Annotated in this window: 103 protein-coding genes, 4 pseudogenes and 3 riboswitches (2 of these 110 only partly in view); of the genes and pseudogenes, 45 read left to right on the top strand and 62 right to left on the bottom strand. The window is 42.1% G+C overall.

Features of this window, described 5'->3' with window-relative positions; genetic code table 11:
- Positions 1–340, bottom strand: the 5' portion of a protein-coding gene (locus CJ483_RS17245; protein ID WP_120036346.1) for a hypothetical protein. The gene continues 68 nt to the left of window position 1, outside the view; only the first 340 of its 408 coding nucleotides appear in the window; the start codon lies at positions 338–340; its stop codon lies off the left edge, out of view.
- A 178-nt stretch (positions 341–518) separates the two neighbouring features.
- Between CJ483_RS17245 and CJ483_RS17240 the strand changes: the two genes are divergently transcribed.
- A complete protein-coding gene (locus CJ483_RS17240) occupies positions 519–1,757 on the top strand; it encodes an aminopeptidase (RefSeq protein WP_120036345.1) in 1,239 nt (412 codons plus the stop codon).
- 85 nt (positions 1,758–1,842) lie between these two features.
- Here the strand turns inward: CJ483_RS17240 and gltC are convergent, their stop codons facing one another.
- Positions 1,843–2,748, bottom strand: coding sequence for a glutamate biosynthesis transcriptional regulator GltC (gene gltC, locus CJ483_RS17235; RefSeq protein ID WP_120036344.1), 906 nt, complete (start codon positions 2,746–2,748; stop codon positions 1,843–1,845).
- 111 nt (positions 2,749–2,859) lie between these two features.
- Positions 2,860–3,816 carry an ornithine carbamoyltransferase gene (gene argF, locus CJ483_RS17230; RefSeq protein WP_120036343.1) on the bottom strand — a complete coding sequence of 319 codons (957 nt, stop codon included), beginning with the start codon at positions 3,814–3,816 and terminating at the stop codon, positions 2,860–2,862.
- Between the two features lie 192 nt (positions 3,817–4,008).
- Between argF and CJ483_RS17225 the strand changes: the two genes are divergently transcribed.
- Together CJ483_RS17225 and mreBH are read left to right on the top strand one after the other, a co-directional pair.
- On the top strand, positions 4,009–4,518 hold the full coding sequence (locus tag CJ483_RS17225) for an acyl-CoA thioesterase (protein WP_120038124.1): 510 nt from the start codon (positions 4,009–4,011) through the stop codon (positions 4,516–4,518).
- 263 nt (positions 4,519–4,781) lie between these two features.
- Complete coding sequence (gene mreBH, locus CJ483_RS17220; RefSeq protein WP_120036342.1) at positions 4,782–5,789, top strand: rod-share determining protein MreBH; 1,008 nt, start codon at positions 4,782–4,784, stop codon at positions 5,787–5,789.
- A 56-nt stretch (positions 5,790–5,845) separates the two neighbouring features.
- Here mreBH and CJ483_RS17215 read toward each other — a convergent pair whose 3' ends face one another.
- A complete protein-coding gene (locus tag CJ483_RS17215; RefSeq protein ID WP_120036341.1) occupies positions 5,846–6,928 on the bottom strand; it encodes a nitric oxide synthase oxygenase in 1,083 nt (360 codons plus the stop codon).
- A 78-nt stretch (positions 6,929–7,006) separates the two neighbouring features.
- Positions 7,007–7,909, bottom strand: coding sequence for an EamA family transporter (locus tag CJ483_RS17210; protein WP_120036340.1), 903 nt, complete (start codon positions 7,907–7,909; stop codon positions 7,007–7,009).
- Positions 7,910–8,055: 146 nt separating this feature from the next.
- Positions 8,056–8,167, top strand: a riboswitch (SAM riboswitch).
- Positions 8,168–8,254: 87 nt separating this feature from the next.
- On the opposite strand from CJ483_RS17210, the gene CJ483_RS17205 reads away from it, so the two are divergent.
- Entirely contained in the window at positions 8,255–10,120 is a 1,866-nt protein-coding gene (locus CJ483_RS17205; protein ID WP_120036339.1) for a bifunctional homocysteine S-methyltransferase/methylenetetrahydrofolate reductase, read from the top strand.
- Positions 10,098–13,546 (top strand): annotated as a pseudogene (metH, locus tag CJ483_RS17200) (methionine synthase). Before CJ483_RS17205 ends, metH begins: the two are co-directional and overlap by 23 nt.
- Before the next feature lie 488 nt (positions 13,547–14,034).
- Here metH and CJ483_RS17190 read toward each other — a convergent pair.
- Positions 14,035–14,808, bottom strand: a complete 774-nt coding sequence (locus CJ483_RS17190) for an SGNH/GDSL hydrolase family protein (RefSeq protein ID WP_259455702.1) — start codon at positions 14,806–14,808, stop codon at positions 14,035–14,037.
- Positions 14,809–15,018: 210 nt separating this feature from the next.
- Between CJ483_RS17190 and CJ483_RS24635 the strand changes: the two genes are divergently transcribed.
- The gene (locus CJ483_RS24635) at positions 15,019–15,195 is read left to right on the top strand and encodes a hypothetical protein (protein WP_182917093.1); all 177 of its coding nucleotides are present in this window, start codon (positions 15,019–15,021) and stop codon (positions 15,193–15,195) included.
- A 297-nt stretch (positions 15,196–15,492) separates the two neighbouring features.
- On the opposite strand, the gene CJ483_RS17185 is transcribed toward CJ483_RS24635, so the two are convergent.
- The 4 genes from CJ483_RS17185 to CJ483_RS17170 all read right to left on the bottom strand — a co-directional run bounded on the left by CJ483_RS17185 (position 15,493) and on the right by CJ483_RS17170 (position 20,825).
- Positions 15,493–15,936 carry a LysM peptidoglycan-binding domain-containing protein gene (locus CJ483_RS17185; protein WP_120036337.1) on the bottom strand — a complete coding sequence of 148 codons (444 nt, stop codon included), beginning with the start codon at positions 15,934–15,936 and terminating at the stop codon, positions 15,493–15,495.
- Positions 15,933–17,423 carry a LysM peptidoglycan-binding domain-containing protein gene (locus CJ483_RS17180; RefSeq protein ID WP_182917092.1) on the bottom strand — a complete coding sequence of 497 codons (1,491 nt, stop codon included), beginning with the start codon at positions 17,421–17,423 and terminating at the stop codon, positions 15,933–15,935. The genes CJ483_RS17185 and CJ483_RS17180 overlap by 4 nt, the downstream gene beginning before the upstream one ends.
- Positions 17,424–18,425: 1,002 nt before the next feature.
- A complete protein-coding gene (locus CJ483_RS17175) occupies positions 18,426–19,784 on the bottom strand; it encodes an IS1182 family transposase (protein WP_120036335.1) in 1,359 nt (452 codons plus the stop codon).
- A 336-nt stretch (positions 19,785–20,120) separates the two neighbouring features.
- Entirely contained in the window at positions 20,121–20,825 is a 705-nt protein-coding gene (locus CJ483_RS17170; RefSeq protein WP_120036334.1) for an SH3 domain-containing protein, read from the bottom strand.
- A gap of 582 nt (positions 20,826–21,407) precedes the next feature.
- On the opposite strand from CJ483_RS17170, the gene CJ483_RS17165 reads away from it, so the two are divergent.
- Positions 21,408–21,608 carry a cold-shock protein gene (locus CJ483_RS17165; protein ID WP_120036333.1) on the top strand — a complete coding sequence of 67 codons (201 nt, stop codon included), beginning with the start codon at positions 21,408–21,410 and terminating at the stop codon, positions 21,606–21,608.
- Between the two features lie 167 nt (positions 21,609–21,775).
- Here the strand turns inward: CJ483_RS17165 and queF are convergent, their stop codons facing one another.
- Complete coding sequence (gene queF, locus CJ483_RS17160; protein WP_120036332.1) at positions 21,776–22,276, bottom strand: preQ(1) synthase; 501 nt, start codon at positions 22,274–22,276, stop codon at positions 21,776–21,778.
- A gap of 94 nt (positions 22,277–22,370) precedes the next feature.
- On the opposite strand from queF, the gene CJ483_RS24630 reads away from it, so the two are divergent.
- The gene (locus CJ483_RS24630) at positions 22,371–22,691 is read left to right on the top strand and encodes a thioredoxin family protein (protein ID WP_182917091.1); all 321 of its coding nucleotides are present in this window, start codon (positions 22,371–22,373) and stop codon (positions 22,689–22,691) included.
- Between the two features lie 60 nt (positions 22,692–22,751).
- On the opposite strand, the gene CJ483_RS17150 is transcribed toward CJ483_RS24630, so the two are convergent.
- The 5 genes and pseudogenes from CJ483_RS17150 to CJ483_RS17130 all read right to left on the bottom strand — a co-directional run bounded on the left by CJ483_RS17150 (position 22,752) and on the right by CJ483_RS17130 (position 27,480).
- Positions 22,752–23,486: an ABC transporter ATP-binding protein gene (locus CJ483_RS17150; protein ID WP_120036331.1), complete on the bottom strand. Its 735-nt coding sequence runs from the start codon at positions 23,484–23,486 to the stop codon at positions 22,752–22,754.
- Positions 23,486–24,265 carry an ABC transporter ATP-binding protein gene (locus CJ483_RS17145; RefSeq protein WP_120036330.1) on the bottom strand — a complete coding sequence of 260 codons (780 nt, stop codon included), beginning with the start codon at positions 24,263–24,265 and terminating at the stop codon, positions 23,486–23,488. Before CJ483_RS17145 ends, CJ483_RS17150 begins: the two co-directional genes overlap by 1 nt.
- The gene (locus CJ483_RS17140) at positions 24,265–25,317 is read right to left on the bottom strand and encodes a branched-chain amino acid ABC transporter permease (RefSeq protein ID WP_120036329.1); all 1,053 of its coding nucleotides are present in this window, start codon (positions 25,315–25,317) and stop codon (positions 24,265–24,267) included. Before CJ483_RS17140 ends, CJ483_RS17145 begins: the two co-directional genes overlap by 1 nt.
- A gap of 5 nt (positions 25,318–25,322) precedes the next feature.
- Positions 25,323–26,204, bottom strand: coding sequence for a branched-chain amino acid ABC transporter permease (locus tag CJ483_RS17135; RefSeq protein WP_120036328.1), 882 nt, complete (start codon positions 26,202–26,204; stop codon positions 25,323–25,325).
- Between the two features lie 86 nt (positions 26,205–26,290).
- Positions 26,291–27,480 (bottom strand): annotated as a pseudogene (locus CJ483_RS17130) (ABC transporter substrate-binding protein).
- Positions 27,481–28,100: 620 nt separating this feature from the next.
- Between CJ483_RS17130 and CJ483_RS17125 the strand changes: the two are divergent.
- From CJ483_RS17125 to CJ483_RS17115, 3 genes are all read left to right on the top strand, one after another.
- A complete protein-coding gene (locus CJ483_RS17125; protein WP_120036327.1) occupies positions 28,101–28,676 on the top strand; it encodes a beta-class carbonic anhydrase in 576 nt (191 codons plus the stop codon).
- Between the two features lie 236 nt (positions 28,677–28,912).
- Positions 28,913–29,629, top strand: coding sequence for an MBL fold metallo-hydrolase (locus CJ483_RS17120; protein ID WP_120036326.1), 717 nt, complete (start codon positions 28,913–28,915; stop codon positions 29,627–29,629).
- 14 nt (positions 29,630–29,643) lie between these two features.
- Complete coding sequence (locus CJ483_RS17115) at positions 29,644–30,225, top strand: TetR/AcrR family transcriptional regulator (protein ID WP_120036325.1); 582 nt, start codon at positions 29,644–29,646, stop codon at positions 30,223–30,225.
- 144 nt (positions 30,226–30,369) lie between these two features.
- On the opposite strand, the gene CJ483_RS17110 is transcribed toward CJ483_RS17115, so the two are convergent.
- Genes CJ483_RS17110 through CJ483_RS17050 form a run of 13 tightly spaced genes read right to left on the bottom strand, consistent with a single transcriptional unit; the run spans position 30,370 to position 40,825 of the window.
- Positions 30,370–31,068 carry an AIR synthase related protein gene (locus CJ483_RS17110; RefSeq protein WP_120036324.1) on the bottom strand — a complete coding sequence of 233 codons (699 nt, stop codon included), beginning with the start codon at positions 31,066–31,068 and terminating at the stop codon, positions 30,370–30,372.
- A complete protein-coding gene (locus tag CJ483_RS17105) occupies positions 31,065–31,559 on the bottom strand; it encodes an ECF transporter S component (protein WP_120036323.1) in 495 nt (164 codons plus the stop codon). Before CJ483_RS17105 ends, CJ483_RS17110 begins: the two co-directional genes overlap by 4 nt.
- Entirely contained in the window at positions 31,556–32,149 is a 594-nt protein-coding gene (locus tag CJ483_RS17100) for a cob(I)yrinic acid a,c-diamide adenosyltransferase (RefSeq protein ID WP_120036322.1), read from the bottom strand. The genes CJ483_RS17105 and CJ483_RS17100 overlap by 4 nt, the downstream gene beginning before the upstream one ends.
- Complete coding sequence (locus CJ483_RS17095; protein ID WP_120036321.1) at positions 32,146–32,592, bottom strand: bifunctional adenosylcobinamide kinase/adenosylcobinamide-phosphate guanylyltransferase; 447 nt, start codon at positions 32,590–32,592, stop codon at positions 32,146–32,148. Before CJ483_RS17095 ends, CJ483_RS17100 begins: the two co-directional genes overlap by 4 nt.
- Positions 32,544–33,170 (bottom strand): histidine phosphatase family protein, encoded by a 627-nt coding sequence (locus CJ483_RS17090; RefSeq protein WP_120036320.1) that lies wholly within the window; start codon positions 33,168–33,170, stop codon positions 32,544–32,546. The genes CJ483_RS17095 and CJ483_RS17090 overlap by 49 nt, the downstream gene beginning before the upstream one ends.
- The gene (gene cobS / locus CJ483_RS17085) at positions 33,128–33,925 is read right to left on the bottom strand and encodes an adenosylcobinamide-GDP ribazoletransferase (RefSeq protein WP_120036319.1); all 798 of its coding nucleotides are present in this window, start codon (positions 33,923–33,925) and stop codon (positions 33,128–33,130) included. Before cobS ends, CJ483_RS17090 begins: the two co-directional genes overlap by 43 nt.
- Positions 33,922–34,869, bottom strand: coding sequence for a cobyric acid synthase (locus CJ483_RS17080; protein WP_342754328.1), 948 nt, complete (start codon positions 34,867–34,869; stop codon positions 33,922–33,924). Before CJ483_RS17080 ends, cobS begins: the two co-directional genes overlap by 4 nt.
- The gene (locus CJ483_RS17075) at positions 34,788–35,372 is read right to left on the bottom strand and encodes a bifunctional adenosylcobinamide kinase/adenosylcobinamide-phosphate guanylyltransferase (protein WP_120036317.1); all 585 of its coding nucleotides are present in this window, start codon (positions 35,370–35,372) and stop codon (positions 34,788–34,790) included. The genes CJ483_RS17080 and CJ483_RS17075 overlap by 82 nt, the downstream gene beginning before the upstream one ends.
- A complete protein-coding gene (gene cobD / locus CJ483_RS17070) occupies positions 35,354–36,424 on the bottom strand; it encodes a threonine-phosphate decarboxylase CobD (protein WP_120036316.1) in 1,071 nt (356 codons plus the stop codon). Before cobD ends, CJ483_RS17075 begins: the two co-directional genes overlap by 19 nt.
- The gene (gene cbiB / locus CJ483_RS17065) at positions 36,399–37,361 is read right to left on the bottom strand and encodes an adenosylcobinamide-phosphate synthase CbiB (protein ID WP_120036315.1); all 963 of its coding nucleotides are present in this window, start codon (positions 37,359–37,361) and stop codon (positions 36,399–36,401) included. Before cbiB ends, cobD begins: the two co-directional genes overlap by 26 nt.
- The gene (locus CJ483_RS17060; protein WP_120036314.1) at positions 37,358–38,830 is read right to left on the bottom strand and encodes an adenosylcobinamide amidohydrolase; all 1,473 of its coding nucleotides are present in this window, start codon (positions 38,828–38,830) and stop codon (positions 37,358–37,360) included. The genes cbiB and CJ483_RS17060 overlap by 4 nt, the downstream gene beginning before the upstream one ends.
- Positions 38,827–39,888, bottom strand: a complete 1,062-nt coding sequence (locus tag CJ483_RS17055; RefSeq protein ID WP_120036313.1) for a FecCD family ABC transporter permease — start codon at positions 39,886–39,888, stop codon at positions 38,827–38,829. The genes CJ483_RS17060 and CJ483_RS17055 overlap by 4 nt, the downstream gene beginning before the upstream one ends.
- The gene (locus CJ483_RS17050) at positions 39,851–40,825 is read right to left on the bottom strand and encodes an ABC transporter substrate-binding protein (RefSeq protein ID WP_120036312.1); all 975 of its coding nucleotides are present in this window, start codon (positions 40,823–40,825) and stop codon (positions 39,851–39,853) included. The genes CJ483_RS17055 and CJ483_RS17050 overlap by 38 nt, the downstream gene beginning before the upstream one ends.
- 135 nt (positions 40,826–40,960) lie before the next feature.
- Positions 40,961–41,102, bottom strand: a riboswitch (cobalamin riboswitch).
- A gap of 186 nt (positions 41,103–41,288) precedes the next feature.
- Between CJ483_RS17050 and CJ483_RS24625 the strand changes: the two genes are divergently transcribed.
- On the top strand, positions 41,289–41,462 hold the full coding sequence (locus CJ483_RS24625) for a hypothetical protein (RefSeq protein WP_182917090.1): 174 nt from the start codon (positions 41,289–41,291) through the stop codon (positions 41,460–41,462).
- Between the two features lie 112 nt (positions 41,463–41,574).
- On the opposite strand, the gene bioA is transcribed toward CJ483_RS24625, so the two are convergent.
- Together bioA and bioD are read right to left on the bottom strand one after the other, a co-directional pair.
- Entirely contained in the window at positions 41,575–42,894 is a 1,320-nt protein-coding gene (bioA, locus tag CJ483_RS17045; RefSeq protein ID WP_182917169.1) for an adenosylmethionine--8-amino-7-oxononanoate transaminase, read from the bottom strand.
- A 16-nt stretch (positions 42,895–42,910) separates the two neighbouring features.
- Positions 42,911–43,642 (bottom strand): dethiobiotin synthase, encoded by a 732-nt coding sequence (gene bioD / locus CJ483_RS17040; RefSeq protein ID WP_120036310.1) that lies wholly within the window; start codon positions 43,640–43,642, stop codon positions 42,911–42,913.
- 100 nt (positions 43,643–43,742) lie between these two features.
- Here bioD and CJ483_RS17035 point away from each other — a divergent pair, with 100 nt between their 5' ends.
- Entirely contained in the window at positions 43,743–44,309 is a 567-nt protein-coding gene (locus CJ483_RS17035; protein WP_120036309.1) for a biotin transporter BioY, read from the top strand.
- An 83-nt stretch (positions 44,310–44,392) separates the two neighbouring features.
- The gene (locus CJ483_RS17030) at positions 44,393–45,667 is read left to right on the top strand and encodes an MDR family MFS transporter (RefSeq protein ID WP_120036308.1); all 1,275 of its coding nucleotides are present in this window, start codon (positions 44,393–44,395) and stop codon (positions 45,665–45,667) included.
- Between the two features lie 45 nt (positions 45,668–45,712).
- Here CJ483_RS17030 and rraA read toward each other — a convergent pair whose 3' ends face one another.
- A complete protein-coding gene (rraA, locus tag CJ483_RS17025) occupies positions 45,713–46,210 on the bottom strand; it encodes a ribonuclease E activity regulator RraA (RefSeq protein WP_259455701.1) in 498 nt (165 codons plus the stop codon).
- A 149-nt stretch (positions 46,211–46,359) separates the two neighbouring features.
- Between rraA and CJ483_RS17020 the strand changes: the two genes are divergently transcribed.
- Together CJ483_RS17020 and CJ483_RS17015 are read left to right on the top strand one after the other, a co-directional pair.
- Positions 46,360–46,884 carry a general stress protein gene (locus CJ483_RS17020; RefSeq protein ID WP_120036306.1) on the top strand — a complete coding sequence of 175 codons (525 nt, stop codon included), beginning with the start codon at positions 46,360–46,362 and terminating at the stop codon, positions 46,882–46,884.
- A gap of 76 nt (positions 46,885–46,960) precedes the next feature.
- Positions 46,961–47,938, top strand: a complete 978-nt coding sequence (locus CJ483_RS17015; protein WP_120036305.1) for a YsnF/AvaK domain-containing protein — start codon at positions 46,961–46,963, stop codon at positions 47,936–47,938.
- Between the two features lie 69 nt (positions 47,939–48,007).
- Here the strand turns inward: CJ483_RS17015 and pabC are convergent, their stop codons facing one another.
- The 3 genes from pabC to CJ483_RS17000 are packed head-to-tail and all read right to left on the bottom strand — an operon-like array spanning position 48,008 to position 50,878.
- A complete protein-coding gene (gene pabC / locus CJ483_RS17010) occupies positions 48,008–48,865 on the bottom strand; it encodes an aminodeoxychorismate lyase (RefSeq protein WP_120036304.1) in 858 nt (285 codons plus the stop codon).
- A 1-nt stretch (position 48,866) separates the two neighbouring features.
- On the bottom strand, positions 48,867–49,454 hold the full coding sequence (gene pabA, locus CJ483_RS17005) for an aminodeoxychorismate/anthranilate synthase component II (RefSeq protein ID WP_120036303.1): 588 nt from the start codon (positions 49,452–49,454) through the stop codon (positions 48,867–48,869).
- Positions 49,451–50,878: an anthranilate synthase component I family protein gene (locus tag CJ483_RS17000; RefSeq protein WP_120036302.1), complete on the bottom strand. Its 1,428-nt coding sequence runs from the start codon at positions 50,876–50,878 to the stop codon at positions 49,451–49,453. Before CJ483_RS17000 ends, pabA begins: the two co-directional genes overlap by 4 nt.
- Before the next feature lie 155 nt (positions 50,879–51,033).
- Here CJ483_RS17000 and CJ483_RS16995 point away from each other — a divergent pair, with 155 nt between their 5' ends.
- Positions 51,034–51,846, top strand: coding sequence for an AAC(3) family N-acetyltransferase (locus CJ483_RS16995; RefSeq protein ID WP_120036301.1), 813 nt, complete (start codon positions 51,034–51,036; stop codon positions 51,844–51,846).
- Here CJ483_RS16995 and CJ483_RS16990 read toward each other — a convergent pair.
- Both CJ483_RS16990 and CJ483_RS16985 read right to left on the bottom strand, forming a co-directional pair.
- Entirely contained in the window at positions 51,827–52,369 is a 543-nt protein-coding gene (locus CJ483_RS16990) for a class I SAM-dependent methyltransferase (protein WP_120036300.1), read from the bottom strand. The genes CJ483_RS16995 and CJ483_RS16990 overlap by 20 nt on opposite strands.
- Positions 52,370–52,449: 80 nt before the next feature.
- Positions 52,450–52,560: riboswitch (SAM riboswitch) on the bottom strand.
- Between the two features lie 105 nt (positions 52,561–52,665).
- Entirely contained in the window at positions 52,666–53,862 is a 1,197-nt protein-coding gene (locus tag CJ483_RS16985) for a pyridoxal phosphate-dependent aminotransferase (protein ID WP_120036299.1), read from the bottom strand.
- Positions 53,863–53,958: 96 nt separating this feature from the next.
- Here CJ483_RS16985 and CJ483_RS16980 point away from each other — a divergent pair, with 96 nt between their 5' ends.
- Entirely contained in the window at positions 53,959–54,744 is a 786-nt protein-coding gene (locus CJ483_RS16980) for a carbon-nitrogen family hydrolase (protein ID WP_120036298.1), read from the top strand.
- Between the two features lie 100 nt (positions 54,745–54,844).
- Here CJ483_RS16980 and metA read toward each other — a convergent pair.
- Positions 54,845–55,752 (bottom strand): annotated as a pseudogene (gene metA / locus CJ483_RS16975) (homoserine O-acetyltransferase MetA).
- A gap of 141 nt (positions 55,753–55,893) precedes the next feature.
- On the bottom strand, positions 55,894–58,056 hold the full coding sequence (locus tag CJ483_RS16970) for a DNA topoisomerase III (protein ID WP_120036297.1): 2,163 nt from the start codon (positions 58,054–58,056) through the stop codon (positions 55,894–55,896).
- Positions 58,057–58,240: 184 nt separating this feature from the next.
- On the opposite strand from CJ483_RS16970, the gene CJ483_RS16965 reads away from it, so the two are divergent.
- Entirely contained in the window at positions 58,241–60,442 is a 2,202-nt protein-coding gene (locus CJ483_RS16965) for a GDYXXLXY domain-containing protein (protein ID WP_120036296.1), read from the top strand.
- Between the two features lie 295 nt (positions 60,443–60,737).
- Entirely contained in the window at positions 60,738–61,187 is a 450-nt protein-coding gene (locus tag CJ483_RS16960) for a C40 family peptidase (protein WP_120036295.1), read from the top strand.
- 43 nt (positions 61,188–61,230) lie between these two features.
- Here the strand turns inward: CJ483_RS16960 and CJ483_RS16955 are convergent, their stop codons facing one another.
- The gene (locus CJ483_RS16955; RefSeq protein ID WP_120038118.1) at positions 61,231–62,547 is read right to left on the bottom strand and encodes a hemolysin family protein; all 1,317 of its coding nucleotides are present in this window, start codon (positions 62,545–62,547) and stop codon (positions 61,231–61,233) included.
- Positions 62,548–62,858: 311 nt separating this feature from the next.
- Between CJ483_RS16955 and CJ483_RS16950 the strand changes: the two genes are divergently transcribed.
- From CJ483_RS16950 to CJ483_RS16935, 4 genes are all read left to right on the top strand, one after another.
- Complete coding sequence (locus CJ483_RS16950; protein ID WP_120036294.1) at positions 62,859–64,415, top strand: ABC-F family ATP-binding cassette domain-containing protein; 1,557 nt, start codon at positions 62,859–62,861, stop codon at positions 64,413–64,415.
- A gap of 154 nt (positions 64,416–64,569) precedes the next feature.
- Positions 64,570–65,235 carry a Dph6-related ATP pyrophosphatase gene (locus tag CJ483_RS16945; RefSeq protein ID WP_120036293.1) on the top strand — a complete coding sequence of 222 codons (666 nt, stop codon included), beginning with the start codon at positions 64,570–64,572 and terminating at the stop codon, positions 65,233–65,235.
- 28 nt (positions 65,236–65,263) lie between these two features.
- Positions 65,264–66,307, top strand: coding sequence for a membrane-associated sensor domain-containing protein (locus CJ483_RS16940; RefSeq protein WP_120036292.1), 1,044 nt, complete (start codon positions 65,264–65,266; stop codon positions 66,305–66,307).
- Between the two features lie 176 nt (positions 66,308–66,483).
- Positions 66,484–67,200: a PP2C family protein-serine/threonine phosphatase gene (locus tag CJ483_RS16935; protein WP_182917089.1), complete on the top strand. Its 717-nt coding sequence runs from the start codon at positions 66,484–66,486 to the stop codon at positions 67,198–67,200.
- Between the two features lie 139 nt (positions 67,201–67,339).
- Here CJ483_RS16935 and CJ483_RS16930 read toward each other — a convergent pair whose 3' ends face one another.
- Complete coding sequence (locus CJ483_RS16930; protein WP_120036290.1) at positions 67,340–68,509, bottom strand: DEAD/DEAH box helicase; 1,170 nt, start codon at positions 68,507–68,509, stop codon at positions 67,340–67,342.
- A gap of 162 nt (positions 68,510–68,671) precedes the next feature.
- On the opposite strand from CJ483_RS16930, the gene CJ483_RS16925 reads away from it, so the two are divergent.
- Complete coding sequence (locus tag CJ483_RS16925) at positions 68,672–70,387, top strand: alkaline phosphatase family protein (protein WP_120036289.1); 1,716 nt, start codon at positions 68,672–68,674, stop codon at positions 70,385–70,387.
- The gene (locus CJ483_RS16920; RefSeq protein ID WP_120036288.1) at positions 70,387–70,662 is read left to right on the top strand and encodes a hypothetical protein; all 276 of its coding nucleotides are present in this window, start codon (positions 70,387–70,389) and stop codon (positions 70,660–70,662) included. The genes CJ483_RS16925 and CJ483_RS16920 overlap by 1 nt, the downstream gene beginning before the upstream one ends.
- A gap of 24 nt (positions 70,663–70,686) precedes the next feature.
- On the opposite strand, the gene CJ483_RS16915 is transcribed toward CJ483_RS16920, so the two are convergent.
- Positions 70,687–71,253: a general stress protein gene (locus CJ483_RS16915; protein WP_120036287.1), complete on the bottom strand. Its 567-nt coding sequence runs from the start codon at positions 71,251–71,253 to the stop codon at positions 70,687–70,689.
- Positions 71,254–71,391: 138 nt separating this feature from the next.
- On the opposite strand from CJ483_RS16915, the gene CJ483_RS16910 reads away from it, so the two are divergent.
- Positions 71,392–71,604, top strand: a complete 213-nt coding sequence (locus CJ483_RS16910) for a hypothetical protein (protein WP_120036286.1) — start codon at positions 71,392–71,394, stop codon at positions 71,602–71,604.
- Between the two features lie 335 nt (positions 71,605–71,939).
- Here the strand turns inward: CJ483_RS16910 and CJ483_RS16905 are convergent, their stop codons facing one another.
- Positions 71,940–72,536 (bottom strand): DNA-3-methyladenine glycosylase, encoded by a 597-nt coding sequence (locus tag CJ483_RS16905; RefSeq protein ID WP_120036285.1) that lies wholly within the window; start codon positions 72,534–72,536, stop codon positions 71,940–71,942.
- A gap of 286 nt (positions 72,537–72,822) precedes the next feature.
- On the opposite strand from CJ483_RS16905, the gene CJ483_RS16900 reads away from it, so the two are divergent.
- Complete coding sequence (locus CJ483_RS16900; RefSeq protein ID WP_120036284.1) at positions 72,823–73,185, top strand: DUF948 domain-containing protein; 363 nt, start codon at positions 72,823–72,825, stop codon at positions 73,183–73,185.
- A gap of 366 nt (positions 73,186–73,551) precedes the next feature.
- Here CJ483_RS16900 and CJ483_RS16895 read toward each other — a convergent pair whose 3' ends face one another.
- Both CJ483_RS16895 and recQ read right to left on the bottom strand, forming a co-directional pair.
- Positions 73,552–73,926: a DUF2512 family protein gene (locus tag CJ483_RS16895; RefSeq protein ID WP_120036283.1), complete on the bottom strand. Its 375-nt coding sequence runs from the start codon at positions 73,924–73,926 to the stop codon at positions 73,552–73,554.
- A gap of 197 nt (positions 73,927–74,123) precedes the next feature.
- Positions 74,124–76,267, bottom strand: a pseudogene (gene recQ / locus CJ483_RS16890) (DNA helicase RecQ).
- 137 nt (positions 76,268–76,404) lie between these two features.
- Between recQ and CJ483_RS16885 the strand changes: the two are divergent.
- Entirely contained in the window at positions 76,405–78,066 is a 1,662-nt protein-coding gene (locus CJ483_RS16885) for a glutamine--tRNA ligase/YqeY domain fusion protein (RefSeq protein WP_120036282.1), read from the top strand.
- 58 nt (positions 78,067–78,124) lie between these two features.
- Here the strand turns inward: CJ483_RS16885 and uvsE are convergent, their stop codons facing one another.
- From uvsE to CJ483_RS16865, 4 genes are all read right to left on the bottom strand, one after another.
- A complete protein-coding gene (gene uvsE, locus CJ483_RS16880; protein WP_120036281.1) occupies positions 78,125–79,012 on the bottom strand; it encodes a UV DNA damage repair endonuclease UvsE in 888 nt (295 codons plus the stop codon).
- A gap of 85 nt (positions 79,013–79,097) precedes the next feature.
- Entirely contained in the window at positions 79,098–79,841 is a 744-nt protein-coding gene (gene tatC / locus CJ483_RS16875; protein WP_120036280.1) for a twin-arginine translocase subunit TatC, read from the bottom strand.
- A gap of 93 nt (positions 79,842–79,934) precedes the next feature.
- Entirely contained in the window at positions 79,935–80,129 is a 195-nt protein-coding gene (locus CJ483_RS16870) for a twin-arginine translocase TatA/TatE family subunit (protein ID WP_120036279.1), read from the bottom strand.
- An 11-nt stretch (positions 80,130–80,140) separates the two neighbouring features.
- A complete protein-coding gene (locus CJ483_RS16865) occupies positions 80,141–81,787 on the bottom strand; it encodes a PhoX family protein (protein ID WP_120036278.1) in 1,647 nt (548 codons plus the stop codon).
- 384 nt (positions 81,788–82,171) lie between these two features.
- On the opposite strand from CJ483_RS16865, the gene CJ483_RS16860 reads away from it, so the two are divergent.
- The 7 genes from CJ483_RS16860 (at position 82,172) to CJ483_RS16835 (ending at position 89,443) form a co-directional block, all read left to right on the top strand.
- Complete coding sequence (locus CJ483_RS16860; RefSeq protein ID WP_120038116.1) at positions 82,172–83,140, top strand: proline dehydrogenase family protein; 969 nt, start codon at positions 82,172–82,174, stop codon at positions 83,138–83,140.
- A gap of 128 nt (positions 83,141–83,268) precedes the next feature.
- Positions 83,269–84,813, top strand: a complete 1,545-nt coding sequence (gene pruA / locus CJ483_RS16855) for an L-glutamate gamma-semialdehyde dehydrogenase (protein ID WP_120036277.1) — start codon at positions 83,269–83,271, stop codon at positions 84,811–84,813.
- A 168-nt stretch (positions 84,814–84,981) separates the two neighbouring features.
- Positions 84,982–86,463 carry a sodium/proline symporter PutP gene (putP, locus tag CJ483_RS16850; RefSeq protein WP_120036276.1) on the top strand — a complete coding sequence of 494 codons (1,482 nt, stop codon included), beginning with the start codon at positions 84,982–84,984 and terminating at the stop codon, positions 86,461–86,463.
- A 163-nt stretch (positions 86,464–86,626) separates the two neighbouring features.
- Positions 86,627–87,871 carry a PucR family transcriptional regulator gene (locus CJ483_RS16845; RefSeq protein WP_120036275.1) on the top strand — a complete coding sequence of 415 codons (1,245 nt, stop codon included), beginning with the start codon at positions 86,627–86,629 and terminating at the stop codon, positions 87,869–87,871.
- A gap of 149 nt (positions 87,872–88,020) precedes the next feature.
- Positions 88,021–88,185, top strand: a complete 165-nt coding sequence (locus CJ483_RS24620) for a hypothetical protein (protein ID WP_182917088.1) — start codon at positions 88,021–88,023, stop codon at positions 88,183–88,185.
- Positions 88,154–88,999: a prohibitin family protein gene (locus CJ483_RS16840; protein ID WP_120036274.1), complete on the top strand. Its 846-nt coding sequence runs from the start codon at positions 88,154–88,156 to the stop codon at positions 88,997–88,999. Before CJ483_RS24620 ends, CJ483_RS16840 begins: the two co-directional genes overlap by 32 nt.
- Positions 89,000–89,098: 99 nt before the next feature.
- Positions 89,099–89,443 (top strand): hypothetical protein, encoded by a 345-nt coding sequence (locus CJ483_RS16835; RefSeq protein ID WP_120036273.1) that lies wholly within the window; start codon positions 89,099–89,101, stop codon positions 89,441–89,443.
- A 114-nt stretch (positions 89,444–89,557) separates the two neighbouring features.
- Here CJ483_RS16835 and CJ483_RS16830 read toward each other — a convergent pair whose 3' ends face one another.
- Positions 89,558–90,448 carry a PhzF family phenazine biosynthesis isomerase gene (locus CJ483_RS16830; RefSeq protein WP_120036272.1) on the bottom strand — a complete coding sequence of 297 codons (891 nt, stop codon included), beginning with the start codon at positions 90,446–90,448 and terminating at the stop codon, positions 89,558–89,560.
- Positions 90,449–90,722: 274 nt separating this feature from the next.
- Here CJ483_RS16830 and CJ483_RS16825 point away from each other — a divergent pair, with 274 nt between their 5' ends.
- Positions 90,723–91,919 (top strand): MFS transporter, encoded by a 1,197-nt coding sequence (locus CJ483_RS16825; RefSeq protein WP_120036271.1) that lies wholly within the window; start codon positions 90,723–90,725, stop codon positions 91,917–91,919.
- 67 nt (positions 91,920–91,986) lie between these two features.
- On the opposite strand, the gene CJ483_RS16820 is transcribed toward CJ483_RS16825, so the two are convergent.
- The 5 genes from CJ483_RS16820 to CJ483_RS16800 all read right to left on the bottom strand — a co-directional run bounded on the left by CJ483_RS16820 (position 91,987) and on the right by CJ483_RS16800 (position 98,379).
- Positions 91,987–93,165, bottom strand: coding sequence for an amidohydrolase (locus CJ483_RS16820; protein ID WP_120036270.1), 1,179 nt, complete (start codon positions 93,163–93,165; stop codon positions 91,987–91,989).
- 54 nt (positions 93,166–93,219) lie between these two features.
- Complete coding sequence (locus tag CJ483_RS16815; RefSeq protein WP_481747747.1) at positions 93,220–94,563, bottom strand: YfcC family protein; 1,344 nt, start codon at positions 94,561–94,563, stop codon at positions 93,220–93,222.
- Positions 94,564–94,784: 221 nt separating this feature from the next.
- Positions 94,785–96,404 carry a M20/M25/M40 family metallo-hydrolase gene (locus CJ483_RS16810; RefSeq protein WP_120038114.1) on the bottom strand — a complete coding sequence of 540 codons (1,620 nt, stop codon included), beginning with the start codon at positions 96,402–96,404 and terminating at the stop codon, positions 94,785–94,787.
- 72 nt (positions 96,405–96,476) lie between these two features.
- The gene (locus CJ483_RS16805) at positions 96,477–97,238 is read right to left on the bottom strand and encodes a dimethylarginine dimethylaminohydrolase family protein (protein ID WP_120036268.1); all 762 of its coding nucleotides are present in this window, start codon (positions 97,236–97,238) and stop codon (positions 96,477–96,479) included.
- A 268-nt stretch (positions 97,239–97,506) separates the two neighbouring features.
- The gene (locus CJ483_RS16800) at positions 97,507–98,379 is read right to left on the bottom strand and encodes a dimethylarginine dimethylaminohydrolase family protein (RefSeq protein ID WP_120036267.1); all 873 of its coding nucleotides are present in this window, start codon (positions 98,377–98,379) and stop codon (positions 97,507–97,509) included.
- 159 nt (positions 98,380–98,538) lie between these two features.
- On the opposite strand from CJ483_RS16800, the gene CJ483_RS16795 reads away from it, so the two are divergent.
- Entirely contained in the window at positions 98,539–99,279 is a 741-nt protein-coding gene (locus CJ483_RS16795; RefSeq protein WP_120036266.1) for an IclR family transcriptional regulator, read from the top strand.
- Between the two features lie 83 nt (positions 99,280–99,362).
- On the opposite strand, the gene CJ483_RS16790 is transcribed toward CJ483_RS16795, so the two are convergent.
- Together CJ483_RS16790 and CJ483_RS16785 are read right to left on the bottom strand one after the other, a co-directional pair.
- Positions 99,363–100,778, bottom strand: a complete 1,416-nt coding sequence (locus CJ483_RS16790) for an amino acid permease (RefSeq protein ID WP_120036265.1) — start codon at positions 100,776–100,778, stop codon at positions 99,363–99,365.
- A 528-nt stretch (positions 100,779–101,306) separates the two neighbouring features.
- Positions 101,307–102,707, bottom strand: a complete 1,401-nt coding sequence (locus CJ483_RS16785) for a M28 family peptidase (RefSeq protein WP_120036264.1) — start codon at positions 102,705–102,707, stop codon at positions 101,307–101,309.
- Between the two features lie 244 nt (positions 102,708–102,951).
- Between CJ483_RS16785 and CJ483_RS16780 the strand changes: the two genes are divergently transcribed.
- On the top strand, positions 102,952–103,746 hold the full coding sequence (locus CJ483_RS16780; RefSeq protein WP_120036263.1) for an arylamine N-acetyltransferase family protein: 795 nt from the start codon (positions 102,952–102,954) through the stop codon (positions 103,744–103,746).
- A 76-nt stretch (positions 103,747–103,822) separates the two neighbouring features.
- Here CJ483_RS16780 and CJ483_RS16775 read toward each other — a convergent pair whose 3' ends face one another.
- The gene (locus tag CJ483_RS16775; RefSeq protein WP_120036262.1) at positions 103,823–104,815 is read right to left on the bottom strand and encodes a zinc-binding dehydrogenase; all 993 of its coding nucleotides are present in this window, start codon (positions 104,813–104,815) and stop codon (positions 103,823–103,825) included.
- A gap of 92 nt (positions 104,816–104,907) precedes the next feature.
- Positions 104,908–105,096, bottom strand: coding sequence for a hypothetical protein (locus CJ483_RS16770; RefSeq protein ID WP_120036261.1), 189 nt, complete (start codon positions 105,094–105,096; stop codon positions 104,908–104,910).
- A 149-nt stretch (positions 105,097–105,245) separates the two neighbouring features.
- Between CJ483_RS16770 and CJ483_RS16765 the strand changes: the two genes are divergently transcribed.
- Entirely contained in the window at positions 105,246–106,088 is an 843-nt protein-coding gene (locus tag CJ483_RS16765; RefSeq protein WP_120036260.1) for an STAS domain-containing protein, read from the top strand.
- A 51-nt stretch (positions 106,089–106,139) separates the two neighbouring features.
- Here CJ483_RS16765 and CJ483_RS16760 read toward each other — a convergent pair whose 3' ends face one another.
- Complete coding sequence (locus CJ483_RS16760) at positions 106,140–106,340, bottom strand: cold-shock protein (RefSeq protein WP_049660218.1); 201 nt, start codon at positions 106,338–106,340, stop codon at positions 106,140–106,142.
- 192 nt (positions 106,341–106,532) lie between these two features.
- Between CJ483_RS16760 and CJ483_RS16755 the strand changes: the two genes are divergently transcribed.
- Complete coding sequence (locus CJ483_RS16755) at positions 106,533–107,006, top strand: sigma-70 family RNA polymerase sigma factor (protein WP_120036259.1); 474 nt, start codon at positions 106,533–106,535, stop codon at positions 107,004–107,006.
- A gap of 48 nt (positions 107,007–107,054) precedes the next feature.
- On the opposite strand, the gene hemG is transcribed toward CJ483_RS16755, so the two are convergent.
- Entirely contained in the window at positions 107,055–108,437 is a 1,383-nt protein-coding gene (gene hemG, locus CJ483_RS16750; protein ID WP_120036258.1) for a protoporphyrinogen oxidase, read from the bottom strand.
- A gap of 78 nt (positions 108,438–108,515) precedes the next feature.
- A complete protein-coding gene (locus CJ483_RS16745) occupies positions 108,516–110,555 on the bottom strand; it encodes a Na+/H+ antiporter (RefSeq protein ID WP_120036257.1) in 2,040 nt (679 codons plus the stop codon).
- A 412-nt stretch (positions 110,556–110,967) separates the two neighbouring features.
- On the opposite strand from CJ483_RS16745, the gene CJ483_RS25165 reads away from it, so the two are divergent.
- The 4 genes from CJ483_RS25165 to CJ483_RS16730 form a co-directional block, all read left to right on the top strand.
- Positions 110,968–112,227 (top strand): efflux RND transporter permease subunit, encoded by a 1,260-nt coding sequence (locus CJ483_RS25165; RefSeq protein ID WP_259455700.1) that lies wholly within the window; start codon positions 110,968–110,970, stop codon positions 112,225–112,227.
- Positions 112,227–114,011 (top strand): efflux RND transporter permease subunit, encoded by a 1,785-nt coding sequence (locus CJ483_RS25160; protein WP_259455815.1) that lies wholly within the window; start codon positions 112,227–112,229, stop codon positions 114,009–114,011. The genes CJ483_RS25165 and CJ483_RS25160 overlap by 1 nt, the downstream gene beginning before the upstream one ends.
- A 332-nt stretch (positions 114,012–114,343) precedes the next feature.
- Positions 114,344–114,541, top strand: a complete 198-nt coding sequence (locus CJ483_RS25155; RefSeq protein ID WP_259455699.1) for a Na+ dependent nucleoside transporter N-terminal domain-containing protein — start codon at positions 114,344–114,346, stop codon at positions 114,539–114,541.
- An 11-nt stretch (positions 114,542–114,552) separates the two neighbouring features.
- Positions 114,553–115,343, top strand: partial view of a NupC/NupG family nucleoside CNT transporter gene (locus tag CJ483_RS16730; protein WP_259455698.1) — the 5' portion only. It continues 199 nt past the right edge of the window; only the first 791 of its 990 coding nucleotides appear in the window; the start codon lies at positions 114,553–114,555; its stop codon lies off the right edge, out of view.

Genomic DNA, 115,343 nt, shown 5'->3' with positions numbered 1-115,343 from the left:
TAAACAATAAAATGGAGCCGCCCACGATATAACATACTGTCGTAAAAGCTTCGGGCAACCCAAAAGGCTTTATATGGTACAACCACATACCTGCTGTCAGCCCAATGGCACCGATTATTGCACTCCATACATGCACGCCTGCAAGCTTGGAACTTCTCGGCACCGCGTACATCCGATAGAAAGCAGCAAAAGCGAACAAGCTTAGCCAGCCAACAACGAGTATATGAGCATGGATCGGCCGGAAAGCATAAGAACCTGCACCTGCCATATGAGAGCCCATCATCGCCCCAATGAAACCAAAAATAGCCGCCGTTCGCACGAGCAAAACGTGATAAGACACCTATTCTCCCCCTCTTTCCTGACACTCCTGTCGCCTATATTATAACGAACACCTTTTTAAAAAGAAAATTTCCCTATAAGAACATAAAAACAATTTTTTCAGCCTAAAATTTTGTCTCTCCTTTCATTCTTGTTACAATAGAATATATTCACTATTCTGATTAAAAAGGAGAATACATATGTCAAACTTCGAGCAAACGCTAGAAAAGTATGCCGAGTTAGCAGTAAAAGTAGGGGTCAACATTCAAAAAGACCAAACGCTTGTTATTAACACATCTATCGACTCCGCCCAACTTGTTCGATTAATTGTAAGAAAAGCGTATGAAGCAGGCGCAAAAAATGTACAGGTAAATTGGGATGATGATACAGTCTCCCGCTTGAAGTATGATTTGGCTCCAGAGGAAGCGTTCACAGAGTTTCCCAAATGGCGCGTTCAAATGCTTGAACAATTGGCAGAAGAGGGCGCGGCATTTATGTCTATCGTTTCCTCCAGCCCCGACCTATTAAAAGGAGTCCATCCTGAGCGCATTGCCAACTTCCAAAAAGCAGCCGGACAGGCAATGAAAAAATACCGTCAATATATTCAATCTGACAAAGTTAGCTGGACTGTTATCGCTGCTCCTTCACAAGCATGGGCAGAAAAAGTCTTCCCTCACCTTCCAAAGGAAGAGCAAGTCCCCGCTCTCTGGGAAGCAATTTTCAAAGCCGTCCGTGCCGATACAGACAACCCTGTCCAGGCCTGGAAAACACACGACGAAACGTTGCATAAGAAAGTGGATTATCTAAACGAGAAGCGCTTTAAAAAGCTCCATTACACTGCACCAGGAACGGATTTAACGATTGAACTTCCTGATGGACACCTCTGGGTCGGAGCCGGCAGCATCAATGAAAAAGGCCATGAGTTTATGGCCAATATGCCAACAGAAGAAGTGTTTACTGTTCCTCATAAAACAGGTGTGGATGGCTATGTGTCAAGCACAAAACCATTAAGCTATGGCGGTAACATTATTAACAACTTTAAAGTTACTTTTGAAAATGGGCGCATTACTGACGTACAAGCAGAGGAAGGCGAAGAAGTGTTAAAAAAATTGGTAGAAACAGATGAAGGCTCTCATTACCTTGGCGAAATCGCCCTCGTTCCTCATCAATCACCTATTTCGGAATCGAATGTTCTCTTTTACAATACACTTTTTGATGAAAATGCCTCTAACCATTTAGCTATTGGCAGTGCTTACGCCTTTTGTATTGAAGGCGGTAAATCGATGTCACAGGAAGAATTGGAACAGCACGGGCTAAATACGAGTATTACTCATGTTGACTTTATGATTGGCTCAGAAAACATGAATATTGACGGAATTAAAGAAAATGGAGAAAGCGAGCCGATCTTCCGAAACGGAAATTGGGCAGAAGGCATTTAATATAAAAGGCTGTTCCCTGGCATCGACGAGGAACAGCCTTTTTTGCCTATTGTTCATTCATTAATGTCTAACACTGTATGAAGCTTTAGAGGCTAAATTGGTTTAAGCGATGATAATAATCAATAAGAAAATCATAAAATAGCTTTTCGGAAGGCGGCAAAGTGCGGACCTTCGTTGCTATGACTCCGACCGTTCTCATTACTTGCGGTACGCCGACAGGCAAGCTAACTGTTCCAGAGGGAGTTTGTTCAACGAGCAATGTTTCCGGAAGCAGGCTGACTCCCAATCCTGCTTCTACCAACCCTTTAATCGTATATACATCTTCGCTTTCAAAACCGACCTTGGGCTCGAAATTCACCTGCCGGCATGCTTCAATAACGAGCTTTCTCATGTCGTAGCCGGTGCGGAATAAAACGAATTGATCATCCATCAGTTCCCGCAAGTTAATCCTTTCTTTTTTTGCTAACCTATGATGACTAGGAAGCAGGACTCTCATGCTCTCAGAGAAAAAAACTTGGGTAGAAATCTCGGGTGTGCTTTCCGGTACTGGAGAAACAAAGGCAAAATCAATTTCTCCTCTCTCCACCAGATCCCGTAGCTCTTTATTCGACCCTTGATGAAAATCAAAACCAATATCAGAGTACTGACTTCGAAAAGCAGAAATTACGCGCGGCAATGTCGTTGTAGCTAAAGAGGTAGGAAATCCAAGGCGAATTTTTCCGACTTCTGGGTTAAGATAATTATCTATAGCCGCGATGGCCCGATCAATTTCATTCATAGCGGTTTCCATATGCTGCAAAAAAATTTTTCCTGCATAAGTCAGCTTGACGTTCCGCCCTTCACGCAAAAACAGCTCCACTCCAAGTTCATCTTCCAACTTAGCAATTTGCCGGCTGACTGCGGATTGAGCCACATGCAAGCGGTGAGCTGCTTCTGTAACATGCTCCTCTTTTGCCACTTCCATAAAATATTTGATTTGCCGAAGCTCCATTCTGCCCCCACCTTTTCAGCCGTTTCTGTTGTTCTGTTTTATTTATTTTACCATGATATCTTTTTATAAGTAGAAAAAACGGACCGATAACAGTCCGTTCAATAGAAGCTTCTATTTATTTTTCATCACGCTGTAAAGAACGGCTTTTTGAGCATGCATCCGATTTTCGGCCTGCTGGAACACGACGGATGCTTCCCCATCCATTACCTCGCCTGAAACTTCTTCGCCACGGTGGGCTGGCAAGCAATGCATAAATTTGCATTCCGGATTGGCAAGGGCCATAAGCTGTTCGTTCACTTGATAAGGAGCAAATGCTTTTAAACGGGCTTCTGCTTCATCCTCTTGTCCCATGCTCGTCCATACATCCGTGTAGATAAAATCGGCTCCTTTTACTGCTTCCTGTGGGTTTTCAACAAATTCTAGCTTCGCTCCTGTCTGCTCGCTAATCCCTTTAGCCATTTCTATTATTTGCGGTGCTGCTTCGTAGCCCGCTGGTGTGGCTAATGTAAAATCCATGCCCACCATGACAGAACCGATCATCAATGAATGGGCAACATTATTCCCATCTCCAACATACACCATTTTCAGCCCTTTAAATTTCCCCTTTATTTCATATACAGTCAAAAGATCGGCAAGCGCTTGACATGGGTGATACAAATCAGTTAAACCGTTAATGACTGGAATATTTGCCGCTTCGGCAAGTGCTTCAATTCTTGAATGGCTATGTGTACGGATCATGATGCCATCTAAATAACCCGATAACACCTTTCCAGTATCTTCGATTGTTTCTCCGCGTCCGATTTGCATATCATTCGAGCTTAAAAACATCGCATGGCCACCAAGCTGAATCATCGCCGCTTCAAAGGAAACACGAGTCCGTGTGGAATGCTTTTCAAATATCATTCCGAGCAGCTGGCCTTTTAAAGCTTCCAAATAGTTTTCCTTATTCTTTTTCATGTCATCTGCTAAATAAATAAATGTCTCGATTAATTCTGGCGTATAATCTGCAAGCTTTAATAAATCTTTCCCCTTTAACACCTGGCTATTCTTTATATCCGTCACTAGCATTCTCTTCACCTCATAGATATTATTTTTATTTACAGGTCCATTCTTTATTTATAATCTTATTTAATGTTTATACATTAAAACTAATTAAAATACAACCATAATTTCTGAATTATCCTATTTTTTAAGAAAACAACAGATTTTCATTCACATAGGGTATACTACGTGTATGAAATCATTAGCGAGGTGCTGTATATGAGAGAAAAAAGACCTATGAAAGACACGTTATCTATTAAAACCAGTTACGTCCTTCCTCCTGACACAAATCATCACGGCACTTTGTTTGGCGGCAAACTAATGGCTTATATAGACGATATTGCTTCCATCTCAGCGACAAAATTGGCTAGAAAGGCAGTAGTCACCGCTTCGACAGACTCTGTTGATTTTCTTAAGCCAATTGGCGTGGGAGATGCAGTAACCCTCGAAGCCATGGTAACTTATACAGGCACAACTAGCATGGAAGTGTTCGTGAAAGTTTTATCAGAAAATCTAATGACAGGGGAAAAAGAAGTAGCTGCTATTTCTTTTTTAACCTTTGTAGCTCTCGATGAATCAGGACGGCCGTCCTCCATTCCTGAGGTGGTACCTGAGACGGATGAAGAAAAATGGCTGAATGAAACAGCGGCCAATCGAGCAAGCCATCGAAAGGCCCGCAAAAAATATAGCAAAGAGCTTGTGGAGTTTTTTTCGTCTGCAGGAAAATAGACGGACTATATGGAAGAAAATTGAGAAAGCCGCTCTCATTCAGCGGCTTTTTAGTTTACAAAAATTAAGATTTGTTAACAGTGAAATTTGTTTTTTTCCTTTTTATACAGCTAACAGTTATCTTTATAGCAGAAAAACATTGTAACAATCGAAGTCACATTGTAACATTCTTTTTTCCTTATTTTGTCCCCTATACATGGAGAATTGTTCATCCTTATACTTATGGAAGAAACTTAAGAGGATTGCCATTTGGAGGAATGATCATGTTTGGACAAATTGAAATCGGAATAGATTTAGGGACAGCCAATTTGCTCGTTTACAGTAAAGATAAAGGGATTATTGTTAATGAACCGTCCGTGGTAGCTATCGACGCTGAGACGAGAAAAGTGCTTGCTATTGGCACAGAAGCTAAAAATATGATTGGGAAAACTCCGGGAAGGATTATTGCAACTCGCCCAATGAAGGATGGGGTAATTGCGGATTTTGATATTACCTCTGAAATGCTTAAAGGATTAATGAAAAAAGCTAGCAAAGTATTAGGGTTCAATATTCGTAAGCCAAGCGTCGTCGTCTGTACTCCTTCTGGTGCAACTTCTGTCGAAAAGAGAGCCATTCAGGATGCAGTAAAAAGCAGTGGGGCCAAGTCTGTTCATTTAATTGAAGAGCCTGTCGCTGCTGCTATTGGAGCAGATCTGCCCGTAGAAGAACCAATTGCCAATCTGATCGTCGATATTGGCGGCGGTACAACCGAGGTAGCTATCATTTCTTATGGAGGCGTTGTTTCCTGTAATTCCATCCGTATCGGCGGCGATAAACTCGACGAAGACATCATACAATACGTACGCAAGCAGTATAACCTCCTTATCGGTGAACGGACAGCAGAAAAAATAAAAATGGAAATTGGCTACGCTTTAGTTGATCATAAAGAACTTGTAATGGACGTACGCGGTCGTGATCTCGTTACCGGCTTGCCAAAAACAATTGAAGTAAGCTCTTATGAAATTCAAAAAGCTATTAAAGAATCTTTGCTAGCCATTTTAGAAACGATCCGCGTTACTTTAGAAAACTCTCCACCTGAGTTAAGCGGTGATATTGTAGACAGGGGCGTAGTCATTAGCGGCGGCGGCTCCTTGTTGAATGGCATGCAAGATTGGCTTAGTGAAGAAATTATCGTTCCTGTTCACTTAGCTCCAAACCCACTAGAGTCTGTTGCCATTGGTACCGGACGCTCGCTCCATGTAATGAAGAGCCTGCAGAAAGTAACGGGCTAAAATTACATATCTATGCACAAAAAAGCAGCCGTTCAAGCGGCTGCTTTTCATTTAATTTAGTAAGGCCGGTCCTGATAAGAATAATTAGGTGCTTGGATTGAGTTATCGTATTCTTTGTGAAAAATATGAACAGCAGATGGAGACATCGGCGGAATTAACCAGGTCCAATCACCTGTCACTGGCCTACCTTCCCGATCTTCGTTTTGTTCAAAAGTTTTAAATTGCTGCGCGGCTGTATGATGATCTACAACACTTACCCCCGCCTGCTGGAACGAATGAAGAACAGCTGTATTCAACTCAAGTAGCGCCCGGTCTTTCCATAAAGAAGCGGCTCGATGAATATCCAATTCCAGCCGTTCCGCAATAACTGGAAGCTGATTGTAACGAAACTCATCAGCTAAGTTGCGTGCGCCAATTTCCGTTCCCATATACCAGCCGTTAAAAGGAGCTGTTTTGTATTCAATGCCTCCTATTTCCAGCTTCATATCCGAAATAATCGGAACAGCATACCACTTTAATTGCAGCTCAGCAAACCAATCATATACCGGATGAATAAGGCTTACTTCCTTTATGAGCTTCTTATCGATTTCTTGCAGCTTAGGCGGTTGCTTGCCTATTTGTACAATCCAGGGCAGGATATCAAAATTAGTTCCTTCCCCTCGCCAGCCAAACTTATGGCACATAGAGGTCAGTTCAATAGAAGCAGGATCTCCCTTTATTCCCGTCTCTGTTTTATACCCCGCATATCTAATTAACTGATGGTTCCAAATGCGAATGTCTTCCCGATGGGGTGAAGACGGACGAAAAACTGTAATAGTCGGACGAATTTTCCCTTGATTTGTTGCATATTCTACATGACGGCTGAGGGCTTCGAATATCTCTTTTTCTGTTTTAGCTTCTCGTTCATCGAACACGTGCAGCGTTTGCCAGAATAGCCGTCCGATGCAGCGATTACTATTGCGCCAGGCCATTTTCGCTCCATAGCTCAGTTCTTCATAAGTTTGAGTATAACTTTCTGTTCCCTCAATTTCTGTTTTGATCTCGTACAGCCGCGCTTTTGTCTCTTCATCCGATTTGCCTAATTCCCGATAACAAATTGTGATAAATTCTTTTGCTTGCTTCCATAACTGTTTATTCATCTATTTCCCGTCCTGTAAGTAGCATTTACTCACAGTATATCATTGTTCTATTTTCGGCTTTGTGACAATTTGCGGAAATCAACTGCTGGAAAGCTGTTTCGGTCGGACTCTTCCACTCCTGCGCAATTGCGGCACAGCAATCCCAATCAATATGAGCACAATGCCAGCCCCCTGTTCACCGGTTAAATGTTCACCCACAATGAACATAGCGCCAATCATCGCTGCAGGCAACTCTGCAGCACCTAAAATAGTGGCCATTCCTGAGTCAACATACGGGGTACCGAGCGCAAAGAGAACAACCGGTACAAGAACGCCCAACAGTCCGACAAGCAAACCATATTTCCACAAGCCCCCAGTCATCGTCCCATCTATTACAAAAGCTGGCGATACAAATAAACAAGCCGTTACCAGCCCACCAATAGAAATAACAAAGCTTTTTTGAATAGCCGGTACTTCTTTTCCTGTTTTTCCGCTAAAGAAAATGAACAATGCGAACGTTAAAGCGGCAAGGAAACCAGAAATAAAGCCCTTTGAATGGTCTGCCCAGTTGATTCCCTCTGAAGAAATTCCGGCGGCGAGCAGCGTTCCTGCCCATAAAAGGACAGCCGAGATGATCTTTGTGACAGATGGAAATGCCTTTAAATAAACGGATTCAATGAGAATCCCCATCCAAGTAAATTGAAAAAGCAGAACAATGGCGATTGAAGCCGATAGCTCTTGAATACTTGTTGCATAAAATACGCCTGTCAAACTTAATAAAACGCCGAGCCCAAGCAATGGTACTATTTGCTTAACCTGTAATTTTATGCGTTTGGTTATCATGAAAGGGATGATCATCAGCAAAAGTCCAAAGATATATTGTGAACCGGTCATCTGGCCAGCCGGGTATCCCGCATTCGTTGCCAGCTTGACGATTGAAGCTTGAAAACCATAACTGCATGCCCCTGCCAAAATAAATAATGAATAACGAAGCTGATTCAACCTGACTCCTCCTTTATCTCATAAAAGTATATCCCGCCTCCTTCTGTTCGACAATCCTCTGGGAATATTCAAAATTTTCTATTGACTAAATCCTCTTAAAGAGATATGATATGTTCAATTATCTTACTAATTGTATATAGGTATATTTCTTATCAAGAGAAGCTGAGGGGACTGGCCCTATGAAGCTTCAGCAACCAGCCGCTAGCGGGCCTAGGTGCTAAATCCAGCAAACTGTCTAATCAGTTTGAGAGATAAGAAGGATCAGACATTGACAATGTAAAGCCTTCTTAATTTAAGAAGGCTTTTTCTTATGATTAGAATAAAGTTACGGAAAGGAAGAACCACATGAAATTATTAGACCGGCTGCAAAACGAAGTGCTGACAGCTGATGGAGCCATGGGCACTCTCCTCTATTCCTACGGCATCGATTTTTGTTACGAGGAACTTAATATAGAAAAGCCAGAAATCATTGAAAAAATCCATCGCGAATATATAAAAGCAGGCGCGGATGTAATCCAAACGAATACATATAGCGCCAATGCTCTAAAGCTTGCAAGATATGGAATGGAGGACCGTGTACGGGAATTAAATAAAGCAGCCGTGCGGATAGCAAAAAAGGCGGCTTCCTCTGAAGAGCGCTTCGTACTCGGGACCATCGGCGGCATCCGTGGAATCCGTAAAAGCAGCGCCTCCCTTGCCGACATTGAAGCGGCCTTTCAGCAGCAGGCAGAAGCCATCTTACTGGAAGAACCTGATGGCTTCCTTTTAGAAACGTATTATGACTTTGAAGAATTAACGACCGTTTTACAACTGCTTCGTCAACTTACAGATCTGCCAATTATTTCTCAAGTATCCATGCATGAACCTGGCATTCTACAAAACGGACTCTCGTTAAATCAGGCGTTCAATCAGCTCGAATCCCTCGGGGCAAACATTGTCGGCGTTAACTGCCGCCTCGGCCCTTATCATACAATCCAAGCATTTGAAGAGGTGACACTGCCTGAAAAAGCCTTTTTATCAGCCTATCCGAATGCAAGCCTTCTCGATGTAGAAGACGGCCGTATCGTCTATGAATCAGAGGCTGATTATTTTGGCCAGGCAGCCGTTCACCTTCGCAATGAAGGGGTCCGTCTTATTGGAGGCTGCTGCGGCACCACACCCAAACATATTGAGGCGGCCAAAAAAGCATTAGCTGGCCTTGCACCAATTACAGAGAAAAAGGTAATCGCCAGAAAGCCCATTATTATTAAAGAACCGACTCCTCCAGTGTTACCGCCGCTCCATGAGCAGGTAAAAAAAGAACGGACGATTATTGTGGAGCTTGATACTCCTAAACACTTGGATACTGCTGCTTATATTAAAGGAGCCACAGCCTTGCAGCAAACTGGCATGGCGGCTATTACAATGGCTGATAACTCGCTTGCTTCTCCACGTATCAGCAACTTAGCAATGGGCTCCCTGCTCAAAATGCAGCATCACATTCGCCCGCTTGTTCATATTACGTGCCGGGATCGGAATTTAATCGGCTTGCAGTCTCATCTTATGGGCTTGCATGCTCTAGGTCTTCACGATGTGCTGGCTATTACCGGTGATCCGACGAAAGTTGGCGATTTCCCGGGTGCTACTTCTGTTTACGACGTTTCAAGCATGGAGCTTATCCAATTAATTAAGCAACTGAATGAAGGAATTTCTTTTTCTGGAAAACCATTAAAACAAAAAGCTAATTTCTCCGTTGCAGCTGCATTTAACCCAAATGTACGTGTGCTCGACCGGGCGGTGAAACGTTTAGAGAAAAAAATTGAGTGCGGAGCCGATTACTTTATTACACAGCCTATTTTTACAAAAGAAAAAATTATTGAAGTATATGAAGCAACAAAGCATTTATCGACTCCGATTTTCCTCGGTATCATGCCGTTGACAAGCTCAAGAAATGCTGAATTCCTTCATCATGAAGTGCCTGGCATTAAACTATCAGACGAAACGCTTGCTAGAATGAAGGCCTATGAGCATGATAAAGAAACAGCAGCGCTTGAGGGCGTCAAGATTGCCAAGGAATTAATCGATACAGCGGCCAAGCTGTTTAATGGTATCTATATTATTACTCCATTTATGCGTTATGAAATGTCCATTGAATTGATCCGTTACATCGAAGAGTTAGATAGAAAAATGAATGAAAGAGGGATCACTCATGTCGAAACAATATCCAATTGAAAAAGAACTGGAAAAACGTATTCTTTTTTAGATGGCGCAATGGGTACAATGCTACAACAAGCTAATTTAACAGAGGAAGACTTCGGCGGTGAAGAATATGATGGCTGCAATGAGTATTTAAACATTACCGCGCCTCATGTAATCGAAAAAGTTCACCGGGATTATTTAGCAGCAGGCACCGATATCATTGAAACAAATTCATTTGGCGGCACGGCTCTCGTGTTAAATGAATATAACCTCGGTGATAAAGCTTATGAGATTAACAAGCGGGCAGCCGAAATTGCCCGTAAGTGCGCGGATGAATTTTCTACGCCTGATCATCCACGTTATGTGGCAGGTGCTATCGGTCCGACAACGAAAACATTGTCTGTCACAGGCGGAATAGATTTTGACACATTGAGCAGAGACTTTGAATTGCAGGCGACAGCACTCATTGATGGCGGCTGCGATGTTATATTAATGGAAACGAGCCAGGACATGCTGAACGTAAAAGCCGGTGTGCTTGGTATTCAACGTGCTTTTGAAGCTACTGGAAAAAAGCTTCCCATCATGATTTCTGGAACGATCGAACCGATGGGCACCACACTCGCAGGGCAAAACATCGAAGCCTTCTACATTTCTATCGAGCACGTTCATCCGCTATCCGTCGGCTTAAACTGTGCAACTGGTCCAGAATTTATGACGGATCATATCCGTTCGCTTTCTGCCTTATCTCAAAGCTTTGTGAGCTGTTATCCTAACGCTGGGCTTCCGGATGAAAATGGCTGCTATCATGAATCACCTGCGTCCCTTGCGGCCAAGATTAAAGGCTTTGCCGAAAAGGGATGGCTAAATATTGTCGGCGGTTGTTGTGGAACTACACCGGATCATATTCGCGCAATGAGGGCTGCTATTGAAAATATCCCTCCACGCAGACGTCCGGAACAGCCTCATGAACATGTTGTTTCCGGAATTGAGCCCCTTCATTATGATGATTCCATGAGGCCATTATTTATCGGGGAACGGACAAATGTCATTGGTTCCCGTAAATTCAAACGATTGATCATTGAGGGCAAATATGAAGAAGCGGCAGAGATCGCTCGCGCCCAAGTAAAGGGCGGCGCTCATGTCATTGATATTTGTCTTGCCAATCCTGATCGTGATGAACTTGAAGATATGGAAGCCTTTATGCAAGAAGTCGTGAAAAAGGTGAAAGTGCCGCTCGTCATTGACTCAACGGATGAAGCAGTTATTGAAAAAGCCTTGAAATACTCACAGGGAAAAGCAATCATCAACTCCATCAACTTAGAAGACGGTGAAGAGCGCTTCGATGCTGTCCTTCCACTTGTAAAACAATATGGAGCAGCCGTTGTAGTGGGTACGATTGATGAAACGGGTATGGCCGTGACCCGCGAACGTAAACTGGAAGTAGCCGAGCGTTCCTATGACCTGCTCGTCAATAAATGGGGTCTTCCGCCTGAAGACATTATTTTTGATCCGCTCGTCTTCCCCGTGGGAACAGGAGATGAACAATACATCGGTTCAGCCGAAGAAACAGTGGAAGGCATCCGGCTAATTAAAGAAAAAATGCCCAGATCTTTAACCGTTCTTGGTGTCAGCAACGTATCATTCGGCCTCCCGCCTGTTGGCCGTGAAGTGTTGAATGCCGTTTATCTATATCACTGCACGCAAGCTGGACTCGATTACGCCATCGTAAATACTGAGAAGCTGGAGAGATTTGCTTCCATTCCAAAAGAAGAAATAACGATGGCAGAGAAGCTTCTTTTTGAAACGAATGATGAAACGCTAGCAGTCTTTACTGACTTTTACCGTGATAAAAAGAAAGAGAAGAAAGAGGAAGATATTCCGAAGACAGTAGAAGGCCGGCTTAGCTATTATGTCGTGGAGGGCACAAAGGAAGGCTTAATCCCTGACTTGGAACAAGCCTTGACGATGTTCGATACACCGCTTGATATTATTAATGGTCCATTAATGGAAGGAATGGCGGAAGTTGGCCGGTTATTTAACGATAACCAGCTTATCGTAGCGGAAGTGCTGCAGAGCGCTGAGGTCATGAAAGCCGCTGTTGCCTTTTTAGAGCCTTATATGGAGAAAAAAGAAAACGACAACGGGAAAGGAAAAGTTGTACTTGCTACAGTAAAAGGTGATGTTCACGATATTGGTAAAAACCTTGTCGACATTATTTTAAGCAACAATGGTTTTAAGGTCGTCGATTTAGGCATTAAAGTGACACCTGCTGAATTGATTGAAGCGATAAAACGAGAAAATCCTGATATGGTTGGACTTTCCGGCCTACTCGTTAAATCGGCCCAGCAAATGGTTATTACAGCCCAGGATATGAAAGCTGCGAACATTGATTTGCCAATCTTAGTTGGCGGAGCGGCACTTTCCCGCCGCTTCACAGAAACAAAAATTTCACCGGAATATGAAGGTCCAGTTCTATACGCCAAGGATGCGATGGATGGGCTGGCTATTGCCGGACGTCTGCAAAACACTGAAGAAAAAACAGAGCTCTTAAATGAACTGAAGGAAAAGCAAGAAAAACGCAAGGAAGTAGAAGCTTACCGGGAAACGATGAAGCCATCTTCATCTGTGGCTGTATTGGAAAAGCCAAAGAAAACAGTTCGCCAGGATGTTCCTGTTTACGTGCCGCGTGACTTGCAGAAACGCCTTCAGCGTGACTACCCTGTTGCTCACTTAGAGCCTTATGTTAATATCCAAACATTAATTGGCCATCACCTTGGGTTAAAAGGCAAAGTAGAAAAACTGCTCGCTGAGCAAGACGAAAGAGCAATTGCTTTGAAAGAAACGGTGGACAGCTTTCTGCAATCCGGCCGTTTAAAAACAGCCAGCGTCTATCAATTCTTCCCTGCCCAGTCTGATGGAAATGACGTTATTATTTATGATCCTGCTGACAGCAAAACAGAGATTGAACGCTTCACATTCCCTCGCCAGCAAAAAGAACCGTTCCTTTGTCTGGCTGATTATTTAAAATCCGTGGATAGCGGCGAAATGGATTATGTTGGATTCTTCGTTGTGAGTGCCGGATTTGGTGTTCGGGAACAATCAGTTGAGTTAAAGGAAAAAGGCGAGTTTCTCCAAAGCCATGCTCTTCAAGCGACAGCTTTAGAACTGGCAGAAGGATTTGCTGAGCGGATTCACCAAGAAATGCGTGACCAATGGGGCTTCCCGGATGCTGTTGATTTTACGATGAAAGAACGCTTTGCCGCCAAGTACCAAGGACAGCGTTTCTCATTTGGCTATCCAGCTTGTCCAAACTTGGACGACCAGACAAAGCTCTTTAAGCTTCTACAGCCTGAAGAAATCGGCGTCCGCTTAACCGAGGGATGCATGATGGAACCAGAAGCTTCTGTTTCTGCTATCGTCTTTGCTCATCCTGATGCTCGATACTTTAATGTTAACTAAATAAGCAAAGAGCACCTTCGCTATGAGGTGCTCTTTATTTATTATTAAATAAACGTTAAACATTATTTTTGTAGATAGTACATAACAGAGTAAGCAATCATGCGGTGTCCTGTTGGACTCTGGTGACATCCCCCCTCAGTTCATCAGCTAGCCCACTTTCACCAAACACGGCATCTGTTTCTCCACGGTCTCTAGCAATGGCATAATCAGTTGGTAATTTCATTTGTATAGAGAAATTCAACTGCTTGGGCATAAATTGTTCTATGTATCTCAAACTAATACAGAAAACCATAAATGCGGACAAAAAGACTGTCCTATTAACTTCTCTCAGTTAAACAGCTAATAAAAAATTAGCTTCTGCACGTTTAGTTCTCCTTCAAACTCGCCTTTTATAGACATGAAAGGACTTTCACAAAAAGAATAAAGTCCCCTCCCAGCCATTGTCTGTTGCGTTTTTCCAATGTTGTTTTCCCTGCAGCAGTTGCTTGTCATTTTGCAAGCTTAGCATTAAGCGCATTGTTGACAAAACGATAAATTACCTCTGCTCCCTGTGGGGTAAGATGAGTGCCAGATGAATCAATCCATCCTGAATCGATTAAATTCCGGTCGGTTATTCCCTTCATTGATCTCGTCATTATGTCGTAGTTATCAATTAAAGTAACCTTCTTTTCTTTGGCTACCTTTCTGACGATCGCGTTATATGAATTATGCCATTGTCTGGCCCCTTTATATTTAGCATAAAGCCTCTGGTCATATCGGGAGTAATAATACCCATTCTGTCCATTCCCTTGGATAACAGGTATAGTTGTCATTAAAATCACTTCGATTTTGCGTGCTTTTAACGCATCAGTAAAATATTTTAAGTTGCTTTCAAATCGGGCCTTCGATACACGCGGCTGCCCTTTGGCATTTAAAACCGCATCATTGGTTCCAAACATAATAATGACTGCTTTTGGCTTTTTATTTAATACATCTATAGAAAAACGTTTCCGGCCATTTTCCGTTGTATTGCCGCCAATACCTGAGTTAATGACTGTGCGGGTTTGTTGTAGCTTCGTTACCCATTTACTTTTTTCATCATACTTATTGATTTTCCAATTTGTTCCTTGCGTATTGCTATCTCCGAACGCTACAATTACCTGCTTCGCTGAAGAAGGACGTTGTTGTTTTGCCGCTACAGCAGAAATGGGAATCAAGTTAGCCGTGATGAAAAAAAGCAAGACCAACCACCTAACCCATAGTTGTGTTTGTTTCCTTTTCAAGTTTCTTCCTCCATTTCCTTCATATAGTACACCATCGCTCCATTATACTATGCTTTTCGCACCGGTCAACTCTCCTTACAGTCTCTCCTTGATAAAGCCTTCTCTTGCATCTTCACAGAATGAGATTCTTCTTTTGCCGCTATTCTATTCAGCTATTGGTTGTATAAGCAGGCGCTCCTGAGCCACATTAATAATAAAGGAGATGATTAAATGAAGAAAAAAGATCCAGAAAAGACGCCGCTCATCCCTGCCAAACCAGAAATGAATCTTCATACTGATGCAAGTGAATATCTTCCCGGTGAATCTGTGGATGAGCACGGGAATCTTGAAGTAGCCAACGAAATGATTGGCCTTAAAGAGATTGGCCAACAGCATAACAATCTTTAATACCTATACTCATTCTCACAATCATCTGCTTAGAAGCTCTTCAATCAAAAAGCCAGCCGTTCATTTTTTATGAACAGCTGGCTGAAAAGTCGTGATACCCCTTTTCTTACTTAACATTCCCATTACTCACCAACAAGTCGCCCTTGATTAAACGATTAACTGTAGAGAATTACTTATGATTATGCTGAACTGCTCTCAAACAAAGGAGCTTGCCAGTAATACATAGCATTAAACATTTAGATCAGTGGCGATTACATGATGAGGAGAAAACGGCAGAAGCTATCCTACCGCTTCCCCCTAAATTTTCTCTACATTAATTAAAGCAGGACGCTGCCCGTCACTTCCTGTTGTATAAGTTAGCAAGACTTGCTGATTTTCTTCGTGTGAATAAGATTCAGATGATCCATACGAAACTTCTAGTACTTGATATGAACCATCTATTAGTACTTCGATGGAACGATTATCAATAGCTCCAACGATCATTCCCTGACTTGTCTTTACATGATCCGCAGGAACTTGAAGACTTGTTCCAATGATGGCTACAGGGTATTGAAGCTTATTTAACTGCATAAGCGCACTCACTTTTGTATTGAATCTCTCGGCAAGAGAATACAAAGTATCTCCTGGCTTTATGTGATAAGTGACAGTCGGCGGTTTAACAGCCGCTACCTTCCCATCAGCCATCGTATTTTTCTGTTCGACGGTTGAGACAACGATCGTTCGTTGATTGCTTTTCGTCAAATTTTCTGCCGAAATATTAGTTTTTTTGTTAAAATGGATAAAGAATCGTCATTCTTGACGATATTAACAGTAGAGGAAGCCTGTTTTGGCTTTTGGGTTATCTTTTGGCCGGGTATTTTGCCTGGCTCTTTTTTATTTGTCTGTTCTTTATTTTTATAAATAATTAATTTTTGACCGATCTTTAAGGCATCTGTTTTCAATTGATTGTCTTGCCTAATCTTTTCAACTGTCGTGCCATACTTATTAGCTATCTTCCACAGGCTGTCTCCCGATTGAACGATATGTGTCACCGTTGAACCTGATGGGGCTGGTGGCTTTGGCTGTTCTGTCGGCTTTTGTCCCGCTCCTGGTTTGGCCGCTGACCCTTTTGGCGTAATGATTAGTTTTTGACCAATCTTTAAGGCATCTGTTTTCAATCGATTGTCCTGCCTAATCTTTTCAACTGTCGTGCCATACTTATTAGCTATCTTCCACAGGCTGTCTCCTGATTGAACGATATGTGTCACCGTTGAACCTGATGGGGCCGGTGGCTTTGGCTGTTCCGTCGGCTTTTGTCCCGCTCCTGGTTTAGCCGCTGACCCTTTTGGCGTAATAATTAGTTTTTGGCCAATCTGTAATGCATTCGTTTTCAATTGATTGTCCTGTTTGATCTTTTCAACTGTCGTGCCGTATTTGTTGGCTATCTTCCACAGGCTGTCTCCCGATTGAACGATATGTGTCACCGTTGAACCTGATGGGGCTGGTGGCTTTGGCTGTTCCGCCGGCTTTTGTCCCGCTCCTGGTTTAGCCGTTGATCCTTTTGGCGTAATGATTAGTTTTTGGCCAATCTGTAATGCATCCGTTTTCAACTGATTGTCCTGTCTGATCTTTTCAACTGTCGTGCCGTATTTGTTGGCTATCTTCCACAGGCTGTCTCCTGATTGAACAACATGATTGAACGAGCCGCTTATCTTTGTTTGTTGGGGGGTTACTTTCGTGACTGTTTGATCCAGCTTCTCCATGGCAGCTACTGCTACTGGTGCCTCTGTCGATTTTCCAGATGGTGTTGACCCTGTTTTAATTTCTTCTGGTTTGATGGATGGTTCAGTCTTTTCATTGCTTTCTTTATGGACCCCATTGTTTTCTAAATAATCCTTCTTTTGCTCCATTAATGTTAAATGAAGCGGCCGACCATTCTCATCAAGAGTTGGGACGATCATCTGCTGCCCAACATATAAATCATTAGAGGCAAAACCATTTTTACTTTTCAATTGTTCGACTGATACTTGAAACTTTTTGGCAAGCGAATAAATTGTGTCCCCCTCTTTCACCGTATAAGAGGCAGCACAATCGCATGCCTTTGCTTCTTCCGGCTGAACAAATACTGATGCAGCAGTTAATGAAACAGCCAGAGTTGCACCAATCCATTTAGAGTTTCTTTCATAAGCCCTCGCCTTCTTTAGCTTAGCAATCCTCTCTTGGCGAGTTTCCATCTTCTCGTGTTCCATACTCATCTCCCCATATATCTTTTTTCAAACAAGAGAATATTGAATTTTATCCATGTGACAATATTCTCCACAATAGGAAATATTACACGCAAACAGAAAAAACAACAAATTTGTTAAAATAATGACATTTTTATAATATATATATCTAAAATACTAAAAAAATTCCCAGCAATGGGTCTATTTTTCTAATCCTGTGCCCCATTGCTTTCATGATAAAACCAATACAGGCTAGGATAAGGAGGAATGAAAGTAGGCATAAAGATTCGTGGTGCCTCTTTTCCTAAAACAATCAAAAGTGGAGTTTAGGAAAAATTCATTAATTTTTCCTGCTTCATCTTTCTTTTATATATATAAAATAGCTCAATTATTGATAGAATCAGCCTATTCGCATGCTTTCATTAATTAATGGAAATAAACGGAATGAACAAGAGAGGAATAGAAGATTATCACCGCTTTTTATCATTCCTGCCAAAAACAAAGATGAGTCGTTTGACCTAAACGAATAAAAGAGGCTTACGTTGCAATTTAACAATGTTTCTTCTAACACGACTCTCATATATATAAAAATGACCTTTCCCCGATTGACTATTTGGGAAAGGTCTACTCTTTTTATTTTTTGTTTTAACCAATTAAGAATCATAATTTTGAAAAGGAAGCTCTCTTGCTTTACTAACTTCCACGCAAGAGGTGGTAAGAAAAGTCGATTTTACCTCTCGTTTTAAATAGAAGCCTCTCCGTTTTAGTTGTTTTCTTTTCCCTTCCATTTGTCCTTATTATTCTCTTCTACCGTCAGTGAATAAACCAATCTTTGGTTTATCCTGCTATAAGTGCCCAGAAGATATAATGATAAATCAAAGTATATAAAAAAGAACTGCTGTAATAAGCAGTTCTTTCAGTTTGTCGACAAAAGGGGTTCGGAATAGTCTTATTCCGAACCCCTTTTGATTTTTCGGTAGTTTTAAAGCCATTCGAGAGAAAGATAGACCTCTCCGAGGTCATCATTTAAGCCATTTCTGGTTCTCGCCAAGTCCAGCTGGCCATTTTCTTGAGATTCATGGCAGCGAAAGTAAGCATCGCTTGCATCGACAATTTTTTAAGTCCCCTTAACGTTGTCCAACGCATGCCATGCTTTTCTTTTGCATCTGCGAATACACGCTCAATCGTTTCTTTTCGCTCCGCATAAATCGCTTTAACTTCTTCGTGGTGGCGAAGATGGTCGGCCTCTTCCATATATTTCTGCCAAATATGGCGTGTCACCACTTTTTGATGATCTCTGCTTTCCGTGCATTTAGCTAAAAAAGGGCAGGAGGTACAAACCTGTTTGGGTGATCTGTATTCACGATAGCCTTCCTTATTCGTCGTTGAGTAATTCAATACTTCCCCTGCCGGACAAAGGTAACAGTCAAAATGTTCATCGTACACATAGTCATGCTTTCTGAAGAAGCCCTCTTTTGTGCGCGGCCGTGTATAAGGCAAGGCAGGTGTCATGCCGTTTTCCATTAAATAACTGGCAATGGCAGGTGTTTTGTAAGCTCCATCTGCACCAACAGCTTTAGGTTTTCCTACCTTTTCTATCACTTTCTCCATTAACGGCTCTAAGATCTGGCTGTCATGTGTGTTGCCTGGTGTGACCATTGTGCCAATTACGAATCCCTTACGGTCTGCGGCCGCGTGAAAGGAATAGGCAAATTGTTTGGTTCGTTCGTCTTTAACGTAGTAGCCACTGTCCGGATCGGTTGTACTTTCCTTGATTTCTTTCGTTTCTTCTTTATCGAACTTATCTGGCGGGAACGGCTTTTTTCCATGATCCTCTCGGTCCTGATTAATCTCTTCTTGGAGGCGTTCCGGATACGCGCGTGTTTCTTTGCGAACCATTTTCTTTTCAAATTTACGCTTATTCGCGCTAGCTTTTACATGAGTGGAATCCACAAAAACGTGCTCCGCACTAATGAGCTTTTTCTCGGCAGCTATTTTTAAGATACGATAGAAGATCTGTTCAAACAGGTCGGTATCTTTAAAGCGACGCTCGTAGTTCTTACCGAAGGTAGAGAAATGCGGCACTTTATCATGGAATCCATAACCGAGAAACCAGCGGTAGGCCATATTCGTTTCCACTTCCTCGATCGTCTTGCGCATGGATCGAATGCCAAAGGCATATTGGATCAATGTTAGTTTAATTAAAATAATTGGATCAATGCTTGGGCGGCCCACTTCCGTATACAATCCTTCCACCAAGTCATAAATAAAAGAGAAATCCATCGCTGCCTCCATTTTACGGACCAGGTGATTCTCTGGTACAAGCTGGTCTAGAGCGATCATTTCTATTTGATTCCGTTGGATTGGATTGTTTTTCGAAAGCATCTTTCTCACCTCAAGTGTTTGATCTATTTATTTTAAAACAGGTATGGTTGTACGGCTACTCTAACTTTGTAACCCCTGTTGATTGAAATGGATGGCGCAAAGACTCCTGCGGGATCAGCGGGACAGGTGAGACCCCGCAGGCGCTTTCGCGGCGAGGAGGCTCACCGCCCGCCCCGCGGAAAGCGAAGCGCCTGGAATGGAAATCAACAGCTCCCATTCACAAGCAAAATAAAAAGGACTGTAGACAAACTCTAGAATTTCATTGAGTTTGTCTACAGTCTGAAAGAACTGCTGTAATAAGCAGCTCTTTACAATATATAGCTATAGAAGATTTAATTATCCGTGATACCAGCCTGTTTTTACATTAACCGTAACGATATAGTCGTAGTATACTCCATCCATCTTAGCGCTTACTGAATAGTATCCTTGATTGCCAAAAATACCGGATTTTTTATATCTGATCGTATCGATGGAATCTGCGTATCCTTGTCGCACTAGATCAGCTTCAAATGCCGCCTTCACCCCTGGCGCCCAATTATAGGGATCAGCAAATTTCAACTCGTGTGCTTTGACATAGGCGTATTTGTTTTTATATTTGATTTTAGACCAGCCATATTGATCAGCTGAAATCCAGTCGCCCTGATCCTTACCGACAGGTACACCGCCATATACTTGCACTGGTTGACCCGCCTTAATGCTCCCTACGGTTTTATACGAGGTGCCTGGAGAAGCTTTTACGACAAGGGATTTAGCTGCGGTGGCCTTATCATAATTTACAAACCCGCTTGAAGCTACGTATCCCGCTTTTCCATTATATTTAATCTTCGACCATCCACCTGATTCAGTGTTGTAAACAAATACCACTGTTCCATTCTTTAATGAACCGATAACTTTTGCTTTTGGACTTGGCTTTTCACGCACATCTAACTTTGCTACACCGACCGTATAGTGCTTGTTTACAGCCGCTGCTTCTGCTTGTTGTGAAGGTAGTAAAGTGGCGAATAAAATCAAAGCAGCAATGAACCCGACAATCTTTTTCATAAATGACCTCCTATATTCTCTATCAATGCGATGATTATACCACAACTTTTTTCCTATCAATTAGTTCTTTTTAGATTTTTTAAAAAAATTAGGGAATGAAATAGCAGGATAAGCTTCAAGTCCCGCAGTATTCGTTCGCAGCTCCCTACATCTATGCATCTTCCCTCACCCTAGATAGCTTTTACAAACAAAAGAGATGCCTTATTAGGTCATCTCTTTTAAATAGACTGCCATGGTCACATCACTAGCAAACTTCTTGGAGCCTTAAACCACTAAAGATACTGCCGCTTAATGCCAGCTTGCCTCTCTTTCGATATAGCAGGCATCCATCCTAGGCCTTGAGCGTAACAATGGTAGATTGATGGAATGAATAAACATCATTTCCGGGGGGATTTTAACTTTTTTACATTTATAAAGATTATATTTTATTTTCACTTGTTCATTCAAACTTTTCATGTTACATTTAACAGGAATTATTTTTGTTCGGTAAGGATTGATAAGTGATATATATACTTTCGTCTGGAAGAGTTGGAGCAAGGATAGTAACACAATGTATGCGCTGCATACGAGGAGGAATTACAAATGGAACAAGGTAAAGTGAAATGGTTTAATGCAGAAAAAGGTTTTGGATTTATCGAACGCGAAGATGGAGACGATGTATTCGTTCATTTCTCAGCTATCCAAGGCGACGGTTATAAATCTTTAGACGAAGGTCAAGCTGTAACATTTGATATTGAACAAGGCCAACGCGGATTGCAAGCAACTAACGTTCAAAAAGCATAATACAAATCAACGAATAAAAACAGACTCTAAAATTAGAGTCTGTTTTTATTTTAAACACCATAAAAATTCCCTATTCACGAATGAATAGGGAAAATCGAAACAAGTAATAGTAAATGGTAGACCAAGTATAGCATAGTATTCTTATGATCACTAATGATTTTTATTTTTTAACGGTTATCCACCGTTTCGGGATACATATCGTGGTTCATTAAACGATAATTCGCCATTTCTTCAAACTTTGTTCCCGGACGTCCCCAGTTGCAGTATGGATCAATAGAAATGCCGCCACGCGGCGTAAATTTGCCCCATACTTCAATGTAGCGAGGATTCATTAATTCAATCAAGTCATTCATGATAATATTCACGCAGTCCTCATGAAAATCACCATGGTTACGGAAGCTGAATAAATAGAGCTTGAGTGACTTGCTTTCTACCATTTTGATGTCAGGAATATAGCTGATATAAATGGTCGCGAAATCCGGCTGACCAGTCACCGGGCAAAGGCTTGTAAATTCCGGACAATTAAATTTTACAAAGTAGTCCCGATTTGGATGTTTATTGTCAAATGACTCTAAAATCGACGGATCATATTCAAATGTATACTTCGTTCCTTGGTTTCCTAAAAGTGAAATATCCTGCTTTAATTCTTCTTCGTTTCTTCCTGCCATTAGAAGATCCCTCCCTGTTCAAACTATCTTCCATTATAAGCGTGCTTGCTGTGATAATCAAAAAAGATTTACAATAAGGGAAAGGAGTGATTTTTTGCATACGATTTCATCGCTTGCCGAATTGCAGACAGCCCTTCACGAGCATGAGGCTGTTCTTGCCTTTATTTCTGGCCCAAACTGTTCAGTATGTCATGCCATCCATCCACGTGTAGAGGAATTGCTGAAGCAATTTCCCGATGTATATGCTGTAGAGGCAAATATGACGGAAGCACCCGACATTTCTGGTCAATATACGGTCTTTTCTGTTCCAGCTGTTCTTTTTTTCATTCAAGGAAAAGAACGATTTCGAAAAGCCCGTTTCATCTTGATGGACGAGTTGGAAGAAGAGATAAAACTTTCACTGAAACTAATATAGGACAGCAAAAAGGGATACTGTTTGTGTTTCACAGTATCCCTTCTCTATTCCTCTTATTCATTAGACAGAAACAGATTGGCTTTTGCCGCCGAGATAAGCATCTCGCACTCTTGGGTCCTTCATCAATGCTTTAGCTTCTCCTTCGATAGCGATCTCTCCCCGTTCCATCACGCATGCTCGATCAGCCACTTTCAAAGCAGCTTTTACATTTTGCTCCACTAAAATAATGGTTGTGCCAAATTCTGTGCGCAGCTGATCAAGGATATTCATAATGTCCTTAACAATCAGCGGTGCCAGCCCCAATGATGGTTCATCCAGCATCATTAATTTCGGGTTAGACATCAAACCGCGTGCAATAGCGAGCATTTGCTGCTCCCCGCCGCTGAGCAGGCCTCCGGGACGATCTTCCATTGTTTTTAACTTTGGAAACAATTCATAACAGCGGTCTATATCTTTTTGGAGTGTTTTTTTGCTTTGCCGATAGCGATGATAAGCACCGAGCATCATGTTATCTTTCACGGACAAAGCATCAAAAATCTGCCGACGCTCCGGTACAAGACAAATTCCCTTTTTAACAATGGCTTCTACCTTTTGCTTGCCGACCTCCTCTCCCTCATAGAGAATGCTTCCTTTGCGTTGTTGATAAATGCCGGCAATTGTACCGAGCAGTGTGCTTTTCCCAGCCCCATTTGAACCGACAATAGCGAAAATCTCTCCTTTGTTTAATTCAAAGGAAATTCCTTTTAACACATGGAGAAAGCCATGATACGTATGAATATCCGTTGCTTTAAGCATCAAATCGCCTCCTCCTCTTCCGTTCCAAGATAAGCGGCAATTACCTTCTCATTTTCATAAATTTCAGCCGGCGTACCTTCGGCAATCTTTTTACCATAATCAATAACGACAATGCGATCAGAAATTCCCATTACTGTTTCCATGTCATGCTCTACAAAAAGAAATGACATTCCTTCATCCCGCTTTTTCTTAATAATATCAACAAGCTGTCTTGACTCTTGCGGATTTAACCCGGCCATTGGCTCATCAAGAAGAATGAGCTTTGGCGAAGAAGCAGACGCTCTGGCAATTTCCAACAGACGCTGATTTCCATAAGGAAGCACTTCTGCCGGTTCAAAAGCGAGATCAGCAATTCCGACTTTCTCTAAACAACTCATTGCTATATCGAACGCCTGCTGTTCTTCCTTCCTCACACCCATCAACCGGAAACCGGCCTGTAGAAATCCTGTTTTTAATCGGCAATGCACACCGGTCATTACATTTTCAATGACACTCATATTTTCGAACACCTGCAAGTTTTGGAATGTACGGGTAATGCCTGCATCAGCAATTTGGTAAGGCTGTTTTCCTGTTATTTCCTTCCCGCTGAAAAACACTTGCCCCGATGTAGGCGGCAACACACCGGTAATCATATTGAAAAGCGTTGTCTTTCCAGCACCGTTCGGTCCAATTACCGCCACGATTTCCCCTTCATTTAAATGGAAGTCAACGCCGCTAACAGCGACAACACCTCCAAAGGCTTTCGTTAATCCCTTCACTTCCAGCAGCGGTTTGCTCATTATTTACTCCCTCCCACTGTTGCATCAGCATTCGGCGGTCCAGTGATGGCGGTCTTTTTAGCTTTCCGTCCCGCTAGACGTCCCCATAACTTTCCAAGTGTCGGTGCAAGTCCTTGAGGCATATAAATTAAAATGGCAACAAGAAGTACACCAAAGAAGACAATTTGGAATTCTCCTCCCACATTCGGAAAAAACACCGGAATAATGTCTTTTAAAAGTTCGTTTAACAGAACATAAACAATGGCTCCAATCATTCCTCCCCAAACACTTGCCGATCCTCCGATAACAACCATAATCAGGAAGTTAATCGACTCCATCGCTGTAAATAGATCTGGATTAATAAAAGTCACGTAATGAGCATACAAGCTGCCAGCAACGGAAGCGTAGATGGCACTTAACACAAATACCTTTAATTTGTACTGTTGAATATTCACTCCGATTGAATTGGCTGCCACATCACTGCCATGGATAGAACGGAGTGCCCGCCCAACACGTGAGTCAATAATATTTTTAGAAAAGATAATACCGACAATCAGTAGCGCCCAAATCAAAAAGTAAAATTTCACATCCGTATCAAAAGAAAATCCGAACAAATTAAATGATGGGATACCAAAGAATCCATTTAAGCCGCCGGTAAGCTCTTTTAATTCCTTGAAAAAGGTAAAAATAATGATACCGAAGCCAAGTGTGGCAAGCGCTAGATAATTCTCTTTAAGCTTCAATGTTGGGATGCCGATTAAAACCGCAATGATAATTGCTAAAGCCACACCAACCAGAATGCCAACAATTCCTGACATTCCATAAGTCCCCGTCATGACAGCGGAAGCATAAGCGCCTATTCCGTAAAAAGCGGCGTGTCCCAGTGATATTTGTCCCGCATACCCCATAAGCATGGTCAATCCTGTTGTAACAATCGCATAAAGACCTACTAAGATCATGACACTTAACAAAAAGGAGTTAGCAAAAAAAGGAACAATGATGAGAGCAGCTATGAACAGCAAGAGACCGCCATAGTGCCTGTTATATAGCTCTTTTACTTTTGGATGATTCATCTACTCTACACCCGCTTTCCACTCGCTTTAGCAAACAGCCCATTCGGCATGAAGAACAATACGATAAGAAGTAAGGCAAAGCTGATTGCATCTTTATATCCTGACGTCCACAAACCTTCTGTAAATGATTCCAATATCCCAATCATAAAAGCGCCGATAATGGCAGCTGGCGCATTGGTCAACCCGCCAATTACCGCAGCAACAAAAGCTTTCATGCCAATCATTAATCCCATTTCGTATGTGGCTCCCGAGATCGGGGCGATAATAATACCGGCAATGGCTCCAAGCCCTGCGCTCACTGCTATCGAAATAAAAGACATCCATTCGGGCTTAATTCCCATCAATCTAGCAGCAGAACGATTGACTACACATGCTGTAACAGCTTTTCCAATGAATGTTTTATTAAAAAAGTAGTGCATGGCAATTAAGCTGACGACTGAAATCCCCACTGCCCAAATGCTTTGTGGCAGCAATACGGCATTTAACACGTTAATCGGATTATTTTCTGTGAACGGCGACAATGATCTTGGCTGTGTTCCCCAAATTAGAATGGCAAGCCCGCGGATCGCAATCGCTACCCCAAGCGTGATAATAATCAATGTTGGGAGCGATGCATTACGCGCCGGATAGATGGCTGTCCGTTCAAAAATCCCGCCGATTAGCACGACGATTCCTATGCTTAAAATGATTCCTAATCCCATTGGCATATCCATGGAAACAAATGTAATCGCAAACATCGCCCCAAGCATAGCAAAATCTCCTTGGGCAAAGTTCAAAACGCCTGTAATGTTATACGTGATGACAAATCCGATGGCAACTAATGCATAGATACTGCCGATTGTTAAACCTGAAAAAATCAGCTGGATAAATTGACTGGTTAGCTCCATGTTTACTCCCACCTTTATCAGGAAAGCAGGGAATCCTCTTTCCTTCCCTGCTTCTCTCTTTAATCAATGATTCAGCTTGCTGCCGGTTACTCCCCTAGCTTCCATTCGCCATTTTCGTCGATTTTCACCATGACGAGACTATCAGACTTTAAGCCATTATGATCTTCTGGTGACATTTTAAATGTGCCTGAAATACCTACAAATCCATCTGTTTTCTCAATAGCTTCCCTTATCTTCTCTTTATCAGCTCCGCCTTTTTCAAGGGCTTCCGCTAAAATATGAATAGCGTCATACGCATGGCCACCAAAGGTGCTTGCTGTATTTTTATACTTGCTTTCATAGGCTTCTTTGAAAGCCGAAAGCTTTTCTTTTGTGGATCACTATCGTCTAACTCATTTAATACCAATAGTTTTCCGGCTGGGAAAATAACTCCATTTGCTGCGTTTCCTGCTAATTCAATAAATTGCTTTGTCCCGATTCCATGGCTTTCAATGATGGGAACATCCATGCCAATTTCACGAATATTTTTCGTTACAACCGCTGATTCCTGCGCTGTTCCCCAAACAATAACTGCTTCAGGCTTTGCTTTTTTAACACGTGTTAAAGTAGATTTAGCGTCATTGACTGTCGCTTCAAACTCCTCTTCGATGACCGCTTTCACGCCATGATCGCCTGCAAGCTTTGTGAATTCCTCATGACCGCTAGTACCGTAGGAATTAGCTACATTAAGCCAGGCCACTTTTTTAACTCCCTCTTTTTCCAAATATTCAAGCAATTTAGGAATGACAACATCATCTCCCTGTGCCGTTTTAAACGTCCACTTACGCGGTGATTTGTCATCCGGGTTATTTACTTGCTTGCTGGCTGCCAGCGAAAGATATGGAATGCCTGCTTTTTCAACCAACGGTATCATGGCTAGACTGTTACCGCTAATTGTTCCCCCGATAATTGCCGTTACCTTTTCTTGCTCAATTAATTTCTTTGTGGCAAGGACTGCTTCATTTTGATCTGACTTTGAATCGATGGAAATCAGTTTAATTTTCTTTCCGTCAATCCCGCCCTTTTCATTCAGTTCATCAACGATCATTTTTATCGTTTCCTCTTCGCCTTTCCCAAGTGGTGAAGCGCTTCCAGAAGCATCAATTACACTGCCAATCTTGATTTCTCCGCCTGAGTCTTTTCCATCCCCTGATGCAGAATCAGCGTCTCCCCCACTGCATGCAGCAAGGAACACCATCATCATTGCTGTTAACAGCGCTAACATTCTTTTCTTCATTTCCTTCTCTCCCTTCAAACTTACAGCATCCTTCTAGGTCTAAAGTAGTCGAATTGCATTCGTAAAGTGTGGGAAGGAAAGCCGTTCTTTCTTTATAAAGTAAAGCTGATTTAATCATCGTAATATCATAAGTTAAATCAGCTTTCTTTTTTTGTTATACTTTTGGAGAAATTTAATAGGTAAGGAAATATAGCCTGTTTTATTTGAAAACCTTTCCATATCATCCTTTAAACGTAATAATATATTAAAAAAAGGGCGATGACAAGACAATTTTCATGAAAATATTAAATTTTCTGACATATTATTTTATAACATTTAAAAGTTGTTCGTTACTCCAAACGTTATATACTATCATCCCTCTTTTTCTCTTTGCTTCACTTACTTTAAGATATTCTTTCCTCTTTCATTCATTCCGTCTCTCTAACTATTTCGACCCACTCAAATGAATCCTTTTTATTCATTTCCGCAGGAGAAATCGACTTCTCGCCTATCCACGGGAGATATTTATGAATAAAAAGCAGTAATTTACTACAAAAATCCTAATTAATTGAGTATAGAATAAGATATAATTTATTGTAGCTAAGATGGAAAATAAGCTGAATGAAGAAGGGGTTGGTTAGATGACGTTATTACATGAAGTACTGTCCTATAACAAAAAGTTCGTGAATGATAAAATGTATGAAGAATTTACAACAGATAAATTCCCTGATAAGCGTGTGGTCATTTTAACTTGCATGGATACGCGTCTGGTAGAATTAGTTACTAGAGCGATGAATTTTAGAAATGGCGATGTAAAAATCGTCCGCAATGCTGGAGCTATCGTTAATCATCCATTCGGAAGTATTATGAGAAGCTTGCTTGTAGCCGTCTATCAGCTGCAAGCAGATGAAGTATTAGTCGTTGGTCATCACGATTGCGGGATGAGTACGCTATCAAGTGATGTGATTCTAACTGCGATGAAAGAACGGGGCGTGAAAGAGGAAAAAATTGATACGCTCCGCCATGCTGGTATTGATGTAGATCATTGGCTTGAAGGATTCAGCAGTGTTGAAGAAAGTGTGAAGCACAGTGTCGATATGGTAAAGCAACATCCTCTCATGGTAAATGAAATTCCTGTGCACGGGCTTGTCATTGATCCTGAAACAGGAAAGTTAGATCTGGTTGTGAATGGATATGAAAAAGAAGCAGCTCTTTAAGGGCTGCTTCTTTTTCATATTATTGGCGGACATTTGTTTTCTTCCTTGTTCGTCTGACTGCTGTATTCCCCCTTCTTATCAAGCTTCGCACGTTGACAGACAACTACTTGAGAAGTTAGGCTCTTGTACTCTGAGAAAGGTAGAAAACAAACCCTATATTTAAATTATCATTGCTAAAACTAACAATATTAGTTAATATATTAATTATATTAGTAATAGTTGGGAGTTTGATAAAAATGAAGATAACAAAGGCTGGCACATTGTTTCAATTGACTTTTACGCCCCATATTTTTCCTGTTAATTGTTATTTAGTTGAGGAAGAAACTGAACTTACACTCATTGACGCAGCTCTTCCCTATAGTGGAAAAGGGATTATGCATGCTGCTAAAATGATTGGCAAGCCAATCACAAAAATAATGATTACACATGCCCACGATGATCATGTGGGGGCACTGGATACTTTAAAGGAAGCAATGCCTAATGTTCCTGTCTTCATTTCTTCAAGGGATTCTTTATTGTTTGATGGCGATATCCGTCTTATGGAAAATGAAGCAGACAGTCCGATTCGCGGAGGAGTCCCCAAAAGGCTAAAAACCCGTCCAGATTCCCTTCTTCAAGAAGGAGAACGGGTTGGCTCATTGGAGATCGTATCTTCCCCTGGGCATACCCCTGGTTCCATTTCCCTTTTTGATATTCGAAATCGCAGCCTAATTGCTGGTGATGCCCTTCAAACAAGGGGAGGGATGGCAGTAGCCGGAATGATTAGACCATCCTTTCCATTTCCGGCATTCGGCACTTGGGATAAGGCGACAGCGCTTGAAAGTGCTAAAAAGCTAAAAAACCTTCGTCCCGGTCTGCTCGCTGTAGGGCATGGCAAAATGCTGGAACAGCCGGAAGGTTTAATAAATAAAGCCATTATTAAGGCAGAACAAAAATTACATCAATTCTCTTAAGAGGTGAACATACCATGTCTCCCCGTATGAAATTAGATTTGTCTGTTGTTTTGCAAAAAGCAGTTGAGCTCATTGACGATAACGGGCTCGAACAACTGTCCATCGGCGTGCTAGCGAAAGAATTACAAGTGCGTCCTCCCTCCCTCTACAACCACATTAACGGATTAGATGAGTTAAAACAGAAGCTGGCGATCCAGGGCATAAAGTCACTGTACGAGTGCATGCTGCAGGCGGCGGTGGGCCGTTCAGGAGACGAGGCAATCAGAGCGCTTAGCCAAACTTATATAGAATTTGTAAGAACACATCCCGGGCTTTATGAAGCTGCTACCCGATTCCCTGATCCTGAAGATCGTGAACTGCATCAAGCACAGCAGGCTATCGTTAAACTTGTCGTTAAAGTTCTTCAGGCATACAACTTGAAGGAAGATACTGCTATTCACATGGTTAGAGGACTACGAAGCATTTTGCATGGCTTTACTTCGATTGAACAAATGGGTGGATTCGCGATGTCATTAGATATCGATCAAAGTTTCTTTATTTTAATTGATACTTTTATTGAAGGGATTCATTTAATGGCTGTGAAAGAGAACGAATAAGTCTCTGTGAAAAATAAAAATATAGCTAGTTAAACAAGCTGATTTCTTTTGCGATTATATAAAAAGAGAACATGCTAAAGCACTTAGTGAAGACACCGAACCACTAAAAAGCTTTTTCATGTTCTCTTTTTATTCTTTATAAGATTAAAGCTTTATTTTCAAAGGTGTATATAACGAGTTACAAAGTTCTTTTAACTTCTCCATTGCATCTGTTTCTATAGCTATTAAAAAGCAAGTAGCCGGTCCTGCAGACTTGCTGACATCAAGAGAGCAATGAATATTTTCTGCTTGTAGCTCTTCATTGCCACTCAGTTTTCTCATTTCATAAGCAATTCCTTTTGAACCAACAGGCCAAATACTGCGCAATCCTTCTACTTGAAGAATTTGCCGAAATAATTGCAGGGGAGCAACAGATTCCGGTTCAGCCAGCACTTCCGGACCAACGAGTGGTTTTCCAATAACTCCGTAACAGACCTCTTTCTCGTCAAAGGGACTCATTTTTCTTAAATGACGGCCAATCATTACAATGCTGACAGCGGACTCACCCATAACAAAATTTGTTTCTGTACTCCCTGTTATGTCAACGGTGCATCCCGCTTCCCGGGCTGCCCGTTCCACTCCAGCCGTCAGCTCCCTCCAGGCTGACTCCCCTGCAAAGTTTTGAAGCACTGCTGCAAACGGCTCTCCACCCGCTGCCAAGCACTCCATGAGTGCCACACGCGCGGAAAAATAACCGACTGTTTCATAGTCTGCCTTTACGGTGTCACCTGGCTTCTCACCAACTGAACCACTGTTATCCGCAGCAATGACTAATTCATTGGCATAGATCACATCCCGCTTCACGCCTGTACACCGCCAAAGTGCTTCTCAAATAACATTTTCAGGCGGGGCAAAGCCACCCAGGCAAGCACCCCATTTAAAGCTGAGGCGATGAGAAGGGAAGGAAGCATCGCAATATAGAATCCCCAGCCCATGAAAAAGATAAAAGGGAATGGAAGAACAAGTCCATTAACCAAAACAAACATGATAATAGCTACTACTCTTTTATTCGCCTGGTGAATTTTAGCGAACAGCCAAACGGCACCTGCCATTTCAGCAGCGATGAGCAAGTGGAAAGGCCCCATTAGCATCCCTCCAGTCAATGCTGAAATCAAATGGCCAAAAGCAGCAGCGAGTGCGCCTGGCCCCGCACCGAGAAGACCGGCCGCAAGGAGCGCTGGAAAAGAATCCAGCGCTATACTTGTCACAACTGCTGGTGCTGGCACTTTGATCATCCCGCCTACAACCGAAAGGGCGGTGAATAAAGCGAGCCAGGAAATCTTTTTACTGCTCACTTCTTATCTTCCTTTCTTTTTCCATCGCGAAAGACCTTTGCACTGCGAATATACTCTACATCCTTAACACCAAACCGGAAGTTAATCACGCGGGCGATCGCAAAGAAATAGTCAGAGAGACGGTTTAAGTACTGGAGAGTAACCGGATGAATGCCTTCCTCCTCACGCATGAGGGCAACCACAAGCCGTTCTGCGCGGCGCGTTACCGTGCGGGCGATATGGATGGAAGCAGAAGCTTTTGACCCGCCTGGCAAAATGAATCGCTCCAGCTCTGGTGCTTCTTTAATATAATCATCAATTTTCTTTTCCAGCTCACTGACGGATTCCGGCTGCAGCTTCCATTCCCGTTTTCCTGCGACCGTCGCTAAGTCTCCCCCGCAATCAAACAGCTCGTGCTGGATCGTTTCCAAATCAGCGAGAATATCCGTGAATTTCTCCTTGCTTGCTTCAAGTTCCGCCATTGCCTGGCCGACAAAGCAGTTGGCTTCATCCACTGTACCGTAGGCTTCTACACGCAGATGGTCTTTTCCAACGCGGCCTCCAATAATACTTGTTTCTCCTTTGTCTCCCGTTCGTGTATACAGTCTCATATTTCTTCCCCCTCATTTTTAATGATTTGCGGCAAACCATACCATACTTGAATGACTCGGCGAGCCTGTTTCGCGGCGTCCTGAAAGCACCAGCCTGCGGCATCCCGCCACATTCGGTCAAATGCATTTGCCGGTACAATGCCTTTTGTTATATCTGTGCCGATAAGAACCACTTGCCGGCTCTCCTCTTCCTTTTCCCATTCCAACCAGCCGGCCAGCTCTTTATTCCATTCTATGCGGGCCGCTTCTGGATCTTCTTCTTTCTCGCTGAGCCGGCGGACGTGCCGTTCAATGCCTTCCAATATCACAACTGACTCCGTCCACTCTTCTGTCTTATCCGTTTTATAAAATGAGTGCCAGTTATGCGCTTTTTTCTCCAGCCCGTAACTTGTCTTTACCCATTGCTTTTTGCCGTTGAAGGCACCACCTGTAACGAGATGCATCTTTCGCCCCTCCTTAATGCAGAAAGCGAGCCGGCCAATTCATAGCCGTGTCCATTTTCTATTTTCCATTCCCAGAATTCTTTTCTGTCAGGTGCTAGTTCTGTCAGCAAATAACGAATGACGCCTCCGTGGGTAACGATAGCTGTGCGTTTTAAGTTATATTGATCCAGGACCTCTAACCATTTCTTCCACGCTTCCCTAATCCGGTCTCCAAACTGCCTATAGTTTTCTCCCTCCGGCAGCGGACTGGAGAACGGGTTTTGTAGCCAAGCTTTGTATTCCTCTAAATGTTCCAGCTCCTGATGAGTTTTTCCTTCCCAGCAGCCGAAATTCAGCTCGCGAAATTCGGGCCAGACATCAACCCGGTTATCTGGAAAAAAAATCGCAGCCGTATCTATGCAACGCTGTAGATCGCTGGCTATCACCTTTTCGTAGGAAGGGAGATCGAGCTTAAGCTGCTCCAGCCCTCTTTTTCCAGCTTCACTCAAGGCTGAATCCGTCCAGCCACTAAAGGCCCTTTTTTCATTATCTGCCGTTACGCCATGCCGATAGAGACCAATAACCACAAGATCGTCCATAAAAGTATTTCCGCTCCTTCCAAGCTGGCACCAAGCAAATCTCCCGTGATGCCGCCAAAGTGTTTAAGTGCGCCCCGGCGGGCCAACAGGAAAAACAAATAAGCCATAGCGATGAACAGCAGCAACGCAGAAACGCTTCCGGTTATAAAGATGAAAACCCATCCGACGGCGGCGGCCCAGAAGCTATAGGTGAGCGCAAGACGCGGATCTTTTCCCTGTTGAAAAAAATAAGCAATGCCCTCCTCCTTTGCCGGCTTTACCCCATTTAGCAGAAGGCCGGTTATCATTTGGCTGTAAAAAGGAATGAGGACAACCAAAGGAAGAAGCGCATGGTTTCCAAATAAAAAAATTTCATAGAAGAAAAGGAAACGAGCAGCCAGTAGCACAATGAGCGAAAGTACCCCAAACGCACCGACACGTGGATCTTTTAATATTTCAAGCCGCTTATCAATATCCCGGTAAGAAAAAAAAGCATCGCTCGTGTCAATCCAGCCATCCAGATGGAGCCCGCCTGTCCAGATGATCGGCAGCAGCCAAAAAAGAAAAGCATTGCCGAGAGGAGAGAATGGCGACCACTCGAGTAAAAGCCAAAAAACACTGCCAAATACAAGGCCTTTCACTAAACCGAGGAGCGGAAACATTCGCAAGGCTGCTTGTAAATGACGGGCGTCCACCGGCAACTCCCGATGGACGGGTACTGCAGAAAAAAATTGCATGTTCAATAAAAAGCCATTGATATAAGCTCTCCCTTTCATCTGATGCTTTCCTTCTCTGCTTCGCTAACAATTGAAATAAACTTTTCCCAATCAAGATGCTTTTGTAAATGGGCAGCCAGTTGATTATATGTTTCTTCCTTGCTGTTCATCATTTCTTGTTCTTCCAGCTGTAGTTTTTTCGTCGGAGGGGACAAAGCATCCTCTTCTTCCAGCTGGTGATCAGCTAAATAAGGAAGAACAGCCAGAACAGGAATGCCAGTACGCGCTTCCAGCCATTGTTTTCCCTCATCAAATAGCAATGGATCTCCATGAAATTTATTAATGATTATTCCTTTCACGCGGCCGCGCTCCTGCGGCTCAAGCAGATCAAGCGTGCCGACAACACTGGCAAACAAACCGCCTCGCTGCACGTCAGCAACTAATATGACCGGCACATCAGCTAGTTCAGCCACTTTCATATTGACAACTTCCCGCTTCTTTAAATTCATTTCTACCGGGCTGCCCGCCCCTTCGATAACGAGGAAATCCGATAGTTCACGAAGCTTCGCCAACGAATGCTGGATCGTTTCTACCGCCTTGCTATAATACTGTTCACGATACTTCATACCTGAAATCACTTCTAACCGCTCGCCGAGCCAAACAACTTCTGAGCGGCCTGGTTTAGCCGGCTTTAATAAAATTGGATTGATCTCTGGCAGCGGCTCCAACCGGCAAGCTTCAGCCTGCAGCACTTGCGCTTTGCCCAGCTCCTTGCCGTCCTCTGTTATATAAGCATAATTTGTGACGTTTTGAGATTTGAAGGGGGCTGGTTGAAATCCTTTTTGAAGAAGCAGCCGGCATAGTGCAGTTACGATCAGACTTTTTCCAACATCAGAAGCAGTTCCTTGAATCATAATTCCTCTCATACTTTCAATCTCTCCTTCTTTACAAGCGGACATCCATGCTCGACGAGCACAGCAAGTGCCGCTTCGTTTATCAGCCATTGATGTAGCTCACCCAATGCTTTAGCATAGTAAAATACAAGCGGGCTGCCGAGCAGCTCATAGGCCAGTTCGTTTGAGACGATAATAACTGCGCCTGCTGATTCTCTAATCTGATCGATTCCCATTCGAATATTGTGCGTAACACTCATATGAAAGTTCGGGTCTGCCCACTCTTCTTCCTTTGTATTACCTGCAAACCATTCATTCGTTAGCAATGTTGTCAAGCAGTCAATCAATACGGTGTCTTGTTGTGTAAAGCGCTCAGATAAAGTTTCAATTCGAACAGGCTGCTCCCACGTCGTCCATTCCTTCCCTGACGCTTTTCGCTCCCGTTGATGGGAGCAGACGCGGGCGGCCATTTCTTCATCGGTTATCTTCCCGCACGCTACATAATGAAGGGCTCCTTTTAATCTCTCAGCCTCCAACACAGCGTGTCTCTCTGCTTCTTTGCTCTTCCCACTGCGTACACCGCCAACAATAAGGGTTAATTCTGCTTTTTCCATTGTAGCAGCGCCTCTTTCAGCTTGTTATTTTCTTTTTCCGTCTTTATCGCTGCTCTTAGCCACTTGCCTTCAATCCCGGGATAATTGTATGTATGGCGCAGAACAATTCCCTGTTTTAGCAGAAACAAAAAAAGCGGTTCCTGGTCTTCAAGCAAAGGGTCTCTGAGCAAATAAAAATTAACGACAGACCGGGTAAATCGGAATCCCTCTTCCTCCAGAAACTCAAGCATTCTTTTTCGTTCTTCGGTGATTTTCTCCCGCGACCATTCAACGAACGAAGAATCGGCTAATACAGCTTCTGCTGCCCTCAAGGCAAGGGCATTTACATTCCAATGGGGGCGGAATCGGGCAATTTGCAAAGCTAAGGCTTCGTCAGCAAGCAGATAACCGATCCTCAAGCCGGCAATCGCATACATTTTCGTCAGTGATCTTAGAATGAGTAAGTTTGGGTAATCTTTAATGAAACGAGCCACTGTGACGGAGCCGGCAAAGTCATAAAACGCTTCATCAATGACAACACAGCAGCCACTCGAAGCAAGGCTGTCTAACAATTCAATGATCTCCCTTTCTGAAAAAGCGATGCCGCTCGGATTGTTCGGTGTGCAAACAAAAACAGCCGTTGCTCCTTGAGCCTTAGTCGTTAATTCATTGATTGGCAGAGTATGATCTTTATTGGTGAAAACATAATCTATTTCGCAACCATACACCCGGCAGGCTGCTTCATATTCAGAGAATGCCGGCTGAACGATGACAACTCTCCGTCCGCGCCACAGCTGGCCGAGAAACTGAATCACTTCAGCTGCACCGTTTCCTAACACGACCTGTTGTTCATTCACTCCGTTGAGACTGGCAATCTGTTTGGTTACCATTTTACCGTAAGGATCCGGATAATCAGAAACGGCGGATAACCAGCTGGACCAATTATCCTTAATGCTTGGCGGCGGGCCATATGGATTTACGTTAACGCTAAAGTCTATCAAAACGTCCGGCTTCTTCATTTGTAAGCTTTCATATAGATGGGCTGGATTAGAGCCATGTGCGGGCCATTTCATAAATGACACCTCCTATCCACATCATCAGTAAAAATAAAAGAGAGGACCGTTCCATAATCCGATTAGTGAGCAGGATATGCTCTGCTGTTTTTTGCTTTAAAGGTTCTCCCATTTCAGCGCGATGGGAAACACGGCCTTTATATCTATTTATTCCGCCAAGCTCGATGCCGAGCAAACCGGCAACAGCAGCCTCACACCAGCCGCTATTTGGGCTTGGATGCTTTTTCGCATCACGGCGGACAATCTGCCATACTTGTTTTTTAGAATAGTTGCTTTCGGGAAAAGATAAGACCATTAACAAGCTCGTTAAGCGGGCTGGCAGCCAGTTAACGAGATCATCCAGACGAGCAGATGCCCAGCCGAATTGTCCATATCGATCATTTTTGTAACCGACCATTGAATCACATGTGTTAATTGCCCGGTAGATCATCGCCCCCGCAGCTCCTCCGATAAGTGCCCAAAAAAGCGGAGCCGTTACCCCATCGCTTGTATTCTCGGCAACGGTCTCGATGGCTCCCCTTGTAATTTCCCCTTCATCGAGATGCTCTGTATCCCGACCAACAATATAGGAAAGCTTCATTCGCGCCTCCTCCATATCCCCTTTTTGCAGCGGTTCATACACACTTATCCCCGCCTCTTTTAAGCTGCGGCAAGCAATGGCCGAAGCAATCACTGCGGCCTCCGCTGCTACTCCAGCAGCCGGGTGAAGAGAATAAAAGCAGAAAATGAACAAATAGCTGAGGCTTCCCGTAACAATGAGCACGATAACAAGCATAATGACTCCTTTTCTCCGCCTGGCAGTTCCTTGATTGAGACGCTTTTCCAAAAAGTAAATAAGGGAGCCTATCCAGCGGACTGGATGCGGAAGATGCGGCGGATCTCCGACTAGGCGGTCAATGAAAAAAGCAAGCGTAGCAGCCAGGAGATGATAAATCATGTACTCCTCTCTCCTGTTCTGTTATTCTCCAAGGCTTCTATCGTACATTCATACACCGCTTTCCCGATCGCCTGTCCAAGCGGAGAAATCGTACCAGCAAATGCCTGATGCGCCCCGCGCTGGGTGGCGGCAATCAAGACGCTGTCAGTAGAGGTGCCTGTTGCCTGGGACTTCGTTAGCGGATCTTTTACTTCCTTATCGAATAGAGCCTTTACTTTTGCTTCTGTTGCCGTCATCACTGACTGAACAAACGCTTCCTCTGATAAATGGCCATTCGCAAATACCCATGTATTAATCGTACCCGGCAAAAAAGCCCGATTATGTTCTACAGCCCGCGAAACATCAATGGCATTGCCGACCCCGGCTGTAACAACTGCAAGAACCGAAATATCTTCTACTTGCACAAACCGGCAGGCTGCCGTATGAAGATGAACAGCTGTCATCATTCCCACAGTCTCGTTAATATCAAAGTGATAGCGCTTTAGAAACTCTTTCATGTCTTCCTTATAAGAGTCATGCCAATAGTTTTTATCTACGTGGCGGTTCACAAAACTGCGATGCCATCCCCAGCCAGCACCGATTACTCCTGCCGATAGTGTTTTTAACAGAATCGGAGCTTCAAGTGTAATATATTCATCAGTTCTCTTGATGCATGCTTGGTCCACTCGCACTTCCACTTCTTCCTCAGCTGTTTTTTCAGGAAGAATACTCATCTGCGGCTTCGGCACTTCTGGATGGGGACGCTGATGAATAGCCGTTTTATATACTTGCTGAACCGGCTCCTCTTTCAACACTTCGCTCGGAATACCAAGACCGTGCCTCTTTCCCTCTTCCATAAGCAGCAATCTGTCACAATAAAGAGAGGCGAGATTTAAATCGTGAAAAATGGAGATAACAGTTAATCCTGTTTCATTCGCCATTTTCTTTAATAAATCAAGCAGTTCTTTTTGAAAAGATAAATCCAAATGGTTTGTTGGTTCATCCAACAGCAAAATTTCCGGTTCCTGGGCAAGGGCCTGAGCGAGAAAGACGCGTTGACGCTCGCCGCCAGACAATTCCTCGATGGAAACTTCCGCAAATTGCTTTGTGCCCGTTTGCTCCATCGCCTTGATAACAGCCCGCTCATCTTCTTCTCTCCATACTGGAAAGATGCCGCTTTGATGTGCATATCGCCCGAGAGAAACTGTTTCTTTTACAGTGTACGAAAAGGCTTGCGGGGTCATTTGTGGAAGAACAGCAAGCCGTTTAGCCAGTTCTTTTGGTGTATAATCTGTCATTTTTTTGCCTTCTATTTCTATGGAACCACTGCTTATAGGGACAATGCCGCTTATCATTTTTAACAGCGTTGTCTTGCCGCTTCCATTGGGACCTAAGATGCCAAAAAGCTCTCCTTTTTGGACGGAAAAAGACAATTTACGGACGATAAGCTTGCCGTCATAGCCGCCGCTAAGCTGTTCTATCTCGATCATGCTGTTCCCCTTCCTTTCCTGTGCTTGCGAAGCAGAATGATAGCGAATACCGGTGCACCAATAATAGAAGTAATAACGCCAATTGGTAATTCAGTCGGAGAAATAATTGTGCGGGCTACCAAATCAGCCAGAATTAAAAAGCCAGCGCCTGCAAGCATGGACAGCGGCAGTAAATGGCGGTGATCCGGCCCCCAAATTAAGCGGATAAAATGAGGGATGACCAATCCGACGAAACCAATAGTTCCTGAAACAGCTACAGCTGCTCCTGTTAATACCGAGCCGGCAACTAGCACGATCATTTTTTTTCGACGGACATTCACACCTAAATGCTGGGCTTTCTCTTCGCCGAACGACATCGCATTTAATTCAGCCGCGTGGATAATTAACAGTAAAGTGCCCACCAAAAAAAAGGGCAAAATAAGTTGAATATAATCCCAGCCTCTCATTGATACACTCCCAAGCAGCCATCCGATAATTTGCCGCAATTCCTCACCGGTCAAAGCAATCATTAGTGAGATCAACGCACCTAAAAAAGAGCTAAAAATAATCCCTGTTAGAATGATAGTTTCTACTTTAAGTGACCGTTCAATCGCCTGGGCGAACAAAACAACGATGAAAATGGTTATAATCGAAGTCACAATACTAACAACGGGCAGGGTAAATCCGGAAAGCCAAGGGAGCTGCATATTAAAAAACAGCACCATAACAGCGCCTGCGGAAGCACCCGAAGATACACCGAGTGTATAAGGGTCTGCCAGAGGATTACGCAGCAGCCCTTGAAAAGCAGCACCCGCTACCGCTAGAGAGGCTCCTATAAGACCGGCCAACAATACTCTCGGAAATCTGATCTTCCACACGATGTTATCAAAAGAGGAATCGACTCCCTCAAGTGGCGTTCCAAAAAAATGATGGGATAATAAGAAAGCGATATCCCGAAACGGAACTTGGATCGTTCCGATCGAGATACCTGCAAATACAGCCGTAATAAAAAAAGCCAAAACTAACAAGTAAGCCGAGCTTTTATTTCTTAAAAACATCTGGATAGATCGCTTCGGCAAGTTCTTCTACTCCTTCAACAAGACGCGGGCCTGTTCGGTTGACGAGGTCAGCATTCACATCATGGACATCCTTGTTTTTAACGGCAGTCATGTTTTCCCATCCTTTGCGGCTGAGTACCTCTTCAATCGGTTTTTTTGTGTAGTAGCCATGCGTAGTAATGATTACGTCAGGATTCTTCTTGATAATCGCTTCCTCTGTCATTTGCACCCAGCCCTTCTGATCGGCAGCAGCATTTTTCGCATGAATCAGATCAAGCATTTCCTGCATAAATGTATTTTTTCCTGGTGTGAAAATGTCTGGAGCCGGTGATACTTCAATAAATACACTTTTTTCCTCTTCTTTTTTAATAGTTTTCGCTTTTTCCTCGATTTTTGATAGACCGTCTTTCATTTCTTCTACTACGTCTTCTGCTTTTTCAGTTGTTCCTGTCGCCTTGCCGATCATTTCAATTGAGTCGTATACTTGATCAAAATTTTGGGCATCATTAACGACAAGTACATCGATTCCCGCTTCTTCCAGTTGCTTCAATCCCTCTTTTGAGTTGTGGGCACTGGAACCATGTGCCAATACGAGATCCGTATCAAGCCCAATGATTTTTTCAATGTTATACTCCATGCCGCCAACTTTTTCTTTGGCGTTCACCTCTTTCGGGTAATTGTCGTTGTCTGATACCCCGACAATTTCATCACCTAAATCGAGTTTATAAGCAATTTCGGTATTGCTCGGAATTAGAGAAACAATTCGTTTCGGTTTTTCTTCAATAACGACATCTTTTCCTTCCGCATCCTTTATCGTTACCGGAAAGGCTTCTTCTTGACTCTCTTTTGGCTGATCTGCTTTTTCTTCTTTTCCAGTTTCTGCTTTATCCGTTCCGCAGCCGGCAAGCAGGCCAGCAGCCAGTACGAAGGATAATGTGTACTGAGATAATTTGTTCATGACTTTCTCTCCCTTTGCTTCTTAAAAATATCCACAAAAAAACACCTCTACGCGATGGAGAGATGCAGTGAAAAAGGGCCAAACAGGTACATTGAACCAGGAAGCCGCTTTTACACCACCCTATCCGCGTAGGTTATTGGTGCTCTAAACCAGGCAGGTTTTCTGGCTTGTGAAATAAATAAATTTCACTTACAGTGGCGGGACCGCGCTGGATTTCCACCAGCTTGCCCTTTTAAAAAGCTTTTTGTTCAGCTTTACCTGATTAAATATATGTAGTTTTCCGCTTAGCCTCATTATACACAAAAAAAACTTTACTTTCATAAATTTTTAAAACGGTTCGCAGCTTTTCTAAAAATTCGTTTCTATTCTCTGCAGAAAATAAATTTTCTTATCATATAAGACCTTTATGTTTTAGACAGGACAAAAGTGGAATAGGATAAATAAAAAGAAAGGAGCGGCTAAAATGAATCTTGCAACTTTAATCGGGTTAGTTGTCCTACTGCTTTGCATTGCGCTTATTTTAGTTTACTTTCTTCGCCAGGCATTTGACTCCTCTGATACAAGCCGGATAGACGCTCTTCCTGAAGACGACGCGTACTTAAACGATCGCGACTCAACACATGACCGTAACTTATAGCCAAATAAAATGACAACATGACATACGAGCAAACATCTGTTTAAAAACAAGATCGTTTGCCAGCAGAACTATATAAAAACATCCATCCCGATGAACGGGAGGATGTTTTTTATTATTTAGTATGAACCTTCACATTCAGCGTTTCCACAATGGCTTGCTTTGTAATTTGAAGCATTTTAGTCAGCTCCTCGTAGCTGGAAGCTAGCGGCGGCATAAAAACGATCGTGTCACCAAGCGGTCTCGTCAGCATCCCCAATTCACGCATTCGCAATGTTGCCCGATAAACCATTCTCTCTTCAAACGGAAAAGGTTCTTTGGTCTTTTTATCTTTCACTAGTTCAATTCCGCACATTAAACCAAGCTGTCGAATCTCACCGACGTGTGGCAGTTCATTTATTTCAGCCATCAACCTCTCAACATATTCTGCTTTTTTAGCAGCTTGCTCAACAAGCCCTTCTTTTTCGAAAATATCAAGATTGGCCAAAGCTGCTGCACAGCCGAGCTGGTTGCCCGTATAAGAATGTCCATGGAAAAAAGTTTTCATTTCGGTATATTCCCCGTAAAATGCCTGGTATACTTCTTCTGTTGTTAATGTAGCTGCAATCGGTAAATATCCACCGGTAATTCCTTTTGCCATTGTCATGATATCTGGCAAAACACCTTCATGTTCCACAGCGAACATTTTTCCCGTGCGCCCAAATCCAGTCGCCACCTCATCCACAATAAAAAGCACATTAAACTTTCGACAAAGCTGTTCAAGCTCCTTTAAGTACCCGACTGGCATGATGTGCATACCACCCGCCCCCTGTACCATTGACTCAACAATTAGTCCGGAGATCTGTTCATGATTCTTTTCAAATAAGTCATGTATTTCTGAAAGTGAATCTTCTTTAGCCGTTTGTTCATTGCCGGAAGGATGCCATTTTGCTGACGGGAAGGGGAGGGCGAATGAATGGAACATTAATGCGCTGTACACGCGGTGATAAATGTCGATTGAGCCCACGCTGATCGCACCGACTGTATCGCCGTGATAACCGTTTGTCAATGTGACAAACTTTGTTTTTTCAGTCCTGCCTTTATTTTGCCAATATTGGTACGCCATCTTTATGGCTATTTCCACTGACTCTGCTCCGCTGTCCGAATAAAATACGCGTGTTAAGTTTTCCGGAGAAATCTGGATAAGTTTCTCAGCCAACTGAATGGATGGCACATTTGCCGCTCCAAGTAAGGTTGAATGGGCAATTCGTCCAAGCTGCTCTTTCACCGCCTCATCAATTTCTGGACGTCGGTGACCGTGTACATTTAGCCATAAGGAAGAATAGCCATCGAAATATTCATTGCCGTGGATGTCTCTTAGCCGGATGCCTTCGCCGCTCTCTATAATAAGGGGAGCTTCTTCGTAATCCTTCATTTGTGTAAAAGGAAGCCACATATGCTTTTGACTAATTTCATATAAACGTTTTGTATTCACTATTAATCCCCTCCATCAGTCTATCAAACTTCCAATCCCTCACAATTTCAGAACGATAACGGCTCTCCCTAAGAGAATGATCAATATCTTTTATAAATGGAATATGTCCAATGATAGGCAGTCCCGACAGTTCATGAATGACCCGGAAGTTATCCCGCTCTATGCTTTTCTCTCCGGGCACTGTACTCGAAAATACGACTCCAGTTATCGGCAACCCTCTCTTTTGGATAGCTTCTATCGTCAGTATCGTATGATTAATCGTTCCAAGTCCTGCCCTGGCGGCAATCACTACCGGTAATCCCGTTTCCTCCATCACATCAACCATACACCTGCCTTTCCTATTCAGTGGCACGTATAATCCGCCTGCCCCTTCAACAAGCAAAAGTGTCGATTTGGACGCACGTCTTCTAATTTCCTCTATAATTACTTGTTCATCAATAATTGCTGCTTCTTCCTCAGCTGCCAAATGAGGGGAGCTTGCTTTTTTGAATAAATATGTATATAATCTTTCTCCTCTCGTTTCTGGAAGCAGATGATACATTTCAGTATCTGGTGCCTTCCACTCACCATCTTTCCACTCAGCTCCACTCTGTATCGGCTTATATGGCCTGGCTGTCACTTTCCTTTCGATTAATCCATGAGCAAGTAATAATGTCGCAATGGTCTTGCCTGCATCTGTATCCGTTCCTGCAATAAAGATTCCGGGCATAGCATGTACTCCTCCCTTTGATTTAAGTAAACCTTATTTTCAAAAATGTTAACATATGAAAAAATGATAAACAATTATATTTTTAAAGGAGGAAAAATTAATGAAGGCCTACGAGGTTGTAATTTGTGCTCTTTTTGCGGCGCTTATGGCCATCGGTGCGAACGCCTCATCTTTTTTAATAATTGGTGGCGTACCTGTTACCCTGCAATTAATGTTTGCCATTATAGCCGGAGGATTGCTCGGCAGCCGACTTGGCTCTTTATCGATGGCCGTCTATCTGTTTATCGGGCTTGCGGGTGCACCGGTATTCGCTCAGTTTAAAGGAGGTCCTGCAAGCATTTTCAGCCCGACGTTCGGATTTATTCTCTCTTTTATTGTAGTAGCTTACATCGCTGGAAAGCTGCTCATAGACCCACATAAAAAAACAAGTTACCTGTATGCCGGTGTAGCTTCTATTCTTTTCAATTACTTAATTGGCACCAACTATATGTACGCTGCGTTCAGGTGGTGGGCCGAAGCTCCAGAAGGCTTCAGCTATTCAATGGCCTGGTCATGGATGGCTGTCTATCTTCCATTGGACATCGGGGTGACGATTCTCTCTCTTTCTGTCCTTCCTAAAATCCGTTCAGCATTAGGCCATCAAAGCGCTCCGGTCGTAAAGGAATAAAGTGCATTTTCCCTCGTTATTATTCATAAAGTTTCTTTTTTTGTGTATAGTTTATGTATTGTCACAATTTAGGAGAGAGAATAATGAAGATAAGGGAATGGGATCATAGCTTAAAAGTTCGTTTGATCGGGGAAAGCATCATGAATATTACCTTTTGGATGTTTTTCCCTTTCCTCGCTATTTACTTTGCGGATGAGTTTGGAAAAGGGAAAGCTGGGCTCCTCCTGATCCTTTCGCAATTATTTTCTGTGATTGCTAATCTGACTGGCGGCTATTGTGCAGACCGGTTCGGCAGAAAGCGAATGATGGTATTATCTTCTTTTGGCCAAGGACTTTCCTTTCTGCTTTTTGCTTTTGCCAATTCGCCATGGTATGACTCGGCATTTATTGGCTTTTTTGCTTTTTCGATTGCGAGTATATTCGGTTCTCTTTATTGGCCGGCAAGCCAGGCTATGGTAGCCGATGTGGTGGAGGAAAAAGATCGAAGCGATGTATTCGCTGTTTTCTACACTTCTATTAATATCGCTGTTGTCATTGGTCCAATTCTTGGCGGAATTTTCTTTTTCACTTATAGATTTGAATTGATGATCTTTGCGGCATTGACTTGTTTCCTGCTTGCTTTTGTACTGTTTAAATGGACAGATGAAACAAATCCACGCTCTTCACAATCCATAGAGACAGAAAATAGAAAGTGGTATGATGTGCTTGTTGATCAAGTAAAAGATTACCATGTGATCGTGAGAGACAAAATTTTTATGCTGTTTATTATTGCTGGGGTTTTAAGCGCACAGACCTTCATGCAGCTTGATCTGCTCATCCCTGTCTATACAAAAGAAACGATCGATGTCCAAACGATCTTTTCTTTTGGCGATTGGACTTTATCTATTAACGGCGAAAGAGCGTTTGGGGTTCTTGTCTCAGAAAATGGACTGCTCGTTGCTCTTTTCACTGTCGGCATTTCTAAATGGGTGTCCCGTTTTTATGCAAAAAATGTATTTGCTGTTTCTTCTATTCTATATGCGGTTTCTATGTGGGTATTTGGATTAACTGATTGGTTTTGGGGATTGGTTATAGCCATGGTGATATTTACTCTTGGAGAGCTCTTAATCGTTGGCCTTCAGCAAAGTTTCATTTCAGTCCTGGCCCCTGAACATATGCGGGGACAATATTTTGCAGCGGCTAGCCTGCGCTATACAATCGGCCGAATGATCGCTCCTGCAGCGATCCCATTGACGATTTGGGCCGGCTATTTTTGGACATTCACTATTATTGCCCTTCTTTCTTTAGCAAGCGCGGCTCTCTACTATTATATGTTTATCCTTTACGGTCAACAAAAAGCAGAGTCAGCCCCTCGCTAGATAGAAGAGAGCTGCCCACATCTTTTCCAGGGCAGCTCTCTTTTATCATTGGGTTTTTAAAGGCTTTTCGGCAACAACCACCCCATCTTCGTCGGCATACACATAATGACCAGGGACCCATTTTATCTCGCCGAACGTTACGATGAGATTCTCTTCTCCTTCTCCCCGTTTTATACTCTTCAACGGGTTGCTGCCCAAAGCTAATATGCCTATTGTTAATTTTTCCAGCTCAGCTGTATCACGCACACAACCATTAACAATGACGCCAGCAAGCTTTCTCTCTTGGGCAATTTCCCCTAAACGGTCACCGAGCAGCGCGCATCTTTTTGAACCGCCCCCATCCACTACTAAAACATGCCCCTCTGGAATAGTTTGCAGTGCTCTTTTCACAAGCACATTGTCCTCAAAGACCTTCACAGTAGAAATAGGGCCAGAAAAACGCTTTTTTCCTCCATAAGATTTCAAATCGAGGTAGCAAACACTTAACTCTTTAGCAAAGTCATCACATAAATCAGCTGTTTTTATACCTGTTTCAACCATCATTCTCTCCCCTTCCTTTGTCTTGATAGGTATTCCCTTCGACGCACATCCTCTTCTTTCCTGTTTTCCCTCTTTTTTTTTACATGTTTTTATCTCTAGGCAGCGGGTATTTATTAAAGTGATGACCCGCATGATCACTAGGAGGATTGAAAATGTCCAACAAAAAAGTCATTGGTTTATGCAGCAGTGAAATTGATGCCATTCGCCGAATTGAAGAATTGAAAGTAGAGGGATATGAGACTGATCAGCTGTACGCTGTCACCAAAGATGCCGACTTTCATTTAATGCTTCAAAACCGATCAGGAGCGACAGTCACTTCTGCCGGGCCATCGATCACCGAGAAAGTGAAAGCCATATTTTCAAAAGAAAAACCTGTAAAAGAGTACCTGCTTGAGTTTGGTTTATCTGAAAAAGACGCGGAGACCTATTACAAAAACGTAGAAGATGATTTGATTTTACTTGTAACTGATGAAGAAGGTGCTGAAGAAACTCTCCATTCTGCTGCTGAAGCGGCTGCGGGATCAGATGAGGCACCTCTTCCTGACAAAGAAGAAGCGGAAAGACGCCAGTTTATTCAGGAGCGACATAAGACAGAGGATAAAACAGACGAATTCCCGGTAGTAGATACCTCTCCTCTTCCGCCTGACCAGCAATCACTTTACAGAAATTACCAGTAAATAAAAGTTTTAATTATATCACAAAGGGTATGTAAAAACCATGGGTCATTAGAACTTTTTATTAGGAGGCTATATTATGAATAACAATAAAAAATTTATCGGCGTTTTTGACAACCAGTCAGAAGTTATTACAAAAATTGATCAACTAAAAGCAGAAGGATACGCAGAAGCAGACATTTATGCGGTCGCTAAAAATGCGGATAATATTTCTATGGTAAGAGGACGTACAGGAGTAGAAGTAGAATCAGCCAATACAGGCGGTTCATGGATGGATAAATTTATGGCTTTTCTATCCGGAGAGGATGAAGTAAGAGGCGGATTAAGAAACATGGGATTAGAGGATACAGAAGTCGATCGTTATTACAATGACATTGACAATGGAAAGATCCTTCTTTACGTAGACAGAGAGTACGATCAACTATATCGTGATCATACTTTAACAGATAGTGCAGATGCTAATCTTGGAGCTAATACTCTCGGTATGAATGATGTGGCAGCAGATGGCCAGGTAGAAGGCGTCCGCGCTGATAGAGCACCGGAGCTTGATGTAAACAGCCTACATGCAAGTGCAGATTTGAACGATGACTTAACCGATGAACAACGCCTTCGCCTTCGCGAGGAACGCCTTGAAGTAGACAAAGAGCGTATCCAAAAAGGCGAAGTCTACGTGGAAAAAGAGGTCGTAGAAGAGCCACGCACAATTAACGTTAATGTAGAGCGCGATGAGGTGTACGTGGAGCGCCGTCCAGTGAATGATGCTGTTTCCGCACAAGACTCTTCTCCTATTGTTGGTGAGGATGACACCATTCGCATTCCTATCACTGAAGAACGTGTGGAAGTAACTAAGAAACCCGTTGTTTCTGAGGAATTAATTATCGGCAAACGCAAAGTGCAGGACACAGAAACAGTGAGTGATACTGTTAAACGCGAAGAAGCACATATTGCTAAAGAAGGAGATATCGAGGTAGAAGGCCGCGATATGGATGATCCCCTTCTCAACAGATACCATGACGACAATTCAAAGGACCATTTAGATCAACACGATCGTTATTAATAAAAAAACAAATAGTGCCTGTCTTGGGCATAAATTAAAAGAAAACGCTGCTTAATGCAGCGTTTTCTTTTAATTCTGTTGTCTGCTCCACAAAATTTCACGATCAGATGCATAGAAGGAGAAAAGTTTATTTGTCCATGCTCCATGCTTACCGGGAAACCTTTGCCCATCTATTTGACTAACTGCAGTAATCTCTTGAATGGAGTTCGTAAAAAACACTTCATCCGCCTCTTTCACTTCTATAGGAAGGAACAAACCTTCCTTTACTTCCATTCCGGCTTCTCTTGCCCTGTGCATAATATACTGTCGAGTTACTCCATTTAATATTCCTGCAGCAACAGCTGGGGTATAAAGCGTGCGCTCCTTTACCCAAAAAATATTGGAAACAACTCCCTCAGCTACATTTCCGGTTTCATTAAGAAAAATCCCTTCTATAGATGGATCGTCTCCTACTTCTCTCTTGCCGGCAATACTGTTTAAATAGTGATGAGATTTCAGCCGCTCATTCAGCTCAGGTGAGTTCCGTCTTGTCGCTAGCCATGTGCCTTTCTTTTCAAGCAGCCCATCAGGCGGTTGAAGCGGTTTTTGAAAAACAATTACATTAGGTGCTTCATAAGCGGCTGTCTGCAAGCCGATTTCACCGTTCCCCGCTGAAACATTAAAACGAATATAAGAATGTCTCCATCCATTCACCTGTGATAATTGCTGGAGAAGCTCTGTCGTTTCTGTACGGTTAAATTCTTTCTCAATCATTAATGCGTGCAAGCTGCGGTTCAGACGCTCCAGATGATCATCGAGTAAAAAAGGATGACCATTATATATTCGAAAGGTTTCGAATACACCAAGCCCATATAAGAAACCATGATCAAAAGGTGAGATGGCAGCTTGTTCCTTTGATACAATTTCTCCATTGATATAAATAAACACCTTATACCTTCATCCTTACTTTTCGATAATAGCGAATGAAACTCTGCAGCATTTCTTTCCCGCCATAAGTCATAATGGACTCCGGATGAAATTGTACCCCTTCGATGGGCAGCTCTCTATGACGGATAGCCATAATCTCTCCTTCTTCTGTCCAGGCAGAAACTTCAAAACAACTTGGCAATGTCTCTCTACGCACAATTAACGAATGATAACGGGTAGCTGGAAAGGGATTAGGCAAGCCTTCAAAAATCGTGCGGCCGTCGTGGACCATAGGCGACGTCTTCCCATGCATGAGCCGATCCGCCTGAACCACTTCTCCCCCAAATACTTGGGCGATGGACTGTTGCCCCAAGCACACGCCAAAGATAGGGATTTTACCGGCAAATGCACGAATGGCTTCTAAGCTGACTCCTGCTTCGTTTGGTGTACAAGGACCTGGTGATATCATTAAAAAATCGGGATTCAACTTTCCGATTTCTTCTATAGTAATTTCGTCGTTTCTCTTTACAACTAATTCTTCACCAAGCTCCCCTAAATATTGCACGAGATTATAAGTGAAAGAATCATAGTTATCAATCATTAAAATCATCTGCATTCTCCTCCTGCTTGAACAGGTGACACTCTCTTTTCAGCCATCTCTTTCGCAGTCCAAACGGCTTTGGCTTTTTTCAAGGATTCTTTATACTCGCTTTTCGGGTCAGAATCGATCACAATCCCGGCACCCGCCTGAATGTGACACATCCGGCCTTGAACGATCATTGTTCGAATCACGATGTTTAATTCCATATCCTCATTAAAACCAATCCATCCGATTGATCCTGTATACAGGCCGCGCCTAACTGGCTCTAGCTCCTCAATAATTTCCATCGTTCTGACTTTGGGGGCGCCGGTAATGGTTCCACCCGGAAAAACAGCATGAACAACCTCTGCATTTGTTTTTCCCTCAGCAAGCCTTCCACGTACATTAGAAACAATATGCTGGACATGCGAATACTTCTCAATGACCATGAATTCATCCACTTCAACCGAACCGTACGCACTCACTCGGCCCAAATCATTTCGCTCTAAATCAACGAGCATGACGTGTTCGGCGCGTTCTTTTTCATTCTCAATTAATTCCAAAGCAAGCCGCAAATCGTCGTCCTCATCTTTTCCTCGCGAACGAGTGCCGGCAATTGGTCTCGTGCTTAAATTTGTTCCATCTTTTTTGATCAATAATTCTGGAGAGCCCGATACAATTTGAAAATCAGGAGTATGAATATATGCCATGTAAGGAGACGGATTCAACTTCCTCAACTCTTCATACACAGCCATGGCCGGGATGGAAAGAGGTTTAGACTGTCGAACAGATAAATTCACTTGGAATACATCTCCAGCAGCGATGTATTGTTTGGTTTTTTCCACTGCCGCCTGGAAAGCTTCCTCCGAAAAAGAGACTTTCAATTCGCCCGTGGCTACGGCTACTTCTAAAGGTTTTTCTTCTTCATTAAAAGAAGCAGTCCATTTTCTTTCTGCTTCATTCAATTTCCTTTCTGCTTCTGCTGCCTCCTCATCTATAACGAGCAACCAGAGTGTTTTTGCCTGATGGTCAAATATAGCCCACTCCTCAAAGATCTGAAAATAAAGAAGCGGCAATCCCAGATCTTCTTCAGCGCAATTCGGTAATTTCTCAATATAACGAACATAATCATAACTGATGTAACCGATTGCCCCACCCTGGAAATCAGGCAGGCCTTCTTGCTTAGGCAGCTGATATGTTTTTAACCAACTTTCAAGCTCTGGAAGCGGGACTCCTTTTCTTTTTTCTGTTTGACCGGCAGTCTGAATTTCAATGCCCTCCTCGTTTGAAAAAACAACCGCAAGCGGCGACAGCCCGGCTACGCTATAACGCCCGCCCCTTCCGCTTTCGAGAAGAACATGATGGGATTCCACCCCAGCTAGCCATTTATATTGATGAAAAAACTGTTCGCTATTATAGGGAATCGTTCGAGAAAACACTCGTCGTTCATTCACTGGTTTTCACCCTTTTCCTTCTTAGTCTTTTTCATCATACTAGACAAAGCGGAAAGAAAAAAGCATGGAAATAGTATTTTTGTTGCAGCTCCTATGCATGGTCATCTCTATCTTTTATAATAGAAGAAAATAGATGAAAATAGCGGAGGAAGCTGATGACAGGTAATCATTTAGTTCAACAAACAGAATCATTCATTACTACAGAGACATTGCAAAAAGACCTTCATTCTCTTGGAATAAAACCTGGTTCGACTGTTATGGTACACTCTTCCCTGCGCTCACTCGGGTGGATAGCTGGCGGAGAAGTTACCGTCATTCAAGCATTAATGGCCGCTGTTTCGAATAGCGGGACAATTGTTATGCCTTCGCAGACTACTCATAATACCGATCCAAAATATTGGCAAAATCCGCCTGTACCCGAAGAGTGGTGGCCAGGTATCCGGTATTTTATGCCTGCCTATTTACCAGATATCACTCCTACTGTTGGTATGGGGCGTATCGCGGAATTATTCCGTACGTTTCCCGGTGTAAAACGGAGCCTCCATCCTTCCAGCTCATTTACAGCCTGGGGAAAATATGCTTCCTTCATTATCGATAACCACTCGATTGACTTTGCATTTGGAGAGCAATCGCCGCTTGCAAGGTTATATGATCTTGATGCATCCGTTTTATTTATCGGTACGGATTACAGCACGTGTACAGCTATGCACCTTGGTGAATTTCGGGCAGATGACGGCCGTAAAGCTTTTGAGCAAGGCTCAGCCATGCTAGAAAATGGTGAGCGCATTTGGAAAACTTATATGGAGCTTGAAGAAAACTCTGAACAATTTAATGAAATTGGCCGAGCCTTCGAGAAGGAACACACAATGACAAATGGCACAGTTGCTCAAGCCGCTTGCAAGCTTATCGAAATCCGACCACTCATCGACTTTACGGCTCGTTATCTTACTAACCTTTCAAAGCAATAAAGCGATTCACAACAGCCGGGAACATCGCTCTTTCTGTCAGCTCTATCCATCCCTGTTCCATTGCTTCTGCAAGGGAACGGACTGTTATCTGTTGAACAAATATTGCTTCAAATCCAATTTCTCTTAAAAGATCCCAATAATCGGGGAGGCTTTTAATATAATTTTTTCCCTCTATGTTCTCCAGTGTAATGGCTTCGGCTAAATCGATGATAAGACGGCCTCCCGGCTTCAGTAAATGAAAACTTTTTCTCAGCCATTCTTCTCCCTCATCCAAAAAATGGATGCCAAGCTGAGCTGCTGCTACATCGAATTGACTTTTTTTAGAAGTAAAAAGGGAAGGAGAAATTACAGTAATCTGAGTTCTTTCACTCACCCATCTTGTTAGTGAAGGAGTTGAAGCTGATCCTATCCATAAAATACTTTCGTTCTGTTGAACGCTAGCTGTTTCTAAAAAACTTTCTGCTGATATACTCCATTCTAAAATGCGATCTTTTGCAAGTCCTTTCTGGTCTGTCACTGTCATTTTCCATTCCTCCCTTTTTAACAATAAAAACAAAATAAAAAACCTCTTCAGATAAGAAGAGGTTTGGTAGCTATTCCACTCTCTTATCTGTCAGCTTGCGCTGCAAGAATTAGCACCGTGCCTGCATGTATACATACGGGTCGGTTGCCGGGCTTCATCGGGCTTGTCCCTCCACCTGCTCTTGATAAGATATTCGTTTCTATTCAATTCATCAGCCTTAAGCTGGCTGAAGTAAAATTCTATTTACACTCTGAATTTACGCATTAATTTATTAATTCATACGAATTATTACATGATTATAATCGATTGTCAACCTGATTTTTAAAAATAGAAAGTTGCGAAATGCGACGCACGGCTTCTTTGATCTTTTCTTCTGAAGCTACCAATCCAGCGCGGACATACCCTTCCCCGCGTTCGCCGAAGCCAATTCCCGGTGCAAACGCGACGCCTGCTTCTTCAAGTAAAAGGTCACTGAATCCTTCAGAGGTATAGCCTTCTGGCACCTTTAACCATGCAAAAAATGACCCTTCCGGTGCCGTCACTTCCCAACCAATTTCATTCAAGCTATTAATGAGCAAGTCGCGGCGCTTTTCATACATGGCTTGTTGTTTATGCACCTCATCTTGCGGCCCGAGTAAAGCCGCGGCCGCAGCCTCCTGAATGCCGCCGTACAAACTGCAGTGTAAATGATCTTGAATTAAATCTATAGCGGCGATCACGCTCGGGTTGCCAACAGCAAACCCAACTCTCCAGCCTGCCATATTGTATGTTTTTGACATTGTGTAGATTTCGATGCCGATCTCTTTTGCCCCATCAATTTCAAGGTAGCTAACCGGCCTTTTCCCATCAAAACCGATCGCTCCATAAGCGAAATCATGAACGATACAAATCCCATGCTGATTAGCAAACTGAATAGTCTCCTCAAAAAAAGCGGCGTCCGCCATAGCCCCCGTTGGATTATTGGGATAATTGATGAACAGCAGCTTTGTCTTTTTCAATATCTCTTCAGGAACATCTTCATACCGGGGAAGAAAACCATTCTCTTCTCTTAGCGGCATCATATACATTTCTGCGCCGGCAAGAGCAATGCCTGACCAGTAATCCGGGTAGCCTGGATCGGGTACAAGCGCTACATCACCTGGGTTTAACAAACATTGTGGAAGCTCAACAAGCCCTGCCTTGCCGCCGATAATAAGGGCTACTTCCCTGGCAGGGTCTATTTCTACCCCATACTCTTTCTGATAAAACTCGGCACAGGCCTCTTTTACATGATCAAACCCTTTAAAAGGTGGATATTTATCGTTGGCAGGATCGTCCACAGCTGTTTTCAACACAGTCTTTATATGGCTAAACACCGGTTGATCTGGGCTTCCCTGTGCTAAATTTATAATTTCACGCCCGCCAGTAGAGGCGTCTTTGATCTTTTGGCCCAATTTAGCGAAGAATTGCTCCGGCAGAGCCTGAAGCCGATTAGCTGTTTCAAAAGTCTTCATGTATGCAGCCCCCGCTTTCAAATTATAGTTAATAATGGTATAACGAAAGGGAGAGAAAGTAAAGTAAGAATTTTCGGAAAGGGAAGTGGAGCTGAAATGATATTGAAAACTGCTGTCATCCAAATGGATATTGCTTTTGGCAACCCGCAAGAGAATTACAGGCGTGTGGAAAATTGGCTGCAAAAAGCGGCCGATGAAGGCTGTCAATTAGCAGTGCTGCCTGAACTCTGGACAACAGGTTATGATTTAACACGGCTTGACGAAATTGCAGATAGACAGGCGCAAGAATCCATTGCTTTTTTATCGGAGCAAGCTAAGAAACATCAAATGCACTTGATTGGCGGCTCGATAGCTAACCAAACAGACGATGGTGTAGAAAACACGTTGCTTGTAATAAACAAGCAAGGAGAATTATTAAAACAATATAGCAAGCTGCATTTATTCCGTCTCATGGAAGAAGAAAAGTTTTTGAAGGCAGGAAAAGAAGATGGCTTATTTACACTTGAAAATGAGAAAATGGCTGCATTCATTTGCTACGACATTCGCTTTCCAGAATGGTTAAGAAAGCACGTACTTGCAGGGGCAAATGTGTTGTTTATCCCAGCAGAATGGCCTCTTGCCCGCACAGACCATTGGCGCACATTGCTCATCGCCAGGGCAATTGAAAACCAAAGCTATGTTGTTGGCTGTAACCGAAGCGGTGAAGATCCTAAAAACAAATTCGCCGGACATTCCCTTATCATTGATCCATGGGGAGAGATTATTGCTGAAGCGGGTGAGGGAGAAGAGCTGCTCATTGGAGAAATTGATCTTGCAAAAGTGTCAGAAATAAGAAAACGGATTCCTGTTTTTGAAGATCGTCGGCCAGAGTTTTATCGTTAATGAAAAAGACACCCGGGAAATTTCCCGGGTGTCTTTTTCATTAACGATAAGTAATTGCCCAAGGGCTGCCATCACTTGTCTTTACTTTCTCCTTTCGCTTTCAATCCCACTCATACGGCGTTTCTTGGTATACATAATAGTTTAGCCAGTTGGAGAATAATAAGTGAGCATGTGAACGCCATTTATTAACAGGCTTTTTTGTCGGATTATTGTCCGGGAAATAATTTTTTGGCATGTGAATCTCGAGCCCCTTCGCTAAATCCCGCTCATATTCTTCAGCAAGGGTTTTCGCCTCATATTCCAGATGTCCTGTAATCATGACATGACGTTCATCTTTTGACATAATGATAAATGCTCCTGCTTCTTCAGAATAAGCCAAAAGCTGCAAATCCTCGTGCGCCTCAATTTGCTCCTTTTCCACGTCTGTATAACGAGAATGCGGCGCATAAAAGATGTCATCGAAGCCGCGCATTAATTTTACAGTCGGCTCATTCACTACATGGCTGAAAACTCCAGAACACTTTTCAGGTAATTCGAACTTTCCGATGCCAAAATAATGATAAAGAGCAGCCTGGGCCCCCAGCAAATGTGCAGCATGGACGTAACATTTGTTTTAGCCCAATCCATGATTTCTTTCAACTCTTCCCAATAGTTGACTTCCTCAAAGTCCATCAGTTCAATGGGCGCGCCAGTAATAATCATACCGTCGATGCGTCTGTCCTGTACTTCCTCGAATGTCGTATAAAATTGCTCTAAATGAGACCTGCTAACATTCTTTGATTCATATGTAGCCGTATGCAAAAAAGATACATTCACTTGAAGTGGTGTATTACCGAGCAGCCGCAGAAGCTGTGCTTCTGTCTTTTCTTTTTCCGGCATCAAATTTAGAATTAAAATATTTAAAGGACGGATATCCTGGCTGCGGGCCCGGTCAACATCCATCACGAAAATATTCTCTTTCTCCAGAACCTCCCGTGCTGGTAATTCCTGCGGTATATTAATCGGCATTCTTCTACCCCCTCTTAGTTTTGAATTTTCAATAAACTATTATAGACAGCCTGGCTGAAAAAACACAAGGATTGTTTTTTCGCTTGGTTATAGGAAAACAAAAAAAGCCTGCAAAGAAGCGCTTCTTTGCAGGCAGATTGTTTATTTTAGCTTTAACTTCGCTAAAGCATCAGCCAAAGCCGTGTTCAATGGTTCATCCTTTGATTGCTTTTTCAAATATTTATTCACATCTTGCTTCGTTGCTTTGCTTCCTGACTCCTTCTTCCGTCTTTCCTGAAAAGTCGTCAGTTTTTCTCTGTAACCGCATTTACAGACAAAAATTTGGCCTTTTCCTTCCCCGCGAAGCTCAAGTTTTTTATGGCAGTTCGGACAGCGGGCATTCGTTAATTTGGCCACATTCTTACGGTAACCGCATTCCCGATCCTGACAGACAAGCATTTTTCCTTTTTTTCCGTTCACTTCAAGCAACAATTTGCCGCAATCCGGACACTGACTGCCAGTTACATTGTCATGCTTAAACTTTTTGTCGCTATGTTTAATTTCATTGGTTACTGCCTTTGTATAATGGCAAATTTCTTTCATAAAAACTTGAGGCTTCAGCTTTCCCTTGGCAATGGCTTCGAGCTTTTGCTCCCACTCGCCGGTCAAAGCCGGTGACTGCAGTTCGCTTGGTACGAGCTCCAACAGTTGTTTGCCCTTAGAAGTAAGAAAGATATCTTTACCTTTCTTTTCGATCAGAAACGTATTAAAGAGCTTTTCAATAATATCTGCTCTTGTCGCTACTGTTCCAAGTCCTCCGGTTTGACTGAGTGTTTGTTTCAGCTGTTTACTCTCTTCTTCCATGTATTTTGCCGGATTTTCCATTGCGGATAGAAGTGTACCCTCATTAAAACGAGCAGGTGGATTCGTTTCTCCTTGCGTAGCAGTTAACGCTGCTACCTCAAGTTCTGCTCCATTTTTGACAGAAGGAAGCGAAGCTTCATCATCCTCTTCTTTTCCATATACCTCTTTCCAGCCAAGAGAAGTAATCACTTTTCCTTTAGCTGTAAACGTTTCTGATCCAATTTTCGCTTCTACTGTAGTCTGCTCGTATTCAAATGGCGGCAGCAAAACAGCTAAAAAACGTTTAACAATTAGATCATAAACTTTCCGTTCCTTATCGCTTAAATCACCAAGAATTGCCGTTTGCTCAGTTGGAACAATCGCGTGGTGATCACTGACCTTCGCATCATTAATAAAGGACTTGTTCGGTTTAATTCCATATTTCTTTACTTTGACCGCAAACTTTGTATAAGGATTGATTTCCACAGCTTCTACTCTTTCTTTCAGCGTATCAGCCATATCGCTTGACAAATAGCGAGAGTCAGTACGCGGATACGTTACGAGTTTATGCTGCTCATATAGCTTCTGCATGATAGATAACGTTTCTTTTGCTGAAAAGCCAAAAATCTTGTGGGCATCACGCTGCAGCTCCGTCAAATCATATAATTCCGGCGCATAAGACTTTTTTGCTGCTTTTTTCACGTCTGTAATTACCGCTTTTTCTCCACGAATTGCTTTCAAAATTCCATCACGCTTGTCCTGGGAAAAAGTCTTTGTATCATTCGACTTAGCTTCTTTCCATGTTAGCTTTATGTCGCTAGCAATCGCCGTGATTCCATAATAACTTTTCGGCTTAAATTGTTTAATCTCTTCCTCTCTTTTGGCAATCATGGCGAGCGTTGGTGTTTGTACGCGTCCGCATGAAAGCTGTGCATTAAACTTTGTCGTCAATGCCCGTGTAGCATTAATTCCGACAAGCCAATCTGCTTCTGCTCGTGCTACAGCAGACCGATACAAGTTTTCATACTCCTTGCCATCCTTTAATTTCTTAAAGCCTTCACGGATTGCTTTATCCGTTACAGAAGAGATCCATAGACGCTTAATCGGCTTTTTCACATGGGCTTTATCAATAATCCAGCGAGCAACAAGCTCCCCTTCTCGCCCTGCATCTGTAGCGATCACAATGCCTTTTACATCCTTGCGGTTCAACTGTGTTTTTACCGCTTGGAACTGCTTGCCGGTCTTCTTAATAACAACCGTTTTTAGATGATCCGGCATTAATGGCAGGTCAGCCAGATTCCATGTTTTGTATTGATCGCCGTATGCCTCAGGGTCCGCATGAGTGACCAGGTGGCCAAGCGCCCAAGTGACGATGTATTGATCTCCTTCCAAAAAGCCGTTTCCTTTTTTTCCGCACTTTAAGACACGGGCAATATCGCGGGCAACAGACGGCTTCTCAGCTAGTACGACTGTTTTGCTCATAGTAACATCCTTTCATTTTCACACTGCTTTTATTATACCATTTGTTTCTGCAAATAGCGGTGCTCCTCTCCTTAAGCCTTTACTGACGATAAAAACGCGTGACTTCTTTCTCCTTTTCCTTTATATTTGGTAAAAATATTACATTTCAGCATATTTATCTATTACTTGGAAAGGAGTGATCGTTATGCTGTTGCATAAGCGCGGTGACATCCCTTATATTCTTGGGCTAATTTTTTTGATCGCTGGAGTTATTTACTTTTTTGCCTCAAACTGGCCTCTGCTGGACCGCCCTGTAAAAATCGGACTGAGCATGCTGATGATTGCTGCCAGTTTTGCGGCCTCACTTATTTATAAAAAAAGCACCACTTTTGCTTATTTAAGCAATTGGTGGCTATTGGTCTCATCTATCGCATTTGGTACCAGCATAGCCCTCATCGGGCAGATGTATAATTCCCACGCAGATTCTTATTTGTTGTTTCTTATTTGGCTGATCCCTGTCGTCCTGTTTGCTATTGCAACAAAATACCAGCCTTTTTTCTGGCTGTCCTTCCTGCTGCTGGAGCTGACAATTTGGCTAAAGATATACCCTGTCGGATTATGGATCGATTATTCAGATATGCAGGAGGCTGCCTTATATTTTCTGTTGATGGTCTTTCACCTTGTTCTGTTTTATGTATGGCAAAAAGCACGGCTTGAAAAACTTGGATTTCTCGCCTTAATAGGAGCGCAATATTGTGCTGTTTTTTTACTAATCAAGCATTCTCTCTATGCTATTTTTTCTAATTTCACTTCTTTTTCTTTTATTTATCTTTGCTTTCATGTAGTGTATCTCGTTCTTATGGTATGGTTTTGGCGCAAGTTCATGAGTGAGCGCAAAAGCCACCCAGTGATTATGGCTGTTCACCTGCTCTTTTTTGGCTTTTATATTATTTATAACGCTTTTCTTATTTACATTATGGTGTTTGGCGAAACAATTTTTTATACGGGCTTCCTTTTGCTAATAGCTGTTTTTGGATTTAGCATATATATTCTACAAAAGCTTTCAAAAATGGCTAAGGAGACCGAGAAAAAATGGAGCTATTACACTTACAAGTTTTTTGTCGGTATTTTATCTTTTTTAGGTACTATCATTGCGATCTCATCTATTAGTTCCTTTGTTGTTTTACTATTTGGCTTTGGAATAGGTTTGAAATACAGCTTTCTCTTTATCGGAGTCATCGCTGTTGTTTTCAGCCTTTTCATCTCTAAAAAAGAATGGGTGGTCGTTCGTCTTACCCTGCAAGTGACCGGCATTGCTTTTTTATTTTTCTTTTCGTACACACATGGAGAAGCATGGTTTTTCTGGCTATTAGCTGTCCTTTTCTCTTTGATGACTGTTTTATTTTTTTCATTGCGTGAGTCGTTGCTCTATTATGTCGCAGCAAATAGTGCTCTGATGAGTGCTATCTTTTTCAGCTTTAACCTTCCCGAAGAGGGAGTAAAGCTAACTTTTCTCTTATTGGGGTTATTGAATGCTCTTTTATTTTTAAAACAGCCCGTTCGGCGTCTCGGCCTGCTTGCTTACCTGTTATCTCTTTCTTATTTCTTTATAATGACGGCAGTTGAAGGCCATTCAGTTATTTTATCGGTCTTTCTTCATCTCGTATTTGCCGGATACTTTTACTTTCACCTTGTTTATCCAAAAAGCACATCCAGGCTCTATCAGTGGGCCACCTGGGCAGCAGTTGCCGCTTTTTTCATTTGGAAATATTATGAGCTCGTTTGGAAGCTGCTGCATAAGTCACTTGCCTTTTTCATTGTGAGCGCTCTATTCTTCCTTATCTTCCATTGGTGGGGCAGAAGGCATACAGAAAAAGCAAGAGATGTTCAGAACTGGAGCTGGAAGCCCATCATTGTCATTTTAATCATGCAGCTACTTTTCATTGGATTGACTTCATGGCAAAAAGAGCAATTGTTACAAAACGGAGAACTCGTTGCTCTCGAGCTGGAACCACTTGACCCTCGCTCTTTACTGCAAGGAGATTACGTTCAGCTTAACTATGCTATTCATAGAGCCTATCAAGAAGAACAACAAGATGGAAAGTTTACTAAAGGCAAGCTACATGCTGAACTAAGAAAAACAGCGAAAAATATTTCTTATCATGGCACAGAAGTAGCTATCTATGAACCCGTTCGCTTTACCCGAGCAGATCAGCCGGTTATTGTTAATGAGGAAATGGTCACGATTCAAGGGAAAAGCCATTATGGAAACCTCAATCTCGGCATTGAGCATTTCTTTATTCCTGAAAATACAGGAAGAGACTGGGAAGAGAAAAACATCGCACTTGTACGCGTTTCTAAAAATGGAGATGCCCTTTTAGTAACATTAGTAAAGCATGAAAAATAGACTCACACTCTACTGTCAGCAATAAAAAAGTTTGCTTTTGCCTCTATTACACTGTTAAATCAGAGGATGGAGCAGGAGGATACAGCAAGCTACACAGATGATTGCTGAGGAAGGTAGAAAACCGCATAAAAAGCCAAAAGACCGAGTAACCACTCGGTCTTTTGTAATGTATTTGTAATATTATACGATAAAATGTAACAGCACTTATAACAATTTTCTGATATATTAGCCTCAGATAAACATAATCTAACAAAAAATCTAATTTTAGAAGCGGAAGGGTAACAGGGTGAATCAGATGAAAAAATGGTTAACTGCAATAGTAAGTTCATTGATTTTAAGTGTTAGTTTGTTAATGCCTGTACATTCAGCAGACGCAGCTTATTCTGCAGACTCTGTCATTGCGGAAGCAAAAAGATATATTGGCACGCCATATAAATGGGGCGGCACTACTCCAAAAGGCTTCGATTGCTCAGGATTTATTCAATATACACATAAAAAAGTCGGTGTTTCATTACCAAGAACAGCTGCACAAATGTACCAAAAAGGGACAGCTGTTAAGAAGAGTGAAATGAAACCTGGTGATTTAATCTTCTTTAGTACATATAGTAAAGGCGCTTCCCACGTTGGGATTTATTTGGGAAATAATGAATTTATCCACTCTGCTTCCAAAGGCGTGCGAATTGATAAAGTAAGCAATTCCTATTATCAAAAAAGATACTTAGGTTCAAAACGGATTGCTAACTAAACAACTGTAAAACCGGCCCCCTTAACAAAAGGAGGCCGGTTTTTTATGGCTGCGTTTGTTTTTCTTTCTTTACTTTTCTGGCTTCAATCATATGAATATGATGACCGTCCACATCACGGATAATAAACTGATATCCTTCCTGCTCTAATGTATCTCCAAGAGCTACATCAATTTTCTGTGTCAAAAACCAGCCGCCCAAGGTATCGACATCATCTTCTGACAAATGAATGCCTAAAAGGTCGTTCACTTCTGTGATCAACACCCTCGCACTTAACATAAATTGGCCATTTGCAATCTTCTGTATTTCTGGTTTTTCGTCGGAATCAAACTCATCACGAATTTCACCAACGATCTCTTCTAAAATATCTTCTACTGTTACAAGGCCTGACGTACCGCCATACTCGTCCAATAAAACAGCCATATGGATCCTCTCTTTTTGCATCTTTAGCAATAAATCATGAATAGGTATAGTTTCAATTACGCTAATGACTGGCTTGACAAACCACTCCAGTGGCTGTTCATCGTAATTATCTTTGTTTAAGAAATAAGAAAAAATCTCTTTAATATTCACCATGCCAATAATGTTGTCTTTATCCCCATCATCTACTGGATAGCGGGTATATTTTTCACTTTTTAATATGGCTGTAATTTCAGCCCACGTTGAATCTTTATTTAATGTTACCATTTCCGTGCGCGGCACCATGATCTCTTTAGCGATTCTTTCATCAAATTCGAAAATATTATCGACGTATTTATATTCGGATTGATTAATTTCACCACTCTTATAGCTTTCCGACAAAATAATGCGCAGCTCTTCCTCTGAATGGGCCACTTCATGTTCAGACGCTGGCTCCAAGCCAAACAGGCCGGTGAAAGAGCGAGCGGAAGTGTTCAATATCCAAATAAATGGATACATTACTCGATAAAACAATACGAGTGCAGGTGAAAAAGCTAAAGTTAACCACTCTGCTTTTTGAATGGCTAAAGTCTTTGGCGCTAATTCCCCTATAACAACATGGAGGAAAGTAATAAAAGCAAACGCAATAACAAACGATAGCACTCCGGCTACAGATGGAGCTAAGTCAATTTTTTCAAACAGCGGATGCAGCAGACGTTCGACAGTCGGCTCACCAAGCCACCCTAATCCAAGTGAAGTGATTGTGATACCAAGCTGACAAGCTGATAAGTATTCATCCATGTTCGTAACAACCTTTTTAGCAACAGCTGCCTTTTTATTTCCTTCAGCAATCAGCTGATTGATTCGGGACATTCTGACCTTCACAATAGCAAATTCAGAAGACACGAAAAAACCGGAAAATCCAATTAGTACTGCAATAAGCAAGAAATTCACAATAATCAAAGACGGCAAGGAAAGTGAAGAATGACAGGCAGCGGGCAGGTCTCATTCCCTTCTTTACTTTCCTCTGTCACCTCCCGTACAAGTTTATAACTACCTTTACCCAATTAAAAATCATCCATAACAAAAAGATGAAAGTTTGCAGAGGATTAGCTTTTTCCATTTTCTTTATTCTTTTACTATTTCCACTAACCTATGCGTAAGAAACAAAGTTCCTTTACTCATTGTAATAAAAGCAAGGGGCAGTTTCCATTTTAAAGCCCCCATAGTAAAATAAATGTAAGCAATTTATTTTACTATGAGAGGGTTTTAACATGAGTATTTTGACAGTTGAACACTTAAGCCACGGCTTTGGAGACCGGGCTATTTTTGATAATGTATCCTTTCGTCTTCTTAAAGGCGAGCATATTGGACTCATCGGTGCAAACGGAGAAGGAAAATCGACATTCATGAATATTATCACCGGTCAGCTCCAGCCGGACGAAGGCAAAATATCCTGGGCTAAAAATGTTCGGGTTGGTTATTTGGATCAGCATGCTGTGCTAAAACAGGGAATGACGATTCGTGATGTCTTAAAAACCGCCTTTCAATATTTATTCGACTTAGAAACAGAGATGAATGACTTATTCGCCAAGATGGGAGAAGTCTCCCCTGAAGAGTTAGAGAAACTCCTGGAGGAAACAGGCACCATCCAGGATTTGTTAACGAACAATGACTTTTACGTGATCGATGCTAAAGTTGAAGAAATTGCCCGCGGACTCGGGCTCGATGAAATCGGGCTCGATCGTGATGTCCATGACTTAAGTGGCGGACAGCGGACGAAGATATTGCTTGCTAAATTGCTTCTTGAAAAACCGGATATTCTTCTTCTCGATGAGCCGACAAACTATTTAGACGAACAGCATATTGAATGGCTGAAGCGCTATTTACAAGAATATGAAAATGCATTCATTCTTATCTCCCATGACATTCCTTTTTTAAATAGTGTCATTAATCTGATCTATCATATGGAAAATCAGGAGTTAAATCGCTATGCTGGCTCTTATGACGATTTCATAAAGGTATATGAAATGAAAAAACAGCAATTAGAAGCTGCTTACAAAAAGCAACAGCAAGAAATTGCTGACCTTAAAGACTTTGTTGCCCGTAATAAAGCAAGGGTGTCCACAAGGAACATGGCGATGTCCAGGCAAAAAAAGCTCGATAAAATGGACGTCATTGAACTTGCTCAAGAGCGCCCCAAACCCGAGTTTCATTTTAAAGAAGGCCGAACATCCGGGAAAATGATCTTTGAAACAGATAGCTTGGTCATTGGCTATAACGAACCGTTGTCCAAACCATTAAATTTACGCATGGAACGAGGACAAAAAATTGCCCTAACTGGTGCAAATGGCATTGGAAAAACAACTCTGCTCCGCAGTATACTCGGTGAAATACAACCATTGTCAGGAAAAGTCGAACGAGGTGAATCCCTGCAAATTGGCTATTTTGAACAGGAGATTAAATCGGACAATAACCGCACGTGTATTGAAGAGATATGGAGTGAGTTTCCGTCTTTAACCCAATATGAGGTTCGTGCTTCCTTAGCCAAATGCGGCCTTACAACCAAGCACATTGAAAGCAAAGTGAGTGTCTTGAGCGGTGGAGAGAAAGCAAAAGTGCGGTTATGTAAATTGGTCAACAAAGAAACAAATCTGCTCGTACTCGATGAGCCGACCAACCATCTTGATGTAGACGCTAAAGCTGAACTGTTGAGGGCTCTGCAAGCATACAAAGGCAGTATCCTGCTTATCTCACATGAACCTGAATTTTATCAGCAAGTGGCGACAGAAGTATGGAACTGCGAAACGTGGACAACAAAAGTTTTTTAAGGACAATTATTTATACAAAAATATGCATGTCTAAACACTCATTTTAGCTAATACAACAAAAATCGACAGTATTTGCTACGAGCTTTCGATAAAATAGGGATGGTTAAACCATAAAAGAGAATGATTAAACCATGTAATATAGGAGCGTGCCAAGATGGCGAAACGAATAGCTTTATCATGGAGTGGAGGCAAAGATAGCTGCATGTCCTTGGAAAAATTAGTGACTGGCGGACATGAAGTCTTCTCTCTGCTCACAACAGTTCCTGAAGAATTAGAACGAACATTTGCCCACGGGGAAAAAATAGAAATGATCGAAAGGCAAAGTCATTCTTTATCTATTCCTGTGCATTTCGTTCGTTGTTCATTCAATGATTATACAGAAACTTTTATTGAAGATCTGATCAAGTTGAAAGATCGTTATAAGCTGGATAGCGTAGCATTTGGAGATATTTATTTAGATGGGCACCGGGAATGGGGAGAGAATGTCGCTGCAGCGGCCGGATTAGAAGCGCTCTTTCCTCTTTGGTGTCGCCCGCAAGACAGCCTCAACCTTCTAGCCTCCTTTGTTCAATCAGGTTACAAGGCAACGGTCATCCGCATACGTGAGGATGCCCTTGATGAATCTTGGCTGGGTAAAAAACTCGATCATACCTTTTTAGAAGAAATTCAAAGGCAGGCCGTTTGCCCACTTGGCGAAAATGGAGAGTACCATACATTTGTTGGTGACGGCCCCCTCTTTCAACATCCTGTTCTGTTCACTCACGGACAAGTCTTTTCACAGGATGGGAGCAAGCGTTTAGACATCCATCCGCTCGTTTGATGAATCAATAGACAAAGGGGGTTCGTTCATGCCCAAACGTATGCAGCAGACAGAAAAGAAAGCGTTTCTTTATATCGTGTTTTCCTTTGCTGTATTCCTTTCATTGATTAGTTTTGCTAGCTTCTTTTCTTCCATGTACGAACCCTTAAGAAGTAATTTTAAATTGATTCATTTAGTATTGGAGTTTATGAGCATTTCTGTCTCAGCCATCATCGTAAGCAATGGATGGGTAGCATTCACTCATACTTTATCAATGAACCGCCTGCTATTTTCGAGTGCCTTTGTGACTGTTGCTTTCTTTGACTTGATGCACATCTTAACATTTGACGGGACAGCCTCTTTTATAAAAGACCATTCCGTCTCTTTGACGCTATGGTTTTGGGCAATGGGCCGGCTTGTTGAGTCGGCCGCCCTTACCTTTATTACATTCTCTTCTAGCAAAGGAACCGCATCGCGCTCCATGCGCTGGTTAACTTATAGCTGTTCTCTTCTGCTAGCGATATTGACTTCTATCATTGTTACCTTATATTCCGATAGCTGGCCAGACCTTTTGCAATACAGCCGGCCGACATTGTTTAAAAAGGCAACAGAATATTTGTTTATCATCATTCACTTGTTGATTCTAATGAAGTCCATCACCACTTATAAGAAGGAAAGAAAGATCGAAGTCCTGCTAATTATTCTTTCTTCTTACTCCCTTATTTTTTCTTCGTGGCTAATGACGTTCTATCACTCTCCGGGTGACTACCTTAGCTTTGTTGGACATCTATTCAAAGTGTTAGGGTATCTTTTTCTCGTTAATATTATCTTTAAAATTAACATTGAGCACCCATTTAGGCAGGTGGAAGAATTCAGCAAGAGAAACCAACTTCTACTCGATAGTGTGGGGGAGGGAATCTACGGACTTGATAGCGAAGGGCAAACCATTTTCATTAACAAATCTGCCCTTCACATGCTTAAATATACGGAGCAAGAAGTGATGGGCAGAAAGCTTCATTATCTCATTCATTATAAAAAGAAAACGGATTTCCTTACTCCCCGAGAGAATGTCCTATACGGCAGACCCGTTTAGATGGCCAAAGTCGCAGACAGGAATCTTTTTTTTGGCGCAAGGACGGAACCGGTTTTCCAGTTTATTTAGACACCCGTGCCCTGCTTGATGAGGATGAAATTATCGGGACTGTTACTACATTTACAGACTTAACTGAAGCCCGAAAGCTTCAAAAGCTGGAATTGGAAAAGCAGGCTGTGGATGTTGAACTGGAATTGGCTGCCGCAGTGCAGCAGTCCCTCCTGCCAAAATTCAATCACATTCCTGCCGGAGTAGATCTTGGCGGGATCAGTGTTCCTTACCGGAAATTAAGCGGGGATTTCTATAAAGCGGTATTTCAGGAAAGTCACCTTGTATTCGGAGTAGCAGACATATGTGGAAAAGGCGTGCCTGCCGCTATTGAAATGGCAATGATGACTTATTCCATGGAACAGTTTAACCATCTAAGAGAAGAACCACATCATGTGATGAAGAGCTTAAACCGTTTTGCCGTTAAATACATGAGTGATTCTTCATTTGTCACCATGTTTTTTGGTAATTACGATATTTGTACATCTATTCTTTCATATAGCAATGCCGGGCATGAACCTGCCCTATTATTCAGAGAAGATACGAAAGAATTTCTCGAATTGACGACTAATAACCCGATTCTCGGTGTAATGGAAAATGCTCCTTATGAAACGAAACACATTCAGATGAAGTCAGGGGATCTCCTTCTCCTTTATACAGACGGTTTAACGGAGAATCGTTCTTCCACTTCTCCCGATGATAGCAACGAATTGCAGCGACTGTTGTTGCATATGGATCGTTCCCTTCCAGCGCAAGAGCTTTCGCTAAAGCTCTTCCAAGCGTTAAACAAAGGAGAGCGTCCTATCACCGACGATCAGACGTTATTAATATTTAAAAAGCTCTAAAGGCCAACAAAAACTAGTTAACCTAAACCTCAAGCTGATTGAAAACGCTTGTCTTTCAATGTGTAAATCTTAACAGAAAGCTGTCCACCAAATGGACAGCAATGAAAGCGAGCGTTGGATAACAGCTTAGAGCTGGCTTCTATCTGCCATCCCTTCTGCTTTTATTCACCTGCTTTTCTTCCGCATCAACAGGCTTCCCTTTAAAAAACTCTTTCTTCACAAGCCGAATGCCTAATGCTTTAGCCATCCTTTTCAAGTCGCGCTCTTCCCTTTCAGTCACAAGCGTGATAACGGTACCCGCTTGTCCTGAACGTCCAGTGCGACCCGCTCTATGTGTGTATTGAATAGTGTCCTTTGGCAAATCAAATTGCAATACGTGGCTTAATCCTTTAATATCTAAGCCCCGAGCGGCTACATCCGTTGCAAACAGCAGAGTCAGTTTTCCTTCGCGAAATCTTTTTAGCGCGCTAGCTCGTTCTTGCTTGCCTAATTCGCTATGAAGAATGCCATTAGCGAACCCTTTATAAGCTAGCTTTTCCGAAAACACATTCACCTCACCGATATCCTTTATAAAAGCAAGCACCCGTTCCGGCTCAAAACCGCGAATAATCCGCTCGACCATCACATTCTTCTCCCGCCGATCGCACACAAAATAAAAATGGTCTACCTGAGATTCCGGCAACTCTTCCTTTCCAACTGTTAACATGAGTGGTTCTTTCATCCATCCTCTTGCAATTGCAGCTGTTTTTTCGGGCATAGTAGCTGAAAACAAAGCAAGCTGCCGTTCCTTCATTGTTGACTTAATAATCGCTTCCAAACCTTTCATATGTTCTGGGACAAGCAACTGATCCCCTTCATCAAGAACGAGCAGCCTCACTTCATGCATTTTTAATTTTTTCATTTGGATCAGCTCATGAATCCGCCCCGGCGTGCCGGCAACAACTTGCGGCTGTTTTTTTAGTTTTTCTAGCTGGCGTTTTATGTTCGCTCCTCCAATAAAAGCAGCGCTTGTTATGCCTCCTCCCCACTGGCGGATTTCATCAGAAATTTGCATAACAAGCTCTCTAGAGGAAGCAAGAACAACAGCTTGTACAGCTTTTTTACCGGGGTCTACTTGTTCAAGTAAGGGCAGCAAGTAAGCTAACGTCTTTCCTGTTCCTGTCGGCGATTCAGCGATTAGATCTCGTCCTTCAAGAAGGGCAGGCACTGCTTTTTCTTGAATTGGCGTGGGCGACTGAAAACCCGCTTTCTCCCAAGCTTCTTGTAAAAATGGCTTCATTGTATTTAAAACAGAAAATGTTGTTGTCATATAAACTCCCTCTTCTTTACCGTCCTGCCGGTGTTATTGTTCTTTCATTATGAAAAACTTTTCTCGTTTGTGCAATCCCCGTTCAAAATGTTTTAAACCTAAAAAAAAGTGGAATGAATGTTTAGGCAGTTTTTTTAGATTATCAGCTAAAGGAGAGAACCAATGAATAACAAACGAATATTTACAATCAACTACGGCCGCTTTCTTAGAAAAATGACTGCAGCCTCCCTCCTTCTTGCTTCTATTCTCTCTCCTTTGACTGTCGCAGCCGCTGAAAAAGGAACGATGATGATTGTCTCCTTTGATGGGATGCGACAAGATTTTGCAGAGAAATATATAGAAGACGGCAGCATGCCTCATTTAAAAAAACTTAGAAAAGAAGGCTCCTACGCTGAGGACGTTACAACTATTTTTCCGTCTTTGACAGCTGCTTCCCATGCCTCTATTGCTACCGGTGCCAAGCCAGAAAAAACAGGCTTCGTCAGCAATTCATTTCATTATCCCGGCCATAAGCTGACTAATGAACAGGACGCTTTCAGCGCCACCATTAAGGTACCTCCTCTATGGGAAGAAGCAAGAAAGCACGGAAAAGTTACCGCGGCTGTCGGTTTTCCTGGTTCTAATCCAGCACAAAAAAATGAAGCCGACTATTCTATCTATTACGGCAATGTGCTTGCTGAAAGTGATTATGTTACTCTTCACTTTAACCCCTGGAAACATTCAAAAAATAGGCCTAAAAGCTTCTCCGCTCCTCAAGAAGCGCGCATCAATATTAAGTTAAAGGGGAAGAAAGACGTCCTTTTACATATTTTAGCCATCGATTCTTCAGATAATAACAAAAAAGATTACGATCGCTTCTATTTATCTGACAGTCTTTCTTTTGATAGAAATGCTATTTCTGCTGCTCCGAATAAATGGGGACGGATGCCTCTGCAAATTAAAGAGACAGATACAGCTGGCTTCTTATTCAAGATAAAAAACAGCGGAACCACATTGGACTCCGTCAAGCTTTATCGGACAGCAGTGACTACCGGGTTAATTAAAGGGCCTGACGGATTTAAAGAGGAAATTATAAAGCGATTCGGTTTCTTCCCTGATCAAGACGACCTCCCTTCCTATAAAAAAGGATGGATTTCTCGAAATGAATATGAAGAAATCAATGAAAACTTTTCGAATTGGATGCTGGAAACCTCTTTATTTATCAAAAAAGAATACAAGCCTGATTTATTAATGTTTTACGAACCTCATATCGACTTGGAAGAACATGCATTCTTATTAACTGACCCCCAGCAGCCTGGCTATAACAAAAGAAGAGTAAAGAAATACGAATCTTATATACAGCGAACATATAAACAGGCAGACCGGGTTATTGGAAAAACGATGGATTCCATGACGAATCAGGATCGTTTATTTATCGTCTCGGATCACGGGATGGAGCCTATCCATTCACGGTTATCACCTAATTATGAGTTGAAACAAGCCGGGCTTTTACAATTTGATGAAAAAGGAAGAATCGATCTTACGAGATCAAAAGCCTACGCTGTCGCCAGCGGAACGATCGCTCATGTGTATATTAATTTAAAGGGAAGAGAAAAAGGCGGAATTGTCGATCCAAGCGAATATAAACAAGTTCAGGATGAAATTGTTCAAGCCTTTAAAACCATTAAGGACAAAAGGAAACTCGCCTCACGAAAAGAATTACTCAAGCTTCATTTTAAAGAGTGGCGTGACAGTGATCATGAGTGGGCAGAAACAAAGGATACGGCTGTTAGCTTCTTTGACATTCTGCGGGATAAAAAAGAAAATCCCTATGAAAAAATCGATAAATTAGATCGAAAAGAGGGGATAGCTCTGATCATCCAAATGCCGGAGATGTGATGTTAACCGCTGCTTCAGGTTATTTGATGGGCAAAGACGCTAAAAAAGCCATGGAGCCGACTGAGGAACTTGGCAGCCACGGGGGAGATCCAAAAAGACCAGAGCTTGCCCCTGTCTTCTATGCCTATGGCAAGGACATCTCTCATGACAAAATAAAAAAGCACATATCTACCATTGATATTGCTCCCACGGTTTATCAACTAATGGGGCTTCCAATCCCTTCTTTTGTAGATGGCAAACCAATCAAACAATTAACAAAAGGACAGGCCGATTAATCGGCCTGTCCTTTTGTTAATTAATTATAGCCCTCTGTTATCCAAACGACTATCTGAATTCATGTCGTGAAGATCATGATCTCCTCTGATAACCGTTCTGTCTGTGGCTGTTCCAAGATCATGGGTGCCTGTGTTAGCTATGCCAGCATCACGATCTACCAGTACGAGCATTTTTCCTTGTTTGACATATTCATTGTAGCGATCGGCATCCTCTTCAGGAATGCCGAGGCCGATCAATGCGCCCGTTAAACCGCCAGCTCCGGCTCCGGCCGCTGCACCAGTCAAACCAGCTACAATCGGACCAGCTGCCACGATTGGACCAATACCAGGTATAGCCAGCGCTCCAGCTCCGGCTGCTACGCCGGCCAATCCACCAAGAATGCCTCCTGTAGCTGCTCCTGTAGCTGCTCCCTCTTCTGCTTTCGTATCCGTGGTTTCTTCCACATATTCGACATCATCGCGCTCTTTACTGATGACGGAAATTTCTTCTGAATTATAGCCTTGGCGTTTCAAATCTTCAATAGCTTCAATAGCTTCAGTGTGATCATCATAAACACCAACAATTCGCTTTTCATTATTATGGTTTAACATATAACATTCACTCCTTTGTTTTTTTCCTTGTTCACCTCCTGTTTTCCCCGTTCACTAAAACCTAAACAAATTATTTAAATGTTTAATCCCTCTTTAACAACGGGTAATAATGTATTAAATTACACTGGAGGTGGCCTGATGGCTGAAAAAAACAAAAAAGAATTTAGCAAAAGCAAGATGGATAATCCCGATCAAATGAAAACCGACAAGGAAAGCATATATGATAAATTTAAAAATGAACAAACTGTAGATTCTATTCCTTTAGAAGATTTAAGAATGGAACAAGAAGAAGAAAAGAATAAACACGATACAAAAGATAATTCATCAAGCGAAGAAAAATTCCCTGGATAAATCCGCCGGCTTTCCGGCGGATTTTCCTTTTTCTTAGGGGAAGAGCTACTAAAATACGGGCAAGAAAAAGAACTCCCTCCTATGAGCAGCTCAAGCGCTCTGCTTACTTTAACAGCAATTATGCTCATTTCGAGAATCAATGGGTCGGTTATTAAAATATGCGTTGAATACTTTTTCCTGCACGGCAATGAATGACTCTATACCGCAAGATTAACAGCGGCAAACGGAGGCTTAATTCTGAAATGATGAAGACCTTTTACCAGCGTGCTTTTAGACTTTTGTCCAGTCAGAGAATCTATTTTCGCAGGCGTATTAAGATAGAAGGACTCTGCCTTCTACCTTGATACAAATGCATTGCCTGTCACCCAGAATCGCCACGGGTATTCTTTCGCCTCTCCCGAATTATCAATACCAATGCGCGGTCCCGTTGAAATTTCTTTAGGTGTAAACCCTTTTCCAATGTAGAGAGGTGGTTCGTCAAAACGGCGGCCGTAATCTTCCATTGTAATGTTTAATGCTTTGGTTAATTTTCCCGGCCCGCTTGTCAGGTTTTTCAGAGAGGTTCCTCCCCTTCTCTCGATCATTAAATCAATCCCCTCGTAAGGTTCCACTGCTCGGATTAGTACCGCTTCTGGTATGTCTTTTTCTGCAGATACAACATTCACAAGACAATGAGTGTGCATTACGTACGTATAGACATGTCCAGCCTCATGAAACATAATTTCTGTTCGTTTCGTCCGCCGGTTATTGAAGCTGTGTGCCGCCCGGTCCATCGGTCCTTTATAGGCCTCTGTTTCTACAATGAACCCAGCTGCTGTTCCTTCCTGCGTCTCTTTTACTAACAAACAGCCCAAAAGCGCCTTGGCTAGTTGCAATGTCGGCTGCTGAAAGAACGATTTATCGAACGGCGTAAACTCTGCTCTTTGCTCCATGCTAACTCTCCCTTTTCTGTTTATTTATTCAGCTTTTCCCTCACTTTATAGCAAAAAAACAACTCTTTAGACTGTCGCCTATAAATACTCCGAGCATATTAAACCTAACCTTTCCTCCGTTCTTTCTTGTTTTCTCTTTTAAATAGGTTCTGCTTTTTATTTAAAAATAAACGAACACGGCCATAAAATAAATAATTCAAACGTTTTCCCGATATTTTTTCGTTAGATCGTTTACAATAAAGGGTAGAGTCTATAATACATAATGAGTTCATAAGGAGGGACATATATGGCGATTATCGGGTGGATTAGCCTGGCTATCGTTATCGGAGCATTGATTTACCTAGGTATTTCCGGATTCAGCACTTATAAATCAATGAAACCGAAGATCGATCATTTGGAGGCGGTATCGGAGCGGCTAAAAGTAAAACAAGAGACCATTCAGTCAGAAACAGAAAAGCTGAAAGCCACACAAGAACATATCAAACAAGATATCGAAGAAAAAAAGGAAGCGGTATTATTCACAGTAGATGAAGCAAAAAAAACACCGGAATCCCTTAAGCAACTTGGAACAGCGTTAAATATTATGAACGAAAACGTAAAGTTGAAGCTGCCGGTTCCTAAGCGAAAAAAACAGGCAGAAACTATTTAATGACCATATAAAAAAACCAATCTGACTAGAGTCAGATTGGTTTTTATTTATTCGTAACTCACAACGCTTCGACTGAAAAAGCTTTTTCATGAGATGAACCGCCGCGGTTATATTCTACATCGTCGTCTATGGTAAACCTAAACGACCTAAGCCCTGCCTTCTCTTAAGTCCTTGCGGCTCCGAGGCCGCGCCAGTTTGAATAAGTGTTACTTCTAAAACATAGCAGAACGCCAATATTATTTATATAAAACGTCATAAGTTACTTTATCACTGAATCACAAATGATAACATCTTTTTCAACTTATGTCAACTGCTTTATCAATAAAAAGGCAGCCTGCTTAGAATCTAGACAGACTGCCCCACTTCTCACGTATGCTCCGGATCTTTCAGTCGCGTTTCTAATACTTTCTCCTGCATGTAATTATGGAAGAACCACTCACCGATTCCTAAAAAGAATGCAACGGCAAGAGCATTCACAAATGCACCAGCACTGTTATCCATTGCATTGCCCATTATCCATAAAAGTACAGCGGCAAGGACAATATCGCTAAAAACAGCTATTGAGTTTCCCGCCGCCGGTAAGATCATTAGATCCCCAAGGATATACGAGACGACCGTTAATACTAATCCCATAATAAGTATATCTGTTATCGGAGTATCCATGATAACTCCCAGAGCAATGTATAGGATAGCTGTTAAAGCAACAAACTTCATAAGCAGCGCAGTTAAATGCTTAGTCATTTTCCCGCCTCCTTTCTCGGTTGGATTACCGGTTACAATTACACATTTCCCCGATTGATCATAATTATTCCTGTTCCTATATTTTTTTGTAAAATTAATCTTACTTTTCTAGCATAATGGATGTCTTCGCATAAACAAAAAAACCGATAGGAACAAGTATATACACTACCCGTCCATATCAGTTTCATTTCCTTTATTTATTCTTCCGTTGCTCCTGTCTTTTCCGGCATTCCAACAGTTAAAAATGCTTTAATCATACCGTATGTTATCTTTTCCGGTACAAGTTCCTTAATTGGTTTTAAGCGCTCTCGCCCCGCCTCCTGTACAGCTTTTTGCAAAAGCGGCCAGTGTTCTTCAGGCACGATCAGCGATAGCTCGACTTTCATTCCTTCCTCCGCACACTGTAGTAAATGATTTTCGATTGTGCTGATAGCGAGCTGTCTCTTCTCGGCAATCTCCTCAACGGTTAGTTGCTGACGATGCCATTCATACGTATCCAGATGAGATTGGCCGGTTACTTTTTTCTTTGGAGATGCCGGGGCTAATTCGGACGCACTATCTTTTTTCCGTTCGGGATGTTTCTCACAAAAGTCGGAGATAGCCACTAAGAACAACTGGCCGTATTTCTCAAGCTTATTGCCCCCTACACCGCTGACCGTGAGGAATTCCTCCTCCGTCTGCGGCAGCTTTAGACACATGTCCTTGAGCGACCGGTCTGAAAAAATAACAAACGGTGGGACGCCGGCTTCATCGGCAAGACTTTTTCTTAAGCTGCGCAGCTCTTCAAACAGCGGATCATCTGCGGCAATTTGCTTTGTTTGCACGGCTTCCTTCCTTTCAACTTGGCGATCGCCTAGCAGGACTTCTTTGCCTTTTTCCGTAACAAAAATGGTGGGGTATGTGCCATGTTCTACACCGAGCAGCTCTTGTGAAATCAAGAACTCAATAAAATTGGTAACATCTTTGGCACTTTTATCTTTCATAATTCCATATGTTGAGAGAGTATGAAAGCCGAACTCCATAATCTTTTATTTTTAGATCCTGTCAAGACTTGGGCAGTAATGGATTTGCCGTAACGCTGGCCCATCCGAATCACGCATGAAAGCACCATTTGTACTTCCTTCGTTACATCAACTGCCACGCGTGAATCGGTACAGTTGCCGCAGCGGCCGCATGGCTCTGACGCCTCATCGCCAAAGTATTTAACAATATAACTCTGCAAGCAGCTCTCTGTGTGACAGTAATCAATCATTAGCTGCAGTTTTTCCAGCTCCCTGGGAATGCGTTCTCTTTCAAGAGACTGGTCAATTAAAAAGCGCTGTGTTTGCACATCTTGCGGTGAATATAGGAGAAAGCATTCACTATCAAGGCCGTCCCTCCCAGCACGCCCTGCTTCCTGATAATAGCTTTCCATGTTCTTTGGAAGCTGATAATGGATGACATAGCGAATGTTGGATTTATCAATCCCCATCCCAAAAGCGTTGGTTGCTATCATCACTGCCGCTTGATCGGTTAAAAACCGATCTTGCTCGCTTATTCTTTCCTCGTCGCTCATTCCCGCATGATAGCGGGCTACTGAAATGCTGCTTTTGCTGAGTTTCTCGTAAAGCTGATCAACCGCTTTTCTCGTAGCTGCATAAATAATCCCAGATTCTTTTTCATTTTTCGTAAGATAATCTTTTATAAAGGCAAATCGATCCTGCCCCTGAATAACAGAAAAGGATAAATTCTCTCTTTCGAACCCTGTAATTACAGTATGAGTCTCATCAATATTCAAGAGCCGGCAAATATCTTCCCGCACTCTCGGGGTAGCTGTAGCTGTTAATGCCAGCACGACTGGATGTTGCGGAAGCATTTCTGCAAGGCGCTGAATCTGCCGGTAGCTTGGCCGGAAGTCATGTCCCCACTGCGAGATACAGTGAGCCTCATCCACCGCTACAAGCGGGATAGGGATCTCTTTTAAATCTTCTATAAATGAGTAAGACTCCAGCCGTTCAGGCGCAATGTAAAGAAGCTTGTACTCTCCCTGTCTTGCTGCTGCCATTGTATCCCGCACTTCAGCTGCACTAAGTGAGCTGTTAATATAGGCAGCAGAAACTCCTGCTTCAAGCAATGTATCTACCTGGTCTTTCATTAAAGAAATCAATGGCGAAACAACAACGGTCATTCCCGGAAGAACAAGAGCCGGAATTTGATAGCAAATTGATTTTCCGCCGCCGGTCGGCATGACACAGATTGTATTCTTTCCCTCAAGCACCTGGCTAATTGCCTGCTCCTGTCCGCTGCGAAAAGCCGAGTAGCCAAAATATGATTGTAATAATTGCCGCGCTTGTTGGAGCATCCTTACACTTCCTTCGTTCTTTTTCCCAATTATAACATGTTATCTGGGTCTCCCTCCGCTTTTCATTATGGATTTATGCGGTTGATTTCACTATAATGAGAAATAACTATAGGAAAAACAGAAAGGCTGGTAGCAATTTGGAACACAATTCATCAAACTTTATCAAAACGATTATAAAAGAAGACTTGGAATCAGGAAAACGTGACCACGTCGTTACCCGTTTTCCACCTGAGCCAAATGGTTACCTTCATATCGGTCATGCCAAATCCATCGTTATTAACTTTGGACTCGCAGATGATTTTAACGGAAAAACAAACTTGCGCTTTGATGATACAAATCCCTTGAAAGAAGATCAGGAATATGTAGATGCCATCAAAGAGGATGTTAAGTGGCTCGGATATGAATGGGAAGAACTTCGCTTCGCCTCCGACTATTTTGAAGAAATGTATGATCGGGCTATCCTGCTGATTAAAAAAGGCAAAGCGTACGTAGATGATTTAACAGCTGATCAAATCCGTGAATACCGTGGCACCCTTACTGAACCGGGAAAAGAGAGCCCGTATCGCAACCGCACCATTGAAGAAAATTTAGATTTATTCGAACGCATGCGCAAGGGAGAATTCGGCAACGGAGAAAAAGTGCTACGCGCGAAAATTGATATGTCTTCACCAAACATTAACTTGCGTGATCCCGTCTTATACCGTGTATCTCACGCGTCCCATCATAATACGGGTGACAAATGGTGCATCTATCCAATGTATGCCTTTGCTCATCCGCTTGAAGATGCCATTGAAGGGGTCACTCACTCTCTTTGCACATCAGAATTTGAGGACCAGCGCCCGCTCTACAACTGGGTTGTGGAAGAATGCGAAATGTCGCACCAACCACAGCAAATTGAATTCGGTCGTTTAAATCTTTCCAACACTGTTATGAGTAAACGGAAATTAAAACAGCTTGTTGATGAAGGAATTGTCGACGGTTGGGACGACCCTCGCCTTCCGACTATTTCAGGCTTGCGTCGAAAAGGGTACACTCCGACAGCCATTCGCGAATTCGTCAAAGAAACCGGCGTATCCAAAGGTTCTGGCGTGGTGGATGAGGCGATGCTTGAACATTTTGTCAGAGAAGACTTAAAGTTGACGGTGCCGCGTACGATGGGGATATTAAAGCCGCTGAAAGTAGTCATCACCAACTATCCGGAAGATCAAGTTGAGTGGCTGGATGCTGAAATTAATCCAGAAAATCCGGAGATGGGCGTGCGGAAAATTCCATTTTCTAGAGAGATATATGTTGAACAGGAAGACTTTATGGAGAATCCTCCGAAGAAATACTTCCGCTTGTTCCCGGGCAATGAAGTTCGTCTGAAACATGCCTATTTCATTAAATGTGAAGAGGTCATTAAGGATGAGAATGGAGAAGTAATTGAGCTTCGCTGCACGTACGATCCCGAAACCAAAAGCGGCTCCGGCTTTACAGGCCGCAAAGTAAAAGGAACGATTCACTGGGTTGATGCCAAGCACGCTTTGCCGGCGGAGTTCAGGCTGTATGAACCGCTCATTTCCGACGCGGAGGAAGAAGCGGATGAAGCAGAGGAAAAGACATTCCTTGATTATGTGAACAAAAACTCCTTAGAAGTTGTGCAAGGTTTTATCGAGCCAAATATGGAAGATGTAAAACCGCATGATAAATTCCAGTTCTTCCGGCATGGTTATTTCAATGTCGATCCAAAACATACAACAAAAGAAAAAATCGTATTCAACCGGATCGTTTCTTTAAAAAGCTCGTTCAAACTAAAGTAATAAACTAAAAAAACAACCCGGCAGTCCATTCAAGGACTGCCGGGTCGTTTTTTTCTACTTACAGGCCCATCTCTGGATATAGCTGTTGCAACCGCAGCACTGCCTGTTCCTTCATTTTCGCTTCACACATAATATCGACATCTCTTCCGCAGAGCTTCTGCAAGAAGTCTTCAAAATCTTCTTTAAGAATATAATCATGGTGTGCTTGATCGACAGCAGTGTTTCTCCCGGAGCTAATATGCATTTTAGGTATTTTGCCAGCAGGCCACGATTGGAATACCCTCGTTAAAATAGCTTCCGTATCTGCTTCTTCTTCATGATTGCAGCGATGATGATGGATGTCAAAACAAACTGGTGCTCCTGTTCGTTCATGCAGCTCAAGGACATCCATTGCCGTATATGTCTTATCATCATTCTCAATTCGCAAAACTGCTTTTATTTCTTCAGGGAGTTGGGCATAGTTTTTTGCAAATCTCACTTTTGCCTTCGCTTTATCTCCATAAGCCCCGCCTGCATGGAGAATCATGTCTTCCCCGTCGATTAAATCAAGTACTTTCTGATGGTACACCAATTCGGAAATAGAATGAACGACCACCTGCTCTTTAGGGGAATTTAAAACCGTATATTGTCCAGGATGCATTGAAAGTCTTAAATCATACTGCTCTCTTAGCTTTTTTATTTCATTCGTTAGAGCCATAACATCCTCGTCTTTTTCCCACTCCCACGTGACAATCGGATGGCTTGCAAAAGGAATGAGTTCACTGCTCAACCGAAAAAAGAAAATGCCGTTTTCAATGTTCCAATGCAATACATTGAGTACTTCCGACAAATTATGAATCGTGAGCGCCTTCACTTTTTTCATGCCTTCTATCTCTACTGTCTTTAGCCGGCATGTTTTGAATTTTGAAGGCAGAACGGTGTTAATGCACGCATATCCAAGTTTCATTTATCCGCCTCTTTTTCCCCATGGATTTTGATTGCTTCTTTTCCTATTCCCTTTCGTTCATTATTATATACGTTCTTATTGTCTATTAACTGAGTGCTTTCAGCTCGGCTTCTTCTGCCTGTTTTGCTGCTTTTCTCTTATACACTACCTTGGCAAGGCTGACACTCACTTCATAAAGCAAAATGAGCGGTATAATAACTAAAATATCCGATATAAAATCAGGAGGAGTCACAAATACCGATACAACAATCAGTAAAAAATAAGAGTATTTCCTGAAAGCGCGAAGCTTATACGGATTAATTAACCCTAAACTCGTTAAAAACATCATAACGACCGGCATTTCAAACAATATACCAAATGGAAGGGTCATATGCAGCAAAAACTTAAAATACTTCTCGGTCGTGAAAAAGGTCTGAAACATTTCTCCCGACAGCGACATAAGGAAGGATAAGATAATTGGAAACAGCACAAAGTAACCGAATGACAGACCTGCTAAAAACAGCAGAAACAGCGCTGGAATGTAAGCAAGTGCAACCTTTCTTTCTGATTGTGTTAAAGCGGGCTTAATGAAAAGCCATAACTGATGAGCGGCTACAGGAATAGTCGCCGCTCCTGCCACTACAGCGGCAATCATCAAATAGACAACAATAATGTCTCCCGGGCCAAGCAAAGCCAACTTAAACGGCAAGTCTTTTACTAAATAATGATAGATATCTTGAACAAACATAAATGATCCAGCTAAAAACAAGAGAAAAACAGCTAGAGTGATAATAATCCTTTTTCTTAATTCTTCAAGGTGTTCCACTGCCTTCATGTCAAGATCTTGCATCGTCTCTCTTCCTCCTGATCCATAATGAAAAAGCTGTTTCAAAAGGCTCCCAAATGATCCTCTTGAAGACAGCTTTTCTGTTTATTCAATGAATTAAACCAAATTTTTCTTTTCTTTTTTGTCCGCTTCTTCCTGCTCATCAGCTACGAGGTCTCGGGTAGACTTTTTAAATTCCTTTAATGTAGTGCCAAAAGCCCGTCCGATCTCCGGTAGCTTGGAGGGTCCAAAAATAATTAACGCGATAACAAGAATGAGAATTAATCCCGGCACTCCTATATTTTGCAACATAAAATAGCCTCCTAGTATTGAAATCCTGTGATGGCAACGACAGCAGGGCGCGGCTGATTATCACCTTTTCGATGCGGCCACATGCTTGTCGGCTTGTGAATGTTTGTTGTTTCCTCTCCCGGATGTTGCACGGCCAGGAACAATGTTGTTTCATCATCTGTAAAACAAGGGCCTGTCAGCTCTGCTTCCACTGGAGCGGAAGCGAACTGGAAAGCTTCCCCCTCGTTTTTTCCTGTTGTTGGAATGACAAATACCCCATTGTTTTTGAAAGAAGAAAACACTCCTTTATTAACCGAACTAGAAGAAATATCGGTCACTGTCCATAAGTTCCCGTCACTATCAAATGTTAAATTGTCCGGAGCGCTGAACCCACTTTGGCGACCGCCGCAAGCAAAGATTTCAAAATCAAATGTTAACGATCCTAAATCGTCATTCTCTTCTAAAAAGCGCGTGATATGTCCATGGATATTTCCATGCTTCGAATTGTTTGTGTGAGCGATAAAAACGGATTTATCAAATGGGCTGATCTCTACATCTTCCGGGCGGTCTGTCGGAGTAGCCCCGAGCAAAATAGCCGCTTCATGTGCATGAACGAGCACATCTGCCTGCGTTTGAAACTTGTTGAGCAGTTCTTGATTGCCCGCTGCTTTTTTACGGACAGCTTCAATAGTTAGAGCAATCCATTCGCCCTTCGATAAGCTTGCTGCATAGAGAGTTCCTTCTTCAAGCAAATCGGAATTAGCTTGCTTTCGTGATTTTATGTATTTATTTTTGCTAATAAATTTATAGACGCATGCATCCGTTTTGTCGTCTCCCATATAAACCGCCACACGCCCGTCATTTGTCAGCCCCATTGCCGCGTTTTCATGATGGAAGCGGCCGAGTGCTGTATGCTTCCGTGGAGAAAATCCTGGATTAAATGGATCCACTTCAACGATCCAGCCATAATGTGTTTCATTCAATGAAGCTGCGCTTGAGGTAGATTCATAATTTTCCTCAGCTGATAAAACTGTATTCCAAAGTGTCTTGCCGCCTGAACAGTTAGCAAATGTTCCTTGTACAACATCCGTGCCTCCTACTGCTTTGGAGCCTTTTGCCGGTCCGGTCAGCCTAAATGGTGTCAATCCTGTAATGCGTCGGGCAAACTGTGAAGTCGTGTCCATCTTCCACGTTCCGTCTTCTTTATATACTTCAATAATGGATCCGCCCTGGTTATACAACATTTTTTCTATTTGGGCTTTTGTGTATTTTCCATCCTTATTCTGCGGGCCCGTTACCCATAGATCACTTGTGTATTCATGATTTACCCACAGTAACCCTCGCTCATTCGATCCCTTAATTGGAAAGAACATTGTAAAGTCATTGTTGTAGCCAAAGGTTTCCCCTTTTTCATTAATGACATCTCCGTAAGCAGCTACTACATCATATTTAAATCCGCGCGGCAGAACGAGAGCATCTTTGTCTGTAGGTTTGATTGGTCTAAAATTGACTCCTGATACTTTTTTATTTCTGCCGAATAAATGGGAAGCGGCTTTTGCTCCTTGTGCTTCCACTACTTTTGGCGTAAAAGCTCCAAGCCCTGCTGAAGCCACTGTTAAAGCCGTAACTCCTGTTCCTACATACGTCAAAAACTTTCTACGGTTTAATTCTTCCCCCATTGTTGCGTCACCTCTTCATTTTTATCTAGAACCTTTGCCCACCCCTCATGATAAGGAAGAATTGTTAAGCTTATTTTTCCTCTTTGTTATACTTGAGTAAATAATTGTAAAAATTATTGGCCTCCCATCCTCCTTTTTGTCACTTACCGACAAAAGAGAGAATGGATTATTGTATTTCGCAAACATTGTCGACATCTGTCACAAAACTGTAAAATTAAGAAGAAATTAAGCTATCCACAAGGTGCCAGAAACACCGAAAGCGATTACACGATTTCTTTTATTTTTATATCGGTAAAGTGTAAAACACTCGTTAAAGATGAATAACTTAAAAGAAATCGCGGATAATGCGAATATAAATAAAAACAAAGGAGTATAGCTATGTCTATGTTAAAAGATCTTTTTATAGGCTTGTCCCAAAACCAATTCCTTAACAGTGCAGCAAAGAAATACGGCCTGAAACTTGGTGCGCAAAGCGTTGTAGCTGGAACGAACATCGAGGAAACAATCAGAAGCATTAAGGAATTAAATGCTCAAGGAATTTCTTGTACTGTCGACAATTTAGGGGAATTCGTCTATAAGAGAGAAGAAGCAACAGAAGCAAAAGAACAAATTCTCGAGGTAATTGAAGCTATTCATGAAAATAATGCAGATGCTCATATCTCTCTAAAACCAACTCAACTCGGATTGGACATTGATTATAACTTCTGTTTGGAAAACTTGAGAGAGATCGTAAGCAGAGCAAACAAGTATGATATGTTCATCAACATTGATATGGAAGATTATTCTCATTTACAGCCTTCTTTTGATCTTCTCGATGAGTTGTCAAAGAACTACAACAACGTAGGCACAGTTATCCAAGCTTACTTCTATCGTGCGGAGGAAGATATTAAGAAATATAAAGATTATCGTCTGCGCATCGTAAAAGGTGCTTATAAAGAGCCTGAGGAATATGCCTATCAGGATAAGAAAGACATTGATACAAACTTTATCAAGTTGATCGAATGGCATTTGCTAAATGGGAAATTTACATCTATCGCTACACATGACCACCATATCATCGATCATGTAAAGAAATTTGTTAAGGCAAACAACATTCCTAATTCTAAATTTGAATTCCAAATGCTATACGGATTCAGAAAAGACATGCAGCTTCAATTAGCAAAAGAAGGATACAATTTCACTACTTACGTGCCTTTTGGAAAAGACTGGTATGGATACTTTATGCGCCGTCTTGCAGAAAGACCGCAAAACTTAAATCTTGTTGCTAAACAAGTATTTACGAAAAAAACGAACACCATGATTGGCCTCGCGGCTGGAGCATTTTTGTTAGGAAGAATCTCCAAAAAGAAATAATTGCAGTGATCATCTAATATGTAATCGTTAAGCGTCCATTTTAACTGTATAGGATGAAATGACGCTTAACGATTTACCATATAAAAGCAAGCGCTTATTACTAAATGATGTGAGGAGAATAGGCAGATATGATTCCATACAAGCATGAACCATTTACTGACTTTTCAAAACCAGAAAACAAGAAAGCGTTTGAAGAAGCACTCCAATTTGTAGAAGGATATCTCGGACAAGATTACCCGCTTGTTATTGGCGGTGAAAAAATCACTACAGAAGATAAAATCGTTTCCTACAACCCTGCCGATAAAAAAGAAGTCATCGGACGTGTCTCCAAAGCAAGCCGCGAACATGCTGAGCAAGCAATGAAAGCTGCTGTGAAAGCGTTTGAATCCTGGAAAAAAGTCAAGCCGGAAATTCGCGCAGATATCTTGTTCAAAGCCGCTGCGATTGTTCGTCGCCGCAAGCATGAATTCTCTGCCCTTCTTGTAAAAGAAGCCGGAAAGCCTTGGAATGAAGCTGATGCTGATACAGCAGAAGGCATCGATTTTATGGAATATTACGGCCGCCAAATGCTAAGAATTAAAGACGGCATGCCAGTGGAAAGCCGGCCAGGAGAAGATAATCGCTATGGCTACATTCCATTAGGCGTAGGCATCGTTATTTCTCCATGGAACTTCGCCTTTGCCATTATGGCAGGTACAACTGTCGCTGCTCTTGTAAGCGGAAACACGGTTTTATTGAAACCAGCTTCAGCTACACCAATTGTAGCAGCGAAGTTCGTGGAGGTTCTTGAAGAAGCAGGCCTTCCAGCAGGCGTCCTTAACTTTGTGCCAGGAAGCGGTGCAGAAGTGGGGGACTATCTTGTGGATCATCCGAAAACACGCTTTATCTCCTTCACTGGTTCACGTGATGTAGGCCTTCGTATTTTCGAACGTGCCTCTAAATTAAATGACGGCCAACTTTGGCTGAAACGCGTCATTTCAGAAATGGGCGGAAAAGACACTATCGTTGTGGACAAAGAAGCAAACCTTGAGCTTGCTGCTCAATCCATCGTTAAATCAGCGTTTGGCTTTTCCGGACAAAAATGTTCTGCCTGTTCCCGTGCAGTAATCGTAGAAGATGTGTACGACCAAGTATTAAGCCGTGCAATTGAGTTAACGAAAGAAATTTCGGTGGGCAACCCTGTTGATAACAGCCATTATATGGGACCAGTTATTGACCAGGCATCGTTTGACAAAATCATGAGCTATGTTGAAATTGGTAAGGAAGAAGGACGTATCGTAGCGGGTGGAACAGGCGACAGTGAAACTGGCTATTTCGTTCAACCAACCATTGTAGCAGATGTTGATCCAGAAGCTCGCCTTATGCAAGAAGAGATCTTTGGCCCGGTTGTTGCGTTTGCCAAAGCGAAAGACTTTGATCATGCCATCGAAATTGCAAACAACACAGAGTATGGCTTAACAGGAGCTGTTATTACCACTAACCGCATGAACATGGAAAAAGCCCGTGAAGACTTCCACGTTGGAAACTTATACTTCAACCGCGGCTGTACAGGGGCGATTGTTGGATACCAGCCATTTGGCGGCTTTAACATGTCCGGTACGGATTCCAAAGCTGGCGGTCCGGATTACTTACAGCTTCATATGCAAGCAAAAACAACATCTGAAATGTTTTAGTAAAACAGATCACAATTAAAGGGAGGCTGCCTCGCCAGATCAGGATCTTCTCTCCCCTTTGGCGGAGGAGACGCCGGATTCTGCTTGCGGGACAGCCCCCTACACTCAATGTTTTATTAGGCAATTTATAATCAATGCTATGAAAACAAGGTTAAAAGGAGTTTTACGATGTCCAATGAAATGTATCAATTAATTGCAATTATTATTTATATGGCTGCAATGGTTTTCATCGGTTGGTATGCATTTAAACGCACATCCAACTTGACTGATTACATGCTTGGTGGCCGCTCACTTGGACCGGCAGTCACAGCTTTAAGCGCCGGGGCTGCAGATATGTCAGGCTGGTTGCTCATGGGGCTACCAGGTGCTATCTTTTTGAACGGTCTTGTGGAGACGTGGATTGCCGTCGGACTAACGCTTGGCGCTTATTTAAACTATGTACTCGTTGCCCCTCGTCTTCGTGTCTATACACAAGTATCAGGCGATTCCATTACGATTCCAAGTTATCTGGAAAATCGTTTGAAAGATAAATCTCGTCTTTTACGTATTGTTTCAGGTATCGTTATTCTAATTTTCTTTACTTTCTATGTCTCTTCAGGAATGGTAGCGGGTGGAAAGTTTTTCCTCAGCTCCTTCGGACTTGACTATCACGTCGGTCTTTTAATCGTATCGGCGGTTGTTATTTTTTATACTTTATTTGGCGGGTTTTTAGCGGTTAGTTATACGGATGTTGTTCAAGGACTTATTATGTTTCTCTCGCTGATACTTGTACCGATATTTGGGTTATTTCTTACAGGCGGTTTCTCAGAAACAGCGACAAGCATTCGAGAAGTAGATCCAAATTTATTGAGTTTCTTTTCTGGCGCTTCGTTCCTTGGAGTTTTATCGGCGGTTGCATGGGGACTTGGCTACTTCGGCCAACCACATATCATTGTGCGTTTTATGGCAATCAGCTCAGTTAAAGAAGTGAAAGGCGCACGCCGTATCGGAATTGGCTGGATGTTCCTCAGTCTCTTTGGAGCGGTGGCAACAGCCCTTGTCGGCATTGCCTACTATCATCAAAATGGCGCTACACTCGCTGATGCAGAAACTGTGTTTATTGCCCTCGGACAGATTATCTTCCATCCGTTTATTGCGGGTATTATGCTTGCGGCCGTCCTTGCAGCTGTTATGAGTACAATTTCTTCCCAGCTGATTGTTACGTCATCTGCACTGATTGAAGACTTGTACAAAGCTGTTATTAAAACGGATGCTCCAGATAAACAATATGTATTTTATGGAAGAATGGCAGTTCTCGTCGTATCTGTTATCGCCATGATTCTTTCTTGGCCAAACAGTGATACTGTTTTAAAAATTGTTTCGTTTGCTTGGGCTGGATTCGGCGCTTCATTCGGTCCAATTATCTTACTCTCCCTCTACTGGCGGAAAATCACTGCTAAAGGAGCTCTTTGGGGAATGATTACTGGTGCGATCACCGTTATTATTTGGGGAAATGTCGATGCATTGACAGACACACTTTACGAGATTGTCCCTGGCTTCATCATCTGTTGGATTGTTACTTACTTAGTAAGTCTTGCAACATATAAGCCAAATGAAGAGATTGACAGAGAATTCTCAGAAACTGTTGAGCTTCTTCAAAAAGAACGTTGATCTGCTTGGTTGATCGCCCTCCTTTCTAAAGCAGGAGAAGTTACTAAGGAACCAGATGAAAATGACCTTTCATCTGGTTCTTTTTGCTGTTCTACACTATACATTCCCCTTCTTTATCAGTATGATTAAATGGATAAACATATGATTATGGAGGAGGAGCTGAATGAGCCAGCCACTGGAAAAGGTTCTTGCATTGACAAATATAAATGATATTACTGAAATGGTCAGTACGTATTTAAAAAAGCCTGTCGTTGTAGAAAATGATCAATTTTCATTGCTGGCCTACAGTTCTTACTATATTGAACAGTTTGACGAGGCAAATCAGCAAACGATTTTCACGAAACGCTGGCCCATTCCAATATTGGAAAAGTTCATGGAAGAAGGCGTGGTTGAACAATTAAAGACGATTCCCGGCCCTTTCCACGTTCCGCCCATTAAAGATATTGGATTAAATCCCCGTGTGGTCGTGAGTGCAAAATATAAGGAACAAATCTTTGGTTATATTTGGGTCCAAGAAACAACTCCTCCGTTGACGGATACTCAAATGGATTTTTTACAGAAGGTATCGGTCCACGTAGGAAGGCTTCTTTATAAAGAAAATCAAGTAAAAGCAAGGAAAGACGAAAAGAAAAATCAATTTTATAAAAAAATTATCGATGAGACTTATCGAACGGAGAACCAGATCAAATGGGAAGCAGCCAACGTCAACGTCGTATTGCCCACTTCCTTTCTCGTGACTGTCTTCATGGTTGCCCAAATTGATGAAGATATATTTGAAGAACTTACAGAAACCATCCGGCTGTTCGTCAATGCGCTAAACCGTCCTGCCCACTTATTCACCGATGAACTGAAGATTATTGTTATAATCGGCAGCAATTCCCCTGCTTCAAGTAGTTTAACTGAAAGCGCAGACCAGTTAACAAACACCATTTTGAGTCAATATAAGCCGCAAACTGTATACGTAGGGATTGGCAGTGAGTACACTTCCATTGTTGATTTGCGTCAAAGCTATCTGGAAGCACTTCGGGTAATTCATACAGCTGAATTTCTTGGCACCTCTTCCCTTCCGGCATTCCATTATAAAAAGATGGGTGTATTCCTCTATCTCGAAGCGATTGCTCGCTTTAACAGTGAGACAGACTATGTGAATGAAGACTTACTAAAGCTAGAAAGGAAAGACCAAGAAAGCCAGTCAAACTTACTTGAAACGTTGGAAGCTTATTTGTTGAATCATTGTCGAATCAAACCTGCTGCTGAACAACTTTTTATTCATACCAACACACTAAAGTATCGGCTTAAGCAAATTGCTGATTTAACCACTATAGATTTTAATGACTTTAACATGAACGCTCAGCTATTTATCGACTTGCAGCTCATGAAGCGAAAAAAACAAGCACCGGACCGCTAATAAGGCAGTCCGGTATTTCCCTTTTCTTCATAAAAAAAGATTAATTAAGTGAATGGCTACATAGGTATATATAGACTGAATTCTTTTAATATAACTGCTTCGGGTGACAAATTTGTCAATCAATGTCAGAATAGAAGAGGGGCGATAGAATGAAAGTAGTTATAGGTTCAGTCATCATTATACTTATTATTTGCTTTGGCATTTGGTTAATGCTTTCTCCTTCGTTTAAAAAGGTTGGAGACACTGCTCATCGACTAAAAGAAAAATTGGGGGAGGATGAAAATGGAACAACAAACAAAAAAGAAAAAAAATAACCGTAAAATTTTGGGAGGATCTATTGTTGCTGTTGTCTTAGTAGTCGGGATTGCTTTATTGTCATTATTTATTGAAAAAATACCAAATGGGTACGTCGGCGTTGTGTATAGCCCAAATGGCGGTGTTCAAGATGAAACGCTTGGCCAAGGTTGGCATCTTGTCGGCTTATTTGACAAAGTGACAAAATATCCGGTTAGAATGCAAACTGTTAATTATAAAGATATTCAAGTTGCTACGTCTGATGGGAAAAGCGTGACTGTCGACTTTGCCTACAACTACAGTATCCAGCCTGATAAAGTAGTAGCTGTCTTTAACAAGTTTGGTCCGGTGGAAGTAGAGCAAATTGAAGAGTCCTACCTGCGCACACGCCTGTGGGCGGCTGGCCGTAAAGCTGTTGCTAAATACTCCGTTATTGATACATATGGAGAAAAATCCTCCGAAGCCGCTTCAAAGGTTCAAGATCTATTTGCTGACGATGTCGGCCGGTTAGGCTTTACCGTTGATAACCTGACACTTGGCGTGCCAAAACCCGATAAATCTACTCAGGCTGCCATCGACAAGCGTGTAGAAGCTGCCCAGGAGCTTGAGAGAAAGCAAATAGAATTAAAAATTGCTCAAGCAGAGGCTGAGAAGAAAAAAATCGAAGCTGAAGGGATTGCCAAATATAACGAAATTATTAAGAAGTCTATTTCTAAAGAAGTGATCCAGAATAAATGGATTGAAAAATGGGATGGAAAAATGCCAAGAGCTACTGGCTCCAATCAGCTAATTGAAATTCCGATTGACGATGCCCCTTCCCAGTCAAGTCAATGACTTAAAAGCTGCCGTTCTATCCGGCAGCTTTTTTCTGTTTTATTTATTGAATACGAGGGAACTAGAAATAAGAGCCGATTCATTTAAAGGAGTGATTGTATGTATCTAGATAATTTTGTCAATCAGAAAATCCAAATCAGGCTTCGCAACTTTCCCGAAGAGCTTGTCGGGTCCATTACCGGCATTTATCATCCTGACCAGTGGTATATGGTAAAGTTAATGCACACAGAAAGCATGGGCATCTGGGTGGAGAATCCTTGCCACAAGAGAACAGAAGTGATGAACGAATCAGGAGACGAAATCCCCTCTGAGCACCAGAAGGAAGAAACGTGCTCTGTTCATCTTTTTATTAGATGGGAATACATTAGTTCCGTCATTACTTTTCCAAACAAAGATACTGTCGGTCTCGACAAAAAAGCTACCCTTATCGGTTTCCATGCTTAAACGTAGCCTCCTGCCCTGTGCAGGAGGCTATATTTCTCTTTTGTTTATCCTCTCCGAATTGTATAGAGGCCAACCAAATCAATGGTCGAACATTCAGCCGCTGTGTATGCTCACTTATTCGATTTCAATTTCAATATTTTTAACATAAGCAGCCGTCCCTGAAATAGAAAGGTCTAGTTGATCCTGCTCTCCTTTTATATGTACGTACACTCGTCCTTCCTTATCGATTTCATGCCCTTGTTCCACAATAAGCGTCGTTGGCAACACAGTGTCTTTCTTTATAAAAGTTTTATAATACGCTCCCATCACACCTGAAGCGGTACCTGTAATGGCGTCTTCTACTGTACCCGAATAAGGGGATGAAAAGTGGCGAGCATGCATATCGCTGTCATGATCGCGCACTTGGAAACAGATAGGATGTAAAGATGCTTTTGGCCTTTCCTTTAAAATATCTGGAAAGCTTTCTGTCAGAGGATTCATTTTATTGAAGCTTGATAACTCCTTAACCGGAATAATCAACGTCCAAATCCCTGTACTGCCATAAACAATTGGGTAGGTTGGATGTAAGTCCTCTTCCCTTAATCCGATGGATGCTGCTAAGTCCGATCTCAATCCCTTAAATGGCTGAAATTGAGGTTTTGCCTGCTGCATAGTCATCAGTAATTGATCGTGTTCTTCATGAATATATATGGGCAGTACACCTGCATTCGTCTCAATTGTAATAGATGATTGTTTTAGCAAACCGTTCATTCTTAAAGCATAAACCGTTCCCATCGTTGCATGGCCGCATAAATTCACTTCATGTCCAGGTGTAAAATAACGGATACGGAAATCAGCTATTTTTGAAGAAACGACAAAAGCGGTTTCGTTAAATCCTACGGCTGCTGCGATAGCTAACATCTGCTTTTCAGTATAGTCATCACCATTTAATACTACACCAGCCGGGTTCCCCTTTCCGGGAATCGAACTAAATGCATCAATATGTTGTACATTCACTTTTAGCAAAATAATTTCCCCCCTTCATTATGTAAGCCCGTCTATCTAAAAAATGTTTACAGTAATTGTGACTCACAGACTGCAACCAGCACTATGTCGAGAGATCAATCTCCATTTTTATCTATCTCTATTATTTTCGACTATAGACTAACTGCCTCCTTTCTCCCTACTAATAAATAATCTGCCTAAATAGCAACTATTCAATTGACAACTTCCCCATCTCTCGCTATATTAAATATTTAGCATTTTCTGAAGAAAATGTATACGGAAAGAAGGTGTTCTTTTGTTACCTGAACAGCGCAAAAAAATGATTATTTTGATGATTAATATGTTTATAGCTATCGGCAGTTTTGGCATTATCATCCCTATTCTACCTGCTTATCTGCTGTCGATTGGCCAAGGCGGAACAGCGGCCGGCTTAATTATTGCTATTTTTGCCGGTGCTCAGTTGATCATGTCCCCTATCGCTGGAAAATGGGCCGATCAATACGGCCGGCGTATTATGATTATTGCAGGGCTTAGCGGACTGGCTCTCTCTATGTTTGTATTTTATTTTTCCGATACGATCAGCATTTTATATCTTTCACGCGTTATTGGCGGGATTGGAGCAGCTTTATTAATCCCGGCTATCTTTGCCTATGTGGCCGATATTACCACAATGGAACAACGCGCTAAAGGAAATAGTCTGATTTCTGCTGCCATGTCTCTCGGTATCGTTGTCGGCCCTGGTGTAGGAGGATTCCTTGCTGATTTTGGCCTCAAAATGCCGTTGCTCGTTTCGGCTATTATCGGTGTGGCCGCTGTGGCTTTCTCCGCTATTTGGTTAAAAGAAAGCAAGGAAGAAGTCGGCTTCTCATCTGGAGTAGATGATGAGCGAATGGTAAAGAAGCTCGCTCAATCTGTTCGAAAGCCTTATTTTATTCCACTTATTATTACACTTGTTATGAGCTTTGGATTAATGGCTTATGAATCTGTTATCGGACTTTTCGTTGATAATAAATTCGGTGCCACTCCCCAGGAGATCGCCGTCATGGTAACGGCAACAGGTATCGTCAGTGTAATTGTTCAGTTATTTATCGTGGACCGCATCGTACACCGGTACGGTGAAGGAGCTATATTGAATATGTTCCTAGCTGTTACAACAATCGGGTTCCTCTCGTCTTTTTTTGCTTCAAGCTATTCCTTATTTTTTATTGTTACGCTTATGATTTTTCTCGCTTCATCCATTTTACGCCCGGTGCTAAATACGCTTATATCTAAGCTGGCAGGCAATGAACAGGGCTTTGCGATGGGGATGAATAATGCTTATATGAGTATCGGCAATGTGCTTGGTCCGACACTCGCCGGTCTTCTGTATGATGTGCATATATACTATCCATTTCTGCTAGGGCTCATTATCCTTGCTTTGACGATGCTTGTCTCCATAGCATGGCAAAGGAAACAAAAAACTGCCGGTCGCAATGCAGCTGTATTGAAATAAACTATAGTTTTTACAGAAAAGAAGCAAGACTCAAAGAATATTTGAGTCTCGCTCCTTCTTTTTTATTTTATTGACCGCACAATTTTTCTGCAATGCCAACGAAATATTCTACTCCGTATTTTAGAGCATTTTCGTCAATTTTAAATTGAGGATGATGCAAAGGATAAGCTTCTCCTAACTCTTCGCTATGCACCCCGATAAATTGCATAGATGCAGGAACAGCTTCAGAGTAAGCAGAGAAGTCTTCTGTTCCGAACATCGGCTCCTCGACATTAATTGCGTTTTCCTTTCCGCGAATCTCTTCTACAACGGCTCTCGAAACATCAACCGCCTCTTTTTTATTGACGACAGCTGGATAGCCTAAATACCAGTTTATTTCATAGGTTGCTCCGTGTGCCTCTGTAATGCCTTTGACAATTTTCTCAAGATGCTCCCTCGCTTTCACTCGGCTATCAGGATCCAAAGAACGGATTGTTCCACCGAGCTCCGCATATTCTGGAATAACGTTAAGTGCGCCTCCGGCATGGAAGGTAGTAACTGAAACAACCGGGGCTCTAAGGGCCGAAATTTTTCTGGAAACAATCTGCTGAATATTGGTCGTAATTTCCGCACCGATAATCAAAGGATCAATCGTTAATTCAGGAGTAGATGCATGGCCCCCTCGCCCCGTAATTTTGATTTCAAAGTCATCAGCCGCTGCACAGAATACACCTTCCCGAATGCAAATAGTTCCTGTCCGCTCATAAGGGCTAACATGAAGAGCAAAAGCATAATCTACCCCTTTCATTACCCCTTGCTTAACTAATTCCTGAGCTCCTCCCGGCAGGACCTCTTCCGCATGCTGAAAAATAAATTTAATTTCTCCAGCAACCTCTGCTTTTTTCTCAGAAAGCACTCTTGCCGCACCTAATAGCATCGCTGCATGCGCATCATGACCGCATGCATGCATCACACCGGGATTTTTTGATTTAAATTCCACATCTGCTTCTTCTTGAATGGGAAGCGCGTCAATGTCCGCTCGAAAAGCAATCGTATGCTCTTTTCCTTCTGATTGCTTTGACCCTTTTAGAACAGCCAGCACACTCGTTTTCGTTGGCCTTGTCACTTCAAGGTTTGGAAATGTTTTCAATAAATTATAGATGTATTCAGAGGTATTATGCTCCTGGTAAGAGAGTTCCGGATTTTCATGAAAATGCCGTCTCCATGAAATGACCTCTTTCTCTACTGTCTCCAATACTGCCTTCATTCTAAAGACCTCCCTTATTTTTTAATGTTGCATGATCGCTTCTCTGCGTCGTCGTTAAAATGGGCCATAATGAATCACTTGAGCAATCACTAAGAAAATCACAGCTATCACAACTTGAATGGCTAGATAGGGAAGAACCCATTTCACCCATTTCGTAAATGATATGCCCGCTACAGCTAATCCCGCCAATAGCAAACCAGAAGTCGGGAAAATCATGTTGGATATTCCATCTCCAAGCTGGAAGGCTAATACAGCCGTTTGTCTTGTCACACCCATCAAGTCTGCAAGCGGTGCCATAATTGGCATCGTAAGAGCAGCTTGTCCGCTTCCGGATGGGACAATAAAGTTGAGAAACATTTGTACGATAAACATCCCAACAGCATTAATCGCCGGCGGAAGATGCTCTACCAAACCTGCAGCGTAGTATAGGATGGTATCCAACAAGCCCCCATTGGTAATAATAACGAGAATGGTTTGCGCGATACCGATAATCAATGCTCCAGAAACCATATCGCTCGCTCCAGAAATAAAACCGTTAGCCATCCTAGACGGAGATAATCCTCCGATAAAACCCATAATGATGGCACTTAATAAAAACAAGCCGCCAATTTCACTAATATACCACCCTAGTTTAATCACTCCGTAAACTAAGAATATAAAGTTTAAAAGCAGAACCATTAGAGCAAAGAAGTGTCTTTTGCCCATTTTAAAGCTCTTGTCAAGCTGTGTCTGTTCCTCTCGACTGAACTTTCCGTACTCACCAAGCTCCGGATTTCTTTTTACTTTCATCGCATGACGATAAATATACACGACTGTCAGAACATAAAAAGCAGCAAGAATGGCGATCCGCAAGCCCATTCCAGAATACATCGGCAATTCGGCGATGCTCTGGGCAACCCCGACATTAAATGGATTCGTTAAACCGGAAATAAACCCGGTTGCTAACGTTCCCAGCATGACAATGGCAAAACCGGTAAGTGCATCGAATCCCAAGGCAACTGTCATGGGAACTACAATGGCAATATACACTAGCGCATCCTCAGCTGAGCCAATGAGCGTCCCTAGCGAGGCGAAGACTAATACCATCAGCGGAATAAGTAATTTCTCTTTTGATCCGAATCGGACAGCTACAAATTTGATAAACGAATCAATTGCCCCAGTGGCCTGCATGATGCCAAGGGCCCCACCAAATAAAAAAACAAACAATATAATGGAAGCGCCTTCAATCATCCCCGCATGAACACTGCTAAACATTTCCAATAACCCTACTGGTGTGGAATCAACAAACTGAAAAGAACTAGGATCGACTACACTTCGGCCTTCTTTTTCAATCCTTGCATATTGACCCGCAGGTAAAATGTAGGTTAAAGCCGTTACTATCGCAATTACTACAAACATTAGAACAAAAGGATTAATTCCCTTTTCCGGCAACTCATTTAATTGGGTAGTAGAATTTGTGGGCTGATTAAGCGGCTCGGAAGAAATATTCTGTTTAGTCAGATTATTCATATTAGACCCCCGGTTATATTTTATCGTCAAGCGATGAAAATTAACTTCAGCTATTTATCTATCATGCTACTGTGCTTTGCTGCCAATTGGGTAAATGCGATAGGTCCATCCTATCGCATCTCAACTGTTTTTTTTACCATACTCTTTATTAAATGATCAAGCATGGCCGGAGTATGAACGAATGCACTGTCGATATGAAGGCGCTCAGTAAGCTGATGGGCATCTTTGCCGAACGGTCCTACATTGAGCACAGGTGCTTGAAGCTGAAGCATATCAGCAAAAGGAATCGTGTAAATATCTCCCCAAACGGGTGTATTGCGTTCAAAAGCCTCCCATCCATTGGCTTCATCATGATAGTGGACATAACTTAGATCACAAAGCCCATTAAAATAATGAATCTGCTCCACGTCTACACCAAAATTGCTCGCCACTTTCTTTACTAGCTGAACAGATTCTATAACAAGTGGGTCACCAGACGTATTAACAGCCGGGTAATATGGAGGGGCAAACAACAAAACAATCGCTGGTGCAAGCTCCTGACACTGGATTAGCAGTTTATCAGCGATTCGCAGTGATTTTTCCCGTTCATCCCATTCGGTGTTTTCTTGAACTTCATCTTTTATTTTCTTAACAAGCTCGCTGCCCAGCTTTTCTGCGGCATAAGCAAGCAGCTTTTCATAGCGCAATACTCGAACTTCGCCAACTCCATCAATTTGTTCACTCTGACAAAGCACTTTGTAAGCCTCATTGCACTTTTTTGCTGCCTTTTGTGCCACTTCTTCAAATAGATCCATAATCTCGGAAGCCGTTCTTTTCATTAAAAAGACATTATAAAGAGCAGCCGCACGATAAGGTGTCTGTGTTGAGTATTGTGTTTTCAAATCTTTTTGTTGAAGGGAGACTGGTAAAGGAGTATTTTCACCAAGGTCACTTTCATGAAAAATAGGATTCCATTCCATCATCTGTGTAAGGAAAGAAGCGATATAGTTTGCTGTCATTCCTTTTAACGGTTCCCCGACATGAGTCTCTTTCCCGTAAAAAAGAGCGGCCGGCATAATTTTCCCTAGTGTTCCGGAATAAACATAATGTTTCTCATCACCTGGTTTTTGTGAGAAAGACGGTTCACTATTTAAAAATAGCTTATAAGAAATGCCGTACTTATCGCGCATATTTACGAGCTCTGTGACCGCTGCTCTCATACCCGAGGAATTTACTTCCTCATCAGGAACCGTTAAGAGCACTAGGTTAATCGGCCACTGTTCAATGCTTGCTTTTTCGATTAGAGCCATATGAAGGGCGAGCCCCATTTTCATATCCATTGTTCCGCGTCCGAATAGGTACTTTCCTGACTCAAGATCAATGCGCGCCCCTTCTGGCAGATTACTTTTTCGATTAAGCAATTCTTTCGTCAGTTCTTCCGGTCTAAAAGCAAGAGGTTCAAGATCGCCATACTCTTCTGTCTGGACTGTGTCAAAATGACTAATTAACACAACTGTATCCTTTGCTTCAGGATGTCTATAAAATGCCGTAACGAAATGTCGGCCAAGATCGGCTGGGTGAAGGGATAAATAGTCTGGATGCTTTTTAAAGTAGTCAAGCTCGCTTAATTTTTCTCGAACATTATAAGCAAATTTTCGTTCCCCATCTGTGAAGGTGCGGCTATCCCAGCTGACAAGCTCACATAACAGCGCCCGAAGAGTTTCAGGAGTTCCCCATAATAATTGGCTCATTGAAATCACCTTTCCCGTTTGTTTTTCCATCAGCAGAGACTAGCCCTGCTGATGGAAGTATTGTTGTAATCTTTAGAAGCGCAAGGATAAGCAGCTTAACCCGCCATCTTGCTTTTGGAATTCTGACATTTCTAATTCGATTGTTTTGTATCCCGCTTCGTTCATTTTGCGTTTTGTCTCTTCGTATCCCTTTGGAATGATGACATAGTCATTTACAAGGATGCAGTTCGCTGAATATTCGTCTTCAGCTGAAACAGTAAGCTGGTCGTATTGGGCAAAGTCTGGATGGCCGATAAATTCACCAGCAGCTACGATCAAGTTATTGCCAAGATAAGCAATCCCTGTTTTTAGATGAAAGAACTTCTCCAATGGAACAATCGTTGCTTTATAGCCTTCCGATTCCATGATTTCTTTAAATTGACGAGCTCCCTCTTCATTTGTACGTTCAGAAATACCAACGTAGAAATGATCTTCCACTTGAAGAACATCTCCTCCATCTAATGTCCCTGGAGCTTTAATATAGTGAAGCTTGTCGTAGAATCCTTTTAAAACCGGCTCCATTTCTTTAATTTCTCCGTTTCTTGAATCAGCTCCCGGATTTGAAATAACAGCAAATTCCGGAGTCAAGACAGCCGTATCTTCAACGAAAGTGGAATCTGGAAACTCTTCACTTGCTGGCAAGTGTGTAACGGCCACGCCGCACTTTTTCAAAGCTTCTACATAAGCAGCATGCTGCTCAAGTAATTTATCATAATCTGGCTTTCCTAGGTCAGATGTTGTTAATCCATTTACATAGCTTTTTCCTGGTGTTTTTACGATGACATTTTTAAACATAAGTGATTCCTCCAATGATTTTTTATTAAGGCTATTTTCGTAAACTATGTTGTCAGTTCATAAAAAAGAATGGTTGATTTCTGCTCCAGACTGATCCGTTGGAGCAGGGCGGACGGTGAGCCTCCTCGGCGCTGTGCGCCTGTGGCGTCTCATTTGTCTCGCTATTCCTCCTGGAGTCTCGCTCCCTCCGTTCCAATCAACTTCTTTATTAGCGGTTTACTTTCTCAAAACTTATTAACAAACAATACTCTTTTAAAAAGAGCCTTTATTAATTACGAACAACTGGACAAGTTAAGCAAGTTGGCCCGCCAGTGCCTTTATAGCTGATTTCATTTCCTTTGTATTCATATACCGTAGCCCCTGCATCAAGCAGCTGCTGTTTGGTGCAATCGTTTCCAGCAGCAATCACACATACTCTCGGAGCTAGTGCAAGCACATTGCATCCTAAGTTCATATATTCATCATTTGGCACTTCAATTAGCTGAATACCGCGCTCGATCAGAAGCTGCCTGAAAAAAACTGGCATTAGCCGGGAATGCACAACCGCTAAATCGCGATCTACCATGCTGATGAAAGACATAAGGTGAAGACATTCTGCCTCTCCCTGATCGTGGGGAAGCTGAACAATGATAAATTCATCTACAAGGTCGGCTGTCATTTCTTTTAATTGCCGGATGGCTTCATCGTTCGTACGATAACCACGTCCGACAGCGAGTGTCCGGTCATCAAGCCAGACAATGTCACCGCCATCTGCTACAGCATTGCCGGTTAATTCACCGATAACCGGGATGTTCTTTTCTTTAAGAAATTCTTTATATACACCCGCCTCAGGCTGCCTTAATGCCTTTCCAGATTTTAAGATAATGGCTCCTTTGCTTGTAAACTTCACAGGATCATGCGCATACAAAGAGTCCATTCCAACTTTTGAGGATGTCGGTAAATAATCAATCTGGGGAACATGTTTTTCCAGTATGGAAATGAAGTCTGCATACTCATTTAGAGCTTCATTAAAATCTGGTGCTTCTACATAGTTGAACTTTTGCCATTCATTGTTTATTTGATCCTGGCTAATAAAAGCATCATTAGGGTGTTTTACAATTACACGTTCTAATGGTTTATACATAGACGAGCAATATGTCATTTTCTCCCTCCTTATTTTTCCGTTGAACGGAAATCAATTCCGTTGTTAGGAAAGTTTCTTAAATTATAAAATTTAATATGATATACTGTCAATAATGTTTTAATTTTTTTCAGAAAATTTCATTTTATGATTTTGTGGCGAAAGACAGGTGATACGTTTATGCAATCAATTGATCGTGCGATGAATGTTATTCAAGTGCTAGTTTCTGATGAATCAGAAAACCGGCTATCTATTACGGAACTATCCCAAAAATGTGACCTTCCTGTAAGTTCCATGCACCGCTTATTAAAAGCGATGGCTAAGCACGGCTTAATTCAACAAGATGAACAATCTAAACAATATGGTTTAGGCAATATTTGGCTTGAATACGGCCTGCGCATGTATGACAAAATGGATTACATTAGCCAAATAAGACCTGAATTAGAAAGGCTCATGACAAATGTAGAAGAAAGCGTCTATCTTAGCCAGCCGGCAGGAACAGAGTCACTAATCATCGAACGGATCGACAGTGAAAAAAATACGATCCGTGTGTTTGACCAGCTGGGCTTGCGAATCCCGATGAATATAGGAGCCGCTAATAAAGTTATGCTTGCTTACATGCCATACAAACAAGCAAAAAAAATTGTAGATACGCTTCTTCCAGAACAAGAAAGAACAGCTTTTTGGGAATTGTTGAAAGAAACAAAAACGAAGGGTTATGGCATTAGCCATAGCGAAAGAACAGAGGGAACATCCTCTGTTGCTGCCCCGATCTTAAACCATTTCGGAGAAGTGCACGGAGCAGTGAGTGTTGGTTTTGTCAGCTTTAACCTGACAGATGAAAAACTAGGCTTTCTAATTGAGAATGTGATCGAAACCGGTAAACGTATTTCTGCTAAATTAGGATATAGCGGGCTTTAATTATCAAAAGCAATGGATGAATCGGCCTTTTCAAACCGATATACATCCATTGCTTTTTTATATTTGATCAATCATTAAAATAGTTAGACAATATCCTGGTCATCTTCGTCCAAATCTTCCGAGGCTCCTGCTTTTTTTGCCAATTTAAATTTATAAAATAGTACACAAGCAACTAAGAAGCCAGTGCCGTACAATACACCGATTCGCTGAGTCGGATCAAAGACAAGGAAGACAAGAATAGAGAAACAGAACGTGACACAGAACAAAGGAACAAACGGATAAAGAGGAACTCTATATTTCAGTTCTTCCTTCTTCCCTCCCGCTTTTATAAATCTTCTCCGGAACATATATTGTGACAAAGCGATGCCCATCCATGAGATCGTAACAGAAATCCCCGCTATCGACATAAGCAGCACGAACACAGTGTCAGCAGCAATAAAGCTCGTCAGCAAAGATAACAATGAGAAGGAGATTGTAAAAAGAAGAGCATTTAAAGGAACTTTTCTTTTGGACAGCTTTCCAAACAACTTAGGCGCCATTCCATCATGGGCCATCGCCCATAATAAACGAGTAGAGGCATATAGACATGAGTTTCCAACAGACAGAATAGCCGTTAAGATAATGAAATTCATGATTCCAGCAGCATATGGAACTCCCGCCAGCTTCATTAATGTAACAAATGGACTCTCTAACAAACCTAGTTCAGAAGAAGGAAATATAGCAGCCAGAATAATGATAGAAGCAATATAAAATACAATAATTCTGAAAAGCACATTGCGTATAGCCCTCGGAATATTCTTTTCGGGCTCTTCACTTTCCCCAGCAGCAATCCCAATTAATTCGGAGCCCTGGTAAGAAAAAATGACATTCATCATTGTCACAAAAACAATGGCAATTCCAGCTGGAAACAGTCCGGAAGGTGCGAGATTGTTAAAGAAAGGAGCCGGACGATCCGACAAAGGAATAAAACCAAAGATACCGGCAATTCCAATAAGAATAAAGGCGATAACCGCGACAACTTTTATTCCAGCAAACCAGTATTCTGCCTCAGCAAATCCTTTTGTTGTGAGCGCATTCAAAGTAAACAATAGAACGATAAACACAGCACACCAAATCCAAACAGGAACATGTGGAAACCATTGTTTCATTAAAATTCCGGCTGCTGTAAATTCTACGCCGGCGGTCGCCGCCGATCCTACAAAGTACATCCATCCAAGAGCAAAACCAGCGGAAGGACCAATATACTTAGCGGCATATTTTTGGAATGAACCCGTAACAGGCATATGAACAGCAAGTTCGCCTAAGCAGACCATGACCATGTATAGGATGACACCACCGACTAAATACCCTATCATGGCCCCTCCTGCCCCTGCCTGATTAATTGTATAACCAGCATTTAGGAAAAGACCTGTACCAATAACTCCTCCAAGTGAAAGCATAAATAAATGACGTTTTTTCATAGAACGGTTTAATTGTTCGTGAGATTGCATCCCTTCCATTAACCGAACCCCCTAATCTATCAAGGTATAAAATTTTTCAAAAAGCCAGCGCTGCTTATTGACTAGCAAATTCTACTTTTTTAACCGGCCCCCCTGTTTTTCCGTATAACGGAATCGTTTTCTGTTTAAAGGAAATTCCTTTGTTAGATTATAAATAATAAAACGATTACATGTCAATATATTTTGAATTCTCTAATATGTAAACGCTAAATAAAATTACCTATCAATATAAAAATCCGCAGTGAAGCTAGTCTGCTTACCGCGGATTCTTCATCTTCTGTTTACACACTGCCCGGTAATCAGAGCAGCCCACTATAAAATCGGCTCTCCGGCAATCAAAACTCAGCCATCTGTCAATCCCGCCTTTATAAATAAAAAGCTTGCTCCTAAAATTGAGCACATGACTGCCTACAAAAAATCACCCATTGAATCTTTCCTCTGTCTTCTCATATGCCTGGACAATAAAAAGAACGATTTCCCTTTGAAGGAAAATCGTTCTTTACTTAATAAAAGTAGCAAGCCTGAAGATTATTTTATGGATTTATTATGATACAGTTCTTTGTTCTTTTCCTTTTTCACCTTTACTTTTTTATCTTTAGGTCCCATATGATCAAATCGGGCTCTATCGTATATAGCTGTTCCAACTATTTCTGCTACATCCTGAAGCTTTTCCTTACTGATTTTATCGATGGTATCTTCTGGGGTATGATACCATGGCTCAACTGGCTCGTGGATGAATAGCGCTGCTGGGATTCCTGCTTCGCCAAATGGAACGTGATCACTGCGCCCTCCCTCGGCATAAGGAGTTGGTACACCATTTAACCGTTTACTCGATGCCTGTGCCAGCTCTGTTACGAGATTCGGCTTTCCATCCACTGTATTCATCACAAGATCACCGGCATCCCTGCTTCCGACCATATCGAGATTGAAATTAGCGATGATACGATTTAATTCAGATTCAGGAAGGTTGTCCACATAATATTGAGAACCAATCAGTCCGAGTTCCTCTGCACCAAATGTAATGAAGCGGATTTCAGTATCAGTCGGCAAATTTTTTAATACACGGGCAAGCTCTAATGTTGTGGCTGTTCCGGACGCATCATCGTTTGCTCCAGGAGCTAATTCCACAGAATCATGATGAGCGCCGACAACGATTACATCATTGTTAGCCTTCTTTTTATTAGTTGGCTTTTTTGTCGCAATGACATTATGGGACTGCCGCTCTTCAGTGACGGCTCCCTCGACTTTTAAAGAAGCACTGGCAGCCTTATTCTGTACGTAAGCTGCTACTGCCTCCCCCTCGGCCTTTGTTAAGGCAACAGTCGGCACATAATGATCGCTCACTTCACCAAGCGTGCCGTTTAAGGCTCCCTCTTCATTATTATAAATAATCACTCCGGCAGCTCCGGCAGCAGCTGCATTTAATACTTTTTCACCGAAGGAAATCTCTCCACGCTTAATCAGAGCAATTTTACCCGTTAAGTCTACCCCAGCAAGCTCTTCCTTCTTTCCTAATCCAGCAAGAACTATTTCCCCTGTCACATCACCGCTTGGTGTGTATGTAAATTCGGATGGATTTAACTTTTCAGTGAAGCCTTCTACAGACAATTCTAAACTGCTTGGCGATGTGTAACCAATAAAAGTAAATGGTTGAATTTCCACATCATATCCATACGATTTAAATTGTTTTTTAATGAATTGAACAGCATTGTACTCTTCCTTCGTGCCGGCTACACGGGGCACTTTCGCTAAATAATCGATATTTTTATAAATATTGTCAGCATTAATTTTATGAATGATTTTATGATCAAATACTTTATAAGGTTGGGACTGTTCTGTCTTAGTGGGCTTAGCCAATACAGCCTGAGTGCCGAACGCACTGAAAGTTAGTGAAGCCGCAAGCGCGATTTTTACTATCGGTTTCTTCATTATTCTTTCCCTCCGCCAAGTTTATTTGTACCTCTAGAGGTAGATTACAATAGTTAGAATATTAAAAATAGGGAAGGAATAACTAAATATGCCAATATTTTTCAAGGCAAACCTTCTCTAACTATAAGAATCGTGCTATTCGGTCTAGTTAATAATACGGACAGGCCCTCTTTTCTTGTATTGGTAATTTCGGCTTGATATACTGACTTCAACATAAGGAAAGCCCTTATGAGGAGGGATAAATATGGATCATTTAGTGAAAAAACTGAAAGAATCTGGGTATACTGAAACTTGGCCGCCCGTAAAACGAGTATCATTTGTTTTGCAAAAGTTTGCTGAATGGTTTCCTTTTGAAAATGTCGATGCATTGCTTGGAGATCAGGAGAATATTACGGCGGAATTTTTAACTAATAAGATGGTTAGAGGACAACGCGGCGGGCTTTGCTATGAAATTAATCCGCTTTTACTCCTTCTTTTGCAAGAGCTTGGTTTTGAAGCACAGTTAGGAGCCGCTACCATCAAAAATAATGATGATAACTGGGCACTTGACCGCACTCATGCCCTTGTTCTCTTATATTTAGAAGGAGAAAGATATATAGCTGACAGCGGATTTGGGAACCGCCTTGCTCTTTCTCCTCTTCCACTCGACGGTAAAGAAGTTGTCTCTCCTGCAGGTACGTTTAGGCTGCGCACGCACAAGACAGAAAAAGGAGAGATCGCAATGGAAGGCCTCAATGATGAAGGACAATGGTTCGTTTGTTATGCCTTTGACTGGGAAGTTGTGCCATGGGAAAAGCTATCCGACATGAAGCAGACCATCCACACCCATCCACATTCTCCCTTTAATAAACGACTGCTCATTGCCCGTACTTTGCCAGATGGAACCCAGTCCATTAATGAAGAGCGTCGTCATACAAAATGGAAGGACGGCCGTGAAGAAACTTTCTCTTTTCAAGATATACAATCCTTGCTTCACACCGTGCGTCATACATGCTCTCCTGCTTTAGCGACAGCGATAGAAAAGTACAAAGAGCAATAACCTTTTCATTCTAACCGAGAAAAGCCCTCTAGTTTCTTCTGCTCCAAGAGAAACTAGAGGGCTTTTATGTGTATTATCAGTGAATAGAAAAACCGATTTTCCCTAGCTGTTCAGCTTCTTCCATCCTTTTAAAAGCCTGCTTAAATTTACTGAGCGGATACACAGTATCGACAACCGGCTTTATCTTGTAAGACTCAATAAACTTCAGCATCTCACTAAATTCTTCAGCACTCCCCATGGTTGAACCAAGCAGGTTGAACTGCCCATAAAAGAAAGTGCGCAAGTTGATGTTTACTTCATCTCCTGCTGAAGCACCGAATGTAACGATTGTTCCACCCGGCCGTAATTGTTCGAGCGACTTATTAAACGTAGCTGCCCCGACACATTCGATCACGAGGTCCATTTTTTCATCACCGAGCGCTTGCTGCCAATCCTCATTGCTGTCGATCGCTTTATCTGCCCCCATCTCCAGTGCCTTTGCTGCTTTCTCCCTCGAACGAGAGGTGACATAGACAACGGCGCCTGCGGCTTTGGCAAACTGAAGGAGAAAGGTAGCCACTCCGCTTCCGATTCCTGGTATTAATACTTTCATTCCAGGCGTAACCTTTCCTCTAGTAAACAGCACACGATAAGCAGTAAGGGCAGCTAATGACAAAACACCCGCTTCTTCCCACGACAAATATTCTGGCTTAGGTACTGCATTTTCAGCAGGGATGACTATTTTCTCCGCAAATGTGCCATGATCAGGCAAGCCAATAATTTCAAACCCGGCTGGAGGCGCCTCACTGTTCTTTCGCCAGCCAAGCCCCGGATTAACAATTACTTCATCTCCGACTTGTATTCCCGTTACTCCCTCTCCAACCTTTTCTACTACTCCAGCTCCGTCTGAACCAACAATCAGAGGAGGATCTGACGGCTTGTGACGGGTGAGAACAAATAAATCCCGATGATTCAACCCTGCTGTTTTTAACCTAATTTTGACTTCCCCGGCCTTTGGCTGATCCTCTTCCATGTCCCTGTATGTAACTCCTGCAATCCCCGGCACCTCTGCATGAACAACTGCCTTCACTCTCATCCCTCCATATTCATTAATAAAATAAAGCTCTTTTGCTATTTTAGTATGAAACTGATCCCTCTTGATTATTTTCCTTGCTATCCCTTCTAAAGAGTGATGTAGATACCTACTGCTGCCAGGGAAAGTGTTATTACCACCACGTAGATCCAAGATAAACGAGCAATATTCCCTTTCGTTGCTTTTCTATATTCTTTGTCTCCTTTTGTGCTAACAAAAACAGTTCCATATGCGCCTGCAACCAGCAAGAGTACAACAAATACGAATAATATAACCATCTGCCCCTCCCCCTCTGTTATTTTCTTTTGTATGTAAAGCTACTTACCTCCTATCTTAAACTATTTCTTTTAAAATTGAAGTATTTCTGTTTGTTTGCTAAAAATGGACTATAATAAGATAAAGACTATTATAAGGGCAGGTATCGTATATGAAGGATGAGCTACTTTACATAGGGACGAAAATTGTAGACAACCACCTGACTTTAGCTCAAAGAATAGAAGGAGCTATCAATAAAGAAAATAACAAAGCTGAAATAAAAAATACCGCTTCCCTCGCTGAGCGCAGAAAGCATAGATCAAAATTAATCGTGTGTTTTGGAAGAGCTCTATATGAAGAGGGAGACCTTGTTTCTAAAGAAGTGGAAAAATTGGGAAGAAAAACAGCGGAAATTGCTATTCAATATAATATCTCCCTAAGTAATATTCTGAGAGAGATAGCTACTTACCGTACAGTTATTTGGGATGTGTTCACAGAAGAGCTGGAGCAAAGAAAGTTTGCCGCCATTACCATGCTCGATGTTTCAAAAATGATTGATCCTTTACTTGATCAGATCTGCAAAATAATTGGTGAAGTATATGAAGCTCATAGCAATAAACTTATGAAAATGGCCTATACAGCACTCGAAGAATTGTCCGTTCCCGTCGTCCCAGTTGCAGAAGGAATTGCAGCCATTCCACTAGTGGGAGCCATTGATACACATCGGGCTAAATTAGTAATGGAAGTTGCTCTGGAAGAAGGAGCGCGCATGAACTTATCTCACATGATTATTGATGTCTCAGGCGTTCCCATTATTGACACAATGGTTGCTGATCAGCTATTCCAAGTTATCAGAGCTTTGCATTTAACAGGAGTCAAGGCCACTTTAACAGGCATTCGTCCAGAGATCGCCCAAACAATTGTCAATCTCGGTATTAATTTTAACGAACTAAATCCTTGTGTGAACCTTCAGGAAGCATTAAAAAACCTAGGTTTTCGCAGAATTGAAAGCTGACAAAATAAAAAACAGGCTCATGTACATGAGTCTGTTTTTGTATGCAGTGAATTATACCGGCGTTACATTTGCCGCTTGCAGGCCGCGTTGGCCTTCCTCTACGTCAAATGTTACTTCCTGGCCTTCATCTAAAGTTTTGTATCCCTCAGTTTGAATAGCCGAGAAATGAACGAATACATCTTCTCCGTCTTCTCTTTCAATAAATCCGAAGCCTTTTTCACTGTTAAACCATTTTACTTTTCCGTGTTCCATTTTTGTTGCCTCCTAGCATGTAAATAACAATCAATCTTACGTACTTATTGTATCCAATTATTTATTTTTTAAACATAATTAACAAAGAAACTAACGCATAGAAGATGGAATGTTTTTGTTACACTGCTTTTTTCTTTTTAACCGAACCCTTTTGTGTTTTTGCTTCGTCTAATAATTAGGAGGGGAAATGAGGTGGAAGAAATATTTGTTGAAGCACTTCAAGCCGATGATTATGATTCACTCTTTCATCAGGTGATGACCACGTATGGACAAGACATTTTGGTGCTTGTCTATTCCTACGTAAGAAATAAAACGGTTGCCGAAGATCTAACCCAAGAAATTTTCGTTAAATGTTACCAGTTCATTCGCACCTTCCATCACCAGTCAAAAATGAAAACATGGCTGTGGAGAATTGCTATCAATCATTGTAAAGATCATTTAAAAAGCTGGCATACTCGTAGTGTAGAAACAGTGGACACGGATACTATACATTCTCCTGTCTCTGTGGAAAATGTAGAAGGACAAGTAATAAAAAAAGACGAACAGTCGGGGCTGATGGAAGCTGTCTTGCAGCTTTCTGTTTCATACTGTGAAATTATCTATCTGCGCTACTATGAAGATTTACCTTTAAAAGAAAGTGAACGAATAAAAAAGTGGGTCTCCTGAAACTTTAGGAGACCCACTTTTTCGGTAATGCGGTGAAATATAATCGTTTTAAAAAAGATCAATAATCCCTTTTGCCGCAGCTTCTCCATTCTCGATGCAATCTGGGATGCCTACACCGTAATAAGAACAGCCAGCCAGCAAAATACCCGGATAAGAAGCTGCCAAGTCCTTCTCAAGTGCCTGGACTGTTTGTGGATGGGTGATTAAATAGTTCGGCATACTATCAGACCAGTTCGTTACTTCACTCACAATTGGTTCAAGCTCCATGCCAAGCCCTTGATGAATGTCTTTTATGGCTACTTGAAGCAGTTCTTCTTCGTTCATTTCCTGCAAGGAAGCGAATGCCGGGTGACTGCTTTTATAGAATAAACGCACGAGCAGATTGCCGCTTTCTGATGTATGCGCCCATTTGCGGCTTGTCCAGGTGCATGCGTTACATGATAACTCATGAGTATTCGCTGTAATAAAACCTGTTCCATCTGCTGGAAGCAAGCTGTCAGGCACGTTGAAACCGGCATATACACTAATCAAAGAGCTGGTTTTCAAGCGGGAAAATTCTCCAGCAAGCGCCTGGTCATTAAATAGCTTTTCCGCAGCTGTATGGGGAATGCTGAGTACCACGTAATCGGCTTCAACCACTTCACCATTTGCAAAAGAGACTTTATAATAATCCTTTATTTTTTTTATTTTCTCGGCCTTCATGTTCTTGCGGATTTCCGCTTCCTCAAGCTTGCCTGCAAATGCCTCAATCAATGTATCTAAGCCATTTTTAAAAGAAAGAAACTTTTTCCCGCTGCTTTGAAACTTTTCCTTATTTGCTTCCAATCCTTTAATAATGCTTCCATACTTCTCTTTATAATCCAGCAAGTAAGGGAGCGTAGAAGCAATAGTCAAATCGCTGAGATTACCGGAATACACGCCGGAGAGAACGGGAGCAATCTGTTTTTCAACCAATTCCTTCCCGAAGAAGTGCTCCAAAAACTTGCCGATCGAGTCGTTTTTTGTAAAGGTATTATTTCTAATATAAAAATCTTTCAACGCCTCTACTTTTCCTTCTGCCGATACAAGTGTACTTTTGGCGAGCGACTCCACGCTTGCCGGAATACCAAATACGGCATCGGCAGGAATCGGTTTTAACTTTCCATCTGTATAAATAAACGAGCGTCCCGTCGCATTATAGACCATTTCATTTTGCAAGCCAAGTTCTTCAATAAAGGCCATGCTGCTCGCTTTGCGTGTGACGATGGAGTCAGCACCTGTTTCCATCATAAATCCGTTGCTCTTTACTGTGCGGATCTTTCCGCCGAGCTCACCAGCTGCTTCTGTAAGCACTAACCTTACATCTGATTGTGTTTGCTGTTTCCATTTGTGCAATTCATACATAGCGGACAGCCCTGTAATGCCACCGCCAATAACTAAGACCGTTTTCACTTGTGCACACCTCTGTTTATAATCCGTTTTCACTCTTTTCAAGTGTACCACAATGAGCTTTCAGCGAATCATTTCTTCTCATACATTTAAATTATTTTCCCCAATCCAGTAAGTCTCCCTTATATTGATTTGCTGGCGGATTTTTCTTGTTATGTCTAATGTAATCTTTCCTCTTTCATATAAGCTTTGCACTTCATCTCTTTCTGCCTGAAAGGCTTTCACCTGAAGTTCGCGCCCTAAGCGGGTAAAGTTTTTAGAGGTGCCATTGTTCCTTATTAATTTTAGCTTCGCAAGCAGCTGATTATATTCTCCCATCACAAGAAATGACACATTTTTATTGTTGGCGTTCATTTCGTTCTTCAATACTTCAACGGCGTATTCAACCATTTCGATTTTTAACTCGAGCATCTTTTTATACTTTGTTCTTTGGCGCTTTCTTCTCTCCTGACTGCCAGGCAGTAAAACTTGTATAAGCTGGAGAACACTCCGTCTTAATAACGTCCAGAAAATAAGCATTTTATACCTCAAACGGTTTATTACTGCTATTTCCCGCCGATGAATATATTCTTGAAGCAAATAAGCCATTTCCTTGCTTATTCTTTTTTCTTTTATGAGTTTGCCAAGGTATTGCGCTTCTGCTCCAAGCGCTCTTAGGCGAGTATCTGCTTTCTCTTTTTCCCACTCAGAAGAATCTGTTTCATCACTTTCAAAAATCAGCTCACTGATCGTTCGATTATAGGTGGCAATGACCGCTAAAGCAGCTTCTCGGTTTTCCTCATCGATCACTTCGCGAATGGCACGGATAGCCGCTTTTTGGGTTTGAATAAACGCCGACTTTTCCAGCTTTTCTTTATTCTCCTCTCCCTTCTCTCTCACTGGCTTAGCTAAAATCGGCAAGACAATACTCGCTGTCGTCAGCGTCATTAAAATAACACCAGCGGCAATAAAAACAATCAACGCACGTTCAGGAAAGGGGCTGCCATCGGCCAGTGTATACGGGATGGTGAAAGCACCCGCGAGCGTTACAGCTCCTCGTACTCCGGAGATCGTAACAATTCCCACAGATCTGAGCGACGGCCTTTCCACTTGCTGCTTCCGCAGTGTCCATCCGCCCCACCAAGAGAAATAGACCCAGATAAAGCGAAGCAGAAAAAGTGCTGAACCGATCAGGAAAATGTATGTAATAACTTTGACATTATTGAATAACGGGCTTTGGAAAATTTCATTTAACACAAGCGGCACTTGTAAACCGAGCAGCACAAACACTAGACCGTTCAGTATGTATAAAATGACAGTCCAGGTACTTTTTGATACTACTTGCAGCTGCACGGCCGGCGATTGCTCTCTGTCCCGTTCAATCGCATGAACAATACCGGCGGCAACCACAGCTAAAATGCCCGAAACATGCACATGTTCTGCAGCTAAATAAATGAGAAAAGGCGTGAGAATTTGAATGAGCATGTGGACTGTCACGTCTTCCATTCCAAGACGGCGGATAAAAACTCTGACGCGGATAACAGCAAAAGCAAGGACCGCTCCGATAGCAAAGCCGCCAATAGCAATAACTAAAAAACTCCAAACGGCTTCTCCCAGCGAAAAAACACCCGTTACTGTTGCAGCGACTGCGAATTTGAAAGCAACCAGTCCAGATGCATCATTCATGAGGCCTTCCCCTTCAAGCAGATGCATGATTCTTTTGTTCAAGCTGACTCTGCTCGATACAGCGCCAACAGCTACGACATCCGTCGGTGATAAAATAGCAGCTAAGGCAAATGCAGCAGGCAGAGGAATGGAGGGGATTAACCAATGAATAAAACCGCCGATAGCAAATACCGTCACAAATACAAGCCCGAGGGCAAGCAGTAAAATTTGGTTGCGCATTTTCCATAAAGCTGCCCTTGGCACGTTTCTTCCGTCATTAAAGAGCAAGGGAGCGATAAATAATACGAAAAACAGTTCGGGTTCCATTGGTATATGGAGATTGGGCAGAAAAGCTACAAACGTTGCCCCCAAAGCAACTTGTACGAGTGGTACAGGAACAAACGGTATAAAATGATTCAATACATTAGAAAACCCAATGACTGCTAGAAGCAACAATACGACAAGAAAAAACTCCATCTGTTTCTATCTCCCTTATTAATTCAAATACGAAAAGGGCCAATATATTCCCCCTCGTATCATTCATTTCTTGCTCACACAAAATTTATCTAACGCTGTGCATTATTTCTAGTTTTCCCTTTTAATTATTTTTCAAAACGGCTGCCTTATTATCATTTCTCTCAGACCAAAGTCTGAGAGAAATATCTGTCTGTAGTTCATTATGAAGATCCATAAATGGGGATAATATGGAAATACAAATAGCGCTCTTTAAGGATACATACTGCCAACGCCTACCATCCTCCCTTGAAATTATTCATTCCCGTATTCCTTCCAAAGGAGTTTATCCTGAGTGGTTTATCCTCCTCATTTTTGAGCATAAGATCAGTACTTGGGATGTCTATTACCACATCAAAATAAAAGGAGAATGATTGTGAACCTTGTAAAATTTATTGTTCAAAGAAAAATTTTAATTGGGTTATTGACAGCTTTAGTGGCAATAATCGGAGCATATTCCATTCTAAAACTAGATAAAGAACTGCTTCCCTCCATCGGCATGGACGGTGCTTATATAGAAATAAGTGCTGGGGAAATGGCTGCTATCGAGGTCGAGCGGACCATTACGACCCCGCTCGAACAAAAACTTGAAGCTATCGACGGCATAGAGAGCACCCAATCAACAACAAACATTGGCCGCAGCTCCATTCAAATCACCTTTGAGCGCGGACGGGGAAAAGAGCTGTATAGAGAAGTCGAAGCGGCCGCTAACTCTTTAAAAACCGAAGTCTCCAGTATCACTGATATTTCGGCAGGTCAATATGGAACGAATCAGAGCTATGAGTTTTTCATGGATGTATCCGGTGGTGACATCGGGAAGATGACTTCTTTTGCAAAAAACGTGCTGGAACCGCGTTTAGAGGCGCTACCCGAAGTAAGGGATGTCTCACTTTCAGGCGTGGTGGAGTATGAAGCGGCCATTGAATTCGACCGGCAAAAAACGGTAAAAAACGGAGTGGATATCCAGCAAGCGATGGAAGCCATCCAACAAGCAAACAATGAAGCGTCTTTAGGTGAATTAAGCGGTGACAAGAACTCCCCTTCACTGCGCTGGAATACCAAGCTAACAAGTATAGAGGATATCCAAAATATTCAGCTTCCAACTCCAACCGGCTTCATTAAATTAAAAGAAATTGCTCATGTTTCACTTCAGCCGCTTGAAAGCTCCTCTTTCGTCTGGAAAAACGGTACAAAAGATTTTATTTTTGTCCAAATCGGCCGGTCCTCTGATGTGACACAAATAGAGATGGCAAAAGCTGTGCGGGCAGAGATTGAGCGCATGAAAAAGGAGCAGCTTGTCAAAGGGTTTCAGTTAAATGAAATTGTAGCGCAAGCAGACTATGTAAAAGAATCTTTGGACGGAGTAACAGATAACATTTTAATCGGTGGAATAATCGCCATTGCCGTGCTTCTAATCTTTTTGCGCAACCTCCGGGCTACCTTTATTATCGGCTTGTCCATTCCGACCTCCGTCTTACTTACATTTGCTGCTATGTGGATGTTTGGTTACAGCTTTAACATGTTGACATTGATCGGACTTGGTTTAGGGATCGGCATGATGGTAGATTCCTCCATCGTGATTTTGGAATCGATCTATAGAAAAAAGAACAGGGACTCACTAATCTTGAGGCAGTAATAACAGGCACAAAGGAAGTCGCTGCTGCTGTTATTGCCTCCATGCTGACAACCATCGTTGTATTTCTGCCAATTGGGCTGATTGGCGGTGAAATGGGGCAATTTATGATGATGCTGTCAGCAGTCGTCGCGATTACACTCATAAGCTCTGTGATTATCGCCTTTACCCTTATTCCTTCACTCTCGGAGAAATTACTAATGCTTCGAAAGCCGAAGAAAGATTTTAAAGAGGGACCTTTCATGCAGGGCTACAACCGGATAGTCACCTGGACAATTAAGAAAAAGCGACGCAGTTTCACAATCATCGTTCTCTTTTTCATTATATTTGCCGGTTCACTATCCCTTGCTGGAAAAATTCCGATGACCATTATGCCTGATATGTTTAATCGCTATACCGAACTAATGGTCAATTTAGAAACAGGCCTTTCCTCTGAAGAAAAAGAAAAAGCTGCTCAGAAAATAAATGAAAAATTAAGCTCTATTGAAGATGTTGATTCCAACTATGTAATGGATAATGGGGGAATGTTTTATGCCATTATCAATATGACAAAGGGAGATCAAATAAAAAAAGATCAAAAAACAGTCAATGAAGAGATTTTAAAATCATTGCGCGATCTTCAGAAAACCGAGCCAATCAAAAATGTACAAAGTGCCATGTCCGGCGGCGGTGGTTCCCCTGTTCAAGTAAATATTAAAGGAGAAGATTTTAACGAACTGCAAGCTGTAGCAGATGACTTTATTAAAGAGCTTTATTCCATTGACGGAATCGTCGGTGTAGAAAATTCTATGAACCGCACTTCCGAGGAACAAGTGGTTGCTCTTAATAACAAAGAAATTGAGAAGGCTGGATTATCCCAAAACCAAATTAAACAACTCATTGAACAGGCTCTTCTGCAGATACCTGCCGGTGAAATGAGAATTAACGATGAAAACGTCCCTATAATGATGAGATGGTCTGAAAAGACAAACACGCAATCTTCCCTTCTAGATTTAACTGTGCCAGGCAAAAACGGCGAACAACAACTGTCTGCTTTTATCGAGCTGAAGAGTGTGAAAACACCTAACGAAATTTCTCATATAGATGGTGAACGCTTTATGTCTCTATCGGCTGACATTGAAGGAAAGGATCTCGGAGCCGTTAACCGAGATGTACAAAGGCTAATCGAAGAGTTTAAAGCGCCTGCTGGATATACAATCGGCGTAGCAGGAGATCTCGAACAGCAACAAGAATTAATGCTGGATATGGTTCTCGTGTTAGCGATTGCTCTCTTCCTTGTATATGTAGTCATGGCTGTGCAATTCAACCATTTAGGCCATCCGCTTATTGTAATGTCAGTGATTCCGATGACAATCACCGGCGTTCTTTTAGGATTATTTATTACCCAAAGAGAATTAAATCTAATGTCTGGAATCGGAGTAATCATGCTTATCGGCATTGTATTAAACAACGCCATTCTGCTTATTGACCGCACGAACCAGCTTCGCAGAGAAGGTTATTCTGTTGAAAGTGCCCTTGTCGAAGCAGGAAAGAACCGTATCCGCCCGATTTTCATGACCACCTTAACAACAGTAGGCGGCATGATCCCTTTGGCTTTGGCATCCGGCACTTCAGGAAATTATCAGGCACCTATGGCAACCGTTATCATATGCGGCCTCCTGTTTGCTACCTTTATCACTTTGCTGCTCATTCCAGCTGTGTATCGTTTGTTTACCGCTAGACGCCGGAAAACAAACAACCAAAGATCAAAAGACGATATGTCTTCCCTATCTAAACATATAGGTTAACCAACATCCCTTTCGACTCGGCAACAGTCGAAAGGGATTTTTTTGTAGAAACATTCGTCTTCTTCCCTCCCTGTCAGATGGAAATTTAAAACAGTTTGTCACTTACCTAGATTGAACATTCTAATAAGAAGTCCTATATCTCATCAGCTGTCAAATCAGGCAGGGCAACCAGGTTAAGCATGACTTAACTGCATCGTATAAACTAGCTTACCGAAAAACAGCACACTTTCCTTATTTATCGCTCTAAATCAATACAGCAGTTTATTAAAGAATAGGGCCGCGTTTTAAATTACGAGAAGTGTACACACTCACTAAGTAAAAGGAGTAAACCAATGTATTTTGTTATTAATGTAATTGGGATCCTGGCAGTATTGATTTTGGCTTACATTTTCTCCCTTAATCGTTCGAAGGTAAATTTTAAACCAATCATTATATTGTTCGTTTTACAGTTAGCTGTTACCTGGTTTATGTTATCCACTGGCATTGGCGGGAAAAGCATTACATTCATTTCTGACTTTTTCTTTGGCTGATCAACAGCTCCATGGTTGGGATTAATTTCGTATTTGGAAACTTGGCACCTGTTAATAGCTCGGCCTTCACTTTTTTCATGAATGTTTTGATGCCGATTATTTTTGTCATCACTTTTTTTGATATTTTAACTTACTTTGGAATTTTACCGCTCATTATTAACGGCATCGGCTGGTTCTTTTCCAAAGTTACACGAACTCCCCGCTTTGAAAGCTTCTATTCCATCCAAGTGATGTTTTTGGGGAACAATGAAGCCCTTGCCGTTACCCGTGAACAATTAAATAAAATGGATAACACAAGGCTGTTAACTGTCTCAATGATTAGTATGTCTTGTGTAAGTGCGGGAATGCTCGGCGGTTACTTGCAGCTTTTAGATGCAAAGTATGTATTAACAGCTATTCCCTTAAACGCGATCGGTGCTTTAATGATTACCTCGCTGCTAAATCCGTACACTGTTTCCAAAGAAGAGGATATCGTCTACGCTCCCTCTAAAACAGCAAAAGGAAATTTCTTTGATGTCATTTCAAACAGTATGCTAACAGGGGGAAAACTGGCCCTCATCATTGCCGTCATGCTTATTGGTTTTGTTTCCCTTATCACCGCTACCGATAGTGCATTAAGTCTGATTCATCATCAGCTGTCACTTGAGAATGCTTTTGCTGTAGTATTTTCCCCATTAAGCTTCTTAATGGGAGTGGAATGGGCTCACGTGTTTAAAATTGCACAATTTATGGGGGAAAAATTAGCCGCTAATGAATTTATCGCAATGACGCATTTAAAACCCGAGCTTGCGACACTAAACGC

This window comes from Bacillus sp. PK3_68, assembly GCF_003600835.1.
In the GTDB taxonomy this organism is placed as follows: Bacteria; Bacillota; Bacilli; order Bacillales; family Domibacillaceae; genus Pseudobacillus.
This window is presented reverse-complemented; position numbering and strand designations above follow the sequence as displayed.

Bases quoted from the DNA above. Each gene is read 5' to 3' on its own strand.
- uvsE (WP_120036281.1), bottom strand. From the start codon at position 79,012: ATGAAACTTGGATATGCGTGCATTAACACCGTTCTGCCTTCAAAATTC.
- CJ483_RS16900 (WP_120036284.1), top strand. From the start codon at position 72,823: ATGGCGATTATCGGGTGGATTAGCCTGGCTATCGTTATCGGAGCATTG.
- CJ483_RS17030 (WP_120036308.1), top strand. From the start codon at position 44,393: ATGAAGATAAGGGAATGGGATCATAGCTTAAAAGTTCGTTTGATCGGG.
- CJ483_RS17125 (WP_120036327.1), top strand. From the start codon at position 28,101: ATGACGTTATTACATGAAGTACTGTCCTATAACAAAAAGTTCGTGAAT.
- argF (WP_120036343.1), bottom strand. From the start codon at position 3,816: ATGCTAGTGACGGATATAAAGAATAGCCAGGTGTTAAAGGGGAAAGAT.
- CJ483_RS16785 (WP_120036264.1), bottom strand. From the start codon at position 102,707: ATGAAGAAACCGATAGTAAAAATCGCGCTTGCGGCTTCACTAACTTTC.
- CJ483_RS16915 (WP_120036287.1), bottom strand. From the start codon at position 71,253: ATGTTAAACCATAATAATGAAAAGCGAATTGTTGGTGTTTATGATGAT.
- mreBH (WP_120036342.1), top strand. From the start codon at position 4,782: ATGTTTGGACAAATTGAAATCGGAATAGATTTAGGGACAGCCAATTTG.
- CJ483_RS24635 (WP_182917093.1), top strand. From the start codon at position 15,019: ATGAAGAAAAAAGATCCAGAAAAGACGCCGCTCATCCCTGCCAAACCA.
- CJ483_RS17175 (WP_120036335.1), bottom strand. From the start codon at position 19,784: ATGCTTTCGAAAAACAATCCAATCCAACGGAATCAAATAGAAATGATC.
- bioD (WP_120036310.1), bottom strand. From the start codon at position 43,642: ATGCCCGGAATCTTTATTGCAGGAACGGATACAGATGCAGGCAAGACC.
- CJ483_RS16805 (WP_120036268.1), bottom strand. From the start codon at position 97,238: ATGTTTAAAAATGTCATCGTAAAAACACCAGGAAAAAGCTATGTAAAT.
- pruA (WP_120036277.1), top strand. From the start codon at position 83,269: ATGATTCCATACAAGCATGAACCATTTACTGACTTTTCAAAACCAGAA.
- gltC (WP_120036344.1), bottom strand. From the start codon at position 2,748: ATGGAGCTTCGGCAAATCAAATATTTTATGGAAGTGGCAAAAGAGGAG.
- CJ483_RS16895 (WP_120036283.1), bottom strand. From the start codon at position 73,926: ATGACTAAGCATTTAACTGCGCTGCTTATGAAGTTTGTTGCTTTAACA.
- CJ483_RS16970 (WP_120036297.1), bottom strand. From the start codon at position 58,056: ATGAGCAAAACAGTCGTACTAGCTGAGAAGCCGTCTGTTGCCCGCGAT.
- CJ483_RS17205 (WP_120036339.1), top strand. From the start codon at position 8,255: ATGAAATTATTAGACCGGCTGCAAAACGAAGTGCTGACAGCTGATGGA.
- CJ483_RS17165 (WP_120036333.1), top strand. From the start codon at position 21,408: ATGGAACAAGGTAAAGTGAAATGGTTTAATGCAGAAAAAGGTTTTGGA.
- cbiB (WP_120036315.1), bottom strand. From the start codon at position 37,361: ATGATTTATCATCTCCTGGCTGCTACGCTTGCTTTTTTCATTGACCGC.
- CJ483_RS16980 (WP_120036298.1), top strand. From the start codon at position 53,959: ATGATATTGAAAACTGCTGTCATCCAAATGGATATTGCTTTTGGCAAC.
- CJ483_RS16780 (WP_120036263.1), top strand. From the start codon at position 102,952: ATGGATCATTTAGTGAAAAAACTGAAAGAATCTGGGTATACTGAAACT.
- cobS (WP_120036319.1), bottom strand. From the start codon at position 33,925: ATGAAAGGGAGAGCTTATATCAATGGCTTTTTATTGAACATGCAATTT.
- CJ483_RS17170 (WP_120036334.1), bottom strand. From the start codon at position 20,825: ATGAAAAAGATTGTCGGGTTCATTGCTGCTTTGATTTTATTCGCCACT.
- CJ483_RS16865 (WP_120036278.1), bottom strand. From the start codon at position 81,787: ATGGGGGAAGAATTAAACCGTAGAAAGTTTTTGACGTATGTAGGAACA.
- CJ483_RS17180 (WP_182917092.1), bottom strand. From the start codon at position 17,423: ATGGAACACGAGAAGATGGAAACTCGCCAAGAGAGGATTGCTAAGCTA.
- putP (WP_120036276.1), top strand. From the start codon at position 84,982: ATGTCCAATGAAATGTATCAATTAATTGCAATTATTATTTATATGGCT.
- CJ483_RS16930 (WP_120036290.1), bottom strand. From the start codon at position 68,509: ATGACAACAACATTTTCTGTTTTAAATACAATGAAGCCATTTTTACAA.
- CJ483_RS24620 (WP_182917088.1), top strand. From the start codon at position 88,021: ATGAAAGTAGTTATAGGTTCAGTCATCATTATACTTATTATTTGCTTT.
- CJ483_RS17100 (WP_120036322.1), bottom strand. From the start codon at position 32,149: ATGAGACTGTATACACGAACGGGAGACAAAGGAGAAACAAGTATTATT.
- bioA (WP_182917169.1), bottom strand. From the start codon at position 42,894: ATGTGGCTTCCTTTTACACAAATGAAGGATTACGAAGAAGCTCCCCTT.
- CJ483_RS16990 (WP_120036300.1), bottom strand. From the start codon at position 52,369: ATGACAGTGACAGACCAGAAAGGACTTGCAAAAGATCGCATTTTAGAA.
- CJ483_RS16950 (WP_120036294.1), top strand. From the start codon at position 62,859: ATGAGTATTTTGACAGTTGAACACTTAAGCCACGGCTTTGGAGACCGG.
- CJ483_RS16905 (WP_120036285.1), bottom strand. From the start codon at position 72,536: ATGGAGCAAAGAGCAGAGTTTACGCCGTTCGATAAATCGTTCTTTCAG.
- CJ483_RS16790 (WP_120036265.1), bottom strand. From the start codon at position 100,778: ATGGAAGGGATGCAATCTCACGAACAATTAAACCGTTCTATGAAAAAA.
- CJ483_RS16995 (WP_120036301.1), top strand. From the start codon at position 51,034: ATGACAGGTAATCATTTAGTTCAACAAACAGAATCATTCATTACTACA.
- CJ483_RS17215 (WP_120036341.1), bottom strand. From the start codon at position 6,928: ATGAATAAACAGTTATGGAAGCAAGCAAAAGAATTTATCACAATTTGT.
- CJ483_RS17050 (WP_120036312.1), bottom strand. From the start codon at position 40,825: ATGAACAAATTATCTCAGTACACATTATCCTTCGTACTGGCTGCTGGC.
- pabA (WP_120036303.1), bottom strand. From the start codon at position 49,454: ATGATTTTAATGATTGATAACTATGATTCTTTCACTTATAATCTCGTG.
- CJ483_RS25155 (WP_259455699.1), top strand. From the start codon at position 114,344: ATGTATTTTGTTATTAATGTAATTGGGATCCTGGCAGTATTGATTTTG.
- CJ483_RS16965 (WP_120036296.1), top strand. From the start codon at position 58,241: ATGCTGTTGCATAAGCGCGGTGACATCCCTTATATTCTTGGGCTAATT.
- CJ483_RS16810 (WP_120038114.1), bottom strand. From the start codon at position 96,404: ATGAGCCAATTATTATGGGGAACTCCTGAAACTCTTCGGGCGCTGTTA.
- CJ483_RS16760 (WP_049660218.1), bottom strand. From the start codon at position 106,340: ATGGAACACGGAAAAGTAAAATGGTTTAACAGTGAAAAAGGCTTCGGA.
- CJ483_RS17075 (WP_120036317.1), bottom strand. From the start codon at position 35,372: ATGGAAAAAGCAGAATTAACCCTTATTGTTGGCGGTGTACGCAGTGGG.
- CJ483_RS16815 (WP_481747747.1), bottom strand. From the start codon at position 94,563: ATGTTTGTAGTAATTGCGATAGTAACGGCTTTAACCTACATTTTACCT.
- CJ483_RS16920 (WP_120036288.1), top strand. From the start codon at position 70,387: ATGTTAACCGCTGCTTCAGGTTATTTGATGGGCAAAGACGCTAAAAAA.
- CJ483_RS17120 (WP_120036326.1), top strand. From the start codon at position 28,913: ATGAAGATAACAAAGGCTGGCACATTGTTTCAATTGACTTTTACGCCC.
- CJ483_RS17145 (WP_120036330.1), bottom strand. From the start codon at position 24,265: ATGAGCAAACCGCTGCTGGAAGTGAAGGGATTAACGAAAGCCTTTGGA.
- CJ483_RS16745 (WP_120036257.1), bottom strand. From the start codon at position 110,555: ATGGAGTTTTTTCTTGTCGTATTGTTGCTTCTAGCAGTCATTGGGTTT.
- CJ483_RS16870 (WP_120036279.1), bottom strand. From the start codon at position 80,129: ATGTTGCAAAATATAGGAGTGCCGGGATTAATTCTCATTCTTGTTATC.
- CJ483_RS16925 (WP_120036289.1), top strand. From the start codon at position 68,672: ATGAATAACAAACGAATATTTACAATCAACTACGGCCGCTTTCTTAGA.
- CJ483_RS17225 (WP_120038124.1), top strand. From the start codon at position 4,009: ATGAGAGAAAAAAGACCTATGAAAGACACGTTATCTATTAAAACCAGT.
- CJ483_RS17015 (WP_120036305.1), top strand. From the start codon at position 46,961: ATGAATAACAATAAAAAATTTATCGGCGTTTTTGACAACCAGTCAGAA.
- cobD (WP_120036316.1), bottom strand. From the start codon at position 36,424: ATGAAATGGCCCGCACATGGCTCTAATCCAGCCCATCTATATGAAAGC.
- CJ483_RS17035 (WP_120036309.1), top strand. From the start codon at position 43,743: ATGAAGGCCTACGAGGTTGTAATTTGTGCTCTTTTTGCGGCGCTTATG.
- CJ483_RS16835 (WP_120036273.1), top strand. From the start codon at position 89,099: ATGTATCTAGATAATTTTGTCAATCAGAAAATCCAAATCAGGCTTCGC.
- CJ483_RS16985 (WP_120036299.1), bottom strand. From the start codon at position 53,862: ATGAAGACTTTTGAAACAGCTAATCGGCTTCAGGCTCTGCCGGAGCAA.
- CJ483_RS17020 (WP_120036306.1), top strand. From the start codon at position 46,360: ATGTCCAACAAAAAAGTCATTGGTTTATGCAGCAGTGAAATTGATGCC.
- CJ483_RS17140 (WP_120036329.1), bottom strand. From the start codon at position 25,317: ATGAATCATCCAAAAGTAAAAGAGCTATATAACAGGCACTATGGCGGT.
- queF (WP_120036332.1), bottom strand. From the start codon at position 22,276: ATGGCAGGAAGAAACGAAGAAGAATTAAAGCAGGATATTTCACTTTTA.
- CJ483_RS17115 (WP_120036325.1), top strand. From the start codon at position 29,644: ATGTCTCCCCGTATGAAATTAGATTTGTCTGTTGTTTTGCAAAAAGCA.
- CJ483_RS17150 (WP_120036331.1), bottom strand. From the start codon at position 23,486: ATGCTTAAAGCAACGGATATTCATACGTATCATGGCTTTCTCCATGTG.
- CJ483_RS17060 (WP_120036314.1), bottom strand. From the start codon at position 38,830: ATGATCGAGATAGAACAGCTTAGCGGCGGCTATGACGGCAAGCTTATC.
- CJ483_RS16940 (WP_120036292.1), top strand. From the start codon at position 65,264: ATGCCCAAACGTATGCAGCAGACAGAAAAGAAAGCGTTTCTTTATATC.
- CJ483_RS16765 (WP_120036260.1), top strand. From the start codon at position 105,246: ATGAAGGATGAGCTACTTTACATAGGGACGAAAATTGTAGACAACCAC.
- CJ483_RS17240 (WP_120036345.1), top strand. From the start codon at position 519: ATGTCAAACTTCGAGCAAACGCTAGAAAAGTATGCCGAGTTAGCAGTA.
- CJ483_RS16795 (WP_120036266.1), top strand. From the start codon at position 98,539: ATGCAATCAATTGATCGTGCGATGAATGTTATTCAAGTGCTAGTTTCT.
- CJ483_RS16770 (WP_120036261.1), bottom strand. From the start codon at position 105,096: ATGGTTATATTATTCGTATTTGTTGTACTCTTGCTGGTTGCAGGCGCA.
- CJ483_RS16860 (WP_120038116.1), top strand. From the start codon at position 82,172: ATGTTAAAAGATCTTTTTATAGGCTTGTCCCAAAACCAATTCCTTAAC.
- CJ483_RS16840 (WP_120036274.1), top strand. From the start codon at position 88,154: ATGGAACAACAAACAAAAAAGAAAAAAAATAACCGTAAAATTTTGGGA.
- CJ483_RS16800 (WP_120036267.1), bottom strand. From the start codon at position 98,379: ATGACATATTGCTCGTCTATGTATAAACCATTAGAACGTGTAATTGTA.
- CJ483_RS16820 (WP_120036270.1), bottom strand. From the start codon at position 93,165: ATGAAGGCAGTATTGGAGACAGTAGAGAAAGAGGTCATTTCATGGAGA.
- CJ483_RS17090 (WP_120036320.1), bottom strand. From the start codon at position 33,170: ATGGACGATCTTGTGGTTATTGGTCTCTATCGGCATGGCGTAACGGCA.
- CJ483_RS17080 (WP_342754328.1), bottom strand. From the start codon at position 34,869: ATGGCTGATAAACGAAGCGGCACTTGCTGTGCTCGTCGAGCATGGATG.
- CJ483_RS16910 (WP_120036286.1), top strand. From the start codon at position 71,392: ATGGCTGAAAAAAACAAAAAAGAATTTAGCAAAAGCAAGATGGATAAT.
- CJ483_RS16845 (WP_120036275.1), top strand. From the start codon at position 86,627: ATGAGCCAGCCACTGGAAAAGGTTCTTGCATTGACAAATATAAATGAT.
- CJ483_RS17135 (WP_120036328.1), bottom strand. From the start codon at position 26,204: ATGGAGCTAACCAGTCAATTTATCCAGCTGATTTTTTCAGGTTTAACA.
- rraA (WP_259455701.1), bottom strand. From the start codon at position 46,210: ATGATGGTTGAAACAGGTATAAAAACAGCTGATTTATGTGATGACTTT.
- CJ483_RS24625 (WP_182917090.1), top strand. From the start codon at position 41,289: ATGAATCTTGCAACTTTAATCGGGTTAGTTGTCCTACTGCTTTGCATT.
- CJ483_RS17095 (WP_120036321.1), bottom strand. From the start codon at position 32,592: ATGCATCTCGTTACAGGTGGTGCCTTCAACGGCAAAAAGCAATGGGTA.
- tatC (WP_120036280.1), bottom strand. From the start codon at position 79,841: ATGCAAGATCTTGACATGAAGGCAGTGGAACACCTTGAAGAATTAAGA.
- CJ483_RS16960 (WP_120036295.1), top strand. From the start codon at position 60,738: ATGAAAAAATGGTTAACTGCAATAGTAAGTTCATTGATTTTAAGTGTT.
- CJ483_RS16945 (WP_120036293.1), top strand. From the start codon at position 64,570: ATGGCGAAACGAATAGCTTTATCATGGAGTGGAGGCAAAGATAGCTGC.